This window comes from Nocardia farcinica (genome assembly GCF_001182745.1).
GTDB classification, from domain to species: Bacteria; Actinomycetota; Actinomycetes; order Mycobacteriales; family Mycobacteriaceae; genus Nocardia; species Nocardia farcinica.
The window spans coordinates 967,219-1,080,121 of sequence record NZ_LN868939.1; the positions used below are offsets into that span (position 1 = coordinate 967,219).

Consider the following 112,903-nt stretch of genomic DNA (forward strand, 5'->3'; position numbering starts at 1 on the left):
CGTACCGGTCCAGGCGTTCGCCGGACCGCGCGCCGTCCTGCACGGCCAGCGCCCGGAATCGGTGCTCGGTGACCAGGGCCCGGAAGATGCGGTCCCTGATGCCGAATGTCTCGCGCGAGAATCGGGTGGATTCGCCCAGCCCCACGATGCGCGCCCGCCCGAGTCGCTCGACCAGCGCGGACAGGCCGGCGTCGGATTCCGTGACCGGTACGGCGGTGGCCCGCAGCCACTCGCGGACTGCGGGCTCGGCGACAACGGTGTTCATGGTTCCTCCCAGCGATCGAACGGTTCGCGCCCAGCCTCGAACATCAACTTTTGTTGAGGTCAAGACCTCGTCGCCGGGAGGACGGCGATCACAGCGTGGTGCGCATCAGCACGACGTTGTACTGGCTGTGCACGGTGGTGAGGAAGTACAGGTCACGGCCGGTCTGGTACGGGAAGATCGACGGCGCGTAGGCGGTCGGCAGCTCGCGGGTGTCGATGAGCACCTCCGGCGCGCTCCACGGCCCCTCCGGTGACGACGCACGGCGCATGACCACCGAATTGAACGGGTCGGTGGTGAGCGAGATGTACTGGCCCAGATAGTCGTTGTACATCACCGAGAGTTCGCCGACGCCGTGCATGATCGGTGCGGCGGCGTTGACGTCGTTCTTGCGCCAGCCGTTGCCGTCCCAGTACTCGTACTCGCCGAGATTCTCGATGTGCTCCTCGCGCACGCGCGCCACGAACGCGGCGTTGTTGCGGCCGGAACGGGTGCCGTATTCGTAGATGTAGCCGCCGCTCTTCAGGAAGGCGTTCATCTGGAAATTGGCGTTGCCGCCCTCGTTCGGCCTGCGGGTGTGCCCGAGATCGGCCCAGGTCTCGCCGTTGTCGGCGGAGGCGGCCAGGCCGGAGAAGTTGGTGGTCCACTGGCCGACGGTGTCCCAGCTCTTCACCGACATCAGGCTCATGTACTGCACGCCGTTGACCGAGATGCCCGCGGTGGGAATGCGGCTGATCTCCACGAACGGGATCTTCGGGCTCGGAATGAGATCCCGCGCCTGCCCGAACACGTCGCGCACCACGCTGTCGAAATAGATGCCGTTGGCGGGGTTCTTGGTGTGGCTGCGCACCAGGATGTTGCTGCGCCACGCCCAGGTGCTGCCCGCCAGCAGATTCGGGAAGCCGACGCCCGCCGTGTCGCCGAAGGCCGTCAGCATCTCACCGTGCCCGTTGTCCCACATGATGCCCAGATCGGTGCCGAGCACGTTGTAGGCGTGGGTGTTGTTGGGGCTGGCCATGCCGGTCACCTGGAACACCGCCTTGGTGCGGCCGAGTAGGTTCGGTAGGCCGTTGGTGCCGTTGAGCACCGGGATCGGGTTGATCGCGTTTGGGTTTGCCGCGGCGGGGGTAGTCGCCGTGAGAAGCAAGGCCGTGGCACCCGCCAGTGACGACAGCAGGATCGAGGCGGTCTTCTTCAAGGTCAGTGGGCCCTCCGGTTCTCGCCGAATGGGCACGCGACACACAGCCCCCTCATGTGTCCCGAACCACAATCCGACTGGCTGGCAAATCGTCGGAAATGCTAGCAGTGAATCCCGCGAAATTGGGGTCTTGCGCTGTTCTTCTGGGAAAAGGGTCCCTATGCAGGGCATGCGCTGATGAAACCGCACAAGCCCGCGCCGCTCGCGATGCCTCTGACTACCGCTGGATATCTCAGCATCCGCTCGGCTAAGGCCGGTCGTGCCCTGCGATTGTGCTACGGGATGGCCTCTGCTGTAATCGGAATCGAAGTAACCGTCAAAGATGACGGTATTTCGCGAGCGGAGGAACAATGCTGCCAGCCGGAATGGACCCGCGGACGCCGGTGCTCGTCGGCGTCGGTCAGGTCGTGCACCGAAGCGGTGAACCGGGCCTGCCCGGCCCGGTGGAACTGGCCGCCGAAGCGCTGCGCCGCGCGGGCGCCGACAGCGGCGCGGGCGATCGGCTGGTGCGCGCGGCCGACGTGGTCGCCGCCGTCGCGTCGGTGAGCAAGCCCTACCCGGACCTGGCGGCGATGGTCGCCGGCGAACTCGGCGCGACGCCGAAACGCACGGCGCAGACCGCGCGTTTCGGCGGCGACGGCCCACAGCGGCTGGTCAACTGGGCCGCGCAGGCGATCGCCGACGGCCGCGCCGAGGTCGTGCTGATCGCGGGCGCGGAATCGGTAGCCGCCGCGAACGCCGCGAAACGCGCCGGGACCGTGCCGGACTGGCCGGACCAGCCCGCCGACGCCGCGCCGGACGACGTGCTCGGCTCGGACAAGGGCCCGAACTCCGAGATGGAAACCGGGGCGGGACTGTGGGGGCCGATCTACTTTTACGCCCTGATGGAGAACGCCCTGCGTGGACGCCTCGGCCTGAGCGAGCCCGCCTACCTCGAGCGCATCGGCGGGCTGTGGTCACGATTCTCCGAGATCGCCGCCACCAACCCCTACGCCTGGCTGCCCGAACGGCACAGCGTGCGCGGCCTGATCACGGCCACCCCGGACAACCGCATGGTGACCAGCCCCTATCGAAAGCTGTTGGTCGCCAATCTGTCCGTCGACCAGGGCGCCGGGCTGATCCTGTGCAGTGCGGCGGCCGCCGATGCCGCGGGCGTGCCGCGTGAGCGCTGGGTCTTCCCGCACGGTGGCGCGACCGGCAACGAGGTGTGGTTCGTCAGCGAGCGCGCGGACATGGCCGCCTCGCCCGCCATCGCCGCGGTCGGCGCGCAGGCGTTGTCCGACGCGGGCGTCGGCATCGACGACATTGCCCACATCGACCTGTACTCCTGCTTCCCGATCGCCGTGCAGGTGGGCGCCGAAGCCCTCGGCCTGCCGCTCGACGACCCGAGCCGCCCGCTCTCGCTCACCGGCGGGCTCACCTTCGGGGGCGGCCCGGGCAACAACTACACCACCCACGCCATCGCCGCCCTCGCCGAACGCCTTCGCGCCGAACCGGATTCGTTCGGGCTCGCGACCGCGCTCGGCTGGTACGCCACCAAACACGGCGTCGGCGTGTATTCCACCCGCCCGCCCGCGCGGCTGTTCCGCGCCGTCGAGGTGCCCACCCCCGACGCCCACCGCGCGACCGCGCCCGGCTACACCGGCCCCGCCACCGTCGAGTCCTACACCGTCCCCTACCGCAAGGGTCCGGCCCCCGAACGCGCCGACGAGCCCGAGGCCGTGGTGGTCAGCGCGCTGAACCCGGCCGGGGCTCGCACCCTGGTGCGGGTGAGCGACCCCGGAATCATCGCCGCGTTCACCGAAACCGACCCGCTCGGCGCGAAGATCGATATCGTCGCCGCGGACCGGATCACCCTGTCGGAAAGGACTGCCCGATGAGCGACACCCTGCGGGTCGAGCGCCGCGAGGCGGTCACCGTGCTCACCGTCGACCGTCCACGGGCGCGCAACGCCATCGACCTGGCGACCGCGCAGGCCATCGAGGCGGCCGTCGACGCCTTCGAAGCTGACGCCGACGCGCGTGTTCTCGTGCTCACCGGTTCGGGCGGAACATTCAGTGCTGGAATGGATCTCATCGCCGCGAGCAAGGGTGAGATGCCGATCACGCAACGGCGCGGCCCACTCGGCATCACCGCCGCGCCGCCGTCCAAACCGATGATCTCGGCCGTCGAAGGGTATGCGCTGGCGGGCGGTTTCGAACTCGCGCTGGCCGGGGATCTCATCGTCGCCGCTCGCGACGCCCAGTTCGGGCTGCCCGAGGTCCGGCGCGGCCTGGTCGCCGCCGCCGGTGGCGTGCTGCGGTTGACCCAGCGGCTGCCCCGGCCGATCGCGGCCGAACTGGCGCTCACCGGCGGGCGGATCGGTGCCGAGCGGCTGTATCAGCTCGGGATGGTCAACCGGATCACCGAACCCGGTGAAGCGTTGGCGGCGGCGCTCGGGCTGGCCGCCGAGATCGCTTCCGCCGCACCACTGGCGGTGGCGGCGAGCAAGCGGATCATCGACGAATCGCCGGACTGGTCGTCGGGCGAGGCGTTCGCCAAGCAGGGCGAGGTGGCGTTGCCCGCGCTGGTGTCGAAGGACGCCGCCGAGGGCGCGCTCGCGTTCGCCGAGAAGCGCGAACCCCGCTGGCAGGGACGCTGATCCGGTGCCCGAGACGCAGGCGCGGCGCCGGGCGCGCACCCGCGCGCGGCTGCTGGACGCGGCCGTGGCGAGCCTGGTCGAGGTCGGCTACGCGGGCACCACCACCCTCGAGGTGCAGAACCGCGCCGGCGTGCCGCGCGGCACCCTGCAACACCACTTCCCGACCAAGCCCGCCCTGCTCGCGGGCGTGGTGGAGCATCTGGCCGAACGCCGATTCGAGCAGCTGAGTACCGAATTCGCGCAGATACCGCCCGGCTGCGACCGTCTCGCGGCGGCGGTGGAACTGACCATGGGCATGCTCTCGGGGCCGTCGTTCCTCGCCACCCTGGAATGCTGGGTCGGCGCGCGCACCGACCCGGACCTGCGTGCCGCGTTCCTGCCCCTGGAACAGCGCCTGCTCGAGCAGATGCACATCCGCGTGCGCGACCTGTTCCGCGCCGAATTCCCCGACGATCCCCGCGTCCCCACGATCACCGAGTTCACCATCGAGATCATGACCGGCCTGACGATGCGCGCCCTGCTCACCGGTCACGTCGAGCAGAACCGCCTGCTGCGCGACCGCTGGGTGAACGCCGTGCGCATCCTGCTCGGCGGAGCACCCGCCGACACGCTGCTGGATGCGGGCGGTCAGCTCGGGCTGGGGTCGAACTGTTCGAGCAGGACTCGGGCGCAGGCGTCCGGGTCGTCGTAGAACGGGGTGTGGCCGCTGCCGAAGAGGGTCCGATGGCGGGCGGTGGGCAGCGCGAGGCGGGCGCGGCGGCTCTGGGTGGCGTAGGTGAGCAACACGTCGCGGTTGCCCCAGGCGATGGTGACGGGAATGTCTGCCAGGGCGCCGATCTCGCCGAATGCCACGTCGGTGAACGAGGCAAGTGCCTCGCGGAAGCCGGGGGCGTCGGCCGCGCCCTGCGCGGTGTCCATCGCGGTCTGCCGATCCAGCGCCCACGGTCGGCCGAAGACCAGGTACAGGAAGGCGGTGCGTCCGGCGGCGGTGCCGAGCAGTCGCGGCATCACCGGTTTCAGCACGCGCGCGAGGACCACCGAGTTCCCGAGCGTCTGCTGGCACCAGATGCGGCCGGGGGTGTCCCAGAACCCGATGGGGGAGTAGGCGGTGACCGATCGGGCCAGCCCGCGCGCGCCGAGCCGTAGCGTGATGTACCCGCCCATCGAATTGCCGGCCAGGTGCGGTCGCTCGATGCCCTCGGCCGCCAGGAACTCGGCGAGCGCGTCGGTGAGGGTGTCCACGGTGGTACGCGGCAGGGGCGCGGAGGCGCCGAAGCCGGGCAGATCCACCGCGATCACCTCGAACCGCTCGGCCAGCAGCGGGATGATCGGCTCCCAGACCTGCCACCGGCTGCCGATCCCGTGCACCAGCACCAGTGGTTCGCCGCTGCCCGTCCAAAAGTGGTTCACGCTCGTCATATCCGTCCCCAGACTCGTTGTTGGCGCTGTGCCAACGCTAGCAGCCGGGTGCTCGGCGGAGGGCTCGTCTCGGTGGGCCGATCACGAGTACGATAAAAGGTATGGCAACGCGTAAGGTCACCCTCTCGTTGGACGAGGCCGCCTGGTCGTTCGCCGAACAGGCGGCGGCACGGGCGGGCATGTCCCCCTCGGCGTGGATCTCCAAGGCCGCCAGGCGGGAGGCCGTGCGCACCGGCGTCGGCCCGCTGCCCGAGCCCGCCACCATCGCCGCGGCGGCCGCGGCCGACGAAGCGGAACTGGCCGCCGCCGAGGAGGCGATGCGTGCGCAGGGGTGAGCTCTGGAGCTATCACCCGCACGGGTCCACACGGCAGCGCACCGTCGTGCTCATCAGCAGCGACGGCATCAACGAATCCGCCCGGCAATGGTTGATCGCGGCCGAGGTCCTCGACGACGACCCGCAGGACATCCTCGCCGTCGCGGTACCCGATCGTGGCTGGGTGCACGCGGGCAACATCGGCCGGATCTATCGGGGCTGGCTGGCCGAGCGCATCGACGACATGGACGCCGAGGTGCTGGAACGCCTCGACACCGCCCTCCGCGCGGCGATGGACCTCTGACCACCGGCGGTCACATCGCCACCTCGAGCTCCACCGCCGCCGTCGACCCGTCGGCGAGCCCTTCGGCGGTCCGCACCGCCTTCTTCACCGGCAGCACATAGGTTCCCCGGCCCTTGTCCGGGAACAGCGAGGTGGACCACCGGCTGCCCCCGATGCGCACGCGCACCTTCACCGCGCCGAACCCGGTGGTCCGATGGCCGTACTTCTCCTCGATCTCATCGGCCACCTCCTCCGGCACGCTCAGGAAATGCCACGCCCCCGCCCCCTCGTGCTCCCACACCCGCGCCGTGAACGAATACACCCCGCGACGGTAACCGCTCCCACCGACAGGAGTCAGCGGGCCAGGGGATGCCGCCACCGGCAGTTCGGCGCCCGTCGACGCACGGGCCGCTTCGGCAATCACTTTCGACTTTCCCTGCCCACTCGTGTGCGGGTATCGCCGCCGACCGCCTGGATGCCGTCCGCCAGGTGCTCGACCGGGTGGGGGACACATGGAGCCTGCTGGAGCTCGCCGGACTCGTGGACGGCCCGTTGCGCTACAGCGACCTGCGGGCCGCCGCCCACCACGACGACATCGTCGGGAACCGCACCGGCGCCGCGGGGAACGGGACGCCGACGTAGCAGGTATCTCGTCCCCCGTACGACCTGGCCCGTGCCGCTTCGCCCGTGTCACCCGGCCGGTATGCCCTCGCCCGTACGACACCGCCCGTATTCGGATCGCGGTGCGCGGAACCGGTGAACCCGCCGCCGTTGCCGGTCATCGTTGGCGGATGACATCCATCGAAGCGACTACCACGTCCGATGCCGAGTTGGACGAGATCTTCCAGCCGATCTTCCGGCGCATCGCCGAGGGGGCGGTGGCGCGCGAGGTCGATCGGCGGCTGGCGTACGAGGAGGTCGACCTGCTCCGGCAGGCCCGGTTCGGGGCGCTGCGGGTGCCGGTCGAGTCCGGCGGCTACGGCGCGAGCGTGCGGCAGCTGTTCCGGCTGCTGATCGACCTCGCGGCGGCGGAATCGAATCTGCCGCAGGCGCTGCGGGTGCACTTCTCCTTCGTGGAGGACCAACTGCTGGCCGAGCCGGGCCCGCAGCGCGAGCGTTGGTTGCGCGCGGTCGCCGACGGCACGCTGGTCGGCAACGCCATCACCGAGCCGGGCGTGGGCGCGGTGGACCGCTACCGCACGACGCTGACCCGCGCCGGCGACCGCTGGCTGCTCAACGGCACCAAGTACTACAGCACCGGCTCGCTCTACGCCGACCACATCCTGGTCGCCGCCGACCGTGACGGCGAACGGGTGAGCGTGCTGGTGGACGCCGACGCCGACGGGGTACGCCAGCACGACGACTGGGACGGTTTCGGCCAGCGCCTCACCGCGAGCGGCACCACCGAGTTCACCGACGTCGTGGTGCCGGAGGATCGCGTGCTCGGCCCCGGCTACGGCGCTCCCGGACCCACCTACGCCACCGGCTACCTGCAGCTCGTGCAGCTGGCCGTGCTGGCGGGCATCGCCATCAGGGCCGAGGCCGACGCCCGGGACTGGGTCGCCCGCCGCACCCGCGGCTACACCCACTCCGCCGCCGACCTGCCCCGCCACGACCCGCTCGTGCAGCAGGTGATCGGCAGACTGTCCGCCGCCGCGTTCACCGCCCGCGCCACGGTGCTGGCCGTCGCGGACCGCCTCGACACGGTGCTGGCCGCGGGCGCGCGCGACGAGGACGACCTGGTGTCGGTCGAATTAGCCGCGGCACAAGCACAATTGGGGGTGATCGACGTGGTGCTGCCCGCCACCGGCCTGCTGTTCGAGGTCGGCGGCGCCTCCATCGTCGCCGAGGAACTGCGGCTGGACCGGCACTGGCGCAACGCGCGCACCATCTCCGTGCACAACCCGGCGATCCAGAAGGCGCGTGCCATCGGCGACCACCTGCTCAACGGCGCCGACCTGCCCTTCGCGTGGAGCGCGGGCGAACGCAAGCCCGCCTGATCGGAGGGCGCCGCCTGGTCAGCGAGCGGCGCCTGGTCAGCGAGCGCCTCCTGGTCAGCGAGCGCCGTCTGATCAGCGAGCGTTGCCTGGTCAGAGAGCGTCGAGGAACACCCCTGCGACAGCCTCCAGCCCGTCCCGGTCGACGGTGTCGAACCGGCCGGGCCGGGGGCTGTCCAGGTCGAGCACGCCGATGACGGTGTCGTCGCGCACCAGCGGCACGACAATCTCCGAGCGCGAGTCCGCATCGCAGGCGATGTGGCCGGGAAAGGCGTGCACATCCGACACGAGCTGGGTGGTGCGCGTCGCCGCCGCCGTACCGCACACGCCCTTGCCGAACGCGATCCGCACACACGCGGGCTTGCCCTGGAACGGCCCCACCACCAGCTCGTCACCCGCGGCGAAATAGAAACCAGCCCAATTCACTTCGGGCAGACTGTGATAGATCAGCGCCGACAGGTTCGCGGCATTCGCTACCCGGTCGGGTTCCCCCTCGATCAGGGCCGCTGCCTGCGCGACGAGCCTGCGATAATCCTCGACCCGGTCTCCGGTCGGTTCCGCCACGGTGAACGACATGCCCGGATGGTAGGGGCCCGGCGCCGTGTCCCGCGACCATAGGTTCTCGTTGATCGCAATACTCCGATCGCGGCGGCGCGCATCGCACCATCCCTGCATGACATCCACGAATCCCGTTTCCCGTTCCACCCGTAAGGCGGCGGTGATCGGTGCCGGCCAGACCGGCGTCACCGCGGCGCTGGGCCTCCTCGACGCAGGATTCGAGGTGACCCTCTACAGTGAGCGCGATCAGCGCGCGCTGCGCGACGACGTGCCCGCCACCGGCACGGCGCTCGAATTCGGTGAGACCCAGCAGGCCGAGGCCGCGCTCGGCCTCGACACCTACACCGCCCGCGCGCCCCGGCACACCGGATTGAGCGTCCGCATCGCCGGGCCTGGGCCCGAGCGGCCCGAACTCATCCAGTTCGACGGGCATTTCGACGGTTACGTCGGCGTCGCGGTGGACACCCGGCTCAAGGCCGACGAGCGGCTGACGGCCTTCCAGGAGCGCGGCGGCCGCTTCGTCGTCGAACAGGTGACGCTCGAGACCATCGACAAGATCGCGGCCGACGCCGATCTCACCCTGGTGGCCACCGGCCGCGGCGGGCTGTCGGAACTGTTCCCGATCGACGAGTCCCGCACCGTCTACGACGCACCGCAGCGCTCACTGCTCACGGTCACCGTGACCGGTCTCGGCCACGACGAGCACGTCTTCGCCCACCGCAGCAAGGCGGGTGGCGCGCACAGCGGCTTCTCGATCCTGGCCGACCAGGGCGAGGGCTGGTGGGGCCCCTACCTGCACAAGGACGCGGGCCCGAGCTGGGCGTTCCTGGGCTGGGCGCGGCCGGGTAGCGAGTGGGAGCAGCGGTTCGCGACGGCCGATTCGGCGGAGTCGGCCCTCGGGGTGGTGCGCGAGCTCTACCGCGACTACATCGACTGGGATCTGCCCGAGGTGCTGGCCGCCCGCACCATCGCGGAGGACCCGCATTCGTGGTTGAAGGGCGCGGTCCGCCCGGTGGTGCGGGTCGGTGTTGGTCGCACCGCGCAGGGGCACGCGGTCGCCGCCCTTGGCGACACCGCGGTGGCCTACGACCCGATCGCCGGGCAGGGCGCGCAGAGCGGGCTCATCCAGGCGCAGCGGCTGGTCGCGGCGGCGGCCGTGCACGACGGCCCGTTCGACGAGCAGTGGCTGCGTGACCGCTACACCGAGTTCCTGGCCGCTCGCAGCGACGCCGCGAGCAAGGTGACCAGGCTGTTCCTCAGCGACCCCGAGTTCGGCGAGATCGGCAACAAGTTCTTCGCCGCCGCGGCCGTCGAGCCGCGCTTCGCCTCGGCGCTGGTGGGTCTGCTGCACCGTCCGCAACCGTTCCTCGGGATCGATTCCGCCGAGGCCGCCGACGCCTACATCACCCAGGTGACCGGCGTCGACGCCGGCGAACTGCTGGCCCGATTCGCTCCCGCGGGCCGGTTCACCCGGTCGGCCTTCGCGGACGCGCTCGCCACGAGCTGAGCCCGACGGGCGCCCGCCGCGCGGCGGGCGCCCGATCGGATCGCACCGATTCAAACCCTCCCTTCTCCTCGCCGTCGCGTGTTGCATGACCGACGACGAGTTGTCACCCGAACCAACGGAGCGACCATGACCACCGAGCGGATCGCCGATCAGCTGAAATTCGCCTACTGGGTGCCCAATGTCAGCGGCGGCCTGGTGACCAGCGATATCGAGCAGCGCACCAGCTGGGATTTCGAATACAACAAGAAGCTGGCCCGCACCGCCGAGAACAACGGATTCGACTACGCGCTCTCCCAGGTCCGCTACACCGCCTCCTACGGCGCGGAATACCAGCACGAGTCGACCTCGTTCAGCCTCGCCCTGCTGGGGGCCACCGAGCGGTTGAAGGTCATCGCGGCCGTGCATCCCGGGCTGTGGCATCCGGCGGTGCTGGCGAAGTTCGGGGCGACCGCCGACCATCTGTCCAACGGCCGCTTCGCCATCAACGTCGTTTCCGGCTGGTTCGCGGGCGAATTCACCGCACTCGGCGAGCCGTGGCTCGAACACGACGAACGGTACCGGCGCAGCGCCGAATTCCTCGAGGTGATCCGCAAGATCTGGACCGAGGACAACGTGAACTACGGCGGCGACTTCTACCGCATCCGCGATTTCACCCTCAAGCCCAAGCCGCTGAACACCCCCGAGCGCCCCAATCCCGAACTGTTCCAAGGCGGCAACTCCACCGCCGCCCGCCGCAACGGCGGCCGCTACGCCGACTGGTACTTCTCCAACGGCAAGGATTTCGACGGCGTCACCGAACAACTCGACGACCTGCGCGCCGTCGCCCGTGCCCACGACCGCGAGGTGAAATTCGGCCTCAACGGCTTCATCATCGCCCGCGACACCGAGAAGGAAGCCCACGACACCCTGCGCGAGATCATCGAGAAGGCGAACAAGCCCGCCGTGGAGGGTTTCCGGGACGCCGTGCAGCAGGCCGGCCCCGCCACCCGCGACGGCAAGGGCATGTGGGCCGACTCCACCTTCGACGACCTCGTGCAGTACAACGACGGCTTCCGCACCAAGCTCATCGGCACCCCGGAACAGGTCGCCGAACGCATCGTCGCCTACCGCGACCTCGGCGTCGACCTGATCCTCGCCGGATTCCTGCACTTCCAGGAGGAAGTGGAGTACTTCGGCGAAAAGGTCCTCCCGCTGGTGCGCGAACTGGAAGCCGCCCGCGAACCCGCCGCCGCCCGCGCGTGAAAGAAGCTGCGTCGTGACCGTTTCCGTCGTCGTCGGCAATCCCAAACCGGCCTCCCGCACCCTGACCGCCGCGACCAGGCTCGCCGAAGGGCTGGCGCCCGGCGGCGAACCCCGGGTGTTCGACCTCGTCGCACTCGGCCCCAAGCTGCTGACCTGGGGAGACGAGGAGGTCGCGGCGGCGGTGCGGGCGGTCGCCGAATCCGACCTGGTGGTGTTCGCCAGCCCCACCTTCAAAGCGACCTACACCGGGTTGCTGAAACTGTTCCTCGAGCAGTTCGCCGGCGGGACGGGATTGGCCGGTGTGCTCGCGGTCCCGTTGATGCTCGGCGGCAGCCCGGCCCACTCGCTGGCACCGGTGGTACATCTCGAGCCGGTGCTGGTGGAATTGGGCGCGACGACGGCTCTGCCCGGCCTTTACCTGTCCGACAGCACATTCGGCGACGACGGAGTGCTGGAGACGTATGTGGAGCGCTGGCGCCCGGTGGTGACGGCACTGACCGAAGCGAGTGTTCCGCACCCGACCCCATGACGATGCCCAGTGGCTACGAGCTTCGAATTCCGAGGCCGGTGGGCTACTGGGCGGACCCACTCATCCCGAGACCCGAGCACGGCGCCGTTGGGTTCAGGGCGGGTCAGATCGCCGAGATTACCGACGTGATCGGCGTGCTCGTCACTGAAGATGCACGGTAGGGTACGGGCACACCGCCGAAGCCATGGGCGGATCGCGGCTGTGACGAACTTCTGCTTCCCAAGCAGACAGCGCGGGTTCGATTCCCGTTATCGGCTCCCTGGAGTCGGTTGTTTGTTGCTGCGTCCGAGTCAGCGATCGATCCTGATGCGCAGGCCGACATCCGTACCCGATTCGCTATCGGCCTGAATCTGTGCAGATCAGATCGACCGCTGCGCCCATCGCGTAGCGATCGGCCAGCATCCGCAGCACCTGGGCGACCGACATCGGAGGGTGGTGGAATCGGGCGGCCATCGTTTCGACGGCCAGTAGCGCAGTCTGCGGCGACACGGACACGGTGTCGGCAGCGAACTGCGCCGGTTCGAGGATCTGGATGTGGTGCGGCACGCGATTTCGCGGGAAGTCGCGCACATTGTGGGTGACGACTGCCCCCGCACCCCCCACTACAGCGGCGGCCAGCACATGCTCGTCGTCCGGGTCCGGTAGCCCGAAGGTGCCCTCGTGCGGCTGCCAGTTCTCGACAAGAGCGTCATCGAACGCCGAGGTCATCCTGTCGATCAAGTTCCGCGCGAAGGCGTGCGCGGCTTGCTGTTCGGTGCCGCGACCGACACGCTTGGCCGCTTCGTGCATCTCCAGTTCTTCCAGGATCCGTTCCGACCACAAAGGTCGGTAGAGTCCCTCGACCGCAAGCGACAGCAGGAAGTCGCGCTGCAGGCTAGGCCAAAGGACACAGGTGTCCAACACGACGGCGAACATCCGTTCAGTGTTTCAGCCCTTGGTCTTTCGGCGTTGGGCAACCAGACGACGAACTTCCCTCAACTGCTCGCGAACCTCGTCGGGGTGGGCCTCGGCGTCGATGTTCGTCGCCGTCTCGGCCAGGAACGCGTACTGACGGCTGCGGCGCGAATCGCGGTACGCCAGGACCTCGTCCAAGCGCAACCGGTGCCGGGTCCCCACACGCTCGGCAGGAAGTTCGCCCTTGTCGATCAAACGTTTGACGGTTGGGCGGCTGACGCCGAGTAGGTCCGCCGCCTGTTGGGAGGTCAGCGTCATGCTGTGCGGAGCTACCGTCACCGCCTTTCCGGCAAGCAGAGCGGTAACGACCCCCTTCAGGGCTTGGTGCACATTCTCCGGGAGTTCGATGCGGTCATGCTCGTCGACGCCGACCAGGGCGTAGCTTGGCTGGGCCTGCCCGCCGCCGCGGTCCTCGTGGGCGGTCAAGAAGCTCAAGACCGGCGCCAGGTGTTGTCCGCCTTCGGTGGGAAGGAAGGTCTGTTCCTCCAACGGCTGTGCTGCCATACGTACCTTCCCTAGGCTCAATCGAACGTTTCGAACGATGTTTCGTATCTTTCGAAAAGTGTGACACGTGCCGCGGGTCGATGTCGAGCTCTCGGTAGGTCGACGTGGGGGGGCCGGAAATGGAAAATGCCTGCTCGGGGGCAGGCATTTCGGAGGTGGAGCCGATGACGGGAATCGAACCCGCGCTGTCTGCTTGGGAAGCAGAAGTTCTACCATTGAACTACATCGGCGCTGCGTATCGCCGGTATCGACCCCTCGGACCGACACGGCGTCGACGCGTTCGAGACTCTATCAGATCCGGGGCGGGGGTGGGCAAGTGCCCCGCCCGGTCAGAGGTCGTCGTCGGGGACCGTTCGCGGGTCGGTCCGGGTGGGTGACTCGGCATCCGAGACGGGTTCGTCGGGCACCTCGCGCCGGTAGTGGAACACCGTCAGGCAGAACAGGATCCATGCCGCGCTGACGCACCAGGCGCCCAGGACATCGGTGGGCCAGTGCACCCCGAGGTAGACGCGCGAGCACCCGACGGCGACCACGAACAGGGCGGCCGCGGTGCCGGTGGCGATCCGAGCGAGGGTCCCGGTCAGCTTCGGGATCAGTACGACGGCGACGATCCCGATCACGACGAAGGTGCCCACGCTGTGCCCGGACGGATACGCCAGGCTGTTCTCCACCGCCAGCCGATCGACCACCGGAGGGCGCTCCCGGCCGATGATGCGTTTGCCGCCGAACACGATCAGTGCCGCGCCGAGCCCGGCGACCGCGACCAGGGTGGCGTGGGCGCGGTCGCCCGCGCGGTACAGCAGCAGCGTGACGGCCGTGGCCAGGACCGTCATCGGGAGGGTGCCGCCGATCGCGCTCAAGAAGTGGGCGAGCGGGGTGAGGACGGCGTTGCGCTGGGTGACCGCCCAGCCGGAGACCTCCGGATCGATGACGGTCAGGCCGCTGCGGTCGACCACGTTGTGGGTGAGCACACCGAAGGCGACCGCGAACAGCACGGTCAGGCCGGCGAGCGTGGGCACGGTGGTCGGGCGCGGCGGGGAGGTCACCGTTCCACGATGCCGGAATCGCTCAGAACTTGCTGTAACCGCCGTCGATGAGCAGGGAGTCGCCGGTGTGGAAGGCGCTGGCGGGGCCGGCCAGGTACACCGCGACCGACTCGAAGTCCTCCGGGCGGCCCCAGCGACCGACGGGCATGCGCGGCAGCACCCGTTCCCGGAAGCGGTCCCAGGCGAAGATGCCGTCGGTCATCGGGGTCTCCACCCAGCCGGGCAGCACCGAGTTCGCGCGGATGCCGTGCTTGGCCAGCTCGACGGCGATCGAGTTCATCACCGCGATGATGCCCGCCTTGCTGGCGGCATAGGACTGGCCGCGCGGCGCGCCCTGCTTGGCCACGAGGCTCGCGGTGGCGACCAGGCTGCCGCCTTCGCCCTGGGCGACCATCACCTTGGCGGCTTCGCGCAAAGTGGCGAAGGCGGCGTCGAGGTTGACCGAGGTCACCCGGCGGAACTCGGCGAGGTCGGTCTCCAGGAACGGGGTGGTGCCCTGCGGTACGCCCGCGTTGACGAAACAGGAGTCGATGCGGCCGAGCTCGCTCGCGGCCCGGGCGATGGTGTCGACGACCTGCTGTTCCTGGGCGACGTCGCAGGTCAGCGGCAGTACGCGATGGCCGAACGCGCGGAGTTCGGCGGCCGCGGCCTCGTTGCGTTCGGTGTTGCGGCCGACCACGCACACGTCGGCGCCCGCTCGGGCGAGGCCGCGCGCGTAGGCGAGGCCGATGCCGGAGTTGCCGCCGGTGACGACGGAGACGTGGCCGGTGAGGTCGAACGGGGAGGCGTCGGTCATGGTGGTGCTGTCCTTCCGTGGCGAGTCGACGAGAGGGTATATCTCGCGCTGTATCACTGTGCTGTCTTTGCCTGAGCGGGTCAGCGACCGGAGGCGGCAGCGCAGCATCACCACGCAGGCCGCCCCGCTCAGGCTGTGCGGGCGTCGCGCGGATCAGGGCGGACGCTACGCTCGTGGCGTGCTGCTTTCCGATCGCGACATCCGTGCGGAGATCGCCGCTGGGCGTCTCGGGGTCGAGCCGCTGCTGGAGAACCTCATCCAGCCGTCCAGCATCGACGTGCGACTGGACCGGATGTTCCGCGTCTTCGACAACTCGCGCTACACCCACATCGATCCGGCGCAGCGCCAGGACGAACTCACCAGCCTGGTCGAGCCGGGCGAGGGCGAACCCTTCGTCCTGCATCCCGGCGAGTTCGTGCTGGGCTCCACCCTCGAGGTCTGCACACTGCCCGACGACCTGGCCGGGCGCTTGGAAGGCAAGTCCAGCCTGGGCAGGCTCGGGCTGCTCACGCACTCCACGGCCGGGTTCATCGACCCGGGGTTCAGCGGGCACATCACGCTCGAGCTGTCCAACGTGGCGAACCTGCCGATCACGTTGTGGCCGGGGATGAAGATCGGCCAGCTGTGCCTGTTCCGGCTGAGCAGCCCCGCGGAGCACCCCTATGGCAGTGCCGCGGCCGGATCGAAGTACCAGGGCCAGCGCGGGCCGACGCCCTCGCGCTCCTACCTCAACTTCCCGCTGCCCTCCGACGCCGTCGACGCCGTCGAATCCCGCTGACGCCGTCGGGTCTGGCTGATGCCGTCGGGTCTGGCTGACGCGTCGGGTCCTCGTCGACGCTGTCGGCTCTCTGCTGTCGCCGGCGACACCCGTTGTCGCTGTCGAAACCTCGCTGTCGCCCTCGATCCCCGCTGTCGCCCTCGATCCGGCTGACACCGTCGATCCCGCTGTCGCCCTCGAATCCCGGCTGACGCCTCGAATCCCCGCTGACCGCCGAATCGCTCCGGCGCGCCGGTGTTCCCGCCCGTCGACCGGCCGGGCGGGAACGGCGCGCGGTGATCGGTGCCGGGGACCGGCGACGCACGACCGGTCCCCACCACCGCACTCCCGCCGCTTCCCTGTCGTCCGGCGGGAGTGTGTCGCCACGATCCGTCCTCGGCCCTCCGGGAGCACCCGGGCCCGGCGGCCGTCGGGGGATCCGGCGGCGACTTCACCGCACTCCGTCCAGGGTCGCGCGGCACGCCGGGCGCGGGGGAGGGCGCCACGCCCACCTTTCCCTGCCCTTGCGCCGCCCCCGGCCGCCGACTCGCGTCGAGTGTGGCCGAGGACACACTCGAAACCGTACTCTGAGAAGGGAGTTCGGTCGGGGAAGGGATGACATCGTGGTCCGGCAGTGGTCAGGGAGAGAGACCCGGGCCCTTCGCGATGCCAAGCGGATGAGCATCCGGGAGTTCGCGGCACACCTGGGTGTGCACGAACGGCTGGTGTCCAAATGGGAGGCGGGGGGTAGCCGGGTGCATCCGCGTCCGGTCAACCAGGCCGCCCTGGACACGTCCCTGGCCAGGTCCGACGAGGTTGTGCGGGCGCGGTTCGCGGCGTTGGTCGACCAGCCCCTGCTGGATCGCCCATCCGTGGCCGAAGTGCGGACGGGCCCGGCGGCGCCGGTGCCCTCCGGTGTTTCCAGCGACGCGGACCTGCTGGCTCTCATCGACGCCGGTGCGATCAGAGGTGATGCGTTGGCGTCGATTTCGGAGAGGGATCTGATCATGGCGGCTGCCCACGAGGCCAGCGATCACGTCGGCCGGGCCGAGAGCACCAACGTCGGTGCCAGCACCCTGGAGCAGCTCGATGCCGATGTCGTGCGCATCGCCAACGACTACGTGCACATTCCGCCGGTGCCGATGACGGTGGAGATGTTGCGGGTGCGTCGCCGGGTCTACCGCCTGCTCGAAGGCCACCAGCGGCCCGCCGACACCAGCCACCTGTATCTGCTGGCGGGCACGCTCACCGGGTTGCTCGCCAACGCCAGCACCGACCTCGGCTATCTCGACGCCGCCGCCGAGCAGGTCAGGGCGGCCTGGGCGTATGCCGAGCTGTGCGGGCACAACGGGCTGCGCGCATGGACCCGCGGCATGCACGCGCTGATCGAATATCGTTCGCGGCGGCCGCGCCGGGCGCTGCTGCTCGCCCAGAGCGGGCAGGAGTACGCCGAGTCCGCCACCGCGCGGGTGCGGCTGCTCAACATCGAGGCCAGGGTGTGGTCGACGCTGGGCAGCGCGGCCGACACCGACCGCTGCGTGCGCGCCGCCGACGCGGCCCGCGAACACGGCGCCACCGACGACCTGCACGACGAGATCGGCGGGGTGTTCGGCTTCCCCGACGCCAAGGCCCAGTACTACGCGGGCGCCACCTACATCCACCTCGGCCAGGCCGAGCAGGCGCTGGCCGCGACCCGGCGGGCCATCGAGCTGTATGCGAACGGGCCGCTGGAGAAGCGGTCCTACGGCGCCGAGGCGCTGGCCAGGGTCGACAGCGCGACCGCACACCTGATCAACGGCAGTCTCGACGGCGCGGCGGAGGCGCTGGACCCGGTGCTCGCCCTCGACGAGGACAAGCGCATCGCCCAGCTCGAGGAGCGGCTGAGCGGGGTGCGCGGGCGCATCGCCGACCCCCGCTACCGTGATTCGGCGCAGGCCCGCGCCCTCGACGAACGCATCGAGGAGTTCTGTGCCGCGACGGCGGCCAAGGGCATGCCCACGGGCGGCGCCTCGATCGGCGCGTGAGTACCGACACTGCCGTCGACCTCGGCAAATAATCGGCTTGCCGGAGATGGCACCATGGGACACGTGAGTCCTCATCTTCCGCATCGCCCGCCGCGCGTTCTGGAGCAGTCCACGAAGCTCCAGAACGTCGTCTACGAAATTCGTGGACCGGTACACGCGCACGCGGCACGGCTGGAGGCGGAGGGGCATCGCATCCTCAAACTCAACATCGGCAATCCCGCGCCGTTCGGCTTCGAGGCGCCCGATGTGATCATGCGCGACATCATCGCCGCGCTGCCGTATGCGCAGGGCTACTCGGAGTCCAAGGGCATCCTGTCGGCGCGGCGGGCCATCGTCACCCGCTACGAGCTGGTGCCGGGTTTCCCCGAGTTCGACGTCGACGACGTCTACCTCGGTAACGGCGTCTCCGAGCTGATCACGCTCACCATGCAGGCGCTGCTCGACAACGGTGACGAGGTGCTCATCCCCGCGCCGGACTATCCGCTGTGGACCGCGATGACCAGCCTCGCCGGTGGCACGCCCGTGCACTACCTGTGCGACGAGTCCAACGGCTGGCAGCCCGACATCGCCGACATCGAAGCCAAGATCACCGACAAGACCAAGGCCCTGCTGGTGATCAACCCGAACAACCCGACCGGGGCGGTGTACTCGGCGGAGGTGTTGCAGCAGATCGTCGACCTCGCCCGTAAGCATCAGCTGCTGCTGCTGGCCGACGAGATCTACGACAAGATCCTCTACGACGACGCCAAGCACATCTCGCTGGCCACGCTGGCCCCCGACCTGCTGTGCCTGACCTTCAACGGGCTGTCCAAGGCCTACCGGGTGGCGGGCTACCGCTCCGGCTGGATGGTCATCACCGGTCCGAAGGAGCACGCGACGGGGTTCCTGGAGGGCATCGACCTGCTCGCCACCTCCCGGCTGTGCCCGAATGTGCCCGCGCAGCACGCGATTCAGGTCGCGCTCGGCGGCCATCAGAGCATCGAGGACCTGATCCTGCCCGGCGGCCGGTTGCTGGAGCAGCGTGATGTCGCGTGGGAGCGGCTGAACATGATTCCCGGTGTGTCCTGTGTGAAGCCCAAGGGCGCGCTCTACGCCTTCCCGCGGCTGGACCCCGAGGTCTACGAGATCCACGACGACTCGAAGCTGATCCTGGATCTGCTGCTGCAGGAGAAGATCCTGATGGTGCAGGGCACCGGGTTCAACTGGCCCGCCCACGATCACCTGCGCATCGTGACGCTGCCCTGGGCGCGCGATCTGGCGGTGGCGATCGAACGGTTCGGCAACTTCCTGGCCAGCTATCGGCAGTGAGTGAGGTCCGGAATCGCCCCGGTTCCGGACCTGAAACATACCGCGTGTACGAATACCTGCGAGTTTTACAGATGGCCTAGCGCAAAACGGGAAGTTTTGTGTACAGTGGCTCTCGGCACTTCGAGTGCCCGGTCACGTTGCCTACCCCCCCTGGGCAACCTGGCCTCGGGTTCCGGCCGCCTACCCCCCTGGGCCGCCGACCCCGCGGGCGGCGGAGACATCCCCCTGCTCTCCGCCGCCCCCTCCCGACTCTCCTTTTCTCGCTCGTCGCCAAGCTCCGCTGTGGATGCCGTCCGCGGAACCGGTGCTGACAATCACATCCTTTAAGCTCGGCACCGCGCAGCTTCCCGGGACGACGTCAGCATCCTGCCCACCGGCACGAACGGCTCCCGGGACACCACGGACAGGTAGGAGCCCGGTGAGCGACCACCACCACCATCACCACCACGACCATTCCGAACCGCTCGCGATCGGCGCCACCGCCGCCCGCGTGGTGATCGGGCTACTGACGGTCATCGGCTTCGTCACCCTGCTCGCCACCGTGCTGCTGTGGCCGCAACGCCAGCAGATCGACATTCCGCTGCCCATGCAGAACGCCGGCGGTGGAGCGGTGGAAACCGAGGCGGGCACGGTGCTCGCGCACGACGTCGGGCCGTGCGGCAGCCCGTCCATCGGCCGGGTCTTCGCCGACAAGCCCGAGGCGCCCCGCAACGACGCCTACTCCTGCGAACGCAGTCTCATCGCCATCGAGTCGGGGCCGCACGAGGGCAACCGCACCTTGCTCGAAATCGCCCCCGGCCCAGGGCAACCCTCGCTCGCCGAGGGCGACGAGATCCGCATCGTGCGCCAGACCGACCCCTACGGCACCCCGATGTACTCCTTCGACGACTACGCCCGCGGCCTGCCGTTGACGTTGATCGCGTTGGCGTTCGTGGTCGTGGTCGTGGTCGTCGCGCGCTGGCGCGGGGTGCGGGCGCTGCTCGGGCTGGTCTTCGCCTTCGGCGTCCTGGTGATCTTCCTGCTGCCCGCGCTGCTCGACGGGAAACCGGCGATCCCGGTCGCGCTGGTCTCGGGCTCGCTGATCCTCTATGCCGTGCTCTATCTCGCGCACGGGGTGAACCTGCGCACCTCCTCGGCGTTGCTCGGCACGCTGACCTCGATGGTGCTCGCCGCGGTGCTGTCCTGGGTGGCGATCGAGGCCACCAAGCTCACCGGCCTGTCGGAGGAGCAGAACACCAACGTCGCCACCTACATCCAGCACGTCTCGATCACCGGATTGCTGCTGGCCGGGTTCATCATCGGCTCGCTCGGTGTGCTCAACGACGTCACCATCACCCAGGCCTCGGCGGCCTTCGAACTCGCCGCCCTGGACGAAGGCGCTTCCCGCCGTGAGGTTTTCGCCGCCGCCATGCGAGTCGGGCGTGACCACATCGCCAGCACCGTCTACACCCTCGTGCTCGCCTACGCCGGTGGCGCCCTGCCGCTGCTGCTGCTGTTCAGCGTGGCGGGCCGCTCCATCCGGGACGTGCTCGTCGGCGACGCGGTGGCCATCGAGATCGCCCGCTCGGCGGTCGGCGGTATCGCGCTGACCCTCTCGGTGCCCTTGACCACCGGTATCGCCGTGCTGCTCGCCCGGCCCTTCGGCAGCCGGCGCGAACCCGCACCCGCGCCGCGCCACGGACGCCACGCGCGCGGAGCCTGAGCGGAGGCGCGGATCGGCGGTGCCCGCCGCCGATCAGCGCGGTGGCGGCGGGAAGGGGAAGGCTTCCGGCGGGATGGTCGGAATCACGATCGGCGGCAGGCCGGGGACCACGAAGGTGTTCGGGCCCGGCGTGGGCGGCGGCGGTTCCTGCGTGGTGGGACGCGGGGGCGGCGCCGCGATCGACTCCTGGACCTCGGTGGTGGCGGGAGCGACCGCGATCTGTGGATCGAGGGTGGTGGTGCGCGCCGGGGTGGTGGTGGGCACGGTGGTGGGGCCGTCGCTGCTGCGATCGCGTTCGAGCACCTGCGGGCCGTAACCCAGGCCGAGACCGATGGCGGCGACGACCACCAGCGCGCTCACCGTCAGCACCGCGCCGTTGAGTTCGGGCTTGCGCTCGGTGCCTGCCGCGGGCGCCAGCCAGTCCGGCATGCTCGCATCCAGCTTGGTGCGCTTGGCTTTGCGTTTCGGCGCCGCCGAGAGCCAGGCGGGCGACAGTTCCTCGTCGAAACCGCCGATCTGGCCCGCGGGTGCGCCGGACGGCACCGCCCGCGTCGGTGCGGGGGCGGACTGCACCGGCCGGGCCAGCAGCGCGGCACCGCGGGCGATCACCGTCTCCGGGCTCTCCGGCACGATCACCGGCACGCCCATCCACCGTTCGAGCACCTTGCCCAGCAAGGGGATCCGCGCGCAGCCACCGATGGCGAGCACGCCGTGCACCGGCCGGTCCGAGCGCACGATCACGTCTCGCGCCATCCGGGCCGAGGACTCGATGGCCAGCATGATCAGCGATTCGAAGTTCTCCTGCGCCAGCAACACCAGCCCCTGTTCGCTGGGCAGCGCGACGGCGGTGTTGGACGACAGCTGTTCCTTGGCCTCCCGGCACAGCGCGTCCAGCGCCGCCAGCCCGGCGGGATCCTGCGGATGCGCGATGCGACCGGAGGCGATCTGCTGTTCGCGGATCAGCGAATCCAGGTAGTCGCCGCTGATATCGCTGGTGCGCTCGCTGTGGCGGACCTGCCTGGTCTGGGTGTCCACCACGCTCACGGTCAGACCCGAACTGCCCAGGTCGTAGACGACCAGCGAGGAGATGCCGCGAATGTCACCGGTGGCCTGGGCGAACTCGACCGCCGCGTAGACCTCGGGAATCAGCTCGTAGTTGGTCAGCTGCTGGCGGGCCATCGCGGCGCGGACCGCGCGGGCCTGCTGTTCGCTGCGGTAGGCGATGGCGGTGGCGGCGATGTCGGGGGTGGTGGCCAGCGAGACGCCCACCGCCTCGGCGGCCAGTTCTTCGGCGCCGTGCTGCGCCACCGGAATCGACTGGAGATCGAAGGCGTGCGGGGCGACGTGCCCGGCGGAATTCCCGGCGTGCGGGCGCGCGAGACGAACAGCGCTGGCCCCCACCGACACTCCCAGTACCGAACTCATTCGTTGCCCATCTCGTTTCACGCCTCACGTCATCGCGAACTCGCGCGACCGTTGACACGATCCGCTGCCGGCGACCCTACCGGCGGCGCTCGGCCGCATCCGAGGCCGCCGGAACCGGGGAGTACCGGCACACCTCGCCAGGCAACTCTACGGGGTGCCGAGTCCGGCGTACACCCATCCCGCCGCCCGCCACCGGTCGCGGTCGAGGCAGTTGCGACCGTCGATGATCGAGCGCGCGCGCACGATTCCGTCCAGGTCGCCGGGAACCAGGGCGGTGAATTCGTCCCATTCGGTGAGAACCAGCACCACGTCGGCGCGGTCGCAGGCCTCGGCCACCGAAGTCGCGTAGTTGAGCGTGGGGAACACCCGGCGCGAGTTCTCCAGCGCCTTCGGGTCGTACACCGTGACCACGGCACCGTGCAGCTGGATCATGCCCGCCACGTTCAACGCCGGGGAGTCGCGCACGTCGTCGGATTCCGGCTTGAAGGCCGCGCCGAGCACCGCCACGTTCGCGCCGAGCAGCGAGCCGCCGCAGGCCGCGGCGGCCATGTCGACCACCTTCGCGCGGCGACGCATGTTGATGTTGTCCACCTCGCGCAGAAACGCCACCGCGTGATCGGCGCCGAGTTCCCCCGCCCTGGCCATGAACGCGCGGATGTCCTTGGGCAGGCAGCCGCCGCCGAAACCCAGACCGGCGTTGAGGAAGCGGCGGCCGATGCGCGCGTCGTAGCCGAGGGCGTCGGCCAGCACCGTCACGTCCGCGCCGGTCGCCTCGCACACCTCCGAGACCGCGTTGATGAAGGAGATCTTCGTGGCCAGGAAGGCGTTGGCCGAGACCTTCACCAGCTCCGCGGTCGCCAGGTCGGTCGACAGGAACGGCACCTGCTCGTCGAGCAGCTGGGCGTAGAGCTCGCGCACGAGGTCCTCCACCCAGTCGGCGTTGGCGCGCTCGCGGTCCACGCCGAGCACCAACCGGTCCGGGTGCAAGGTGTCCTGCACCGCGAAACCCTCGCGCAGGAATTCCGGATTCCAGGCCACCTCCACCTCGGTACTCGCCAGCGCCCGCGCGCGTTCGCCCAGCGCGGCCGCGGTGCCCACCGGCACGGTCGACTTGCCGATGATCACCGACGGTTCGCTCAGCAGCGGCGCCAGCGAATCCACCACCGCGTGCACGTACTTCAGGTCCGCGGCGTACTCGCCCTTCTTCTGCGGGGTGCCGACGCCGAGGAAATGCACCCGCCCGTGGTCGGCGGCCTCGGCGTAGGAGGTGGTGAAACGCAGCCGGCCCGCGTCCAGGTTGCGGCGTAGCACCGCCTCCAGGCCCGGTTCGTAGAACGGCACCACGCCGTCGGAGAGCTTGGCGACCTTGCCGGGATCGATGTCCACCCCGACCACGTCGTGCCCCAGTTCGGCCATGCACGCCGCGTGGGTCGCCCCGAGATACCCGGTTCCGAAGACTGTGCATCGCATGATCGATTGGTAAGCCGCCGCGGTGGACACGCCACGTCAGCGAGGCAAGGGTCACGGCAACATTGGATGTACAGGCGGAAACAACCAGTTCAGGGCGGTGTCGCCCCGGCGAAGGCCGATACTCGGGGGACGGCGCGGCTTAGCATCGCAGCGATGCGGAATCGTCGTTTCGTCGTGGTGCTCGGTGGCGTGCTGGTCGTGCTCGCCGTCGCGGTGGCGGCGCTGTGGCCGGTGTACGTGCGGCCGCGGACCGACGCGCCCGCGCCCGCCGACGCGATCCTGGTGCTCGGCGGCGCCCACGACGGGCGCGAGGAACTGGGCCTGCGGCTGGCCCGCGACGGGTACGCACCGCGCGTGCTGTTCTCCGACCCGTACGAGTACAGCGCCCGGATGAACCGCATCTGTCACGGCGGCTACCGCTTCGAGGTGATCTGCTTCGACCCCGACCCGCGCACCACCCGCGGGGAGGGCCGGGAACTGGCGCGCCGCGCCCGCGCCGAGGGCTGGCAGCGCGTCATCGTCGTCACCTTCACCCCGCACATCTCCCGTGCCCGCTACATCATCGGCAAATGCTGGGACGGCGAACTCCTCTTCGTCGATCCCCGCCCCGCCCTCTCGATTCCCCGCTGGGCCTACGACTACCTCTACCAATCCGCCGCCTACCTGGAAGCCTTCTTCGAAGACTGCTGAGCGGCCGCGTGGTGCGCCCGGCGGCGGGCGCGTGCGCGCCTAACTGCTGGCGTGTGGCATCAGTTTGATTTCGGCTGGCCGGGGGCTTAGATTGGGCTCGTGTTGGCCGTCGGCCAATAGGGCTCATGCCGGGAGGACAGATGGATTTCAACTGGTCAGCGGCCGACCTGGCCTTTCGGGACGAGGTGCGGGCCTTCCTCGACGAGAAATTGACCCCGGAGATCCGCCGGGCCGGGCGCCTGATGACCAGCGTCTACCCCGACCACGAGGCCAGCATGGCCTGGCAGCGGATCCTGCACGAGCGGGGCTGGGCCGCGCCGCACTGGCCGGTCGAGTACGGCGGCTGCGACTGGAGCCTGACCCAGCACTACATCTTCAGCCGCGAATGCACCCTGGCCGGTGCCCCGGCGCTCTCGCCGATGGGCATCAGGATGGTCGCGCCCGCGATCATCGCCTACGGCACTCCCGAGCAGAAGGCCTACTACCTGCCGCGCATCCTCACCGGCGAGATCTTCTTCTGCCAGGGCTACTCCGAACCGGAGGCGGGCTCGGACCTGGCCTCGCTGTCGATGGCCGCCGTCGACGACGGCGAGGACTTCCTCTGCACCGGCAGCAAGATCTGGACCACCCACGCCACCGAGGCCAACTGGATCTTCTGCCTGGTGCGCACCGCGCGCACCGGCAAGAAGCAGGAGGGCATCACCTTCCTGCTCATCGACATGACGAGCCCGGGCATCGAGATCCGCCCGCTGGTGATGACCTCCGGCGAGGAGGTGCAGAACCAGGTCTTCTTCGACAACGTGCGCGTGCCCAAGAGCAATGTGCTCGGCACGATCGACGAGGGCTGGACCGTCGCCAAATACCTGCTGGTGCACGAACGCGGCGGTGCCGCGGCACCGATGCTGCAGGTCATGGCGCAGGAACTCGCGCAGTCCGCGGCCGGCCAGCCCGGTCCGGACGGCGGTGCGCTCATCGACGACCCCGCCTTCGCCGCCCGCCTGGCCGATGTGCGCATCCGGACCGAGGTGCTCGAGGTGCTCGAGTACCGGACCATCTCGGCGATGGCGCAGGGCAAGAACCCCGGGCCCGCGTCCTCGATGCTGAAGATCCTGTCCACCGAACTGAGCCAGCAGCTCACCGAGCTCGTGCTCGAGGCGGCGGGCCCGCAGGGGCGGGTCTATCAGCCGCACGCCACCGCGCCGGGCGGCCCCGTCGCGCACTACACCCCGCCCGCCGACGGTTACCGCAGCGGCGCGGAGTGGCAGGCGGTCGCGCCGCTGCGCTACTTCAACGACCGTGCGGGCTCGATCTACGCGGGCAGCAACGAAATTCAGCGAAACATCCTCGCCAAGGCAGCATTGGGGCTCTGATGGACTTCACACTCACCGAGGAGCAGCAGCTCCTGCGCGACACCGTCGCCGGCTTCCTCGCCGCCCGGTACGACCTCGAGAAGAGCCGCGCCGCGGTGAAGTCGGGTGAGGGCTGGCAGCCCGCCGTGTGGCGCGGGTTCGCCGAAGAACTCGGCATTCTCGGCGCCACCCTGCCCGAGCGGGTCGACGGCATGGGCGGCGGCGCGGCCGAACTGCTCGTCATCGCCGAGGAATTGGGCCGGGCCCTGGTCGTGGAACCGTTCGTCGACACCGTGGTGATCGGCGCCGGCCTGCTCGACCGGGCGGGCGGTTCGGAGGATCTGTTGCGCGGCATCGTCGCGGGCGAGGTGCGCACCGCCTTCGCCGCCACCGAGCCGACCTCCGGGCACAGCCTCTGCGATGTGCGCACCACCGCCCGCCGCGACGGTGACGGCTGGGTGCTCGACGGCACGAAGGTGGTCGTCACCAGCGCGCCGCTGGCCACGCACCTGATCATCACCGCGCGCACCGCGGGCGAGCACCGCGACCGGGACGGCATCTCGCTGTTCTGCGTGCCGTTCGATCCGCAGCACCCGCCCGCGGGTGTCGAATACCACCCGTACCGCACCATCGACGACCGCCAGGCCGCGGATCTGGTCTTCACCGGCTACCGGGTGCCCGCCCCCGCCCTGCTCGGCGCCGAGGGCGATGCCTGGGCGGCGATCGAACCCACCGTCGACACCGCCGTGGCCGCGATCTGCGCCGAGGCCGTCGGCTGCCTGCGCAAGGTGTTCACCGACACCGTCGCCTACAGCAAGCAGCGCCAGCAGTTCGGCGTCCCGATCGGCAGTTTCCAGGCCCTGCAACACCGCATGGTCGACATGTACATGGAACTCGAACAGGCCGCCGCCGCGGCCCAACTTGCGGGCGCGGCCCTGTCCGCCGCTCCCGCCGAACGCAGCCGCGCCATCGCCGCCGCCAAGGTCACCGTCGGCCGCGCGGCCCGTTTCATCGGCCAGAACGCCGTCCAGCTGCACGGTGCCATGGGCATGACCGAGGAGCTGGCCATCGGCCACTACTTCAAGCGCTTGACCGTGCTGGAAAGGGAATTCGGCACCGTGGACCACCACCGCGCCCGATACGCGGCCCTGACCCGGCCGTAGCACCCCGCGCCTGTAGCCCGGAACCGCCCAGGTTCCGGGCTACAGGCGCATCCCTGTCCGGCACGCGCCTTGCCCTCGGCTGCCCCGGTGCGGCGGCGGCCTTTGTGGTACTTCGTGGACCACGCGCCGAAGGGTCGCCGGATGGCGGGACGGGTGTTGCTCGAGCGGTGTATGCCGGGGCATCCGAAGGAGACCGAACAGTGGTGTGAGAGAAGGGCAACGGCCCCGGATCGGAAGCTCGATCCGGGGCCGTCGTGTGGACCGCTGGGGTCAGTTCTTGCGGCCGGGGGCCTTGGCGCCTGCCTTGAAGCCGAGGCCGCCGGGCTTGGCGGTCGGCGGGGCCGGGCGGTCGGCGCCGTTGTCGGTGGACTCGGCGGGCTTGCCGTTCGACTCCGTGGCCGACGTAGTGGCCGATGTCTCGGCGGCCGGCGATTCCGGCGCAGCGGATTCCTCGGCCAGGCCCGGTTCGGCGGCTTCGGCGGAAGCCGCTTCCGCCGGGGCCGTGGCGGGCTTGGCGCCCGGTGCCTTCGCGCCGGGGCGCTTGAAGCCGGACTTCATGGCCAGGCCCTTGGCCGGGATGGAGGGCTTGGTCTCGACGGGTGCCGACGCCGCTTCGGCAGCGGCGGCCTCCGTGGTCGATTCCGGAGCGCTCTCGGCGGCCGGGGCGGATTCGGCGGCCGGAGCCGACGCCTTCGCACCGGGCGCCTTCGCCGCGCCCTTCATCGCCAGGCCCTTGCCACCGGGGGCTTTCGCCCCGCCCTTCATGCCGAGCCCCTTGACCGGAGGCGCGGCCGGAGCCTCGGCCGCCTCGCCTGCGGCGGTGTCGGCGGCGGGCGCCGATTCGGCCTTGGCGCCGGGCGCCTTGGCGGCGCCCTTCATCGCGAGACCCTTCCCGCCCGGTGCCTTGGCCGGGCCCTTCATGGCCAGGCCCTTGACAGGCGCGGCCTCGGACGCGGTCGACGCCTCCGCGGGCGACTCGGCGGGCTGCTCGGAGGTCTTGGCACCGGGTGCCTTCGCCCCGCCCTTCATGCCCAGACCGCCGCCGGGCGCCTTGGCGCCGCCCTTCATGCCCAGACCCTTGGCCGGTGCGGCCTCGCCGTCGGCCGCGGCTGCCTTGCCACCGGGTGCCTTGGCCGGGCCCTTCATGGCCAGACCGCCGCCACCGGGTGCCTTGCCGCCACCCTTCATCGCCAGGCCACCACCGGCCGGCGCGGCCTTCGCGGCCGGAGCCGCCGCCTCGGCGGCCGGTGCCTGCGCGACCGGCTCGGGTTCGGGTTCGGCCTCGGTCTTGGGTTCCTGGATGACGACCAGGTTCTCGCTGAGCTTGGCCGGCTCCACGCGTTCGATGGCGTCGAGCATCAGCTGAGCGACGTCGACGACCTCGACGCCTTCACCCTCGCCGTTCTCCTGCCGAGCCGTGACGCCGTCGTTGAGCATGACGCGGCAGAACGGGCAGCCGGTGGCGATCTTCGCCGGCGAGGTCGACAGCGCCTCGTCCACGCGGTCGATGTTGATCCGCTTGCCGAGCTGCTCTTCCATCCACATGCGGGCACCACCGGCGCCACAGCACATCGAGCGCTCGCCGTGGCGGGGCATCTCGACCAGGGTGGAGCCGGAGGCGGCCATCAGTTCGCGCGGGGCGTTGTAGACCTTGTTGTGCCGGCCCAGGTAGCAGGGGTCGTGGTAGGTGACGTTCTGCGACACCGGCGCGACCGGCACCAGCTTCTTCTGCCGCACCAGCCGGTTGAGCAGCTGGGTGTGGTGCACCACCTCGTAGGTGCCACCGACCTGCGGGTACTCGTTGTTGAGCGCGTTGAAGCAGTGCGCGCAGGTGACCACGATCTTCTTCTTGCGGTCCTCGACGCCCTCGAACACCGTGTTCAGCAGTTCGATGTTCTGCTGGGCCAGCTGCTGGAACAGGAATTCGTTACCCGCCCGGCGCGCTGAGTCACCGGTGCAGGTCTCCTCCTGGCCGAGCACCATGAACTTCACCCCGGCGGCGGCCAGCAGTTCGGCCACGGCCTTGGTGGTCTTCTTGGCGCGGTCCTCGTAGGCGCCGGCGCAGCCGACCCAGAACAGATATTCGTAGCCGTCGAAGGAATCGGCGTCCCGGCCGTAGACGGGGATGTCGAAGTCGACCTCGTTGATCCAGTTCAGCCGGTCCTTGGCGTTCTGGCCCCAGGGGTTGCCCTTGTTCTCGAGGTTCTTGAACAGACCAGCCAGCTCGGAGGGGAACTCCGATTCGATCAGCACCTGGTAGCGGCGCATGTCGATGATGTGATCGACGTGCTCGATATCGACCGGGCACTGCTCCACACACGCACCACAGGTGGTGCAGCTCCACAACACCTCGGGATCGATGATGCCGTTGGCCTCGGCGTCACCGACCAGCGGCCGCTCGGCCTCCGCCCGCGCCGACGCGGGGATCTTGGCCAGCTTGGCCTCGTCGGGATTGCCCTCGGCGTCGACCAGGCCGATCTCGTCGCCACCCATGTCCTTGCGGCCACCGGCGAGCAGATAGGGCGCCTTGGCGTAGCCGTGATCACGCAGCGACATGATCAACAGCTTGGGCGAGAGCGGCTTACCGGTGTTCCAGGCCGGGCATTGCGACTGGCAACGACCGCACTCGGTGCAGGTCGTGAAATCCAGAATGCCCTTCCAGGTGAAGTCCTCGAACTTGCCCGCACCGAAGGTGTCGGTGTCCGGATCGGCGGTCTCCATGTCGACGGGCTTGCCCTTCGACATCATCGGACGCGCCGCGCCCAACGCGACTCCACCGTCCTCTTCCCGCTTGAAATAGATGTTCGGGAACGCCGAGAAACGGTGCCAGGCGACACCCCAGGTGATGTTGCGACCGACCAGGTACAGGAACACCATGCCGGACATCAGCTTGATGAAGGCGAAGATCGACACCAGGGTGGGGCTGGCGGGCAGCAGCTTGGCCACCTGCATGGTGAAGAAGTCGGTGGCCGCGTTGGCGTGACCGTAGGTCGCGATCTTGCCCGCCTTGACGAAGATCATGCCGAGGCCCTCGAGCAGCACGATGGTCTCGATGACGTAGGCCGGGCCGAACTTCGATCCGCTGAAGCGGGACAGGCGCTCGGGATCGCGCGGGTGATTGCGCTGCCGGATGAAGATCAGCGTCAGGATGCCGACGACGGTGCCGATGCCGAGGATCTCGTCCCAGAGGTGGTAGGCGGCCGTGTTGCCGATGATCGGCCAGTGGAAGGCCGGATCGAAGGTCTGGCCGTAGGCCTCGAACCAGAGGATCGCGCCGCCCATGAAGCCGATCATCACCAGCCAGTGGGCCCAGCCGACGGTCCGGAATTTGTTCATCCGCGTATGCGCGAGGAACTCCACGACCATCTGCTTGAAACGGGGGACGATCGGTCGCCAGCGGTCCGGCGCCGGTTGGCCCACCATGATGGTGCGGGCGATATCGCGGACGCCGCCGAAGAACGACGCCCAACACAGGAGGCTGAGCGCCGCCCCAATCGTGCCCAGCGTCACTGTCAGGGCATTCATGTCGCGACCTTTCTTTAGAGGCAACACGAGCGAGCTGGCCGACGTGCGCCGACCGGTTGGCTCGTATCGTAACCGCCGGTAAGTTACCCACCGGTAACTTGTACGGTCCATCGTACGATCTGTTGTTGACTCAAAACCCCGCGTGCAGGCACTTGACCCTGAAATGACCTGTGATGAATGTCACATTATGAGCTGTTCCAGCTGCGAGTTCGGACGCTGTTCACCGTAAAACAGCGAGCTGGCGGACCATGTGGTAAGGACAGGCTTACTCGGGGATTTCGTGGGGAATATCGCATTCGCGCGTGCGTTCGGCTACGCTCACGTGCGATCTGTTTGCTGTGCCGGCTTCACGCTGCTCGGGGAGAATCCGAAGGGCCCGACCACCTTTCGGATCGAGTGAGCTCTCGCGCGGGACGACGGCCATTGCGAACACAGCCCGAGGATGGATTGGACACTGAATTGAATCTCCGCAGAAGCGCCATTGCCGCTGCGTTGGTCATCGGCGCGATGACTGTGGGTGCGGGCGCTGTGCACGCCGAACCGGCGCCCGCGGCTCCCGAGCCCATCGACTACTCGGTCAAGCTGGTCGACAAGACGATCGTCACGACGCTGCGTGGGGGGACCTTCTCGCTGGTCGAGAAGGAAGAGGACAGCGCGGCCGTCGACGCGGCAACCGACCAGGCCGCCAAGCCCGAGGCGATCGATGTCGCCGAGATCAAGGACGCCAGCGGTAACACGGTGCTCGAGCTGCCGCTCGTGTTCAACGTGCTCGGCACCGAGATTCCGGTGAAGCCGGAGCTGAAGAACGACGGCACCGTTCTCGAGATCACTCCCGAGAAGCCCGCCGGCCTGAACCTGGACAAGCCGGTCGCAGTGAAGCCCGTCGCTTCGGCCGTCGAAAACCAGCGTGCGCAGAACGACTTCGCCAGCAAGTTCGGCATCGGCACCGCGATCGGCGGCTTCGTCGGGACCGCGATCGGCGCCGTGATCGGTTGCGTCGTGACCATTCCGGCGGGCTGCCTGCCGGGCCTGATCACCGGCGCGAGCGTCGGTGGCATTCTCGGCACCGTCGCCGTCGGCGGACCGACCCTGGTCGCCGCGGGCATCGAGCTGATCAACACCCTGCAGGCGCCCGAGGGCACCACGCAGTGGGCCGACAAGCCCAAGGAGGCGCAGGCGACCAAGTAGTCGCCCCGATTCCCGCGAACGGCCCGCTCTTCGGAGCGGGCCGTTCGTCGTTTCGGGATTCCTCAGTCGGCCAAGACCATTCGGCCGGTGAACGACACCGCGCCCAGTGGGCGGCCGAAGGTGGTGAAGGATCGCTCGACCATGTCGAAGCTGCCGTCCTCGCGGACGAGCAGGACGGTGCTCGCGCGGGTGCCGTGCTGGTCGTTGGCGATGAAACGGGCCGAGAGCGCCCGTTCCATCGCCAGCGGGACGCCGGTGTGCGGCAGCAGGTCGTCGGGCGCCTCGGTGCGGTCGGCGAGGATGTCGAAGTAGCGGTCGACAGCGCCCGGATCGGATTCGACCACCTTGCGCAGTTCGGTGAGACCGTTGCCGACCTTGGGCCAGACGGGCTGCGGCGCAACGAGTTCGGCGTCCGGGCCGGGGCCTGCCGAGGTGACGAAGGTGCCGTTGGACAGGCCGTGGAAGCCGGGTGTCAACTCGTGCGGTGGCCGGGTACTGCGGTTGGAGTGCCACCACAGTGTGCTCAGGTCGGAGACGAGCACGTTGTAGCCGTTGTAGTCGTCGGGGGCGGCGGCGACCTCGGCCAGATAGCGGGCGGGGCCGGGGAAGTCGGGCTCGGGCGCACGGTCGCTCGCGCCGCGCAGGAAGTCCATCAGCAGCGCGCCGCGGGAGCGGGCATCGGCCCGCTGGTCGTCGGGGTTGCGCACATTGGTGACGGCGGCGAAGCGGCTGTGCGGGCCGATCGCGGCCAGGCCGAGCCAGGTGCCGGGGGGAGCGCCGGGCTCGCGGCGCTCGGCGCCCAGATCGCGCCCGGCGAGGAGGCCGGGCACCTCCGGCCACCAGCGGGCAGGTTCGGCGGGACGGGTGTAGAACTCGTCGCGGTTGGCCGCCACGATCAACCGATAGTCCGGATGGGCACGCCAACCGAGCAACACCAAACACATGCTCCCAGGATGCCGGACCGCTCGCGGCCCCGGAATCGGTTCCACCCCGGCCGCGGGGCCAGTGGCAGTGCATGGGCGGCCCGGGACAGCGGAAAGGCCGCCCGCGCGAACGCGGGCGGCCTTTCCGGGCTCCTGTCGGCCGGACTCCTAGGTGGTGCGGATGCGCAGCCCCGGGTTGTCCGAGAGCACCACGCTGACCGGCTGCGCGAACAGCTGCGGCGCGTTGCCGGTGAGGGCGCCGATCAGGTTGGGGATCGCGCACATCGGGTAGTCGGCCACCGACGAGGCGCTGGAGATGCCCAGCGCCATCCGGCCGGTCACGATCGGGCCACCGCTGTCGCCGGGCAGCGCGCAGATGTTGGCGGAGAAGCTCTGGGTGAGTTCCCGCTCGCCGACCTGCACGGTCTGGTCGACGGCGTTGACGATGCCGCAGCTGAACCCGGTGCGCGAGCCGGACTTGCAGACCGGGGCGCCGACCACCGGGGTGGCCACGCCCTCGATGCGCACCGGCGCCGCACCGGGCACCCGCACGACGTTGTTGGCGAAGCGGCCGGTCACCGCGTCGTCGATCTTGATGATCGAGTAGTCCTGCGAGCCGAGCACCGACTTCTGGAACACGCCGAGGCGGCCGCCGTTGCGCTCGCCGGACAGCAGCTCGTGCACGGCCGCGGCGTTCGGGGTGCCCGCCGAGGCGACGTCGGGGTTGCAGTGACCGGCGGAGATGTTCACCACCGCGCCGGAACGGTCGGTGCCGTTGAAGCCGAAGGAGCAGCGCAGCTGACCCTCGCCACCGACGGAGGTGTAGCCGTCACCACCCGCGAGTTCGCCGCGGGCGAGTTCGTCGGCGATCGCGCCCGCCTGGGGCACCGGCTCGCCCGCCGCGGGCGGCGTCATCACGATGACCCGCGAGGGGTCGACGAAGCTGGGCATCGGCACGCCGGGCTGGTCGACCCGCACGGCGATGCTGTTGTTGACGGTGTCGATCACCACGCCACGGATCAGCGCCGACACCGCTTCGGGCTGGGTCTCCAGCCAGCGCTCGAACGCGGTCTTCTCCCCGCGCAGGGTCGCCTCGCTCTTGGCGACGTTGCGAACCTCGAACCCGGCGGATTCGGCGGCCGCACGGGCCTCCTCGGCGCCGGGGCCCTGCGCCAGCGCGACGATCGCCTTGCCCGCGTCGTCCAGCCACGACCCACCGAACACCTGCGGGTACTGCCGCTGCGCGGTGGTCGCGAAGGCCGCGACCTGCTGGGCCAGGTCGGCGCGGCGCAGGTATTCCTCGGGCGAGAGCTTCAGGTCCCGGTTCAGCGCCTCCACCAGCTGCGCGGGCAGATCGGTGGCGGGCGCGGGCTCGGCGTTCGCCACGGCCGCTGTCGGGCCGAACAGCAGAATCGCCGCCGAGGCGGCGATCACCGACTTGCGGAACCGGGTCTGTCGCGCAGCTGGTCTGGATCGACCTATCCGTGGCAGGAGCATGACCAGACTATATGGGGTTCGGGCCGGTATTCCCACTCAACCGGATGGTCTGCTTTCAGCCGGCGTGCCCGCCCGTGCGCACCTGGATTCCGCTGCCGACACCGCCGCCCGAGGTCGCGTCGATATCGGCGAGGATGGCGCGGATCGGGATGCCGAGGGTGGCCGTGCCGCCGTAGGGTGCGAGCGCGACATTGGCCTCGTTGCAGTTGGGGGCGTCGGCGGCGTTGGAGCCGCTGGTGATGCCGAGCGCCAGCGTGCCCGACACGATCGCGCCGCCGCTGTCACCGCCGAGGGTGCAGGCCGAGCTGGCGAAACCGCGGATGGTCCGGCTCTCGCCGTTGGCCGTGTACAGCTGGGTCTCCACCCGGTCGGCGACCACGAAGCCGCAGGTGAAGGTGGAGGACTGGCCGGACTTGCAGACGGGCGCCCCGGTGATCGGGTCGGCGACACCGGTGATGGTGAGGGTGGTGCCGTTGGCGCCGCGCACGATCGGCCGGTCCATGCCGCCGCGCACGGCCCGCTCGTTGAGCTGGATGACCGAGTAGTCCAGCGCGCTCGGCCCGCCGAGCTCGGCGCGCACGAAGGAGCCCAGCTCGGGGCTGTTCGCGATGTCCTGGACGTTGGGCAGGTACACCGAGGCCCGCTCGTCGGATTTGTCGATGTTGGGGTCGCAGTGGCCCGCGCTGATGTTGAGCGCGTTGCCCGCCGCGTCGACGCTGTTGAACCCGAACGAGCAGACGTCGACGCCGCGCAGCGACTCGTCCTGCAGGCTGGTGGGTGCGCTGATGTAGGTGTCGCCGCCCATCGGCCGCCGTTCCACCGGGCCGCCGCTGTCGGGGGAGAGGATGACCTTGATGTTGGCGATCAGGGTCGGCAGGTTCAGCATGTGCCCGGCCGGGGTGTTGGCGACGCTGACGATCAGCTGGCTGTTCAAGAAGTCGATGGCCACCGAGTTGACCGCCTGCGACAGTTCGCGCGGCAGCGAGTTCATCCAGTGGGCGAGCTGGGTCAGCGAGCTCTCCAGGCTGTCGGCCGAGACCGGCGCCAGGTGGGTCTGGTAGCCGTCGGCGGCCGCGATCCGGGCGGCGTCGGCCGAGGTGACCGCGACGACCGGCTTGCCGTCGGCACCCATCCACGCCCCGGCGAAGTCGTCCGGCCGTTCGGCGCGGAAGTCCTGGGCGTAGTCGCGCAACTGCTGGGCGCGGGCGGCGCGATCGAGGTACTCGGTCGGGGTCATCTTCAGATCCCGCGCGATGGCTTCGACGAGTTCGGCGGGCAGGCTGTCGGCGCTGAGCTGCCCCGGAACGGGGTCCGCGGTCGCGGTGCCGGACAAGGGGGCCAGGAGAACGGTCGCGGCGACTCCGAGGGAAGCTGCCGTGACCGCGGCGCGACGCGCCACCAACTTGCGCATGAAGTCCCTTCGTCGGCACGCGGGCGTGCCAGGTGAATCCGTGCCCCAGCGGCGGCGAATCCGTTGGCGCACAGTCGTGGTCCAGCTCGACCGGGAGTCGGCGTGACGGCGACTACAACGGTCAGCGACACACTCTAAGGCACGAACCCCGGTCGGTGTTCAGTGAACTGTCTCAGCGGTCCTGCCGCCAGTCCTCGGGGTCGAACGGCACGAAGGGGTTGCGCCGGGTGGTCGTGGTCGGCTTGCTCCGGGTCGTGGTGGTCGGTTCCGGGGTGGTGGTGACCGGCGGCGCGGTGGTCGGCTCCGGGGTCGGTTCGGGTGTCGCCGGTTCCGGTTCCGGTGCCGGGGGCGGTGCGGGCGCCGGGGCGGGCACGAGGGTGACCGGCGGCTGCGTGGTCGGCGGGGGTGGCGGGGCCACCACGGTCGTCGAGGTGTCGGACCTGGCGTCGGGCAGGGTCGGCGGGGCGGGGGAGTCCTCGCCCCGGAACAGCAGCGCGACGCCGACACCGCCGAGTGCCAACCCGATCAACGCCGCCGCGGCGATCAGTATCGGGATCCGTCTGCTCGGGGTGGGCGCGGCGGTGGCGGCGGTCGGCGGCGCCGCGACGGTCTGCGGTCCGGCCATCACCTCGGTGGCGGCGGGGGCGGGCGGTGCGGCGTCGGCGGCGGGCATCGCGGCCGAATACGCCTGCGGTGTGGGTTGCGGGGCGGGCACCGCGGGGATCACGTCGGTGACCACCGTGGAGTTCTCCGCCGATCCCGGATCGGGCGGTGCGGCGCCCGCGGGCGTGGACAGCACCGCGGCCAGTGCCGCGCGGGCGGCGTCGTAGGCGAAGGCCTTGCCCGGTTCGGCGGTGTCGACCGCGGGCAGGTCGGCCTCGCTGACCAGCACCACCGACCGCAACCCGAGATAGTCCAGCGCCTCGCGCAGGGCCTGCACCAGCGGTGCGGGCCAGGTGCCCGGATGGGTGGCGTAGAACTCGGCGGCCCCGCTGAGGTGCTCGGTAGTGAGGTTGATCAGGCAGAACAGCGCGGTGGCGACCAGGTCCTCGGCGCGGTAGGCCTCGCCGTCGTCGACCGGGATGCCGGCCGGGTCGCCGACCTTCGCGACGAAGCCGGTGATCGAGTGCGAATGGCCTTCGGGAGCCTCGCCGCCCAGCACGGTGTCGCCGTCGTCGGACATGTGCAGCACACAGTCGCGCTCGACGTAGTGCAGGTCGCCACCGTCGGTGACGACCGCGGCGGTGCAGCCGTCGTCGGCGATTCGCAGGCCCACCCCTGTGGCCATCACATTCCTCGCTTCGGCATAGATCGGCGCGCGCCGAGCGATCACACGAGCAGTGAGCCGTGTCCCATGGCGCGGAGCATCGACAATAACTCCGAGCGGGACCCGGCACCGATCCGACGCCGGATCCGGGCCACGTGGTGCTCGACCGTCTTCGCCGAGATGTAGAGCCGGGCGCCGATCTCGCGATAGGTCAGGCCGAGCAGGACCAACTCGGCCACCTCGCGCTCGCGATCGCTGAGGACCGCGGTCGGCTCCGCGGCGGGCGCGGTGTCCGGCGCCTGCGCGCGCGGGGCGGGGGCGGGGGTGCCGGGCTCGGGCGGGCGCGCCTCGGCGCGGACCGTGCGGGCCAGCTTGAGCAGGGCGGTCGCGGTGGCCGAGTCGGCGGCGGCCAGAGCGGCCTCGCTGGCCAGCCGCGCGGCGTCCCAGAACAGGCCGAGTTCGCGCAGGCCCGCCACGGCGGTGGTCACCGGTTGCGCGGCCACCTCGCCGCGCAGCACCAGCACCCAGGTGCGGCCCGCGTCGGCGAGGACGGCGGCGTGCCGGTCGCCCGCCTCGGCGGCGTCCTTGAGCAGCCGGGCGGGTGGCAGCAGTTCGTCGGGACTCTCGTGGGCGATGGCGGCCTGCACCCCGTACCAGTGGAAGGCGTTGGCCCAGGCGGGCGGCTGGCCGAGGCGGCGCAGCAGCGCCAGGGTCGCGTCCACCAGCGGCTGGACGCGGCGTTCGTCGCGCAGCCGGATGCCCGCCAGCCACAGCTCGCCGATCGGCAGCGCGGTCAGCAGATCGGCGTCGACCTCGTCGAAGATCGGATAGGCCGCCTGCCAGGCCTTCGTGAGCGCCGCGTGGTCGCCGCCGCGGCGGGCCAGGCCGACCGCGGCGCCGTGGGCGAGCAGCCGATCGCGCCGGTCCAGGGTCGCCAGGTCGAGGGCGGCGAGGGTGGTCGCCGCGGCCTGCTCGTCGCCGCCGAGCATGGCGGTCCACGCGGTGAGCACCGACAGGTGCGGCGAGCGCAGGCCTGCGGCGTTCGCGCGGCGGATGGCATCGCCCGCGCGGCGCGGCTGCCCGGTGCTCAGGCACAGCAGCGTCGCGGGGCCCACAGCGGTGCAGGGCAGGAAGCGGTCGATGGTGGCGTCGCCGTGGGCCGTCTGGATCAGCGCGGCGATCGCGGCGGCGGTGCCGGATTCGGTGCCGCGCAAGCTGTCTTCGAGAGCGCACGCGATCGCCCTGGTGTGCTCGCCTGCTTCCGTGGGCGGCCATTGCTCGGCGGTGGCCGAGAGTTCCCGCGCGCCGTCGAGGTCGCCCGCCAGCGCCAGTACCGTCGCGCCCACGGACCAGTCCGCGCCGACGCGATGCGCGCCCAGCCAGCGGTACAACTGCGCGGCCCGTCCGACGAGTCCGCGCCGGGTCAGCACGCCCGCGCAGATCCGCACGACCGTGGCGAGCTCACCGACGCCGACGCCGGGACGCGCGAGCACCGGTTCGGCCAGCCGCATGGCGGTGTCGCCGTCACCCGCGCGGGCGGCGGCCTCGGCCCAGCGCAGGCCGATGGTGTCGACCTGCGCGCCGGCCGCGGCCGCGGCGGCGTAGTAGCGCACGGCGTCGGTGCCGTTGTGTTCGGCTGCCGCGGCGAGGAATTCGGCCAGCCGGGTGTCGCGGACGCCGGATTCGGCCAGCATCAGCGCGGTGTGGTCGCGCAGCAGCCCGGCCTCGAGCCGGGCGTTGAGCAGACGGCGCTGCACGGCCACGAACCGGCGATCGCCGAGCATGGTCCGCAACGGCGCGACGGCCGGTTCGAGCAGCAGGTCGGCGTCGGTGATCAGGGCGCTCGCGCGGGCCCGGTCGATGAGGGCGTGGGCGGCGTCGGGTTCGACGCCGAGCACGTCGGTGAGTTCGCTGGCGTCCAGACCGGTGCCGGTGGTGGCGACGGCCAGCGTCTCCAGCAGGTCCGGGTCCAAATCCTCCAACTGGGCGCGCGCCCAGCCCGCGACGGCCTCGTCGACGGCACGGATGCCCGCGTCGAGGCGGGCCGAGCAGGCGGCGGTGAGCGCGGCGACCACACCGCCGCGGATGCCGCCGGTCTGCTGATGGATGTGCTGGGCCACCGGGCGCGGCACCATCATCCCCAGCTCGCGGGCGAACGGCAGGATGTCGGCGGTGCCGAGCGGGCGCAGGTCGAGGACCCGGCCGCGGCGCGCGACCGCGTCGGTGAGCGCGCGTAGCCGCTGATCGTGCGGGCGCGGTTGGGTCGCCACCACCACGGTGCGCGCGCCACTGTCGACGGCGGCGCAGAGAGCATCGAGTTCGGTGGCGGACAGGGTGGTGGCGTTGTCGACGATCAGGGCCGCGGACGTGTCGTCGGTGGCCGTGGCGTGGTCGCGGAAGGGGATGCCCCTGGCTTTCAGCCGCGACCGGATCAGGGTCAGCATCGTCGACTTGCCGGTGCCGGATCGGCCCCGGATCAGGTAGATGATCGGCTCCTGGTCGACGGTGTCGAGCTCACGCAGCAGGTCGCGCGCGCACGGCAGCGTGTCGAAGGCGATCTCAACCACCGAGGCCTCCGAGGACCCCGCCGACGCCCTCGCCCAGGCCGCCCACCACACCGCCGACGCCCTCCCCGACGCCGCCGACGACCCCGCCCACGCCCTCGCCGACGCCACCGACCACGCCGCCGACGCCCTCGCCGACGCCGCCGAGGGTGTCACCGACACCGCCACCGGTCGGTGGGGCGGGTGCGGGCGGCGGGGTGTAGCCGCCGCCGGGCGACGGGGCGGGGGCCGGAGCCGGCGCGGGGGCCGGTGCGGGCGCGGGGGCGGGTTGGCCCGGCTGGGGCTGGACGGCGGTGTCGCCCGGTGCCGGTGCCCCGGCGGTCGGGGCGCCGTTCGCCGCGGCGGTGCCGGGTGCGGGCACGCCGCCGGTGGGGGACGAACCGGGCTGTCCGGGAACGGGATTCGATCCGCCGGGGGTCGCGGCCCCCGGGTCTGCCGCGGGCACGTTCGCGGCTCCGGTCCCGCCGCTGCCCGCGGGCGCGGCACCGCCGGTGCCCGCCACCGTGGTGGACTGCTGGGTGGAGGCCGGGGAATCGGTGCCGGTGGGCATCGTGGTGTAGGCGAGAGTGCCGGTGGCCAGCAGGGCCAGCACCGCGACCGCGCTGCCGATGACGGCGCCGCGCTGCCTGCCGCTGAGCCTGCGCGGCTTGTCGGCACGGGGTAGGACCGGCGCATCGGCGGCGAGACCGGTCGCGGCCGCCCGGTCCACCACGCTGAACTCCTCGGTCGGGGTGTCCGCCTCGGCGATCGCGGCGGGCACCGTGTCGACCTCGCTGGCGAGCAGATCGGCGGCCAGCGCCGCGGCGCCGCGGGCGCTGGTGTGCGCGGGCTCGGGCGCCGCGGGCACCGGCAGCCCGAACTCGGTGGAGACCAGTTCGGCGACCAGGGGGATCGCGCCGCCGCCACCGGTCAGCAGGACCCGGCCCACATCGTGCAGGTCGATGCCCGCCCGGTGCACCGCGTCGCGGATCAGGTCGAGGCAGGAGAGCAGGGGGCCGCGCAGCAGGTCCTCGAGCTCGTCGCGCACCAGCCGCACCTGGTCCTGCGGGCCGTCGAGAGCGACCGGAACGACCGTCGCCGTATTTCTGGAAAGCGATTCCTTCGCTTCTCGGCAACTCTCTCGCAAAATTGCCAGCCTCCGCTCGGTGACCGGATCGAACGGATCGAAGTCCGCGCCGCCGAGCGCATTTGCCAGCACGTAACGCATGGTCAGCAGATCGAATTCGTCGCCGCCGATCTCGGTCGAGCGCAGCGATGCCAGCACCGCGGTGTGGGCGCCGGTGCGGACCACCGAAGCGGTCGCGCCGGTGGCGCCCAGATCCAACACCACGATCGCGCCCTCGCCCAGCGGTCCCTGCGCGGCCTCCAGCCAGCGGGCGGCCGCCGCGGGCTCGGGCACCAGCGTGACCTCGCCCAGCCCGGCCGCCTCCAGCGCCGCGCGCTGCACCTCGACGGTGTGCAACGACCACCACGCGGGATGGCAGGCCACCACGGCGCCCGGGCGGGCGCCGGTGGCGGCGCTCACCTCGTCGATCAGGCAGCCGATCGCGGTGGCCACCAGATCCTGTGCCGCGTGCGCCGAACCGTCCTCGGCCAGGATGTCCACCGGATCGCCGACGCGGGGTAGAAAGCCCTCGAGCACCACGTCGTCGGAATGCCGACCGCGGCTCGAACCCGCGAAGGCGGGCGCCGCTTCCCGGCTCAGGCGCAGCGCGCTGGGATGCGCCGTGACCGCACCGCCCGACACGGGGCCTGCGTCGACATCGGCGACCTCCCCCGCCGTGGCGACCGCGACCGCATTGGACGCGCCGACGGTGATGCCGAGCGCCAGAAGCTCTGTCATGGGGAACCTCTTCGGAAACTGTGTGGTCCGTGGGACCGCTGTGCTGACCGATGGTGCGGAACCGAGGGGCCCGGCCGACCTGACACCTCTGTCGGTTGCCGGATAGCCGCCGTTACCCCCTCGGGGCGTTCGTGGGGAAATTCCCCTAATGCCCACCCGTCCCCTAACGGGACGGCGCGGGGGATGTTGGGGGGCGTCCCCGTTTCGGAGTAACAGCCTGGCTACCTAGCGTGAAATGCATTCCAACGAGTGCGGATCACTGAGGTCCGCCCATCCTCAGGAGACGATTCTCGATGACCCCCAACGCGATTCTCGAGTTCATCCTCAGCCTGCTGCGCGACCGCGAAGCCGCGGCGGGGTACTGCGCCAACCCGCAGGGCGCGCTGGCCGCCGCAGGCCTGTGCGAGGTCACCCCCGAGGACATCGCGGCCGTCGCACCGATGGTCGCCGAGTCGGCCCTGGTGACCGGTGGCTCCCAGCTGTCGGCGATCGTCGCGGCCGGCGGTTCGGCCACCGCGGGTGCCGCGGCCGCCGCCGTCATCGGTGCCGCCGCGAGCGCCGGCATCGACGCCGCCGCCGACGTGGCCGCCGATCTCGGACTCGATCTCGGCGCCGGGGCCGGAGGCAGCATCGACCTCGGCCTGGGCGGTGACATCGACCTCGGCATCGACACCGCCATCGACGCGGGCATCGACCTCGCCGCGGGCATCGGCACCGGACTCGAAGGCGCCATCGACGCCGGGGTGGACCTCGGTGCCGGACTGGGCGCCGGGCTCGGCGCGGGCCTCGGTGTCGTCGGAGGCGTCGGCGCCGGACTGGAAGGCGCGATCGACGCGGTCGCCGGTGTCGGTGCCGGGCTGGGTGCCGGGATCGGTGGCGCAGTGGATGCGGTCGCCGGTGTGGGCGCGGGCGTCGGTGCGGGGCTGGAGGGCGCGCTGGATGCCGTTGCCGGTGTGGGTGCAGGGGTCGGTGCGGGGCTGGAGGGCGCGGTGGATGCCGTTGCCGGCGTCGGCGCGGGGCTGGGTGCGGGCCTCGAGGGTGCGCTGGAAGGGGTCACGGACGTGACGGCCGGTCTGGGCGGGGCGCTCGGCGGCGTCGCCGGCCTCGGCGGTGGCCTCGCGGGCAGCCTGGACGGCGTGGTGGACGCGGGCGCTGGTCTGGGCGGTGCGCTCGACGGTGTGGTCGAAGCTGGTGCCGGGCTCGGGGCTGCCGTGGGCGGCGCCGTAGATGCTGTCGCGGGCGTCGGTGGCGCCGTCGACGGGGCGGTGGAGGCCGGTGCGGGTCTCGGTGGTGCTGTGGGTGGCGCCGTGGACGCGGTTGCCGGTGTCGGTGGTGCTCTGGATGGGGCGGTGGAGGCCGGTGCGGGTCTCGGTGGTGCTGTGGGTGGCGCCGTGGACGCTGTCGCCGGTGTCGGTGGTGGCTTGGACGGTGTTGTGGACGCGGGCGTCGGCGGGGCTCTCGGCGCGGTGACCGGAATCGGTGGCGCGCTCGACGGTGTGGTCGACGCGGGTGCGGGCGTCGGCGGTGCGGTCGATGGTGCGCTCGGCGCGGTGGCCGGAATCGGTGGTGCTGTGGATGGCGCTGTGGATGCCGGTGCGGGATTGGGTGGCGCCGTGGACGGTGCGGTGGACGCGGTTGCCGGAATCGGCGGTGCCCTCGACGGCGCTGTCGACGCGGGCGTGGGGCTTGGTGCGGGTATCGGTGGCGCGCTCGACGGCGCCGTGGACGCCGCCGCCGGTGTCGGCGGCGGTCTCGAGGGTGCCGTGGGTGCGGGCGCCGGTCTCGGTGGATCGCTCGAGGGTGCCCTCGGCGGCGCCGCGGAAGCGGGCGCGGGCCTGGCGGCCGGACTCGACGGCGCGGCCGGCGCGGTCGGCGGTGCCAGCGCCGGGCTGGCAGGTGCCATCAACGCCGGGACGGATCTGGCCGCGGGCCTCGACGGTGCGGTCGACGGTGCGCTGGGCGCCGGTGCCGGCGTGGGCGGTGCTCTCGACGGCGTGGTGGCAGCCGGCGCCGATCTGACCTCCGGCCTGAACGGCGCCGTGGACGGTGCGCTCGGTGCGGGCGCGGGTCTCACGACCGGCCTCGAGGGAGCCCTCGGCGGTGCGGTCGACGCGGGTGCGGGCCTGACCACGGGTCTGGAGGGCGCGGTCGATGGTGCGGTGGGTGCCGGTGCCGGTCTGGAAGGTGCCCTCGGGGGTGCTGTCGAGGCGGGGGCCGGTGCGGCTGCCGGTGTCGGTGGTGCGGTGGGTGGTGCTGTCGAGGCGGGCACGGGTCTGGCGGCCGGGCTCGAGGGTGCCGTGGCGGCCGGTGGTGACGTGGCCGCCGGGCTGGAAGGCGGGTTGTTCGGTGGCCTCGACGGTGCGGTGGACGCGGCTTCCGGTGTCGCGGGCGGGCTTTCCGGTGCCGTGAACGCCGGTGGGCAGGCCGTCGGTGGGTTGGAGTCGAGCCTGTCGGCCGGGCTGGGGGCGGCGCTCGGTGCGGGCGGCGAACTGTCGACCGAACTGGGTGGTGCGCTCGACGGTGGCGCGGACCTGGCGGCGGGGTTGGACGGCCTGGTGGACGGTGAGCTGGTCTCCGGTGTCGACGGTGGGCTGACCGCCGCGATCGGCGGCGTGCTCGGCGGAGACGCAGGCGCGGGTCTGGAGACCGGTCTCGGCGGCGTGGTCGACGCGAGCGGCGGTCTGACCGGCGCTCTGGACGGCACCGCCGAAACGGCGGCGGGCCTGGAAGCCGGTCTGGGTGGTGCGGCCGATGCCGCCGCCGGACTGACCGCGGGCCTGACCGGCGGCCTGGAATCCGGCCTGGGCGCCGCGACCGATGCCGGTGCCGGTCTCACCGGCGGGTTGGCAGCGGGCCTGTCGGGTGTCACCGGTGCTACGGCGGGTCTGGAAACCGGTCTGTCGGGTGTCACCGGCGTCACGGCGGGTCTGGAAACCGGTCTGTCGGGTGTCACCGGCGCCACGGCGGGTCTGGAAACCGGCCTGTCCGGCGTCGCCGACACCACCACGGGCCTGGAGACCGGCCTCACCGGCGCCCTCGATGGAACCCTCTCGGGCGCGGGCGAATTCGGCTCCGGCCTGGAATCCGGACTCGGTGGCGGGTTCGCGGCGGGTTCGGGCCTCACCGGCGCTCTCGACGGCAGCCTCACCGGCGCCGCCGACACCACCGGCTCGGTGGGCGCCGGCCTCGAGTCCACCGCGGGCTCGGCGCTGGGCACCACCGGCGAGCTGGGTGGCAGCTTCGGCTCCACGGCCGCGAGCACCGCGAACACCTGGTCGACGGTGGACGTGTCGAGCGCGTTCGGGTCGGGCCTGGACAGCGGGATCACCGGTTCCGGCGAGTCCTCGCTGTTCGGCACGGCAGAATCGGGCGCCGAGGCCGCTGGGTCGACCGACCTGACCGGCGACGGATTCCTGAACTGATTTCCCGGCACGAGCAACAGAATCAGCGAGGTCGACACGCGCGATGGTGACACCAGCACAGACTCCGGCCGTACCGCTGCTGTCGGTACTGGGTGAAACCATCGCCGTGGCACGCGCCGCGGGTCGCACCGACCTGGTGGGCCGCCTGGAGGCGGCGGCCGCCCGGGTCCGCGACCCGCGGCGGCGCATCGTGGTGGCGGGCCTGCTCGGCCAGGGCAAGAGCCGTTTCGTCAACGCGCTGATGAACGCCGAGATCTGCCCGGTCGGCGACGACACCACGACCACGGTCGCGACCGTCCTCGCCCACGGTCCGCAGGCGAAAGCCGAACTGGTGCTGACCGATCCGCGCGGCGGCGGCCCGGAGACGCGGGTGGCGGTTCCGCTCGACCAGCTGGCCACCGTGGACGAGCGCACTCCGCTCGCCGAGGGCCGCCGCGTGCTGCGGCTGGAGATCGAACTGCCGAATCCCCTGCTCGCCGACGGCATCGTGCTGGTGGACACCCCGGGCGTCGGTGGTCAGGCGAGCGCGGGCGCGGCGACCGTGCTGAGCATGGTGCCCGCCGCGGACGCCGTGCTGGTGGTGTCGGACGCCTCCACCGAGCTGACCGAGCCCGAGCTGGGCTTCCTGCGTCAGGTGCGCGAGCTGTGCCCGACGGTTGCGCTGATGCTCACCAAGACCGACCTGTACCCGCACTGGCGTCAGGTGCACCGGGCGGATCTGGGTCATCTGGAGCGGGCCGGGCTGTCGGTGCCGATCCTTCCGGTCTCCGCGCTGCTGCGCGCACATGCCATGCGCACCAAGGACGCCCAGCTCGGCCTGGAGTCCGGCTACGGCGAGCTGTTCCGTTTCCTGCGCGAGCAGGTGGTGGCGCGCGATCAGGCCGCGGTCCGCGAGGCGGTGGCCCGCGACATCCACGCCGCCGCCGAACATCTCGCGCTCGCGCTGGGCAGCGAGCTGCTCGCCCTGCGCGATCCCGATCAGGGCGCGACGGCGATCCGGGAACTCCAGTCGGCCAAGACGGCCGCGGAGGACCTGCACCGCCGCACGGCCGCCTGGCAGCAGACGCTGGCCGACGGCATCACCGACCTGGCCGGCGACGTCGACCACGATCTGCGGGATCGGCTGCGCGGGATCACCCGGGAAGGGGAGGAGTGGATCGACGACCACGACCCCGGCAGGCACTGGGACCGCATCGCCGAGTGGCTGACCATGACCGTGGACAGCGCGCTCGGCGACAACCTGCTGTGGACGCACAAACGGGCGGTGGAGCTGGCCGAGCGGGTGGCCGAGCACTTCTCGCACGTCGGTGCAGTCGAATTGCCGGACGTGCGTGCCGGTTTGGACGGGGAGAGCCGCGCACCGGTCGCCACCCTCGGCGAGCTGGAGCCCGACATCGGCCTGGGCAGCAAGCTGCTGGTGGGCATGCGCGGCTCCTACGGTGGCGTGCTGATGGTCGGCCTGGCCAGTACCTTCGCCGGTTTGGCCATGTTCAACCCGCTCTCGCTCGGCGCCGGTGTCCTGGTGGGCGGCAAGGCGTTCCGCGACGACAAGCAGGCGCGCCTGGCCCGCCGCCGCGCCGAGGCCAAGACCGCGATCCGCCGCTTCGTCGACGACGTGGCCTTCCACGCGGGCAAGGAGTCCAAGGACCGCCTGCACCGCATCCACCGGGCGCTGCGCGACCACTACAGCGGGGTCGCCGAACGCAGCCTGCGCTCGATCGACGACTCGCTACGCGCCGCCCAGGAGGCCGCCACCATGGCCACCGCCCGGCGCACCGAACGCTGTGAGGTGCTCGAACGGCAACTGCGCGTGGTCGCCCAGCTGCGTCGCTACGCCGAACAGTTGACCACCGAGCAGAAGACCACCGAGCAGAAGAACACGAGCACCGCCGGGACAGCGCCCGCCGCCGTGGAGGGCGCCGGTACGGTTGCCGGGTGAGAACCGACACACCGATGGCGCCGGGAATCGTCGGCGAGGCACATCGCCTGATCGGCGCCGCCCGGCAGTCCTTCGCCGATCAGCCGCGCCCGCGCGCCCTGCTGGCCGACTGCGCCCGCCGGCTGGATCAGCCGTTGCGGGTGGCGCTGGCGGGTTCGCTGAAGGCGGGCAAGTCGACACTGTTGAACTCACTGGTCGGCCAGGACATCGCCCCGACCGACGCGACCGAGTGCACCCGCGTGGTCACCTGGTACCGCAACGGCACCACCCCCAGTGTCACCGCCTACGCCGCCGACGGCGCCACCGCGAACGTGGTGGTCCGCCGCGGCGGTGGCGCGCACGGCCTCACCTTCGACCTGTCGGGGCTGGCCTGGAACGCGCCCGGCCCCCGCGAGGTCGATCATCTCGAGGTGGAGTGGCCGGCCGCCGCGCTGGCGAGCACCACCATCATCGACACCCCCGGCACCTCCTCGCTCTCCCGTGAGGTGTCCCGCCGCACCGCCCGGCTGCTGACGCCGGGCGCCGACGAGGGGCGCGCCGACGATCTGTCCGTCCCCGGCGCCGACGCCGTCGTCTACCTGTTGCGCCGCCTCGACGCCACCGACATCGATTTCCTGGAACGGGTGGGCGCGGGCGACCGCGGCGCGGCCGGGCCGCTGGGCGTGGTGGGCGTGGTCTCGCGCGCGGACGAGATCGGCGCGGGCCGCATCGACGCACTGCACTCGGCCCGCGACGTGGCCGCCCGCTTCGCCACCGAACTGGAGCGCACCGGCCTGTGCCAGGCGGTGATCCCGGTCGCGGGGTTGCTGGCCTTCGCGGCGGCCACGCTGCGGCAGCAGGAGTTCGCCGCCTTCCAGGCACTGGCCGGAATCCCGGTGGAGGAATTGAGCGCGGCGATGTTGTCGGCCGACCGGTTCGCCCGCCCCGACATCGCGTTGCCGGTGCCGCCGGAACTGCGTGCCCAGCTGGCCGAGCGGTTCGGCATGTTCGGCATCAGGATGGCGGTCACGCTGATCCGCCTCGGCGTGCGCGATTCGGCGTCGCTGGCGGCCGAGCTGGCCGCGCGCAGCGGTGTCGACGAACTGCGCGCGGTGCTGGACGTGCAGTTCGCCCAGCGCGCCGACCAGCTGAAGGCGCATTCCGCGCTGACCGCGCTCGCGCGGGTGCTCGCCACCTACCCCGGCACCCGCGCCGACGTGCTGCTGCCACGGGTGCGCACCCTGCTCGCCGACGTGCACGGTTTCGCCGAACTGCGCCTGCTCGGCCGCCTGCGCACCGACGAGCTGCCGCTACCGCCCGACGACCTCGCCGAACTGCACCGCCTCATCGGCGGCGCCGGGGTCGCTCCGCACCTGCGCCTCGGCCTGCCGGCGGACGCGCCTGCCCCGGTGGCGCGCGCTCGCGCCGCGGAACTCGTGCGCAAGTGGCGCGAGCGGGCCAGGCATCCGCTGGCCGACCAGCTCACCCGGTCGGCCTGCCAGATCGCCGCCCGCAGCGCCGAGGGCGTCCTGCCGCTGCTCCCGCCGGGCCGCTGAGCCGGGGTCGGCGAACCCCGGAGAGAATTTTTCCGCATCCCGGAATAGAACCCCCCAGGCCAGTGGTTGAGTCGATCGACAACATTGAGTGTGTCGGGCTCAACTTGAGGTTGACGCCCACCGGCGACAGGTGCAGGATTGAGTCGACCACGCTCAGCGTTGCTGGGACCGTGCTCCGTGACGTGCTAGGGGCGAAGGTCTCGAAGCACTCACACAGCTACTTCTACGAGGAGGAACCACAATGGCTCGTGCGGTCGGAATCGACCTCGGGACCACGAACTCGGTCGTCGCCGTTCTCGAAGGTGGTGAGCCGGTCGTCGTCGCCAACTCCGAAGGTTCGCGTACCACGCCCTCGATCGTCGCCTTCGCCAAGAACGGTGAAGTCCTGGTCGGCCAGCCTGCCAAGAACCAGGCGGTCACCAACGTCGATCGCACCATCCGGTCGGTCAAGCGCCACATCGGCACCGACTGGACCGTCGAGATCGACGGCAAGAAGTACACCCCCCAGGAGATCAGCGCGCGCACGCTGATGAAGCTCAAGCGCGACGCGGAAGCCTACCTCGGTGAGGAGATCACCGACGCGGTGATCACCGTTCCCGCCTACTTCGAGGACGCCCAGCGCCAGGCCACCAAGGAAGCCGGCCAGATCGCCGGCCTGAACGTGCTGCGCATCGTCAACGAACCGACCGCGGCCGCGCTGGCCTACGGCCTGGACAAGGGCGACAAGGAACAGACCATCCTGGTCTTCGACCTCGGTGGTGGCACCTTCGACGTCTCGCTGCTCGAGATCGGCGAGGGCGTCGTCGAGGTCCGCGCCACCTCCGGTGACAACCACCTCGGTGGTGACGACTGGGATCAGCGCATCGTCAACTGGCTGGTCGACAAGTTCAAGGCCAGCTCGGGCATCGACCTGACCAAGGACAAGATGGCCATGCAGCGGCTGCGGGAAGCCGCCGAGAAGGCCAAGATCGAGCTCAGCTCCTCGCAGAGCACCTCGATCAACCTGCCCTACATCACCGTCGACGCCGACAAGAACCCGCTGTTCCTCGACGAGCAGCTCTCGCGCGCGGAGTTCCAGAAGATCACCTCCGATCTGCTCGACCGCACCCGTGCGCCGTTCCAGCAGGTCATCAAGGACGCGGGGATCAGCGTCTCCGACATCGACCACGTGGTCCTCGTCGGTGGCTCGACCCGTATGCCCGCCGTCTCCGACCTGGTGCGCGAGCTGACCGGTGGCAAGGAGCCCAACAAGGGCGTGAACCCGGACGAGGTCGTCGCCGTCGGCGCCGCCCTGCAGGCCGGTGTGCTCAAGGGTGAGGTCAAGGACGTCCTGCTGCTCGACGTGACCCCGCTGTCGCTGGGTATCGAGACCAAGGGCGGCGTGATGACCAAGCTCATCGAGCGCAACACCACGATCCCGACCAAGCGTTCGGAGACCTTCACCACCGCCGACGACAACCAGCCGTCGGTGCAGATCCAGGTCTTCCAGGGCGAGCGCGAGATCGCCGCGCACAACAAGCTGCTGGGTTCCTTCGAGCTCACCGGCATCCCGCCGGCTCCGCGTGGCGTGCCCCAGATCGAGGTGACCTTCGACATCGACGCCAACGGCATCGTGCACGTCACCGCGAAGGACAAGGGCACCGGCAAGGAGAACACGATCAAGATCCAGGACGGCTCCGGCCTGTCCAAGGAAGAGATCGACCGGATGATCAAGGACGCCGAGCAGCACGCGGCCGAGGACAAGGCCCGGCGCGAGGAGGCCGAGACCCGCAACCAGGCCGAGACCCTGGTGCACCAGACCGAGAAGTTCATCAAGGACAACGAGGACAAGGTGCCCGCGGACGTCAAGTCCAAGGTCGAGGCTGCCATCGCCGAGGCGAACGAGGCCCTCGAGGGCACCGATATCGCCGCGGTGAAGGCCGCCGTGGAGAAGCTGGCCACCGAGTCGCAGGCCCTCGGCCAGGCGATCTACGAGGCGCAGGGCGCCGACGCCGCCGCGTCCAGCAACGGTGCCGCGAGCTCCGCGAACGATGACCAGGTCGTGGATGCCGAGGTCGTGGACGAGCCGGTCGACACGGAGAAGAAGTGACCGAACAGGACACCGAACGCAACGCCGAGAAGGAGCCGATCACCGTGGTGGACAACCGCAAGATCGATCCGGAGACCGGCGAGGTGCGCACGGGCGGCGCGGACGAGCAGTCCGCGCCCGCCCCGGAATCGGAGAACGGCGCCGCCCCGGCCGAGCCCGCGGCGCCCTCCGGTGACGGCGCGGCCCCGGCTTCGGATCGGGTCGCCGGTGAGCTCGCCGAGCGCACCGCCGACCTGCAGCGGCTGACCGCCGAGTACGCCAACTACCGGCGACGCGTCGAGCGCGATCGCAAGGCCGCGGTCGACGCGGCCAAGGCCGCCGTGGTCACCGAGCTGCTCGGTGTCCTCGACGACCTGGATCGCGCGAAGGCGCACGGTGATCTGGAGTCCGGACCCCTGAAGTCGGTGGCCGACAAGCTCACCGACGCGCTGCGCAAGCAGGGCCTCGAGGAGTTCGGCGCGGAGGGTGAGCCCTTCGACCCGACCCTGCACGAGGCCGTGCAGCACGAGGGTTCCGGCCACGACCCGGTGATCGGCGTGGTCATGCGCAAGGGCTATCGGTTCGGCGAGCGGGTGCTGCGGCACGCGCTGGTCGGGGTGACCGATGGCGTGGCAGACGCGGCCGCGGCCGCGTCGGACGAGACAGAGGCATCGGATGAAGATGCCGCGGACGACAACTGACAACGGTCCCGACGAGCGTGGGAGAGGAGGAGACGACCGGTGAGCCAACGGGAGTGGATCGAGAAGGACTACTACAAGGAGCTGGGCGTCTCCTCCACCGCCTCGCAGGACGAGATCAAGAAGGCCTACCGCAAGCTGGCCCGTGACCTGCACCCGGACGCCAATCCGGGGGACAGCAAGGCCGAGGAGCGCTTCAAGGCGGTGAGCGAGGCGCACGCGGTGCTCTCCGATCCGGCCAAGCGCAAGGAGTACGACGAGACCCGCAGGCTCTTCGCCGGCGGCGGCTACCCGCGCGGCGGCTTCGGTCCCGGTGGGGCGGGCGGCTTTTCGCAGGGTTTCGACATCGGCGACATCTTCGGCGGCACCGCCGCCGGGGACGGCGGGCTCGGCGACATCCTCGGTGGCCTGTTCAACCGGGGCGGCACCCGCACCACGAGCAGGCCCCGCCGCGGCGCGGACGTGGAGACCGAGACCACCCTGGGCTTCCGCGAGGCCGCCCAGGGCGTCACGGTGCCGCTGCGGATGACCAGCCCGTCGCCGTGTACCACCTGTCACGGCAGCGGCGCGAAGCCGGGGACCAGTCCCCGGGTCTGCCCGATCTGCAACGGCACGGGCGTGGTCAGCCGCAACCAGGGCGCGTTCGGCTTCAGCGAGCCCTGCGACGGCTGCCGGGGCACCGGCTCGATCATCGACGACCCGTGTGTCGACTGCCACGGCAGCGGCATCCAGAACCGGACCCGCACCATCACGGTGCGGATTCCGCCGGGCGTCAGCGACGGCCAGCGGATCCGGTTGGCGGGCCAGGGCGAGGCGGGCCTGCGCGGCGCGCCGTCGGGCGACCTGTACGTCACCGTGCACGTCAGCCAGGACAAGGTCTTCGGCCGCAACGGCGACGACCTGACCCTGGTGCTGCCGGTGAGCTACGCCGAACTGGTGCTCGGTACCACGGTCTCGGTGCCGACCCTGGACGGCCGGGTCGGGGTGAAGGTGCCGCCGGGCACCGCCGACGGACGCACCCTGCGGGTGCGCGGCCGCGGCGTCCCCAAGCGCGGGGGCGGCGCCGGTGACCTGCTGGTCACGGTGAAGGTGGCGGTACCGCAGAAACTGGACGACGATGCTCTGGAAGCGCTCGAGCGCTACCGGGAAGCGGAGAAGGCCAGCGGATTCGATCCGCGTGCGGGATGGGCAGGTGCGTGATGTCCACTGATCCGAAGAAGGCGTCCGGCGGGGCGCGCGGCGAGTTCTTCATGATCTCGGTCGCGGCCCAGTTGGCAGGTATGCACGCGCAGACACTGCGCACCTACGACCGGCTCGGACTGGTCACGCCGCAACGCACTTCGGGCGGCGGGCGGCGCTACTCGGCCCGGGATGTCGAGCTGTTGCGCGAGGTGCAGCGGCTGTCCCAGGACGAGGGCGTCAACCTGGCGGGGATCAAGCGCATCATCGAGCTCACCAATCAGGTGGAGCGGTTGCAGCAGGAGGTTTCCGAGCTGCGGGCGGAGCTCGACCGGGTCCGGTCCGGCTACCGGCCGGATCTGTCGCCGCCGCAACGGAGTACGGCGTTGGTGGTGTGGAAGCCACGGCATCAGCGCTGAGCACGGTCGAGGGCCGGATCGCATCGGGCGATCCGGCCCTCGTCGTCTCTTTCGGAGTTCGCCGGGGCATCCGCGAGGAGACCGTTCGGTACCGGCGAATCGGCCATCGCCCTTCCGGTTTCGGGCGGACGGTCGATGCCGGGAGTATGCCTGCCGGGTTGCTCGGGCGCGCGGTCCGGATAGCCGGGCGGTCGCTCGTCGGCGGCGCGGGTCGTCGCGACGGCGGCGCGACGCGCCGATGCCGAGCATCGGATATCGTGGAATTACGCACCATTCCGGGTTTTCGGTTTGTTATGGGTCGAATTTCGCCCTACCGTTCATGTTTTCGCGGAATTACACGGCTGATGTTCATTGTTACCGTTCCGTTGCCCGCAACCCTCGCCTACACTCCAACCATCGGCTGCTGTCGAGTGTCCCGCAGCACCTCACTCGCCGGCGCGGTCAGTGTTTCGAGTGCGAAATGGGGTTGTGAGGCACATGGATTCGCGGTCCGTCGCTCTGATCCGAACGACGTTCAAGGCGGTCGCCGCGGACGATGCGGGACCGGACGAGCTGGCCAGGACGTTCTACGCGATCCTGTTCACCGACCACCCACAGATCCGCGACTTCTTCCCCGCCGCGATGGACGTCCAGCGCGACCGGCTGGTGAAGGCCATCTCCTATGCGCTCGACCGCCTGGAGGAGCCGGACAAACTGCTGCCCTTCCTCGCCCAACTCGGCCGTGACCACCGCAAATACGGCGTGCGCCGCGAGCACTACGCCGCCGTCGCCGGCTCGCTCAAGGCCGCGGTGCGACGATGCGCGGGCACCGAGATGTGGACCGACGAGGTGGACCGCGCCTGGGACGAGGGCCTGGCGCTGATCTCCGAGGCCATGATCGGCGCGGCCGAGAAGGAGACTTCGCCGTCGGCGTGGACCGGGCGCGTCGTCGAAACCCGCCAGGTGTTGCGCAATCTCACGATCGTCCGGCTGCAACTGGACCAGCCGATGGAATACGCCGCAGGCCAGTACATGAGCGTCCAGATTCCCTCCCGGCCACGGATGTGGCGGTATCTCTCGCCCGCCGTTCCGGCGAATCCGCAGGGCGAGATCGAATTCCACGTCCGCAGCATCCTCGGTGGCTGGGTGAGCCCCGCGGTGGTGAGTCAGACCCGCGTCGGCGACCAGTGGCTGATCGGCTCACCGCTGGGCGGGCTGGGCGTCCCGCGCAATGCCAAACGCAAGATGCTGATGATCGGTTGCGGTACCGGTATCGCGCCGTTGCGCGCGCAATTGCTGGAAATGGCACAGCGGCGCAGTAATCCCAAGGTGCACCTGTTCGTCGGCGGTCACCACCCGTGCGATCTCTACGATCTGGAGATGCTCAGCACCCTGGCGGTGACGAACAAGTGGCTCACGGTCACGCCGGTCACCGAGCACGAGGAGAATCCCTGGTGGTTCTACCGCGCTCCGGACGAGCCGGAGCCGGTGTTCCCCGCGCTCGAACCGCGGCTGACCGGTCAGCTCGGCAAGGTCGTCGCCGAGGCGGGGCCGTGGGCCGACCGTGACGTGCAGATCGCCGGCTCGCCCTCGATGGTGCAGACCACCAAGTTCCGCCTGATGGCCGCGGGCATCCCGGCCAAGAACATCCGGCACGACCCGCTGTTCTGAGCCGTCAAACCCCTTCGTACTGGATGCGGTCGGCGGGAGTGCCGGTCTCGATCAGCCGGTCCACCGTCGCCCGCGTCATGGCCGGTGAGCCGCAGACCAGCACCTGGTGCCGGTCGAAGGCGCCGTGCGAGCCGACCACGTCGGCCAGGGTGCCCTCGAGCAGGTCGTCGGCCGGGAAATCGATGTCGACGCGCGCGTGCTCGTACCACTCGTCGGCCCAGTTCGGATCGTCGAGCCGGTCCACCACCGGGATCACCGTCAGCCACGGCAGTTCCGCCGCCAGCAGCACCAGCATGTCCGAGGCATACAGGTCGCGCGGACTGTGCCCGCCGACGAACAGGTAGGTGCGCGGCGGCTCCGGCGCCCTGGCCAGCTCCAGAATCTGCGCGCGCATCGGCGCCAGCCCGGTGCCACCGGCGATCATGACCACCTCGTCACCGTCCGGGTCGACGTGGAAGGTGCCCGCGGGCGCGTCGATCCGCCACTCGTCGCCCACCTTGGTGTCGGCGACCAGCGACCCACTCAACCAGCCGCCGGGCACCGTGCGCACATGGAACTCCAGCTTGCCGTCCAGCGAGGGCGGCAGCGCCGGGGACAGCCTGCGCCGGACCTCCGGATGCTGCGGTGCCCGCACCTGGACCGACTGCCCGGCGCGGAACGGCACGAACTCGCCGATGAGACGGATCACCGCGACGTCGTGACGCAGCCGATGGTGCCCGACGACCGTTGCGGTCCATTCGCTCTGCGCGACGCCGTTGTCGAGCGCGCCCGGCTCCGTCATGCGAACTCCTTGTTCTCGCGGTGTGCCCGGCGATTATGACCGATCAGATCGGGTCGCTGGTGATGATGTGCTCGGGGGTGCCGACCGCGATCAGCGCGCGGCGGGTGTCGGCGATCATCGGCGCCGATCCGGCGATCTGGATCTGGCGGTCCTCCCACGCCCCGAAACTGGCCACCACCGCGCCGAGATTGCCGATCAACGTGCGGTGCATGCCGTAGGGGGCGTCGGTCGCCGGATGCGGATACCACCAGGGATTGGTCTTCTGCTCACACACCGGCACGATCGTCAGCCAGGGATTGCTCTGCGAAAGCTGCCACATGTTCTCCACGTCGTAGAGATCGCACGGGTAGCGGCCGCCGATGAAGAAATGCACCCGCGGGTTCACACCGCGCTGGCTCATCTCGATCAACTGGGCGCGCAGCGGCGCGATACCGGTCCCCGCGCCGATCATCAGCACGTCCTTGCCGCTGTTGCGATCCACGTGCAGCCCGCCCAACGGTCCGCCGATCAGCCAGCGGTCCCCGACCTGGGTTTCGTTGACGATGGCCGGACTCACCCAGCCGCCGCGCACCTTCCGCACATGGAATTCGATCTCGCCGTACGGGTTCGAGGGAATCGCGGGGGAGAAGTAACGCCACATCTTCGGCCGCTGCGGCACCGCCACCGGTACGTATTGCCCGGCCTGGTAGGGCACCGGGGTGTCGGACTGCAAGCGCACGATCGCCAGGTCGTCGAGAACCCGCCGGTGCCCGACGACGGTGGCCTCCCAATACGGCTGCGAGGTGTCGGAATTGGCGCCGATCGCCATCGACGCCGAGATGAGGATGCCGACATCGCGCCAGCCCTCCTCGAGTTCCCGCGTCCAGGCCGGGCCGTTGTAGGTACGGAAGGCGTCGAGCAGCGCCCGGCCCGCCAAATCGTAATGCGCCGCCTCGACGCCGTATTTTCGGTGATCGCGCGCCAATTGTTCGAGAAAGTTCTGTGCCCGGTCCCAGTCCTCGAGGTGATCGAGTACGAACTGGATCGCCGTGGTCAGCCGCTTGGGCTGCATGTCCATCGCCGGTGGGAAGAGGTCACGAAGCCCGGGGTTCTCGGCGAACAGATGACCATAGAACGCACTGATCAACCGCTCGGGTCCGTGCGGTGAGTCGATCACCTCACGGAGATTGGCGCGGACCAGCGCTGCCGAACGCGCATCCACGACGAGGAGCTTCCTTTCTACCCGCGACAGCTGCGCATTCGTTGGGGTCGTGCGCAGGGACCGGCCGTGCGGTCCATCGGATTCAGTATCCCCGAAAAACCCGAGGTCGTGTGACCCGATATCAGAACCGGACATGGCCGATACCACGGGGGCCGCGCGGACGGCTACGGCGCGGCGCCGATGCTCCCGTCGATCCGCTGCACCCGCCCGTACCGGTCGAAGGAGAACGTCGCGGTCAGCCCCGGTACGTCGACCGCGAGCTCCGACCAGTCCTGGCTCCACTGCGCCGCCAGTCCCCGCTTGGTCACATAGCTGTGCAGGGCACGGCGATGGTCGCTGACTGTCGGCAGCGTCAGACCCTCCTGCATCACCCGGAGGGGCGCTCGCGGTCGTGCCGAACCGTTCGCCCGCCCCGCTCTGCCTCGTTCCGCGGGCCGCCGTCCGGCCCCACCCCGGCGTAGCGTCGAGGTGCGGGAAAATCTAAACTTGAGCGGAACAGACTCAACCTCTCCCACGTTGGATCCGGTAGGAGCAGTAGAGCCGCGGCCCTACTGCACAGGCGACTAGTAGGAAGGTGTCCCGTGGACTCGTTCAACCCCACCACCAAGACCCAGGCGGCCCTGACCGCGGCCTTGCAGGCCGCCTCGGCCGCGGGCAACCCGGAGATCCGGCCCGCACACCTGTTGGTGGCGTTGCTGGATCAGACCGACGGCATCGCCGCACCGCTGCTCAAGGCCGTCGGGGTGGACCCGGCGACGGTGCGGCGGGAGGCGCAGGACCTCGTCGACCGGCTGCCCCGTGCCACCGGCGCGACCACCCAGCCGCAGCTGGGCCGGGAGGCGCTGGCCGCCATCACCGCCGCGCAGCGGCTGGCGACCGAACTCGGTGACGAGTACGTCTCCACCGAACACGTCCTGGTGGGGCTGGCCGACGGCGATTCCGACGTCACGATGCTGCTGAAGAAGTACGGCGCCACCGCCGACGCGCTGCGCGAGGCATTCACGACCGTGCGCGGCAGCGCGCGCGTCACCACGCCCGACCCCGAGGCCACCTACCAGGCGCTGGAGAAGTACTCCACCGATCTCACCGAGGCCGCGCGCACCGGCAAGCTCGATCCGGTGATCGGCCGGGACACCGAGATCCGCCGCGTCGTGCAGGTGCTGAGCCGGCGCACCAAGAACAACCCGGTGCTGATCGGTGAGCCCGGCGTCGGCAAGACCGCGATCGTGGAGGGTCTCGCCCAGCGCATCGTGGCCGGTGACGTGCCGGAGTCGCTGCGCGGCAAGAAGGTGATCTCGCTGGATCTGGGCGCGATGGTGGCGGGAGCGAAGTACCGCGGCGAGTTCGAGGAGCGGCTCAAGGCCGTGCTCGAGGACATCAAGAACAGCGCGGGCCAGATCATCACGTTCATCGACGAGCTGCACACCATCGTCGGCGCGGGCGCGACCGGCGAATCGGCGATGGACGCGGGCAACATGATCAAGCCGATGCTGGCGCGCGGTGAGCTGCGGCTGGTCGGCGCGACCACGCTGGAGGAGTACCGCCAGCACATCGAGAAGGACGCCGCGCTCGAGCGGCGCTTCCAGCAGGTGCTGGTCGGTGAGCCCTCGGTGGAGGACACCGTCGGCATCCTGCGCGGCATCAAGGAGCGCTACGAGGTGCACCACGGCGTGCGGATCACCGACTCGGCGCTGGTGGCCGCGGCGGCGCTGTCCGACCGCTACATCACCTCGCGTTTCCTGCCGGACAAGGCGATCGACCTGGTCGACGAGTCCGCTTCCCGGCTGCGCATGGAGATCGACTCCCGCCCGGTCGAGATCGACGAGGTCGAGCGCGCGGTGCGGCGGCTGGAGATCGAAGAGGTCGCGCTGAGCAAGGAGACCGACGAGGCCTCCAAGTTGCGGCTGGAGAAGCTGCGCCAGGAACTGGCCGACGACCGGGAGAAGCTGAACCAGCTGATGACCCGGTGGCAGAACGAGAAGAGCGCCATCGACCAGGTCCGCACGCTCAAGGAACAGCTCGAGGCGCTGCGCGGGGAGTCCGAGCGGGCCGAGCGCGACGGTGATCTGGGCAAGGCCGCCGAGCTGCGCTACGGCCGCATCCCCAGTCTGGAGAAGCAGCTGGCCGAGGCCGAGAAGGCCTCCGGTGCGGCCGCCGACGGCGAGGTGATGCTCAAGGAGGAGGTCGGCCCCGACGACATCGCCGAGGTGGTGTCCTCGTGGACCGGCATTCCGGTCGGCAGGCTGCTCGAGGGTGAGACCCAGAAGCTGCTGCGGATGGAGGACGAGCTGGGCCGTCGCGTGGTCGGACAGAAGGAGGCCGTGCAGGCGGTGTCGGACGCGGTGCGCCGGGCGCGGGCCGGAGTCGCCGACCCGAACCGGCCGACCGGCTCGTTCATGTTCGTCGGACCGACCGGCGTCGGCAAGACCGAGCTGGCCAAGGCGCTGGCCGACTTCCTGTTCGACGACGAGCGCGCGATGGTGCGTATCGATATGAGCGAGTACAGCGAGAAGCACGCGGTGGCTCGCCTGGTCGGCGCGCCTCCCGGCTACGTCGGCTACGACCAGGGCGGCCAGCTCACCGAGGCGGTGCGGCGCAGGCCGTACACGGTGGTGCTGTTCGACGAGATCGAGAAGGCGCACCCGGACGTCTTCGACATCCTGCTGCAGGTGCTCGACGAGGGCAGGTTGACCGACGGCCAGGGCCGCACGGTCGACTTCCGCAACACCATCCTCATCCTCACCTCCAACCTGGGCGCGGGAGGTGACCAGGAGTTCGTCATGAACGCGGTGCGGGCCGCCTTCAAGCCGGAGTTCCTCAACCGGCTCGACGACGTGGTCATGTTCCACGCGCTCGACGAGGAACAGCTCGAGCACATCGTCGACATCCAGCTCGAGCAGCTGCAGAAGCGCCTGGCGCAGCGGCGGCTCACCCTCGATGTCACCGGCTCGGCGCGGTTCTGGCTGGCGGTGCGCGGCTACGACCCCGTCTACGGCGCGCGACCGCTGCGCAGGCTGATCCAGCAGGCCATCGGCGACACCCTCGCCAAGGAACTGCTGGCGGGCACCGTCACCGACGGCGACACCGTCAAGGTGGGTGTCAGCCCCGACGGCGACAACCTGGTCGTCGAACCGGCGTCCTGATCACCGAACGTCCCCATCGGCGCACGCCGGTGGGGACGTTCCGCGTGCCCGGCACGGTGGACACAGCCGGGCCGAAGGTGCGGCGAATCGCATCCCGCGCCCCTAGTCTGGGAGGCATGACCAACCCGAAGGATCCCTGGGGGCAGCGGCCGGAGGACGCGCCGACCGAACACCTCGGTCCGCCCGGGTACGGTCAGCAGTACCAGCACGGCGGCGTGGAGTATCCGCCGACCGAGCACTACGACCCGTGGTCGGCGCCGCCACCGCCGAACGCGACCCGCGAGTTCCCGCCGATGGACACGCAGTGGGGCGCCTACGAGAGCGGGGCGCAGCCGGCCGGCCAGTGGACCGGCAACCAGTGGGTCGGCGCGTCCGGGCAGCAACCACCGGGGCAGCAGCCGCCCGGCGGACAGTTTCCGCCGCAGCAGGAACCGCCCAAGCGCAACACCGGGCTGTGGATCGCGCTCGGCCTGGGCGTGGTGGCGTTGGTCGCCGTGGTGGGCGTCGCGGCGGGCATGCTGCTCGGCGGCGACGACGAGGACACCGCGGCCGCAGGCACCAGCACCACGCACACCCTGCCGTTCCCCACGGCGGGGCCGAGCACCACCGGGGAACTACCCGGTCTGCCCGTGCCGAGCGGGCTGCCCGGCCTGCCCGAGATGGACGGGCTCGGCGCGACCATGGGCACCATCACCGCCAACGACGGCGGCACCCTCACCCTCAGCACCGTCGCGGGCGGCACCGTGACGGTGCGGACCGACGCGAGCACCCAGGTGATCTCGCTGTCCGGGGTGACGCCCGGCGATCTGCCGGTCGGTGACATGGTGATGGTGCAGGGCGACAAGGGCCAGGACGGCTCGATCACGGCGAAGATCATCATCAGTACCGCGTTGCCGGGCGGCGGACGATGACCGGGATATTAGGGTAGACCGCGATGACGGCTATGTGGTTCGGATTGGCGGCGATCGCGCTGGTGGGTGCGATCGTGCTGCTCTATTTCGATCGGGTCCAGCGGCAGCGCTCCGGGCACGCGCGACAGGTGTGGGCCAAGGCCCAGGGATACACCTACGTGTCGGTGGAGCCCGCGCTCACCTCGACGTGGCGGCGCGGCGCGCTGGCCAAGCTCGGCTACCTCTCGGCGGTCGACGTGGTGACCGGCATCCGCAAGGGCGAGAAGTTCGTTTTGTTCGATCTCGAGGACGCCGCGACGCTGGTGGCCGTGCGCCGCCAGATCGGCTCCGACATCGACATCGACATGCGGCTCAAGACCGCCTCCCCGCCCAAGGACGCCGACCTGGAACTGCTGGGCGCCATCGGCGACCGGGTGGTCTTCGCGACCAATCCGGAGATCGCCCGGCACGCGGTGGACCAGCGGATGGTCGCCTTCATCGAGACGCTGCCCGACACCGTGCAGATGCTCTGGAGCGAGGGCAACTGGACCCTGGGCATGCTCAACGTCGGCACGTCGGCCCGCGACTGGGAGACCGCGATCGACGTGGTGTTGCGCCTGTCCGGCCTGCTGCACGTGCTGCCGCCGGTCAGCGAACCGCGCCCGAACGACGAGGACCGTCGGCGTCCCCGCCCGCCCGCCCGCTCCCGCGAACCCGAGTTCGACGACGAGACCGATTGGCGCGACGAGGAATCCGACGACGACCGGTTCGACGACGGTCGCCCGGCCGACCGGACGTTCGACGACCGGGCAGTCGATGCCGACGAGTTCGGTCCCGACGAGCTCGATGCCGGCGGACCGGACGCCGACGAAGCCGCGCCCCGCCCGGAGCGCCGCGCCGAACCCGCCGACTCGCGCCGCCCCTCGCTGGCCGTGGTCCCCGACGCCCGCAGGCGCGAGCCCGCCGAGGACCGCGAAGACGCCGACCGCCCCGACGACCGCGAACCCCGCGAGCCCTCGGAGCCCGCCGCGCCGCGCTCCGGGGAGCGCCCGGGCGGCCCGTTCCACCCCGGCTTCCGCCCCTACCAGGGTCCTGTCCCGCAGTGACCGCCCCGACGCACCGCTGATCGGATTGCCTCGATGACCGACAGTCCCGCCCCCGCACGCCTGCCCGGTGCCACCCGGCCCGTCGCCCTGATCACCGGACCCACCTCCGGCATCGGCCACGGCTACGCCACCCGACTGGCCTCGCTCGGCTACGACCTGGTGCTCGTCGCCCGTGACGCCGACCGGCTGCACGACCTGGCCGCCGAGCTGGAACGCCGATACGCCACCCGCTCGGAGGTGCTCACCGCCGACCTGGCCGTGGCGCACGACCGTGAGCGGGTCGCCGCACGGGCCGCCGACGGCATCGAATTCCTCGTCAACAACGCGGGATTCGCGCACTCCGGCGAATTCTGGACGTTGCCCTACGAGCAGCTGCAGGCCCAGCTCGACGTCAACGTCACCGCCGTGCTGCAACTCACCCACGCCGCGCTACCCGCCATGATCGCCGCCGCCAAGGGGTCGATCGTCAACGTCGCCAGTGTCGCGGGCCTGATCCCCGGCCGCGGCTCGACCTATTCGGCCTCCAAGGCCTACGTCGTATCCTTCACCGAGGGGTTGGCCGGCGGACTCGCCGGAACCGGTGTGCGGATCCAGGCGCTGTGCCCGGGGTTCGTGCGCACCGAGTTCCATCGGCGGGCAGGCATCGAGATGTCCTCGCTGCCCGAGCCGTTGTGGCTCTCGGTCGACCAGGTCGTCAGCGGCTCGCTGCGCGATCTGGACGCCGACCGCGTGATCAGCGTGCCCGGCGTGCAGTACAAGGTGCTCACCACCGCGGCCGGACTCATCCCGCGGGCCCTGCAGGTCCGAATGAACCGGGGCCTGTTCAACTCACGCGGAAGGACATAGACGACAGATGATGGATCAGGCGAGGGTCACGCGGCCCGAGCTGACCGGCGGCGACCGCGACGCGCTGGCCGCCCTGGTGCGCGAGCTGGCCGTCGTGCACGGCAAGGTGACGCTCTCCTCCGGCAAGGAGGCCGACTACTACGTCGACCTGCGCCGGGCGACCCTGCACCACGAGGCCGGTCCGTTGATCGGCAAACTGCTGCGCGAGCTGGTCGCCGACTGGGATTTCGACGCCGTCGGCGGCCTCACCATGGGCGCCGACCCGGTCGCGCTGGCCGTGCTGCACGCACCGGGCCGTCCGATCGACGCGTTCGTGGTGCGCAAGGCCGCCAAGACCCACGGCATGCAGCGGCAGATCGAAGGCCCCGACGTCACCGGCAAGCGGGTGCTGGTCGTCGAAGACACCACCACCACCGGCAATTCCCCGCTCACCGCCGTGCGCGCGCTGCGCGAGGCCGGGGCGACCGTGGTGGGCGTGGCCACGGTGGTGGACCGGGAAACCGGCGCCGACCAGGTGATCGCGGCCGAGGGGCTGGAGTATCGGTCGATCCTCGGACTGAAGGATCTGGCGCTGGGTTAGCCTGGACGTCGGCAAGTGTGTCGGTGTGGTTTGAAGGACGTGTGAGTCACCTGTGGTGAGCATTGCAGTGAATAAGGGTCGCGAGAATGTTGCGATGCTCGGTATCGGGGCTTACCGACCGCAGCGCATCGTCAGCAATGACGAGGTGTGCGAGGTCCTCGACTCGACCGACCAGTGGATCTACGAGCGCACCGGCATCCGTAACCGGCGCTGGATCAGCGGCGACGAGACGTTGCGCTCCATCGCCGCCGCCGCGGGTGAGCGCGCGCTGAACAACACCGGCATCGACCGGTCCAAGATCGGCGCGCTGATCCTGTGCACCTCGAGCTGGCTCAAGCTCACGCCGCACGGCGCCCCGACCGTGGCCTCCGACCTGGGGATGAACGGCATCGCCGCCTTCGACCTCACCTCCGGCTGCGGCGGCTTCGGCTACGGCCTCGGGGTGGCCGCCGATCTGATCCGCGCGGGCTCGGCCGAATACGTGCTGGTGATCGGCGCCGAGACGATGACCGTCGGCCTCGACCCGACCGACCGCGGCACCGCCATGATCTTCGGCGACGGTGCGGGCGCGGTCGTGGTCGGCCCCAGCGAGGAGAACGGCATCTCCCCGACGGTGTGGGGCAGCGACGGCGAGAACGCCGAAGCCATCGCCCAGGACGTCGACTTCCTCGAGTTCATGAACAAGGCGCAGGCCCTGCAGGGCACCGACCCGGCCGTGGAGCCGGTGGGCCGGATGTCGCTGCGCATGGAGGGTCCGCGGGTGTTCCGGTGGGCGGCCGTCACCCTGCCGCGCGCGCTGGCCAGCGCCCTCGAGGTCTCCGGTGTCTCCAAGGAGGACATCGAGGTCTTCGTCCCGCACCAGGCCAACGCCCGGATCAACGAGTTGATGAAGAAGAACCTCGGGCTCGCCGACGACATCCCGATGGCCAACGACATCGAGAACACCGGCAACACCTCCGCCGCCTCCATCCCGCTGGCCATGGAGGAGATGCTGGTCACCGGCAAGGCCAAGGGCGGTCAGCTCGCGCTGCTGCTCGGCTTCGGTGCCGGGCTGAGCTACGCGGGCCAGGTCGTCACCCTGCCGCCCGCCCCGAAAGAGGCCAGCTTCAGTGTCTGATCGGCGGGTGCGATCCGATCGGCGGGTGCGCCCGTTGCGCGCGGGCTTCCTCGCGGCCGCCGCGGTGACCGTCTACGGCGCCGCCACCGGCCGCGACACGCTCCAGTGGCTGGCCAAACCGCTGATGATGCCGCTGCTGGCCGCCGACGTGGCCACCGGCGGCGCCGACATCGAGCCGGGCGAGCGCACCGTGCTGCTCGCCTCCCTCGGCGCCGCCACCGTCGGCGACGTCCTGCTCATCGACCCCGACGACGACCGTCGCCTGGTCGCGGGTGCCGCCGCCTTCGCCGTCATGCAGACCGGTTACGCCACCCTGTGGTGGCGGCGCGGCGCCCGCCCCACCCGCCCCGTCACCGTGCAACGGCTGGCCGCCTGGCTCGGCGCCGCCGCCCTCCTGCGTGCGAAGGCCCCCACCGTCGCCCTCCCCCTCACCGCCTACGGCGCCACCCTCGGCACCGCAGGCGTCCTGGCGTCGGACCCCGAACTCGCCCCCGCGGCCCTGACCGTCGGCGGCCTCAACTTCCCCGACTCCGACCCCCGCAGCCGCCTCGCCCTCGGCTCCCTGCTGTTCACCCTCTCCGACGGCCTCATCGTCCTGCGCCGAATCTTCGCCCGCAGCACCCGATCCCGCCGCACCACCGAAGCCGTCATCCTCACCACCTACGCCGCCGCCCAATACCTTCTCGCCGACCCCCGAGCCCACACCCGCCCCTGAACCCACCGTTGTCCCCCGCCGAACGGGTTGGTTAGGCTCGGACGAGACCTGATCGGCCCGGATCACGGAGGGGGAGCGGATGCGGCGTGTACTGGTGGTCGTTGCCGCGGCAGCGGTCGTGCCGGTTCTGGGGGCGTGCGGGGGGACGACCAGCGGGACGGCGACCACGTCGACCAGCGCGGCGGAGGTTGCGCTGTGGAACCCGTGCACGGAGATTCCGGATGATCTGTTGCGGCAGGCTGGGGTAGACCCAGCTGTAGTCGAGAGCGGTGTCGCCGGAGTTCACCAGTCCGGTTGGGAAATCTGCACTTGGCGCGGGCCTACGTACTCGATGGCGGTGTACTCTTCGACCCGGTCCGTGCAGGAGATCCGCGAGAAGCCAGGGAACACCGACTTTCGAGATGTCCAGATCGGCGGGCGGCAAGGGGTGGAATACCGCGTGGCTGGCGCGTCGCGGGATCTCGACTGTGACATTGTTTTCCCGGCATCGCAGGGCATGGTTTCGATACGGATCGGAAACAGCGCCCTTGTCGACAATCCCCAGGATCCGTGCCGCCTCGTGAACAAGGCCGCAGAGATCCTGGTTCCGGTTCTGCCTGCGTGAACGATCGGGGGGATCATGAGTGAGCACAGTCGCAACCAATGGGAAGGGTTCGCCGCGAGTGCTCGGGCCGGCGAGCTGTTTCTCGACAGCGAGCAAGTAGCGCGGGAGTGTCTGGCTGCCTGCGATGAATTCTTGCTCGCCTACGACGGCCTCCGGCAGGTCGCAGCCAACGCCCAACGTGTCTCCGGCTTCGGCGACTTCAAGATCGCCGACGAACTGGCGGACCTGTTCCACAAACAGGCCACCGGCGAACCCGGCTCCATCGATCAGGTCATCCTCGACACGATCGCCGTCGTCAAGGACATGCGCGAGATCATGCAGCTCTCCATCGACCGCCTGACCGAGCAGGACAGCTTGAACGCAGGCCAGGTCTCTTCGGCCGCAGTGGATTTAGGGTCTCTGTCGTGAACGACCCTTTCATGTGAGGGTGGTGGTAGTACCGGGTGCGGTTGGCCTCCTCCGCAGTGCTGATCCCGCTGGCTTCGGTGGGAGCCGGGGGCTGCGGGGAGTTCGATCCACTGCCTGACGGTCTTCTGCACGAGCCGGACGGTGGAGGAGATCCGCAGCAAGTCGGGTAACACCGACTTCTCCGAAGTCACGATCGGCGGCCGAACCGGAACGCCTACAGCGCAGTTCAGGACATGCCGGCAGATCCGTGCGAGACAGCCGCCCGGTCAGCCGTTGTACGCGTACGGTTGTTTCCGGCCTGACGGCGCCGATGAGATGATGTGACACGAAGAGGCGTGGTGTGGCAGCGGGAGCAGGTGGGTTGGCGGGCCTGGGCACGGAGGGTGCGCCACTGTTGTGGGCTGTCGAGCGGGTTGGTTAGGCGCGGGTTGGTTAGGCTCGGACGAGATCTGATCGGCCCGGATCATGGAGGGGGAGCGGATGCGGCGTGTTCTGGTGGTCGTTGCCGCGGCAGCGGTCGTGCCGGTTCTGGGGGCGTGTGGGGGGACGACCAGCGGGACGGCGACCACGTCGACCAGCGCGGTGGAGGTTGCGCTGTGGAACCCGTGCACGGAGATTCCGGATGATCTGTTGAGCGACGCAGGGGTCGATCCGGCGAAGAAGGAGAGCGGTATCGCGGGAGTTCACCAGTCCGGGTGGGAGATCTGCACCTGGGAGGGGAGACAGTACTTCTTGGCGGTCTATTCTTCACGTCGGACGGTACAGGAGATACGCGAGAAGCCGGGCAACGTAGCCTTCCGCGATGTCTCGATCGGTGGGCGACAAGGTGTGGAGTACCGGGTCGAGGGAGCATCCATGAACTTGAACTGCGACATCGTTTTTGCTGCCGACCAGGGCATGGTGTCGCTTCGAGTCGGGAATCGAGCAAGTGCCGACAATCACGAAGATCCCTGCATGTTGGCGAACGATATCGCCGAGATGTTGGTGCCGGTGTTTCCGGCATGAGGACTTCGGGGGGACGTTATGGGTGATGCGGACCGGACACAGTGGCGGCAGTTCGCCGAAAGCGCGCGGGCGGGCGAGCTGTATCTCGATAATGCCGAGGCAGCGGGCGAATGCCTGACCGCGTGCGATGAGTTCCTAGCGGCGTACGACTCGTTACAGCATGCGGCGAGGATCGCCCAACGTGTCTCCGGCTTCGGCGGCTTCAAGATCGCCGACGAACTGGCGGACCTGTTCCACAAACAGGCCACCGGCGAACCCGACTCTATCGATCAGGTCATCCTCGACACGATCGCGGTCGTCAAGGATATGCGCGAGATCATGCAGCTCTCCATCGACCGCCTGACCGAGCAGGACAGCTTGAACGCAGGCCAGGTCTCTTCGGCCGCAGTGGATTTAGGGTCTCTGTCGTGAACGACCCTTTCATGTGAGGGTGGTGGTAGTACCGGGTGCGGTTGGCCTCCTCCGCAGTGCTGATCCCGCTGGCTTCGGTGGGAGCCGGGGGCTGCGGGGAGTTCGATCCACTGCCTGACGGTCTTCTGCACGAGCCGGACGGTGGAGGAGATCCGCAGCAAGTCGGGTAACACCGACTTCTCCGAAGTCACGATCGGCGGCCGAACCGGAACGCAGTACCGTGTGTGGAGGGTGCGTCGCGTCACCTGACCTGACATCGCGTTTCCGGCGAGCCAAGGCTCGGTGTCTGTGATGATCAGCAACAGCCCACTTCAGGACATGCCGGCAGATCCGTGCGAGACAGCCGCCCGGTCAGCCGTTGTACGCGTACCGTTGTTTCCGGCCTGACGGCGCCGATGAGATGATGTGACACGAAGAGGCGTGGTGTGGCAGCGGGAGCAGCTGGGCTGAGGCCTGCGCACGGAGGGTGCGCCACTGTTGTGGGCTGTCGAGCGGGTTGGTTAGGCTCGAAGAGACCTGATCAGTCCGGATCACGGAGGGGGAGCGGATGCGGCGTGTACTGGTGATCGTTGCCGCGGCAGCGGTCGTGCCGGTTCTGGGGGCGTGCGGGGGGACGACCAGCGGGACGGCCACCACGTCGACCAGCAGCCCGCAAGCTGCCATCTGGAATCCCTGCACGCAGATCCCTGATGATCTGTTGCGGCAACTGGGTGTCGATCCGGCAACCGAGGAGATCGGCGTAGCGGGCCAGCATCAGTCCGGGTGGGAAATCTGCGGATGGAAGGGTGCAACGCACTACTTGACCGTCTTCTCCACTGGCAGAACGGTTCAGGAAATTCGCGAGAAGCCGGGCAACGTCGATTTCACCGAGGTATCGGTCGGTGGGCGAGCGGGAGTCCGGTATCGAGTCGAGGGGGCATCGAAGAAGCTCACCTGCGATATCGCTTTTGCTGCCGCCCAGGGGTCCATCTCGGTGATGATCAGCAACAACCCTGTCGCCGATAGTCCTGAGGATCCCTGTCAGATCGCGCAGCGTTCGGCAGCCCAACTGGTGCCGCTTTTTCCGCAGTAGATCATCCGAGGGGGTAGCCGATGAGTGAGCACACGATATCGCAATGGCAGCAGTTCAGAGACCAGGCTAGCGCCGGTGAACTGTCTCTCGATGATGCGGCCGCAGCACAAGCGTGTCGTGATGCCTGCGACGAGTTCGCTCAGGCATATGCAGATCTTCTGGTGGCCGCGCAACGCGCCCAACGTGTCTCCGGCTTCGGCGACTTCAAGATCGCCGACGAACTGGCGGACCTGTTCCACAAACAGGCCACCGGCGAACCCGACTCCATCGATCAGGTCATCCTCGACACGATCGCCGTCGTCAAGGACATGCGCGAGATCATGCAGCTCTCCATCGACCGCCTGACCGAGCAGGACAGCTTGAACGCAGGCCAGGTCTCTTCGGCCGCAGTGGATTTAGGGTCTCTGTCGTGAACGACCCTTTCATGTGAGGGTGGTGGTAGTACCGGGTGCGGTTGGCCTCCTCCGCAGTGCTGATCCCGCTGGCTTCGGTGGGAGCCGGGGGCTGCGGGGAGTTCGATCCACTGCCTGACGGTCTTCTGCACGAGCCGGACGGTGGAGGAGATCCGCAGCAAGTCGGGTAACACCGACTTCTCCGAAGTCACGATCGGCGGCCGAACCGGAACGCCTACAGCGCAGTTCAGGACATGCCGGCAGATCCGTGCGAGACAGCCGCCCGGTCAGCCGTTGTACGCGTACGGTTGTTTCCGGCCTGACGGCGCCGATGAGATGATGTGACACGAAGAGGCGTGGTGTGGCAGCGGGAGCAGGTGGGTTGGCGGGCCTGGGCACGGAGGGTGCGCCACTGTTGTGGGCTGTCGAGCGGGTTGGTTAGGCGCGGGTTGGTTAGGCTCGGACGAGATCTGATCGGCCCGGATCATGGAGGGGGAGCGGATGCGGCGTGTTCTGGTGGTCGTTGCCGCGGCAGCGGTCGTGCCGGTTCTGGGGGCGTGTGGGGGGACGACCAGCGGGACGGCGACCACGTCGACCAGCGCGGTGGAGGTTGCGCTGTGGAACCCGTGCACGGAGATTCCGGAGGATTTGTTACGGCAGCTCGACGTCGATCCCGCGACAGAGGAGAGCGGGATCGCTGGTGTCGAACAGTCCGGCTGGGAGATCTGCAAGTGGGCCGGGCGTGAGTACTTTCTCACTGTCTACTCCACCCGCCACACGGTTCGAGAGATCGAGCAGAAGCCCGGGAATGTCGAGTTCGCACCGGTGACTGTCGGGTCGCGAACGGGGCAGTCGTACCGCGTGGAGGGTGCGGGCAAAACCTACAACTGCGACATTGTCTTCTCCGCTCGACAAGGCGCTGTCTCCCTTCGCATCGGCAACCGCGCGAGCGGCGACAACTCCACAGATCCATGCACGACCGCGAGGGCTGCCGCTGACGTGCTTGTGCCCGTGTTTCCGGGATAAGGCCAGAAGGGAGGGGATCGAACATGACGGACCAAGCCACTTCCGCGTGGCGTAGTTTCGTGGAACAGGCGCGATCGGGTGAGCTCTATTTGGACCCGGACGTTGCGAAAGAGTCCCTCGTCGCGTGCGACGAGCTGCTTTTGGCTTACGACGGGCTCGTGGAGTACGCGTATGACGCTCAACGCGTAGGTGGATTCGGAGCATTCGGTATCGCCGACGAACTGGCGGATCTGTTCCACAAACAGGCCACCGGCGAACCCGGCTCCATCGATCAGGTCATCCTCGACACGATCGCGGTCGTCAAGGATATGCGCGAGGTCATGCAGCTCTCCATCGACCGCCTGACCGAGCAGGACAGCTTGAACGCAGGCCAGGTCTCTTCGGCCGCAGTGGATTTGGGGTCTACGTCGTGAACGACCCTTTCACGCGAGGGTGGTGGTAGTACCGGGTGCGGTTGGCCTCCTCCGCATTGCTGATCCCGCTGGCTGCGGTAGGAGCCGGGGGGCTGCGGGGAGTTCGATAGCGGTGGTGGCACGCTCGCTGGTCCGGCGGTGGCGATGAGACTTGGGGATCCATGCAGCGAGATTTCCGAATGACGTTCTCGAACGCTTGAACGTCGACCCGGCCAGTGCAGAGAACGGCGTCGCGGGTCAACGGCAGTCGGGCTGGGAGATCTGTGGTTGGACAGTACCGACCCACTACCTGACCGTCTTCTCCACGAGCCGGTTGTGGGCTGTCGAGGGGGTTGGTTAGGCTCGGACGAGACCTGATCGGCCCGGATCACGGAGGGGGAGCGGATGCGGCGAGTTCTGGTGATCGTTGCCGCGGCAGCGGTCGTGCCGGTTCTGGGGGCGTGTGGGGGGACGACCAGCGGGACGGCGACCACGTCGACCAGCGCGGTGGAGGTTGCGCTGTGGAACCCGTGCACGGAGATTCCGGATGATCTGTTGCGACGGGTGGGGGTCGACCCGGCCAAGGAGGAAAGTGGCATCGCCGGAGTTCATCAGTCCGGGTGGGAGATCTGTACCTGGGAGGGCAGGCAGTATTTCTTGACGGTCTACTCATCGCGTAGAACGGTGCAGGAGATTCGTGAGAAGCCGGGCAACGTCGGCTTCCGCGATGTGTCGATCGGCGGGCGGCCAGGTCTGGAGTACCGGGTCGAGGGTGCATCGATGAACCTCGAGTGTGACATCATTTTCGACGCTGAACAGGGGATGGTGTCGCTTCAGGTCGGGAATCGAGCAAGTGCCGACAACCACGAGGATCCGTGCATGTTGGTGAACAACATCGCCGAGACGATGGTGCCGGCGTTTCCGGCATGACGACTCTGGGGGACGTTATGGGTGACGCAGATCTGTCGCAGTGGCGGCAGTTCGCCGAAAGCGCGCGGGCGGGCGAGCTGTATCTCGACAATGCCGAGGCAGCGGGCGAATGCCTGACCGCGTGCGATGAATTCCTAGCCGCGTACGACTCGTTACAGCATGCGGCGAGGATCGCCCAACGTGTCTCCGGCTTCGGCGACTTCAAGATCGCCGACGAACTGGCGGACCTGTTCCACAAACAAGCCGCCGGCGAACCCGGCTCCATCGATCAGGTCATCCTCGACACGATCGCGGTCGTCAAGGACATGCGCGAGATCATGCAGCTCTCCATCGACCGCCTGACCGAGCAGGACGCGGTGAATTCGAACCAGATCACCTCCACGGCGGCGGATCTGGGGGCGCCGCGATGAGCTTGCCCGGCATGAGTTTCTTCGAGAACTACACCTTCGGTGCGGCCACGCTCCGCAATCTCACGAATTGGATTGCCGGTGAGGAACTCGAGCCGGGTACCCGGCCGGGTGATGTGCAGGGCCGCTACAACAATCAGCGGGAGGCGGTGCGGAACGAGGCCGGGCAGATCGGTTTCGTCGGGGATTTCCGGTCCGGTATCCGCAGCCAGGAGTTCTTCGAGGAGCCGCTCGAGGTGTTGCGCGCCAAGGTCGACAAGATCGATCTCACCGCGGTGGATGACCTGCGCGCGGCGTGGGACGAGATCGGCAAGCGGGCCGAAACCGCGCAGGCGCAGTTCAGTACACGGATGCTGCGCGCGACCGACGAGAGTGTGTGGCGCGGCGAGTCCGCGCGTGCCGTGGCTCAGGGGGTGGCCCAGTTCCTGGAGTCGGCGACCAAGGCGTCTCAGGCCGCCCGGTTGATGGCGAAGAAGACCGAGGAACTGGCCACCGGGCTCGCTCCGACCAAGGAGCTGGTTCCGCAGGTGCCCGAACACAATACGAATTGGGAGAACACTCGCCGCTGGATCGCGGGGCGTGGCTGGCGTGACAACGAGGAGGCGTACGAGACGGCGCTGGCCGAGGCGCGCCGGGTGCTGCGGACCGTCTACGCCCCGGTGTTGCGCGAGACCGACAACGTGCCGGTGATCCCCAAACCCTACAACCCGACCTCCGAGCCGGGCGGTTCCGATCCTGGCTCGGGTTCGACGAATCCGGGCACGCCGGGGTGGAACGGCACGTCGGCACCGTCGGGCAGCACCGGTCCCGCGTCGCAGCAGCCGGGCGATCCCGGGCCGGGCGAGGACCAGGCTGCCCCGGATCAGCAGGACACGGGCCGGCCGTCGAGCCAGACGCCCGGCGACCAGACGCAGCAGTCGACCGATCCGGCGGGCGCGGGCGACTCGACGAATCCCGCGGGCACGACACCGGCTTCGGCCACCCCGACCCTGCCGGGCAGCCCCGGCTCCCCGACGACACCCGGTTCTCCCGGCCTTGGTTCGCCGGGTTCCGGCTCGCCCGGTTCGGGCTACCCGGGTTCGCCGGGCGCGGTGCCGGGTGCGGGTTCGAGTGTGCCGGGCGCGCCCGCGGCCGCCCAGGCCGCGATGAGTTCGGCGGCCGGTCGTGCCGCCGCCAACGGGCGGGCGGGGATGATGGGCATGCCCGGTGTGGCCGGCCGCGGTGCGCAGAGCGACGAGGAGCACACCAAGGGCGTCCCCGACTACCTGATCAACCAGGAGAACGGGGAGGAACTGATCGGCACCGCGACGCGGCCGAAGGCGGTCCCGCCGGTGATCGGGGAATGAGCGCGGTCGCCCGCTGGCAGTTCACCGCGCTCGAGTTCCGGGTGCTGTGGGAGTCGACCGGCCGCGACGTGCTGCCCTATCCGTTGCGGCACCGCTGGGTCGACACCGGTGAGCCGAACGATTTCCGGCTGGCCTGGCAGGCGGCCGCGCGTTCGGTCCGCGACCGGCTCGACGACAACCTGATGCGCGCGGTGGATGTGCTGCTGCGGCCGGAAGCCAGGGTCGAGGTCGCCGGGTTCCGCGGCCGCGGCCGGGACCAGCGCATCCGCGCGCACGCGGGCGTGCATTACCAGCACGGGGCCATCGCGGTGCAGGAGCCGGGCATCGACCACGAGCACGGCGGCGACGTGCGGTTGACGTTCCTGCCCGCCGAGCAGGTGCCTGCCGCCGTCATCGGGACGCTGCCGAAATGCCCACCCGGAAAAGGTGATTCGCTGCGCGTGGACGTCCGCGATCTGGCGCCACGGGCGGGCGTGCACACCGATCCGTGGCGGCGCGGCCCGCGCGAGGTGTTCGACGAGTTCTTCGCCCGGCCGACCACGTGCCTGGCGCACGTGGCGGTCTACCCGCACGGCAGTGTCGACAACCGGCACACGGAAGGGCGAAAGGACTTCCAGATCAACGATTTCGAGGACGGGCGCTACATCAGTTTCGGCGAGGACGTGGTCGTCGCCAAACCCGCCCCCGAACAGGCCCTCGTGCATACGCTCGCCCAGCGCATCGAACAACTGGTGCGGGCGGTCCGCGACGGCCGCTACGCCGCGCGGTGACCGACACCTCCGCCGATACCCCCGCTGACCAGGCCGGGCCCGGATAGCATCATCGCCATGACTCAACCTCCGCAGTACGGGAACCCGTACGCGTCCTACGGTCCGCCGCCGCCCGACCACCCGCAGGCGACGACGATCCTGGTGCTCGGCATCCTCGGCCTGGTGTTGTGCCAGCTCTGCGCGCCGTTCGCCTGGATCATGGGACGCCGGGCGTTGAACGAGATCGAGTCCTCCGGCGGCACCATCGGCGGGCAGGGCAACGTCAAAGCGGGCTACATCTGCGGAATCATCGGCACCATCATCCTGGCGCTGTATCTGCTGGCGCTGGTCGTGGTGATCGTGATCGCGATCATCGGCGGTATCGCCTCGTCGTCCTCGTCCTACTGAGCCCTTCCCGTCCCGGGCCGCCCCACCGGGCCCGGGCCGAGCGCAGCCCCGCGACCTCGTGCGCGGTGCGCGGATCTAGCATCGGCGGCGTGGAGCAGCAGTCGCAGATCGCCGAGGAGTCGCAGGCCGGGCCGACCGAGTGGGGCGAACACCCGCACGGGGTCGGCCCGTGGCCGGCGGAGTTCGGCACCCCGCCGCCCGACGATCCCCGCCTGGACCCGGAGCTGCTCGCGCACGGCGACCGCCGCAACGTGGTGGACGCCTACCGGTATTGGACGCGTGAGGCGATCGTCGCCGACATCGACCGGCGCAGGCATCCCTTTCACGTCGCGATCGAGAACTTCGCCCACGACGCCAACATCGGCACGGTGGTGCGCACCGCCAACGCGTTCGCCGCGGCCGCGGTGCACATCGTCGGCAGGCGGCGATGGAACCGCCGCGGCGCCATGGTCACCGACCGCTATCAGCACATCCGGCATCACGCCGACGTGGCGGAACTGCGCGACTTCGCCGACCGGACGGGCCTGACGGTCGTCGCGGTGGACAACGTGCCGGGTGCGGTGCCACTGGAAACCGTGGAGTTGCCGCGGGAGTGCCTGCTGCTGTTCGGGCAGGAGGGCCCCGGCGTGACCGAGCCCGCGAAGCAGGCCGCGGCCATGACCGTCTCGATCGCACAGTTCGGCTCGACGCGCAGTATCAACGCAGGGGTGGCGGCGGGCATCGCCATGCATGCCTGGATCCGCACCCACGCCGACCTCAGCCAGAGCTGGTGAGGCGAGCATGCACAATTCGGACGCCGTTGGGTAACAATTCAGCGGCATGAATCGGGACAGAACTGGCACCATTGTCCTATGACCTCGCGGAGCCCGAAGACCGGGCAGGATGCTGCGCCGACGCCCGCGCTGTGGTCCGAGCGGGCCGACATGGCCGAATCCGCGATCGTCTCCCGGCACCTGCGGGCGCTCTGGGCCGTCCCGGGAACGGAATTGGGGGTGGTCGGCTGGCCCGCGACCCGGCGCGAGCGGATGTTCGCGTCCTGGCACTACTGGTGGCAGGCGCATCTGATCGATTGCGCCGTCGACGCTGCCAATCGCGCGCCGACGCCGACTCGTCGCAAACGGCTCGCGGAGCTGGTGCGTTCGCATCGAATCCGCAACATCACCGGGTGGACCAACAACTACTACGACGATATGGCGTGGTTGGCGATCGCGCTGGAGCGCGCCGAACGCACGCAGGGGGTGTCCGCCGCCCGCGGCGCGCTGACCGCGTTGGAGAAGAAGCTCTACACGGCGTGGCAGCCGGACGTCGGCGGCGGCATCCCGTGGCGGGTGCGGTCGGATTACTTCAATGCTCCCGCCAACGGGCCTGCCGCGATCGCGCTGAGCCGCCTCGGCAGGCACGCGCGCGCACAGGAGATGGCCGATTGGATCGACGCCACCCTGCGCGACCCCGGCAGCGGGTTGATTCTCGACGGCATCCACCTGCCGTCCGGCGAGATCGAGCGGCCCACCTTCACCTATTGCCAGGGTGTGGTGCTCGGCCTGGAAGCCGAGCTCGCCGTCCACACCGACGAGCCGCGACATCTCGACCGGGTGCACCGGCTACTCGGCGCGGTCGAGGAGCACATGACCACGCACGGCGTGATCAACGGCGGTGGTGGCGGCGACGGCGGTCTGTTCAACGGGATCCTGGCCCGCTATCTGGCGGTGGTCGCGCTGATGCTGCCCGGCGACGGACGTACCCAGGCGGCCGACCGCCGCGACGCCGCCGCGATCGTGCGTGCTTCGGCACAGGCGGCGTGGTCGAACCGGCTCGAGGTCGAGGGCGAGCCGCTGTTCGGGGCCGACTGGAGCAAACCCGCGCGGTTGCCGGGCAGCACGGCCGGGGCCGGGTACTTCACCGCGGGCGGTTCCGTGACGGCCTCGAAGGTGCCCGAGCGCGATCTCTCGGTGCAGCTGTCGGGCTGGATGTTGATGGAGGCGGCGTACCAGGTGAGCGCGGCCGGGCTGTGAGCGGCGAGCGGGCGCGTCAGCGGCGCTCGGCGTCGGGCTCCCAGCGGGGCAGCACCACGGTCGGCGCGTCCATGTCGAACTCGTCGACGCGCGCGTTCATCTCCTGGCGGTAGTGCCTGATCCCCACGATGGTGCCCACGATCAGGCCGAGCACCAGCGCGGCCGTGACGCCGTGCATCAGCCACGGCACCCGCTTCAGGTGGTTGCCCGCGTAGAAGCCGATCAACAGCAGCACCGGCGCCCACGCGATCGCGCCGAGCGTGCTGGCGATGGTGTAGCGGCGGTGATCCATCCGTGCCGCGCCGGCGACCAGCGGGCACAGGGTGCGCACCCACGGAATCCAGCGGGCCAGCAGCACCGCCCAGAACCCGTGTTTGTCCAGCATCAGGGTCACCCGGCGCAGGTTCTCGGCATTGACGTATCTGCCGTTGCGTCTGGCGACGAACCCGGTACCGGTGCGATGCCCGATCACGTACCCCACCTGGTTGCCCGCGATGGCCGCCACCATCGCGCCCAGCGCCAGCGCCCAGATCTGCTTCTCCCCGGCGTGGTGACCGGCCAGCACCACACCGGCGGTCAGCAGCATGGAATCGCCGGGCAGGAACAGGCCGACGATCACCGCGCATTCCAGGAACACGAAGCTGATGACCACCACCCAGACCAGGGTGGGACCAGCGGATTCGAGAAAGTTCAATCCGCCCGACGCGGCGACCATGTGGCTCAGCTCTGACCGGGCGTGGACTTCACCGTCTCGGTGTCGGCGGCGGCGTTCGCGGAGCGCGCGGCGCGCATCCGCTTGACGATCTCGACGAGGATCGGCAGCACCGAGACGAACACGATCAGCAGGAAGATCAGGTCGATGTTGTCGCGGATGAACGCGATCTGGCCCAGCAGGTAGCCGAGCACCGTCACACCGGTGCCCCACAGCACCGCGCCGATGGCGTTGTAGGTGACGAAGACGCGGTAGCTCATCGCCGAGGCACCCGCGACCACGGGCGCGTAGGTGCGCACGATCGGCACGAAGCGGGCCAGGATGATGGTGATCGGGCCGTGCTTCTCGAAGAAGGCGTGCGACTCGTCGATGTACTTCTTCTTGAAGATCCGGGCGTCGTCGGACTTGAACAGCGCCGTGCCGCCGCCCTTGCCGATCATGTATCCGACCTGGTCACCGGCGAACGCGGCGATGGGGATGAGCACCAGCAGCACGCCGATCGGCGCGAACGGCGGGATCTCGGCCGACTTCGACGCCGCGATCAGGCCCGCGGTGAACAGCAGCGAGTCGCCGGGCAGCAGCGGGAACAGCAGTCCGGACTCGATGAAGACGACGAGCAACAATCCCGCGAGCACCCAGCTACCGAAGGAGTTGAGCAGATTCACCGGATCCAGGAAGCCCGGCAAGAGGGCGAGATTCGTCGTCAGGGTTTCCGAGCCGGCCTGCGCAATCACGCCGCCCAGGGTACCGGCGTGGCGGGACCGTGCCTAATTGTGGCGAGGATCTCGGCGGGGCGGGCGGCCGTCGTCGGGTCCCCTGTCGGGTGGGTCGGCGTCTCCCTTAGGCTGATCAGCAGGATCAGCACCCTTCGCGCCTGCGGGCGGCGAGCGTCGTACATGGAGGTCTGTCAGTGCCCATCGCAACCCCCGAGGTCTACGCCGAGATGCTGGCTCGCGCCAAGCAGAACTCCTTCGCGTTCCCGGCGATCAACTGCACCTCGTCGGAGACCATCAACGCGGCCATCAAGGGCTTCGCCGATGCCGGCAGCGACGGCATCATCCAGTTCTCGACTGGCGGCGCGGAGTTCGGTTCCGGGCTCGGCGTGAAGGACATGGTCACCGGCGCGGTCGCGCTGGCCGAGTTCGCGCACGTGGTGGCGGCGAAGTACGACGTGACCATCGCCCTGCACACCGACCACTGCCCGAAGGACAAGCTGGACGGCTTCGTCCGGCCGCTGATCGCCATCTCGCAGGAGCGGGTGAACGCGGGCAAGAACCCGCTGTTCCAGTCGCACATGTGGGACGGCTCGGCCATCCCGATCGACGAGAACCTCGAGATCGCCAAGGAGCTGCTGAAGGCCACCTCGGCGGCCAACATCATCCTCGAGGTCGAGATCGGCGTCGTCGGCGGTGAAGAGGACGGTGTCGAGGCCGAGATCAACGAGAAGCTCTACACCTCCCCGGAGGACTTCGAGAAGACCGTCGATGCGCTGGGCACCGGCGAGAACGGCAAGTACCTGCTCGCCGCCACCTTCGGCAACGTGCACGGCGTGTACAAACCGGGCAACGTCAAGCTCCGCCCCGAGGTGCTCGCCGAGGGCCAGCGGGTGGCCGCGGCCAAGCTCGGCCTCGGCGCCGACGCGCAGCCGTTCGACTTCGTCTTCCACGGCGGTTCGGGCTCGCTGAAGTCCGAGATCGACGACGCGCTGCGCTACGGCGTGGTGAAGATGAACGTCGACACCGACACCCAGTACGCCTTCACCCGTCCCGTCGCCGGGCACATGTTCACCAACTACGACGGTGTGCTCAAGATCGACGGCGAGGTCGGCAACAAGAAGACCTACGACCCGCGCAGCTACCTCAAGAAGGCCGAGGCGTCGATGTCGGAGCGCGTCGTGGAGGCGTGCAATGATCTGAAGTCCGCGGGACGGTCGATCAGCGCCTGACCCACAACGTTCGAGGGCCCGAGCTCATGAGTCTGGATGTGCGTGTGCTCGGGCCCGTCCGGTTGTTCGTCGGTGGTGAGCCGGTGGCGGTCGGCGGGCCCAAGCCGCGAGCCCTGCTGGCCGCGCTCACCGTCAACCGGCGCCGCGCGGTCGCCTCGTCCGCACTGGCCGACATGGTCTGGAACGAGGATCCGCCGGATTCGTATGCGGCCAGCCTGCAGGTGTTCGTCTCCAACATCCGTAAGGCGCTGCGCAATTCCGGCGTCGACCCGGCCCAGGTGCTGCGCACCGAGTCCTCCGGGTACCGGCTCGAGATCCCCGAGGACGCCTGCGACATCGGCCGTTTCGAAGCCGCCTGCGCGGCCGGCGCCAAGGCCGCCGACCTCGGCGACCAGGTGCGTGCCGCGCAGCTGTACGGCAAGGCGCTCGACGAGTGGAGTGGGCGCGCGATGTCGGATCTGGCGGGTCTGCAGTTCGCCGACGGCTTCGCGACCGCGATGGAGGAGGAGCGACTGCTGGCCGCCTCCGCTCGTATCGACGCCGAGATCGCCTGCGGGCGCGCCTCCTCGGTGATCGGCGAACTGGTCACCATGACCACCGAACACCCGTTGCGCGAACCGCTGTGGGGGCAGCTGATCACCGCCCTGTACCTGTCCGGCCGCCAGGCCGACGCGCTGGACGCCTGCCGCCGGGTGCGCACCGTGCTCGCCGACGAACTCGGCATCGATCCCGGTCCCGCCCTGGTCGAGCTCGAGCAGCGGGTGCTGCGGCAGGAACCGTTGAGCACCAAGGAGTTCAAGCGCGTCGAGCGGATGGCCGCGGCGATGACCGAGACTGTCACCGAGGGGCCGCGCGCGGTGCGCAGCGGGCAGCTGCGCCTGCCGGACGGCCGGGCGCTGCCGATCTCGCACGCGGGTATGCGCATCGGCCGCATGATCGACAACGACCTGGTCCTCGACGACCCGAAGGCCAGCCGCTACCACGCCCACATCCTGCCCAGCCGCGCCGGCCTGCTCATCAAGGACCTGCATTCGGCCAACGGGGTGTACATCAACGAGGAACCGATCGAGAGCGCGTTGCTCGGCGACGGCGACATGATCCGCATCGGCGCGACCGTGCTGATTTTCCAAGCGTTGCAGTAGGTCCGCAATCCCGGATCGACACGGCTGTGGATGGTGGGCTGCATCCCCAGGCCGCGCCGGGAACTCGCGCATACCCGCCCACGGGCGCGGTAGGGTCGGGCGCTGGTCGGATTCGTGGCGCGAGGTGAGGGGTGCTGATGGCGGTGCGCATGGCGGCGGTGATCGGTGCCGCGGGATTGCTGGTCGCTGCGCAGGGGGCGGTGGGCTCGGCCGAGCCCGGCGGCGCGGTCGCGGTGCCCGGCGCCGGGCCGTGTCTCACCGATCCGAAACCGGTACACGAGGATCTGATTCCGGAGACGCTCGAGGTGCCCGTTCCGTACCCGGTGGTCACGGTGCTGCCGCCGGAGCCACCCGAGCCGGAGCCGGTGCGCACCGAGATGACGTTGCCGAGCGACCCGTGCGTCAACCCCTGCCCGGACCTCACCGACCTGCCGGAACCACCGCCGAGCCTGGCGAACCGGCTCGGCATTCCCGAGATCCTCGTGAACCCCAAGCCCTTCTATTTCGCGCTGCCCGGTCCGAGCCCCGATCCCGGCGAGGTGCCGCCCCCACCCGCGCCGGTCACCCCACCCACCGAGGCCGCGCCGCGCGAGGCGGCGCCCGCCGCGCCGCGCGTGGTGCAGGTGCGCGAAGTCGCCAAGCAGACCGGCGCCAACTCGGTGAACCGCACCGACAAGCGGTGGCAGGTGGACGGCACCGACCTGGGGATCATGTGGGAGAGCGGGCCCGGGGAGGTCGCGGTGGCCTTCGGTGACACCGTCGGGCGCGGGTTCCATCCGCCCGGCGGCATGGGCGGGGACTGGCGCAGCAACGTGCTGGCCTTCAGTACCGACCGTGACCTGAGCGACGGGATGACCTACGACCGCATGGTCACCGACAGTCGCTGCCATGCCGCGGAGGTGCTGTCGAGCCGCAAACTCGACAACGTGGAGATCACCACCATCCCCACCTCCGGCTTCGCCCTCGGCGACCGGCAGTACCTGAGCTACATGTCGATTCGCACCTGGAACAGCGGGCCCGGCACCTTCTACACCAACTACGGCGGGATCGCCTACTCCGACGACCGCGGCCAGACCTGGACCAAGGACCCGCACGCCCGCTGGGACAACATCTTCGGCCTCGCCAACTTCCAGGTGAGCGCGATGGTCCCGCACGGCGACCACGTCTACATGTTCGGCACCCCCAACACCCGCCTCGGCGCGGTCGGCCTCGCCCGCGTCCCGGCCGACCAACTGCTCAACAAGACCGCCTACCAGTACTGGCGGGACGGGCAGTGGACGCCGGTCGGCGGGGCCGCCAGCGCCACACCCGTCGTCGACGCCCCCGCGGGCGAGCTGTCGGTGCGCTTCGACGCGAGCCGGGGGGTGTGGCAGATGAGCTACCTCGACACCGCGCGCGCCGCCATCGTCGTCCGGGAGGCGACCACGCCCCAGGGCGCCTGGTCGGCCCCGACGCCGACGGTCTCGGTGCTCGACTATCCCGAGCTGTACGGCGGCTTCATCCATCCCTGGTCGAGTGGAAGCGATCTCTACTTCAACATCACGACCTGGAGCGACTACAACGTGTATCTCATGCACGCCGAACTGGCGGAGTGAGTCCGGTCAGGAGAGCCGGACCTCGGCGATGGCGCGGCCGAAGAGTTTGCGGCCGCCGGAGGTGGCGCCCAGCACCACGGTGGCCGCGCGGCGGTCGGGATCGAGGGATTTGATCTTGCCGGTGAACTCGATGGTGCTCGGTTCCTCGACGGTCACCGGGACGAAGCCCGCGAATCGGACGCTGAACTTCGTCATGGCGGTGGGGTCGCCGAGCCACCCGGTGAGGTAGTCGGCGGTCAGGCCCATCGTCAGCATGCCGTGGGCGACGACGGTGGGCAGGCCGACGAGCTGGGCGGCGCGTTCGCTGAAGTGGATCGGGTTGGGATCGCCCGCGACGCCCGCGTAATTGACCAGGTCGCCGCGGGTCAGTCGGGCGGTGCCGGCCGGGAGTTCGTCCCCCTTCGCGAGGCGGTCGAACGAGGGGATGGTGTGCACCGGGCCGGGGACGGCGGCGCGTGCCGGCGGCAGGTCGGCCTCGTCGATCGGGATCAGGACTCCCGTCTGTGCGAGATCTGCGGTCGGCTCGACGGGCCGGGTGTGCATGAAGATGCTGCGCACCACCTCCGCGAAGTTCGGATCGACCTCGGCGCCGCGGCGCGCGACGATCGTGGTCGACGCGATCTGCGCGATCTCGTCGTGCTGGTTGAGCATCTCGGCGCGGACGGTGACGAAATCGTTGTCGCCGAAGCTGCGGATCGACTCGATCAGCACCCGGGTGTGGATGGCGTCGCCGGCCAGGAACGGGCGGCGCAGCTCGAAGATCTGATCGGTCTGCAGCACCTGGGTCAGGTCGTACTCGGTGAGCACCGAATCCAGCAGCGCGTTGGTCGCCGCCATGCCGATCACCGAGGAGAAGGTGGGCGGGGCGACGACGTGGTCGTAGCCGAGGCGGGCGGCGTCGGCCTCGCGGTGGTGCGCGCCGTGCCGGTTCTGCACGGCGCGGGCGAATTCGCGCACCTTCTCGCGGCCGACCTCGTAGCGGTCGCGCACCAGAAACCGGCGCCCCGCCAGGCTCTTCGTCGCCAGGATGTCGGCGTCCGGTTCCATCATCGTCTGCTCACTGCCCATGACCGGGCCATGCTAGTGGCCCGGCCGGTCGCTTGACCAGGTGATGTGACGACCGCTACCGCCGAGTAGTCACTCCGCCTCGGTGGGGCGGTCGCACACCTTCCAGCCGCTGTCGGTCTTTTCCAGATCGAACGTTCGTGCCGAACGGTTACCCGGGTCGGCCTCGGTGTACACGGTCGCCTGGGCCAGGGCGGTGTTGTCGGTGATCTTGATGGCGTCCACCCCGTCCACCACCGGGATGCTGCGCCGTTCCCGCGACTGCTGGTGCACGCTGGCGAACTGCTCGGGCGTGATGTTGCGGTAGAACTCGTGCAACGGCCCGCAGGTGCTCTCCCGCAGCGCGGCCAGATCACCGTCGTGCAACGCCGAGGTGTAGTCGCCGATCGCCGCGCGCACCTGGTCCTCGGGCGAATCGCCGCGCAGCAGCGCCATCGCGATACCGGCCAGCACGAGCACCAGCACCACCGCCGCGGCACCGACCGCCAGCAACCACCGTCGGGACCGCTTCGCGCCCGTCGGCTCCGCCGCACCCGCGGGCTCTTCGGCGGCGGGCGGAACCCGCTGCGGCTGCGCGATCGCCCGCGGTCCCGCACTCACCTGTTCGGCCGGGCGCGTGGCGTTCTGATCGGCAGGCGAGGGGGCCGAACCGGCGCGGGCCGGCGGCGGACCGGCCTGGCCAGGGGCGTTCGGCACGCCCGAGGGCGGTCCCGAGGGCCCCTGCGGACCCGGCTGCCGCGGACCGGGCGCGGGCCGCGGAGTCGTCGGCGGTTTGCTCAGCGGCGGACGACCCGCCACCCGATCGGTCGGCTCGGGACGCTGGATCGGCAGCGCCATCGTCTTCTGGTCGTCCTCGCCGACGGGCGCGACCAGCGGCATGGCGACGGTTTCGGCGTCGGCGTCGGCGTCTGCGTCGATGGGTGGCGTGGCGGATTCGCCTTCGGCCGGTCGGCCGGGGGGTGTCCGGTCGGGTGCGGCCGGTGGCTCGGGCGGGTTCTGTTCGGTGCTTTCGGAGCCCGACTTGTTTCGACCCTGCGCATCGGTCGGTCCGGCGGGTGCGCCGGGCGCCGCGGGCGCGGTCGGTGCGCCGGATGCGGCGGGTCCGGTCGGTCCGGCGGGTGCGGTCGGTGCGGGAGGTGCGGTTTGTCCGGCCGGTCCGGTCGCTCCGGTGGGTGCGCTCGGTCCGGCAGGTGTGGTTCGTCCGGCGGCTGCGGCCGCGGCCGCGGTCCCGGAGGCGGCGGCGCCGGGCGCTCCGGCTCGGTTTCCGGGGTCGTCGGAGGTGGCGGCCGGTGCGCCCTGCCGTCCGGTCTTGTCCGCGCTGCCGGGTTGCGCGGGCAGGTCGACGCGACGCATCACCATCGTCTTGTCGTCGCCACCCGTCTTGTCGTCGCCACCCGTCGCCGCTGCCCCCGCCGCCTGCGCCGCCGCGGCGACGTCCTCCCGGCGGAACACCATCGTCGGCGCATCGGCGCCAGGCGTCGACGGAACACTCTCGTCCCCGGCGCCCGCCGCCCCGGAGGTGGTGCCCTTACCCCCAGCAGTCGGCGGAGTTCCCCTCTCACCAGTGCCAGCACCAGCACCAGTGCCAGTGCCAGTCCCAGTGCCAGTGCCCGGACTGGCCCCCGCCTCCGGGCGTGGGCCTGAACCTGCGTTCGCTCCCGCGCTGGTGCCCTCGCCGCTACCCGCGCGCGGGTCGTTGCCAGCGCCTGCCCGGCTTCCCGCGCCAGTGTCGGTGCGTGCGCCTTGGCCGGTGTCTGCGTTCGTGTCGGTGCGTGCGCCTTGGCCGGTGCCCGCGCCCGTGTCGGTGCGTGCGCCCTGGCCGGTGCCCGCGTCCTCGCCGGTGCCCGCGGCTTCGCCGGTACCGGTGCCCGCGCCTGCGTCCATGCGTGCGCCGGTGCCGCTGTTCGGGTCGGCGCTGGTGCTGACGTCTGCCTTGGGGCTGCCACCCGTGCCTGCGCCGGTGTTGGCGCCCGCGTCGGGAGCGGCGGCCGTGCTGGTGCGGTCGCCACCGCTGCCCGGCCCGGTGTCGGCGTCGGTGTTCGTGCCCGCGCTGGTGCCGGCGCGGGCACCGGGATTCGTGCCGGCGCCAGTGTTGGTGTCTGCTCCCTCAGCGGCACCGGTGCCTGCGTCCGCGCCGGGGCCGGTATTCGCGTTGTTCCCTCGGTTGACCGAGGGGTCGGTGCCGGCGCTCGGCGCAGCGTCGCGGCCCGGAACCGCGCTTCCTGCTGCCCCAGCAGCCCCTGCACCCGTGGTGGTCTGTCCTCGGTCGGCGCCGGAAGGACTCGGCTGGCCGGCGGACGCGTCCGGTCCGGGGCGGCCGGTGCTGCCACCGGCGGCACCGGAAGTACGGGAACCGGCGGCGTCTGCTGCCGACGGCGCGCCGGGAGCGGTGTGTGACTGCGCGGCGGACCCCGGCGCGCTCGTCGCTGCCGCATCTGTCGTCCGCGCGTCGGCGGCGGATCGGCCGGGTTGGTCCGCGGGGGTGCTCGGAGTGCTTCCGGGTCGGTTGCCCGCCGGACCGCCCTGCGCTTGCGCGCCCTGCACAGTCCGGTGCTGCACGGTCGTCTGGTCGGCACCCGAACCCGAGGGCTTCCCGGCTCCCTGCCCGGAACCCTGCGCGACGGAGGATGCCGCTCCCCCCGAGTCGCCGGGACGGGAGCCGGTCGCCCCGCCCGCGGGTTCCCGCCCGGCGTCCGCGCGCTGTCCGGAACCGGCCGCCATCGGCGCGGTGGCGTCCGACCGCCCACCGGCGGCATCGGCACCACTGTTTCGCCCTGGTGCTCCGGCGTTTTCGGGACGCGCCGGGTGTCCGCCCGCGGGCCGGTCGGCGGGTGCGGCGGACCTGTTGATCTGCTCCGTCGGCTCGTTCCCGGAACGGCTCGGCTCGTTCCCCGCGCGGGCGGCAGGGCCCGCGGGCCGGCCGGCGCCGGGGTTGCCCGTCCGATTGGGGCCGACCACCGTCGTCCTGGTGAACGGCACCGCCTGGGGACGCGCGTCGGCCGGATTCGCACCGGATGTCGCGGGCCGTTCCCAGCCGTCCTCGGCACCGCTGTCGGCGGGGCGGCCCGCGCCCGAACCCGCCTGCCGCGCGGGAGGATTCCCCGAAGCGGGAGAGTCTGCGGGCATGGGGCGGGTGGCGTCGCCCGAGTCGGTGTCTTTCGGCTCGGTGGCACCGGCGGCGGCCTGCGCAGGCTTCTTCTCGTCGTTCGGGTCGGACACCACTACCCCTCGGTCAGGCGGATCTGATGTGAGCTCGACGGCCAGCCTATCGACCGAATCGAGTGCGGGTGCCGATTCCCCCGTCGCTGCCGCACGGCCGGGACCGGTGCACAATGAACCGCATGACCTCCTTCGGTGACCTGCTCGGACCGCAACCGGTACTGCTTCCCGAAAACACCGACGCCGAGGAGGCCTTGCTCGACAAGGTCGACCCGGTGCAGGTGGCCGCGGCGCACCCGGCCGCCTCCATCGCCTGGGCCCATCTGGCCGAGGCGGCGCTCGCGCGCGGCGAGGCCGAGGCCGCGGGTCCGGACGGCGCGGTCAACCACGACATCGTGGCCGCCTACGCCTTCGCCCGCACCGGCTACCACCGCGGACTGGACCTGCTGCGCCGCAACGGCTGGAAGGGCTTCGGCCCGGTGCCGTGGAGCCACGAACCCAACCGGGGTTTCCTGCGCAGTGTCGGCGCGCTGGCCAGGGCCGCCAAGGCGATCGGCGAGACCGAGGAGTACGCCCGCTGCCTCGATCTGCTCGAGGACTGCGACCCGCGCGCCGCGGGCGAGCTCGGCCTCGACTGAGCCGGACTTGATCGATCCGGAGTCGCGTATCGGCGCGGCCAGGGCGAGCACGGCCGAGCAGGTGCGTGCGTCCTGGGCGCGGTTGCGGTTGTCCGCGTTGCCGATCGTGCAGTGCGCGCTGGGTGCCGCGCTGGCGTGGTTCATCGCGCACAACGTCGTCGGGCACGCCAACCCGTTCTTCGCCCCCACCGCGGCGGTCGTGTCGATCGGCGTCTCCTTCGGCGCGAAGATCCGCCGGTCGGTGGAGTTGGTGGTCGGTGTCGCGGTCGGGATCGGCATCGGCGATCTGTTCATCTCCGGGGTCGGCACCGGCGTCTGGCAGATCGCGCTGGTGGTCGTGGTGGCGATGGCGCTGGCGGTGTTCGTGGACGGCGGCTCGATCATCAGCATCCAGGCCGCCACCTCGGCGGTGCTGGTCGCCACGCTCATGCCGCCCTCGTCGAACGCCAGCTTCTCCCGGATGATCGACGCGCTCGTCGGCGGCCTGGTCGGCGTCGTGGTGGTGGCCGCGATCCCGCTGCATCCGGTGCGCCGGGCCCGCGAACACGCCGCCAACGTCCTGAAGGTGATGGGTGAGTCGCTGGCCGCCTGCTCGGAAGGCCTGCTCGAACAGGATCCGCAGAAGATCAGCACCGCGCTGGAGTCGGCCCGCAACACCCAGCAGACCATCGATTCGCTGCGCTCCAGCCTGGAGGGCGGCAAGGAGATCAGCCGCATCTCCCCGCTGTACTGGAATTCCCGCCAGCGGCTGGAGCGGATCCGGCAGGCCGCCGACCCGCTGGACAATGCCATCCGCAACACCCGTGTGCTGTTGCGCCGTTCGCTGACGCTGGTCCGCGACGACGAGATCCTCGATCCGCGCCTGATCGACGAGGTGGAGCGGCTGGCCGACGCGGTGGACGTGGTGCGCCGGATGATGCTGGCCGACCCCGGCGAGCAGCCCGACCAGGCCGAGGCGGCCCGGGTGCTGCGGTCGGTGGCCAAGGAGGCGCGCCCGGAACTCGTTGCCGGCGCCGGGCTCTCGGCGCACGTGGTGTTCGCGCAGGTCCGGTCGATTCTGGTGGATTTGATGCAGGTGTGCGGGGTGAAGCGGATCTCGGCGATCGCGCTGCTGCCCCCGACCGTGCCCAATCCCTATGTGCGTCCCGAGGACTGAGCACCAGGTCAGGAACGGCACCAGCTCAAGAACGGCATCAGCTCCGGAACGGCACCGAGTCCGGAACGGAACTAGGTCCAGAACCGCACCAGTCCGGCGCCGCGCGCGACCCACACGTCGGGCACGCCGAACAGTTCGCAGATGGTGTAGATGGCGTCGAAGAACGGCCGGTTCACCGTGGGCGTGAGGATCAGCGCGAACAGCAGCAGCATCCCCAGCGGCTTGAGCTGATCCAGCGACCGGCGGGTCCGGTAGCTCAGCGAGGGCTCGAGGATCCCGTAGCCGTCCAGGCCGGGGATCGGCAGCAGATTCAGCAGGGTCGCGGTGATCTGCAGGAAGCCGAGGAACGCCAGGCCGTACCAGAAGGCCGCGTGACCGGTCGTGCTGCCGAACACCGCGACCACCAGCAGCAGCACGACACCGCAGACCGCGTTGACCGCCGGGCCCGCGCCGCTGATCATCCGCTGCCGGGCCGGGCTCACCGCGTGCGGGTGCACGTACACGGCGCCGCCGGGCAGGCCGAACCCGCCGAGCGCGATGAACACCACCGGCAGCACGATCGACAGCAGCGGGTGTGAGTACTTCAGCGGGTTCAGCGTGAGATACCCGCGCAGCTCCACCTCGCGGTCCCCGGCCCGCCAGGCCAGGTAGGCGTGCGCGAACTCGTGCAGGCACAGCGTGACGATCCAGCCCGCCACCACCAGGACGAACACCCCGACACCCGCGGCGGTCTCGCCGTAGTCGGAGATCCACGCCAGCACGGCGCCCGCCACGGTGACCGCGACGACCAGCAGGAACACCGGACTGGGCCGCACCGCGCCGCGACCGAGCCGCCGGTCGCGGGAGAACGGCAGGCTCATCGGACCAGCAGCCAGGGTTCGTGGTGGCGGTAGAAGGTGGAGCGCGGCACCGGCCGGGTGGTGCGGATGCCGTCGCGGGTCACCACCGCACCGGGCGTGCCGAGCTGGGCCGCCCTGCCCTCCACCCAGCGGCGCTTGCGCAGCACGCCGCGCTGGGCGGCGGCGCGCACGCCGGGCATGTGCAGGGTGGGGGAGATGTGCATGGCCGTGACCCGGCCGGTGAACAGCAGGGTGTCGTCGACGTAGGCCTCACCGTCGAGCTTGGCGCCCTCCGGGCCGGTGATGGTGGCGCGGCCGACGAGCACCTTGCCGGTGTCGTCGCGGATCAGCGGGGTCGCGGTGGCCTTGCCCTCGATGGCGCGTTTGGCCGCGGAGTTGCCGCTGCCGATCTCGTAGGCGCGGGCGCCGTAGGTGCGGTCGATGGGCACGTAGCCGATCTCCACGTGCAGCCGCTCGGTCTTCATCAGGTGGGTGAGCACGGCGGCCAGCGCGGCGTCCTCGCCGAGCACGATCAGTCGCGGCAGGCTGTCGGCGGCCAGCACGGGAAGCAGTTCGTCGACCACGGCCGGGTCCGGGATGGCGGCCGTCTGAGTGGTGGGCAGCGCGGCGAGGGCGATCGGGACGGGAGCACCGTCGCAGCGGAGAACGTGGGTACTCAAACTGCCGTACACCCTCCTAGATCCGGCCGATCGGGTCGACCCCACACGCGTGCGGCGAACCGTTGCCCGGCCCGCCCCGCAGCAACCATAGTCGCGTTCGGACGGCCGCGCCCGGGCCGAGTCGGCATTGTGACCGGGCTGTCGGGTGCCTGCTTCCCGGGGTGCGCGGGGCCATTGGGTAAGCTGTGCTTCCGGCCACCGCCTCAGTACGGCAGGTAGCCGCAGCACACGAGTGCTGCGTGTCGATCCGTAGGAGACTCCACAATGCCGGCAATCGTCCTCATCGGCGCCCAATGGGGCGACGAGGGTAAGGGCAAAGCGACCGATCTGCTCGGTGGCCGGTTGCAATGGGTGGTGCGGTACCAGGGCGGCAACAACGCCGGACACACCGTCGTGCTGCCCAACGGCGACAAGTTCGCCCTGCACCTCATCCCGTCCGGCATCCTGACCCCCGGCGTGCGCAACGTCATCGGCAACGGTGTCGTGGTCGACCCGGGCGTGCTGCTCGACGAACTCGCCGGCCTCGAGGCCCGCGACGTCGACACCTCGGGCCTGCTGCTCTCCGCCGACGCGCACCTGATCATGCCGTACCACGTGGCCATCGATAAGGTCACCGAACGCTTCCTCGGCAACAAGAAGATCGGCACCACCGGCCGCGGCATCGGCCCCTGCTACCAGGACAAGGTGGCGCGGGTCGGCGTGCGGGTGGCCGACGTGCTGGACGAGAAGATCCTCACCCAGAAGGTCGAGGCCGCCCTGGAGTTCAAGAACCAGGTGCTGGTGAAGATCTACAACCGCCGCGCGCTGGACCCGCAGCAGGTGGTCGACGAAGTGCTCGGGCAGGCCGAGAGCTTCGCCCACCGCATCGCCGACACCCGGTTGCAGCTCAACGAGGCGCTCGAGCGCGGCGAGACCGTGCTGCTGGAAGGCTCGCAGGGCACCCTGCTCGACGTCGACCACGGCACCTATCCCTATGTGACGTCGTCGAACCCGACCTCGGGCGGCGCGGCGGTCGGTTCCGGCATCGGGCCGAACAAGATCAGCACGGTGCTGGGCATCCTCAAGTGCTACACCACCCGGGTCGGCTCCGGCCCGTTCCCGACCGAGTTGTTCGACCAGTACGGCGAGTTCCTCGCCAAGCAGGGCGGCGAGGTCGGCGTCACCACCGGGCGCGCTCGCCGCTGCGGCTGGTTCGACGCGGTGATCGCGCGCTACGCCACCCGCGTCAACGGCATCACCGACTACTTCCTCACCAAGCTCGACGTGCTCTCCAGCCTGGAGCGGGTGCCGATCTGCGTGGCCTACGAGATCGACGGGCAGCGGGTGGAGCAGATGCCGACCACGCAGACCGAATTCCACCACGCCAAGCCGATCTACGAGGAGATGCCGGGCTGGTGGGAGGACATCTCCGCGGCCCGCACCTTCGAGGAACTGCCCGCCAACGCGCAGGCCTACGTGCGCAGGCTCGAGGAGCTGTCCGGTGCCAGGATCTCCTGCATCGGGGTGGGTCCGGGCCGCGATCAGACGATCGTGCGCCACGACGTGCTCGGCTGAGCCACGCCGGGCTCGGCCCGGCCTGCGCCGAGTTCCGCGCGCGCGGGGCGGTGCCGAACTACAGTTGGTACATGGCTCGGAATTGGCCGATGATCGAGCGCGAGACCGAGTTCGAGACCATCCGCGCGGCGCTCACGGGCCCCGACTACGTCGGCGCCGTGCTCACCGGCGACGCGGGGGTGGGCAAGACGACACTGGCGCGGCAGGCCGCCGCGGCGGTGGGCGGGCGCATCCGCTGGGTGGCGGGCACCGAATCCGCGCGCGGCATCCCGCTCGGGGTGTTCGCGCACATGGTGGGGGTGTACACCGCGCACGATCCGGTCACCTTCATGTCGGCGGCGCGCGAGGCGTTGCTCGCCGACGGCGCCACCATCATCGGTGTCGACGACGCCCATCTGCTGGACCAGCTCTCGGCCACCCTGTTGCTGCAGTTGGCCATCGACAAGGCCGCGCACGTGGTCGCGACCGTGCGCAGCGGCGTGCCGGTGCCGGACGCGATCACCTCGCTGTGGAAGGACGGGCACCTGCTGCGGGTGGACCTGAAACCGTTCACCCAGCGCCAGAGCGTCGAGCTGGTCGAGTCGATGCTGGGCGGGCAGCTCGAGGGCTTCACCGCCAATCTGATGTGGGAGTCCTCCGGCGGAAACGCCCTGTTCCTACGGCATCTGGTGGAAGGCGCGCTGGAAGCGGGCACGCTGCGGCAGGTCAACGGCGTGTGGCAGCTGCGCGGGCGTGCCGCGGTCACCTCGGAGCTGGCCGCGTTGCTCGAGGATCGGGTCGAGCAACTGCCCGAACCGGTGCTGCGGGTGCTCGAGCTGCTCACCTTCTGTGAGCCGATGGATCTGGACGTGCTGGCCGAGCTGGCCGGTGAGGACGCGGTGGAGGCGGCCGAAACCCGTGGCGTCATCCGGGTTGTCGAGCACGGCCACGAGCTCACCGTGCGCTACAACCACCCGCTCTTCGGCGAGGTGATCCGACGCAGGCTCGGTATCGCCTCGGCGCGCAGGCTGCGGGGGCGGTTGTTCTCGGCGTTGCAGCAGCGGCCGATCAAGTCCGCCGCCGAACGCATCCGGCTGGCCGAATTGGCGTTGGACTCGGACAAATCCGCTGATCTGGAGCTGTTCGAGGCCGCCGCCGCCGATGCCATCGCGCTGGCCGACCTGCCGCTGGGCGAGCGGTTAGCGCGGGCGGCGGTGGAGCGGCGCGGCGGGGTGGAGGCGGCCGATCTGCTGGCCAGGGCGCTGCTGTGGCAAGGGCATCGGATCGAGGCCGAGCGGACGCTGGCCGGGTTCGATCCCGAGCAGCTCACCGAGGTGCAATTGGCCAACTGGGGCGGCACGCGGGTGTCGAACCTGTTGTGGGCCATGGGCGATGCCGACCGCGCCGACGAGGTGCTCGCGCTGGTGCGGGCCAAGGTCCGCCATCCCAAGATCGTCGCCACGCTGGCCGGGCTGGCCTCGGCGTGTGCGGTGAACGAGAACCGCCTCGACGACGCGATCGCCGAGGCCGAGACGGTGATGGGTGATCCGGGCGCGCCGCCGTGGGCGGTGTGGTGGGCGGCCTTCGGCGGCGGGCTGGCGCTGGCGCTGATGGGCCGCGGCGCCGAGGCGAAACGCTACGCGGCGCGCGGGCACGAGGTGGACAAGGCCATCGACGGACTCAACCGTTTCATGTCCACGCACGCGGAGGTGCTCGCGCTGATCTACACCGGCGAGCTGGCGGCCGCGCGGCAGTGCGCGGCACCGCGTTTCAGCTATTCCGAGCCGGGCCAGTACCTGGCGTGGGGCATGTCGAAGATCCTGCAGGGCACCGTCGACGTCGCGCAGGGCCGGTTCCCCGACGGTATCGAGCATCTCGAGCAGGCGCTGGCCGCGTTGACCGCCGAAGGCGCTGCCGCATGGACGTTTCCGGCGCGGATCCGGTTGGCCGAGGCCTACGCCGCGCTGGGCCGGGCGGCGGAGGCGGCCGAGTCGATCGCCGAGGCGAGCAGGCGCGGCGGCAGGCACAGCGCCGTGTACGAACCGCAGCTGGCGATCGCCCGGGCGTGCGTGGCCGCCGCCGAAGGCACGGTCAGCACAGCGGTGCGGCTCGCGATGGCGGCCGCCGATGCCGCGGCCCGCGCGCACCAGTACGCCATCGAGGCCACCGCCCTGCACGTGGCCGCGCGGTTCGGTGATCCGGCGGTGGCCGACCGGCTCACCGAGTTGGCCGGGCGCGTGGACGGCCGCCTTGTGTCGTTGCAGGCCGCCCACGCCCGTGCTCTCGCCGCCCACGACGGTCCCGGATTGGATTCGGCCGCAGCGGGTTTCGAACAGATCGGCGCGCTGCTCTCGGCCGCCGACGCCGCCGCGCAAGCCGCCTCCGCGCACGAACGCGCCGGTGACCGCCGTAACGTGCTGGAATCCGCGGCCACCGCCAACCGGCTGGCGGCGGCCTGCGGCGGCGCGAGCACCCCCGCCCTCCGGGAGGCGGCCCAGCCGCTCCCGCTCACCGTCCGGGAACGGGAGATCGCCAACCTGGTGGCCGCGGGCATGTCCAACCGGCAGATCGCCGACCGGCTCACCGTCTCGGTGCGCACCGTCGAGGGCCACCTCTACCGCGCCTGCATGAAGATGGACGTCACCGATCGGGAATCCCTCGGCGCCCTCATCCGCGGCGAGAACGCGGGCCGCTGATTCCGCTCGGCCGCGCCCGCCACTAGGCTGGGCGGACCCCAGCGGTGCTCTTCGGGAGGGGTCGCGATGCTGAGACGGGCGGTTCTGCTCGGTGCGGTGGCCGTCGCACTGGCCGCGTCGGGCTGTACCGAAACCGGTACCCCGACGCCGGGCAGCGCGGCCGTGACCACCTCGCCGGGCGTCACCCTGAACCCCGAGCAGGAGAACAACCGCAGGATCGTCGAGCGGCTGGCCGAACTGGGCTGCACCACCAACAGCTGCATCCAGACCTACTTCGCGTGCAAGGACGGCTACCTCACCGGCGATGCCTGCGAGTTCTACCGCAGGCATCCCCTGTGAGCGCTTGACCCTCACACCGTGTCAGCCCCTACACCGGGAGCCGTCATGTTGAGCATCGGAGACTTCGCCAGGCACGGGCGGGTGTCGGTGCGGATGTTGCGCCACTACGACGCCCTCGGTCTGCTGCGCCCCGACCGGGTCGACCCGGCCACCGGCTACCGGTCCTACGGGATCGGGCAGCTGGCGCGGCTGAACCGGATCGTCGCGCTGAAGGATCTCGGGTTCACCCTGGACCAGGTCGGCCGGATTCTGGACGCCCGGGTCGGCGGCGCGGAACTGCGCGGCATGCTGATGCTGCGCCGCGCCGAACTCGAGCAGCGCATCGCCGCGGACCGCGCGCGGCTCGCCCAGATCGAGACGAGGCTCCGCATCATCGAAAGGGAGGGTGTCATGCCCGTCGAGGAAGTGGTGATCAGGTCGGTGCCCGCGGTGCGGGTGGCAGAGCTGAGCGAGGTCGCGGCCGATTTCGAGCCGTCGTCCATCGGTCCGGTGGTGGGCAAGCTGTTCGACGAACTCTGGCAGGGGCTGGGCCGCTGGATCGCCGACAACGGCTACCGCACGATCGGGCCGAGCCGGGAGGTCACCCTCGAGTACTCCGAGGACAGCGCGAAGTGGGTGACCGAGCTCCAGGAACCGATCGCGCCCGCGTGAACTCAGATCGCGCCCTTGCCGGTGAGGAAATCGGCGGTGGGTGCGGCGATGAGCTCGACGTTCTGGTTGTGGCCCAGCCGTGGCAGTTCCCGGTGATGGGCCAGCGGCAGCGCGGCGGCGGTGGCCGCGGCGGCGGTCTTGACGCTCGCCGCGCTGTCGGTGCCGGCCAGCACCAGCACGGGCACGGTGAGTTCGGCCCAGTCGGCGGGCCGCAGTGCCTCACCCCGGGTATAGGGGCCGATCACCGCCCAGTCGTGGGCGGTCGAGGTCGCCAGGTTCTTCATCGTGCGCCAGTAGGGGGTCAGGCGCATGGTGGTGACCATCGTCCACGGCACGCCCATCACCTTGCGCAGGTAGTAGGCGGCGGCCTTGCCGGTCTTGCCCTCGGCCAGCAGCTGCTCCAGGCGCGTGCCCGCGTCCTGCGGCGGCACGTGCCCGGTGCGGTCGACGACGAACGGCGGTTCGAACGCGACCACCCGGGTGAGGCCGGGAATCCGGCCGGAGGCGGCCGCCCGCAGGGCCAGCACCGCACCCGCCGACCACCCGAACAGCGCCGCCGCGCCGCCCGCCGCCGCGACCAGCGCCGCCAGGTCGTCGATTTCGTGCCCGGCCTGGTACACACTCGGGGTGTCGCCGCTGTCGCCGCGGCCACGCCGGTCGTAGACGAGCACGGTGAGATCGAGGGCGGCCAGCGCCGCGGCCAGATCGGTCAGCTTGGGCGAGCGGCGGTCCTCGAGCGCTCCGCCGACGAGGATCACCGTGCCCGCCGTCCCGGCGCCGATCTGCTCGTACGCGATCGCGGTCCCGTCCGCGGAGGTCACCGTGTGCATGCCTGTGCTCGCCTTCCTCTCGGGGCCCGTCGCCGAGCCGGTCCGGTGTCCATCATCCGGTGCCGTGCCCCGGCCGCCGTCACCGCCTCAGAACAGCGTCGGCTCCCCGAATCCGGGTGTGCGCTCGATCTCGAGCAGGCGTGCCTTGGTGCCGATGCCGCCCGGTGCGGAGAAGCCGTGCAGCGCGTGGTCGGCGGCGAGCACCCGGTGGCACGGCACGATCAGCGGAACGGGATTGCGGCCCAAGGCCTGTCCCACCGCCTGTGCCGCACCCGGCAGGCCGACCCGGTGGGCCACCTGCCCGTAGGTCAGGGTGCGGCCGGGGTCGATGGCGCGGGTGACCTCGTAGACCGCGCGGTGGAAGTCCGGCACTGCACCGAGGTCAACGGGGATCCAGCGCAGGTCGTCGAGCTCGCCGGACAGGTGGGCGCGGATGCCCGCGACGGCCGTGGCGATCGCGCCCGTCGGCTCGTCTTCCCGGACGCCTCGGCGTTCGAACCCGGCCCGTAGCGCCGCCGGATCGGGTTCGGGCAGCCGGAAGCCGACCACGGCGTCGTCGCGCCAGCTGATCGCACAGACCCCGAGCGGGGTCTCGAACAGCGCGGCGAGGGTGGGCGGCGCGGGCGCACTCATGCCGTCAGTGTGCACCGAGGGTACGACATCCGGAAACCAGTCCAGTCCAGTTTTTCGGAACTGGACTGGACTGGCTGTCGTCCGGTGCTCCCGTGCGCGGCAGGGGGCAACGGTGCCGGTGCCGCCGCCGATCGGCTCAGGCGGCCCTTTGTTCGTCCTCGACGCTGCGCGCGGCGGCGATGTCGCGGTATTGCCGCTGGTCGTCGTAGTAGCCGGGATCCGAATCCCGGAGCAGGTCACTGGGCCGGAACTGCTCGAGCAGGAGCGAGGACACCGGCTCACGGCGGACCAGCCGGTAGGCGAAGGCGAAGACGGCGGCGGCGATGAGGAGGGACAGCAGCGTGGTCATGTTCTTCAGATTCCGCCGACTGGCCTTGCTTTCAAATAGCCAATCCGCGAATACTGGACTTCATGGCGACACGAGTGATCGGCGCGGCCGGGCTGGCGCGCGACCTGGGCAACTGGCGCAGCGCGGGCGAGGACGAGCACGGCCGCCGCAGCAGACCGGCCTACCTGGCCCTGGCCGAAGGCATCCGGCTGCTCATCCACGACGGCCGCGCCCCGCTCGGCGTCGCGCTGCCCAGCGAGCGCGATCTGGCCGCCACCCTCGGCGTCAGCCGCACCACCATCACCTCCACCTACGCGCTGCTGCGCGAGCACGGCTACTTGATCAGCCGCCAGGGTTCGCGCAGCACCGTCGCGCTGCCGCCCGCCGTCCCGAACGACGGCAGCCGCGCCGCCCGCGGCATCCTCGCGACGATGGTCCCGGCCGAGCTCACCACCGTCGACCTCACCTATGCGGCCATGACCGCGCCCGAGGAGATGCACGAGGCGTACGCGACGGCGCTACAGGCGCTGCCCGCGTATCTGGGCACCCACGGCATGGACCCGGTGGGCATGCGTGCGCTACGGGAGGCGCTCGCGCGCCGCTACACCGCCCGCGGCCTGCCCACCGATCCCGACCAGATCCTGGTCACCCTCGGCGCGCAGCACGGCCTGCGCCTGCTGCTCAACGTGCTCACCGCGCCGGCGGCCAGGGTGCTGATCGAGCACCCCACCTACCCCAACGCCATCGAGGCGATCCGTGATGTCGGCGCCCGGCCCATCCCCGTGCCGCTCCTGCTGGAGAACCCTTCGGCCGGTTGGGATCTGGACGGGTTGCGCAGCGCCGCCCGGCAGACCGCGGCCACCCTGGCCTACCTGGTGCCCGACTTCAACAATCCGACCGGGATGCTGCTCGACGCCGAGGGCCGTGCCGAACTGGCCGCCATCGCCCGTGACACCAGGATGACCGTCGTGGTCGACGAATCGATGGTGGATCTCGGCCTCGACGTCGACACCATGCCCCCGCCGGTGGCCGCGTTCGGCAAGGGCGCGGAGATCATCACGATCGGTTCGGCCTCGAAGTCGTTCTGGGGCGGCCTGCGGGTCGGCTGGATCCGCACCAACCAGAGCCTCATCACCAAGTTGCTCGGCATCCGCTCCACCGTCGACCTCGGCACGCCGGTGATGGATCAGCTCGCCACCGTGCACCTGCTCGAACACGCCGAGACGATCCTGGAGCGCCGCCGCGCACAGCTGCGCTCCCAACGCGCGGCCCTGCTCGACGCGATCGCCGAGGAACTGCCGGACTGGCGGGTGCAGCCCGGGGCCGGGGGCATGTCGGTGTGGGCGCAGCTGCCCGCGCCGGTGTCGACGGCACTGGCCGCCACCGCGCCCAACCACGGCGTGCTGCTGGCCGCCGGGCCGCGGTTCGGCGTGCAGGGCGCCTTCGAGCGGTTCCTGCGGTTGCCCTACACCCACGGCGAGCCGGAATTGCGGTTGGCGGTCAAGGGAATCGCGGCCGCCACCGCCGCGCTCACCCCGCGGGCGGCCGATCCGCTCAACCCGTTGAACATGTCGATCCGCTGAGGGCCGCGCCCCGGCGAACGCGAACGCCCCGTGGCATCCCACGGGGCGTTCGGGGCGAGAAGTCAGTCCGCCCAGACGTTCTCGATCGGCGTCGCCTCGGTCGGCGGCGGCGTCGGCACGGCGGCCGGCGTGCGCGAGAAGCGGGGCGCGGGCGCGTGCTGCACCACACCCTCGATCTCGACCAGGCCGTTGCGGGCGGCGATGTGCTCGTTCTCGGTGGCCTCGGTCAGCGTCAGCACCGGGGTGGTGCAGGCGTCGGTGCCTTCGAAGATCGCCGCCCACTCGTCGCGGGTCTTGGTCTTGAACTTCTCGGCGAACAGCTTGCGCAGCTGGTCCTGGCCGTTGGGATCGATCTGCATCGGCAGGCCCTCGGGATCGATCTCGAGCCCCTTCAACAGCTCGGCGTAGAACTGCGGCTCGATCGCGCCCACCGCCATGTACTTGCCGTCGGCGGTCTCGTAGGTGTCGTAGAAGGCCATGCCGGTGTCGAGCAGGTTGGTGCCGCGCTCGTCGGACCACAGGCCCATGCCGCGCATACCCCAGATCATGTGCGACAGGGCCAGCGCGCCGTCGATCATCGCCGCATCGATGACCTGGCCCTTGCCCGAGCTCTGCCGCTCCACCAACGCGGCCAGGATGCCGAACACCAGGAACATCGAACCGCCGCCGAAGTCGCCGACCATGTTCAGCGGCGGCACCGGCCGCTCGCCCTTGCGGCCGATCGCGTTCAGCACGCCGGTCAGCGAGATGTAGTTGATGTCGTGCCCGGCGCGGTCGGCCAGCGGTCCGTACTGGCCCCAGCCGGTCATCCGGCCGTAGACCAGGCGCGGGTTGCGGGCCAGCGTCTCCTCCGGGCCGAGGCCCATCCGCTCGGTGACGCCCGGGCGGAAGCCCTCGATCAGCACGTCGGCCTTGTCGATCAGGCCGAGGACCTTCTCGATGTCGGCGGGGTCCTTGAGGTTGGCCTCGACGATGGTGCGGCCACGCCACTGCGGGCGCTCCATCACGCCGGGGAACAGGTTCGGTCGCTGGACACGCACCACGTCGGCGCCCAGATCGGCCAGCAGCAGCGCGGCGTGCGGACCGGGGCCGATACCGGCCAGCTCGACAACTCGGATGCCCGCGAGCGGGCCCTGCTTGGTGGCGGTGGATTCTGTGCTCACGCCCTACCTCGGTTCGTCGTTGATCCAGGTCACCGGCTGCCGGTGCCTCCCGTCCGATACCCACGGTTCCGGCGGGTGTATTGACAGTATGACAACAAGCCGGGGGTCATCCAGGGCAGCCCCGGGTGCGGCCGGGGGACGGATGGGCGAGAATCCGTGCGGCGGCGATCGGCGGAGGAGAGGATGCGGGCGTGAGCGTGTGGGGCGAGGTCGTCGTCGGTCTGGTGATCCTGGTCGGGCTCGTCGGCATCGTGGTGCCGATACTGCCGGGCGTGATCCTCGTCTTCGGGGCGATCCTGGTGTGGGCGATCATGACCGGCGGGGCGACCGCCTGGACGGTGTTCGCGATCGCGACGGTGCTGCTGGTGATCTCCGGCGTCGTCAAATACGCCTGGCCGGGCCGGAAGATGAAGGACGCGGGGGTGGCCAACCGGGCGCTGTTCCTCGGCGCGGTGCTCGGGATCGTGGGGTTCTTCGTGATCCCGGTGGTCGGCTTGTTCGTCGGATTCGTGCTCGGCGTCTACCTCAGCGAGCTGCAGCGCTTCTCCGACACCAAGCAAGCCTGGACCGCGACCACGCACGCGCTCGAGGGCGTGGGCCTGTCGATCGTGATCGAACTGCTGGGCGCCCTGCTGGCCACCGGCGTCTGGGTGATCGGCGCGATCCTGGCCTGAGCGCGGTCAGGCGCGGCCGTCGGCAGGCCGGGACGGTCAGTCGATCGCGCGGAACGGGATGGTGTCGGCGGGCTCCAGCGGCGCGGGCCGCCGCAGCGGCAAGGTCGGGTCCTGCGGTAGCGGCAGGGTCGGGTCGGGATCGGTGAACTCGGGACGCTCGCGGGCGGGCAACCGGTAGAACGCCCGCGCGTTGTCCTCCAGCACGGCGTGCATATCGGTGCCCACCACATCGCACAGCAGGTCGACGTCGGAGTCGCGGAACGGGCGTCCCGCCCGGGTGCCGGGCAGATCGGTGCCGAACATCAACGCCTGCGGGTTCACCGCGTGGATGCGGCGCAACGTGTCGGCCACGTTCATCGACACCCGGCCGAATCCGGTCGCCTTGACCCGCGCGCCCCGGTCGACGAGGTCGAGCAGGAACGGCAGGCCCTCCTCGGACATGCCGAGATGGTCCACCGACAGGGCGGGCAGCTTGGAGATCACCGGCTGCAACGACGCCAGCATCTGGCCGTCCATGTAGACCTCGACATGCCAGCCCACCAGCTCGTGCGCGCGCAGCGCCTGCACGGTCATGCGGGTGATGTCGGCGGCGGCCCGCTTGAGGTTGAAGCGCAGTGCCCGCACGCCCACCCGGTCGAGTTCGATGATCTCCTCGTCACCCGCGTCCAGGTCCAGCCGCGTCACCCCGACCCAGCCCGCACCGAGTTCGGCCAGCGCCGCCTTCAGATACGTCTGGTCGGTGCCCTGGAACGACGCGCTCACCACCGCGCCGCCCTGGACATCGAAGCGCGCCATACGTTTCCGATAGTCGGCGATGGTGTAGGGCTCCGGCAGGTAGCCCTCGTTCTCGGTCAGCGGGAACCGCGGATCGATGATGTGGACATGGGCATCGAACACGTGTACAGAATGCCTCGAGATCGCCGGGCTGTCGCACCTGCCGCCCGCGTGGTGACACCGGCGCTGCTGCCACAGCCCGCGTGGTGACGCCGCGCTACCGCCGCCGGCCGCTCAGACCTTGTGCGGCTCGCTGGCGCGCAGCATGTCCTCGCGCTCGACGACCTTGACGCGCTCGCGGCCCTCCGGCTCGCCGAGCGAGCGCTCGTGCGCGTCCAGGCGGTACCAGCCCGCCCAGGTCGTGAACGGCAGCCCCTTGCTCTCCAGGAACTCGATGACCGCGTCCGGGTCCGGGTTCTCCGCCGGGGTGAACGAGGGGGCGTCGTCGAGCAGGCAGGCGATCGTCTCGTTGGCGTCGCCCTTGGTGTGGCCGATCAGGCCGACCGGGCCGCGCTTGATCCAGCCGGTGACGTAGGTGGCGGGCATGTAGCGCGCCGGGCCGTCGGCGTTCTCGTCGATCAGCACGCGACCGGCCTCGTTCGGCACGGTGCCTGCCTGGTCGTCGAACGGCAGGTTGCTGATGTTCTGCGACAGATAGCCGACAGCGCGGTAGACGGCCTGGACGTCCCAGTCCTTGAACACGCCGGTGCCCTTGACGTTGCCGGTGCCGTCGAGCTGGGTGCGCTCGGTGCGCAGGCCGACGACCTTGCCGTTCTCGTCGCCGAGGATCTCCGCCGGGGACTCGAAGAAGTGCAGGTAGAGCTTGTGCGGACGGTCGCCCTGGTCGCGGATCGCCCACTGCTCGAGGGTGTTGGCGACCATGTCGACCTGCTTGGAGTGGCGGCGCGCGGCCTCCGAGCCCTCGTCGTAGTCGATGTCCTCGGGGTCGACGATCACCTCGATGGTGGGCGAGTGGTCGAGCTCGCGCAGCTCCAGCGGGGTGAACTTGGCCTGGGCCGGGCCGCGGCGGCCGAACACGTGCACCTCGACGGCCTTGTTGGCCTTCAGGCCCGCGTAGACGTTCGGCGGGATCTCGGTGGGCAGCAGTTCGTCACCGGTCTTGGCGAGCACGCGCGCCACGTCCAGCGCGACGTTGCCGACGCCGAGCACCGCGACCTTCTCCGCGTCCAGCGGCCAGGTGCGGGGCACGTCCGGGTGACCGTCGTACCAGGAGACGAAGTCGGCCGCGCCGTAGGAACCGTCCAGGTCGATGCCGGGGATGTTCAGCGCGCGGTCGGCGTTGGCGCCGGTGGAGAAGATCACCGCGTCGTAGAAGCGGCGCAGGTCATCGAGGGTGATGTCGGTGCCGTAGTCGATGTTGCCGAGCAGGCGCACCTGCTCCTTGTCGAGCACCTTGTGCAGGGCGGTGATGATGCCCTTGATGCGCGGATGATCGGGCGCGACGCCGTAGCGGATCAGCCCGAACGGTGCGGGCATGCGCTCGTAGAGGTCGATGCTCACGTCGGCATCGGACTTCATCAACGCGTCGGCGGCGTAGATTCCGGCCGGCCCCGCGCCGACGATCGCGATGCGGAGCGGGCGGGCGCCGCTGGTCGGCGCTGCACTCTGTTCGGTCATCTGTTACGCGCACCCTTATTGGTCGAATACGTTCACTGGCGTCCTTCTTAGCTTAGGCTAAGTTGACGCACCGATCTGGTTGCCCCTGGCGATACGGACGCCGATCGGGCCCCCTGTCACGTCCCAGGTCACGACGTTCGCTGTCTTTTGCCAGGACAGCGGGCCGCAGATTCGCGATTCTATCGTCCGGCCGACAGCCGCCGCCGGGGCGGTGCCGCGGCGGACCCGGATCCGCGCGCTGCGTACCTGCCGCCGCCGTCCACGGTACCCGCGCGTGCGTGGCGCCGGATGTGTGCTGCGTCGCGGCCGGGGGCCGCCGCCCGCCCACCACGGCGCACCGGGGATCATCGAGGTCATGGCCGACAAGCAGCCCGCCGGGCAGGACGAACCGATCCCCGTCGATCAGACCGATCACCGCTCGATGACCCCGTTCATCGCGGCCGCGGTGATCGCGGTGATCGTGCTGGTGGCCATCGTGCTCGGCGGCCTGCTCTCCCCCGCTGAGAAAAATGTCACAGAAGCCGACCGGATCACCGCCGCCGTGCAGAACTTCGTCGAGGGCACCAACGCCACCGACGAGGTGCCGCCGCCCGGTGCCGCCTGCGCGGATTTCGACCCGGCGCGCTCACCGCTGGCCGCGCAGGAAGGCACCGGCAAGACAATCGAACTGGCGTCGGTCGCCGATCAGAGCGTCAACGGCAACCGGGCCAAGGCCACCGTCACGGTGCGGGTCGACGGGGCCGAACAGACCGCGACCTGGAACCTGGTCCGTGCCGACGGCACGTGGGTGGTCTGCACCGCCTGATCCGGTTGACACGGTGACTTCGGTCCAGGCAATCTCAGTGACCGAAGGTCATGAGCACCAGCGCCAAGCCCCGGCTCGCTGGTCGGCAACCCTCCTCCGCGGCGGGGTGCTCCGGGTGACGACCTGGCCGTACCGAAGACGGTGCGGCAAGTGCGGATTCACAGGAGGTTCGAATGAGTTACGCCGGGGACATCACCCCCCGCCAGGCCTGGGAACTGCTGCGTGAGAACCCCGCGGCCGTCCTCGTCGACGTGCGTACCGAAGCCGAGTGGCGCTTCGTCGGCGTGCCCGACACCAGCTCCATCGACCGGCCCACCCTGCTGATCGAGTGGGTGGACGGCACCGGCTCGCCGAACCCGCGCTTCGCCGAGCAGCTCGGCAAGGCACTGGCCGACCGCGCGCCGGAGGCGCCCGTGGTGTTCCTGTGTCGGTCGGGGCAGCGTTCGGCGCACGCCGCCGACGTCGCGACCGAGCTGGGAATCACCCCGTCCTACAACGTGATCGAGGGCTTCGAGGGTTCGCTGGATGCCAACGGGCACCGCGGCGGCACCGGTTGGCGGGCCGAGGGGCTGCCCTGGAGGCAGTCGTGATCACCGGCGGCGCGTTCGACAAGCCGCTGCCCGAGGGCGTCGGTCCCGCGACCCTCGGAGTGCGCGGCGGGCTGCGCCGGTCCGGCTTCGAGGAGACCGCCGAGGCGCTCTACCTGACCTCCGGTTTCGTCTACGAGAGCGCCGAGGCCGCCGAGGCCGCGTTCACCGGCGAGGTGGAGCACTTCGTCTACTCCCGGTACGGCAATCCGACCGTGGCGATGTTCGAGGAACGCATCCGCCTGATGGACGGCGCCGAGGCCGCGTTCGCGACCGCCAGCGGTATGTCGGCGGTGTTCACCGCGCTCGGCGCGCTGCTCGGCGCCGGCGACCGGCTGGTCGCGGCCCGCAGCCTGTTCGGGTCGTGTTTCGTGGTCTGCAACGAGATCCTGCCCCGCTGGGGCGTGGAGACGGTGTTCGTCGACGGCGAGGACCTCGACCAGTGGGAGCGGGCACTGTCGGTGCCCACCGCCGCGGTGTTCTTCGAGACGCCGGCCAACCCGATGCAGACCCTGGTCGACGTGCGCCGGGTCACCGAGATCGCGCACGCCGCGGGCGCGAAAGTGGTGCTGGACAACGTGTTCGCCACACCGCTGCTGCAGAAGGGCTTCGATCTCGGCGCCGACGTGGTCGTCTACTCCGGCACCAAGCACATCGACGGCCAGGGCCGGGTGCTCGGCGGTGCGATCCTCGGCGACCGCGAGTACATCGACGGCCCGGTGAAGACCCTGATGCGCCACACCGGCCCGGCGCTGAGCCCGTTCAACGCCTGGACGCTGCTCAAGGGCCTCGAGACGATGCCGCTGCGCGTGCGGCACTCCACCGAGTCGGCGCTGCGGATCGCCCGCTTCCTCGAGTCGAACCCGGCGGTGAGCTGGGTGAAATACCCGTTCCTCGAATCACATCCGCAGTACGACCTGGCCCGGGCCCAGATGTCCGGTGGCGGCACCGTGGTCACCTTCGAGCTGAAGGCGGCCGAGGGCGAGGCCAAGAAGCGCGCGTTCGAGGTGCTCGACCGGCTGCGGATCATCGACATCTCCAACAACCTCGGCGATGCCAAGACCCTCATCACCCACCCCGCCACCACCACCCATCGCGCGATGGGCCCCGAGGGCCGGGCCGGTATCGGCCTGACCGACGGGGTGGTGCGCATCTCGGTGGGGCTGGAGGACGTCGACGACCTGCTCGGCGATCTCGAGCACGCGCTGAGCTGACCGGCTCATCCGGCCGGCCGCAGCAGTTCCGCGAGGTCGGCCGGGATCGGCATCGGCCGGCGCAGACCGACATTCGCGCGCCCGGTGTTGCCTTCCGGATAGCGCCCGGTCAGCGAGCCGGGCGCGGCGACGAGGACGCGGACGAGCTGGCCGACGGCCTCGCGGCGGTCGCGCTGCCGTACCGCCAGGGCGAACATCGCGACGTGGTTGCCGGTGTGCAGCCACGGGTCGGGCTGGGACAGGATGTGCGCGCGTTCGAGGTGCGTCCAGCGCAGGGCCGGGTCGGCGGTGGTCTTCGCGGCCGCCATCTCGGCGCGGTAGCGGGCGCGGGCGGCGGGGGAGAGGGCGGGCATCAGTGTCCTTTCCGGAATGGTTCGGCCAGTTGGGCCAGGTAGCCCACCGGATAGTCGGGTTTCGCGGCCATGCCGAGGTCGTCGCTGGTGAACCGCCGTCGCGGGTCGTAGCTGTAGGTGCCGAGCAGGTGGTCCCAGATCAGGGTGAACAGGCCGAAGTTGACATCGCCCACCCCCGCCCATTTGAGGTGGTGGAAGCGGTGGCCCTCGTTCAGCGCCAGCACGTGTTTGAGCGGCCCGACCCGGTAGTCGGCGTTGGAGTGCTGCAGCAGCAGTTGCACGGCCACGGCCAGTGCCAGCGCGGCGGCGACCGGCACCGGGATACCGGCGAGCAGCAGGGGCGTGACCCCGGCGATCATCTCGACCGTCTGGTGCAGTGGGTGTTTCATCAGGCCGTTGAGGCCGTAGCAGCGGGTGACGCTGTGGTGCACGGCGTGGAATCGCCACAGCACCCCGATGTGGTGGCTGGCGTAGTGGGCGAGCGTGATGCCCAGATCGGCGATCAGGATCGCCACCAGCACCTGGATGACGAAAGGCCAGCTGTGCGGCCATATTCCGGTACCCGGTAGCAGCGCGGCGAGGGCGGGGATGGCGGCGACCGAGCCGAGGACCAGCGTCTCGTTGACGACGGTGTGGACGGTGTCGCGGCCCGCGTCGCCGTGCGAGCGGTTCCAGGCCGGCCGGTAGGGCAGCACACGTTCGGCGGCGAACGACAACGCGACGGCCGCGGCGAGCAGCGCCACCAGCCACAGCTTGGCGGCGCCAGCGGCGGCCAGGGCGATGCCCGCGCCGTTGATGCCTACCAGCATCACCGGCACGTAGCCGTATCGGACAAGGGGGCGAACCACAATGGACATGGGTTCAGCGTCGCCGCCGTGCCCGGCCGTCGGCTTGAAGAAATCAGCTGACCTTCGCCGGCGGCGGGCGCCAGCCGGTCGCGATGAGCGCTTCGGTCGGGCTGATGCCGATCAGGTCGCGGCAGGTGCGGGTCAGGTGCGCGCTGTCGGCGAAGCCGGCCGCGTGCGCGGCCTCGGTCAGCGAATCGCCCGCGCGGACGACGTCCATCGCGAGTTGGAGCCGGACCCAGCGCCGCCACGCCGCGTACGGCAACCCGACCTGTTCGGTGAACACGTGCGAGAGGCGACTGGCCGAAATGCCGACGCGGGCCGCGAGTTCCGCCAGCCGCGGCGGTCCGCCGGGGCGGTCGACCGCCATCCGCAGCGCGGCGGCGACCGCGGGATGGTTGCGCCTGCGCCGACCGGTCGGGTCGGCGGCGGGGCTCGGCACGGCGGCCGCGACCCAGCTGGCGGCGTCGTCGGCGGGCAGCCCGCCCAGCCGGGCGACGGCGGCGTGCGCGGTGGTGCTGTCGGGATCGAGGAAGGCGAGGAAGCCGCTGGTGCCGGCCTCGGCGCGGACCCGGTGTGCGACGCCGGGCGGGATGATCGCGGCCTGGGCGGAGACGGTCTGCCCGCCCGCGTCGGTCAGTGTGAGCCCTCCGCGGGCCACGAACAGGACCTGCACGGCGGCGTGCGCGTGGGCGTCGGCGTCGCCGATCTCACCGGTGAACGCCATCAGCCCGGGGCGGAACACCACCCCGCCGCGCCACGCCGCCGAACCCATCAGGCCAGTGCGCGCAGGCGGGGTGCCAGATCGCGCTGGAACAGGTCGAGGAACCGGCGCTGGTCGTGGCCCGGCGCGTGGAACACCAGGTGGTTGAGGCCCGCGTCGAGGTAGGGCTTGATCTGTTCGACGGCCTGGTCCGGGTCGCTGGCCACGATCCAGCGCTTGGCGATCTGCTCGATCGGCAGCGCGTCGGCGGCCGCCTCCATTTCGATGGGATCGGTGATGCTGTGCTTCTGCTCGGCGGTCAGCGACAGCGGCGCCCAGAACCGGGTGTTCTCCAGTGCCAGTTCGGGATCGGTGTCGTAGGAGATCTTGATCTCGATCATCCGGTCGATGCTGTCCACGCTGCGTCCGGCCTTGGCCGCGCCCTCGGCGACCGCGGGCATGAGCTTGTCGGTGTAGAGCTCCATGCCCTTGCCCGAGGTGCAGATGAACCCGTCGCCCGCACGCCCGGCGTAGCGGGCCACCAGCGGGCCGCCCGCGGCGATGTAGATCGGCACGCCGCCCTCGGGCACGTCGTAGATCGAGGCGCCGACGGTGCGGTAGTACTGGCCGTCGAAATCGACCCGGTCGCCGGTCCACAGCGCCCGCATCAGCTCCACCGCCTCGCGCAGCCGCGCGAACCGCTCCTTGAACTTCGGCCACTCACCCTGGTAGCCGGTGGCGATCTCGTTGAGCGCCTCGCCGGTGCCGACACCGAGCATGACCCGCCCCGGGTACAGGCAGCCCATCGTGGCGAAGGCCTGCGCGATCACGGCCGGGTTGTAGCGGAAGGTCGGCGTGAGCACCGACGTGCCCAGTTTGATCCGCTCGGTGCGCGCGCCCACCGCGGCCATCCAGGCCAGTGAGAACGGCGCGTGCCCGCCCTTGTGCCGCCAGGGCTGGAAGTGGTCGCTCACCGTGGCGCTGTCCATGCCGTGTTCCTCGGCGAGCACCGCGATGTCCACCAGTTCCCGTGGGCCGAATTGTTCCGCCGACGCCTTGAATCCCAGCTCGAGATCACCCATTGCGCGTCACTCCTGTCGCTTCGCTCTGCTCTCGCACGGCCGGTTCGACCATAACCAGGTCCGACGGCACGCGTGTGCGCGGTCACGTCCGGGTGAGGCAACCCGCGGGGAGGTGTTGTCATTCCATCGGTAGTGAGTGTACAGTCACTCACATGAGCAAGAGCGGAGCCATCCTCTCCCGGTCGGACGCCCGGCGCGACACCGTCGTCGACGCGGCCATCGCCGAGTTCGCCCGCACCGGCTACCACGGCACGCCGATCAGCACGGTGGCGGCGGCGGCGCAGATCTCCCCCGCGTACGTCTTCAAGTTGTTCCCGAGCAAGGTCACGCTGTTCGTCGCCGCGCTCGACCGCTGTTTCGAGCGGATCGAGAGTGCGCTCGCGGCCGGCGCGGCCCGGGTGCCCGGTGCGAAGCCCGACGAGATCCTGTACGAGATGGGCGGCGCCTACGCCGAACTCATCGGCGACCGGAATCTGCTCATGCTCCAGGTGCACGCCCAGTCCGTCGTCGACGTCCCGGAGATCGGGGAGGCGATGCGGCGCGGTATCGCCCGGGTGACCGAACTGGCCAAACAGCGATCCGGCGCCGAGGACGCCGCGGTGCAACGCTTCATCGCCTTCGGGCAGCTCTGTCACCTGATCACCACCCTCGGGCTCGACGGGGACGCCAGTCCCTGGGCGGCGATCCTCACCGAGGGCATCCGGCACCCCGGCTGACCCGTTCCGACCATGCCCCTTCGGGGGCTTTTCTTCGACCCATCGAGTGATTGACCAGTCACACACTAGGAGAGAATCATGATCACCACAGCCACCGAAATCGTGCTGCCCGGCCGCGTCGAGCCGGACGGCCTGCTCGTCACCCGGCGCGAGCTGCCCGGGCCGGGCCCCGGCCAGGCGCTCGTGCGGGTCGAGGCGAGCGGCGTCTCCTTCGCCGAGCAGCAGATGCGACGCGGCAAGTACTACGACCAGCCACCGTTCCCGTTCGTGCCCGGCTACGACCTGGTCGGCATCGTCACCGCGGTGGGCCAGGACGTCGACGCCGCGCTGGTGGGACGCCGGGTGGCGGCACTGACCAAGATCGGCGGCTGGACCAGCGCCGCCCTGCTGGACGCCGCCGACCTGGTGCCCGTGCCGGAGCCACTCGACGCCGCCGCGGCCGAAACCTTCGTCGTCAACGGGATCACCGCGTGGCAGATGCTGTTCCGCACCGCGAAAGTCCGTGCCGGACAGACCATCCTGGTGCACGGCGCGAACGGCGGGGTCGGATCGACCCTCGTCCAGCTGGCGCGCGCCCACGGCATCCATGTCATCGGCACGGCCTCGGCGCGCCACCGCCGCGCCGTCGAGGAACTCGGCGCGACCTGGATCGACTATCGCACCGAAGTGGCACGGCAGGTACGGGAGCTGGCGCCGGGCGGGGTGAACGCGGTGTTCGACCACATCGGCGGTCCCGGCATCGTCGAGTCGTTCCGCCTGCTCGCCCCGCACGGCACCCTGGTCTCCTACGGCACCGCCGCGACCAAGGACCAGGAGGGCAATTCCCGGCTGCCGGTGCTGAAGCTGCTCGCGCGGTTGGTGCTGTGGAACGCGCTGCCCAACAAGCGGAATGCGCACTTCTTCAATCTGTGGGCGGGTAAGCGCAACCTGTCGCGCTTCCGCGCCCGGATCGCCGCGGACCTCGGCGCCGTCTTCGACCTCGCGGCACAGGGCGTACTGCGCGCCAAGGTAGCGGCCCGGGTTCCGTTGAGCGCGGCGGCCCGCGCGGTCGAGCTCGCCGAATCCGGTTCCGTCGTCGGCAAAGTCGTTCTCGTCGCCGACGAAGGCTGAACCCGTCCCACCCGCTCGCGCTACCGCCCGCCGATCCCTACCCTCCGCCACCTTCGTCCCAGGAGAACTCCCATGACCCAGCATCTTCCGACCGCTGTCCCACACACCGCTGTCCGGCACCCGTCCGCGGTGCGCACCCTGCTCGACAACCGACCGTCCTACCTCGGGTTCGGCGCCGCCTGGTTGCTCGGGCACGGCGCCTACGCCCTTTCGCACGGCAGCGATCCCGTCCTGCGCCTGCCCGCGGCGGTGCCGAGCATCCTGCTCATCACCGGCCTGGTCGCGGCGCTGATCGTCACGAGCGTCGTCTCCATGCGGGCGCAGCGCACGGCCACCGGGAGCGAGGCGGTCGTCGGCAAACTGCTGGCCGCCTCCTGGCTGGTCGGCTTCGGTGCGCTGTTCTTCGTCATCACGGCGGTGAGCTCGGTGCTGCCCCACGGCGACCTCACGACGCTGCTGTGGCCCGCGGGCTCCGGCCTCATCGTCGGACTGCTCTACCTCGCGGGCGGCGCCGCCTATCGTGACGTGTTGCAGTACACCCTCGGCGCCTGGCTCGCGCTCACCTCCACCGCCGCCCTCCTCCTCGACGGGGCGAGCCCGTACTGGGTGCTCGCGGTCGCGGGCGGCGGCAGCTACCTGCTCGCCGCCGCGCTCGAACCCCGCCGCCGCGCCACCGCCGCGCTCGCCTGACCGCTGACCCCCGACAACCCCGCCCGGCACCGGGCGGGGCTGTCGGTTTCGTCCACGACGCGGACGCGTTCCCGACGTAGGCTGCCGAGCGGTATCAACCGGTCACCGGCGGTTTCCGCCGTGCGTCTTCTGGAGGATTCGTTGGCACGCGAATTGGTCTACACGGGTTTCATGACGCTGGACGGCGTGGTGGATTCGCCGGGCGGTCAGGTCGAGGGGCATCGCAGCGGCGGCTGGGTGATGGACTCCGAGTTCCTGCCCGAGGCGTTCGCGCTCAAGGGCGAGGAACTGGCCGAGACCACGGCGTTGATGTTCGGCCGTCGCAGCTACGAGGCGTTCGCCCCGATCTGGCCGGGTTCGGAGGATCACGCCGCGTACAAGGAGCTTCCCAAGTACGTCGTCTCGACCGGCCTCGCCGACGACGCGCTGGTCGAGGACTGGGGTCCGATCACGATCCTGCGCTCGACCGAGCAGGTGGCCGAACTGAAGCAGACCGAGGGCGGAGCCATCTTCATCCACGGCAGCGCCGAGCTGGCCCGCCGCCTGTCCGAGGCCGATCTGATCGACCGGTACAACCTGCTGGTGTTCCCGGTGTTGCTCGGAGCGGGCAAGAGCCTGTTCAGCCGGGCGGACCGCGACAAGCAGCAGCTACGCCTGCGCGAATCCGCGAGCTACACCAACGGGGTCACCAAACTCGTCTACGACGTGGTGCACTGAGGCCGGGTCGAGCGCGAGCGCACCGCCCGAGCCCTCGCGCAACTGCCGGGCCGTGCGTCCGACATAGCGGCGCAGGGCCCGGGCGAGGTGCGGCCCGTCGTAGTACCCGAGCCCGGTGACGACGTCGCTCTCGGCGGTGCCCGAAGACAGCAGCACCGCGGCGGCGCGGGCCCGCGCGATCTGACGGACGGCGCCGCGGGTGAGGCCGGTCGCCGCCCGGAAGCGGCGCTCCATCGTGCGGTCGGAGACGTCGGTGGCCTCGCCGCGCAGGGCCGCGGTGACCAGCGGGTCACGACCGACGACGCCCTCGCGGACCAGCCGCGCGACCAGCGCTTCGGCGTCGTCGGGGTGCGGGGTCTCCCAGCGCGCGCCGTCGAGCCAGAAACCGCGTTCGGTGACATCGGGCAGGACGATGCCGCTGTCCACCAGGAACGGCGCGGCCACCGTACGCAGCGAGGTGCCGACCGCGAACTGGATGCCCACGAAGGTCGCGTCCTCGGGGACCGGGGCCGTGCCGGTGCGGCTCTCCGGGCCGGTGACCGCCGCGTACGCCCGGCCCTCCCGCTGCCAGAACACCAGCCCCCAGGTCTCGCTCGCGACGGAGGTCATCCGGGCGACCTGCTCGCTGCGGCACGTCCACACCGAGTCGATCCACGGCGACTCCGACGCGCGCGTCTGGAACAGCAATCCCACCCGCGGCATCCTATGACGGACAATTGCCGGGTGACCATCGATGACGAGCCGATCCTGTCCTACCTGACCGATATGGACGGCGTGCTGGTGAGCGAGGACCATCTGGTGCCGGGCGCCGACGAGTTCCTCGCCGAATTGCGCGCGAACGAGACGCCGTTCCTCGTGCTCACCAACAACTCCATCCGCACCCCGCGCGACCTGCAGGCCCGGCTGCGCACCACCGGCCTGGACATCCCGGAGGAGTCCATCTGGACCTCCGCGCTGGCCACCGCGACCTTCCTCAACGACCAGCGCCCGAACGGCACCGCGTACGTGGTGGGGGAGTCCGGCCTCACCACGGCGCTGCACGAGATCGGTTACGTGCTCACCGACAGCGACCCCGACTACGTCGTGCTCGGCGAGACCCGCACCTACTCCTTCGAGGCCATCACCACCGCCATCCGCCTGGTCGAACGCGGCGCCCGTTTCATCGCCACCAATCCGGACGCCACCGGCCCGTCGCGCGAGGGGGTACTGCCTGCGACCGGCTCGGTCGCCGCCCTGATCACCCGCGCCACCGGACGCGACCCGTACTACGTCGGCAAACCCAACCCGCTGATGATGCGCTCGGCACTGCGCCGCCTCGGCGCCCATTCCCAGTCGACGGTGATGATCGGCGACCGCATGGACACCGACGTGATCTCCGGTCTGGAGGCGGGCATGCGCACGATCCTGGTCACCTCGGGCATCTCCACCCGCGCCGCCGTCGAGCAGTACCCCTACCGCCCGACCATGGTCATCGACTCGGTCGCCGACCTGGTGGGACGCACGAAGAATCCCTTCGGCTGAGCCCGCCCCATCCCCTCCCGATCTCGATGCCGGGCCCGCCGAGCAGCGCCGGATCAGCGGGAAGGCCGGCACCCTGACCGTCACTCCTTCTCCAGGGCCTCCAGGGCTCGGGTCAGGTCGGTGAGGGCGGACACTATTTCGGTGAGGCGGGTGGGCCCGAGGTGCGCGGCGAGGGCGGCGGCGCGGGCGGCGTGCCCGGGGTCGATGCGGGCGACGGCGGCGCGGCCCGCCTCGGTGGGGGCGACGAGTTTGGCGCGCCGGTGTGCGGGGTTGGGGCGGTATTCGGCCAGGCCCTTGTCCACGAGCAGATCGGCGATGCGCTGCACGCTCTGGCGGGTGATGCCCATCGCGCGGGCGATGCCGGACACCGGCAACGGCTCGCGCAGGACCGCCCCGAGCACCTGCCACCAGGCTGCGGTGAGCCCGGCCGGGCGGGCCAATTCCTCGGCGACGGCGAGGAATTGGCCGTTCAGGCGGAACGAGGTGATGGCGGCCGTGCTGAACAGCTGCTGGGCCGAGAGCGGTTCGCTCATTCAGCCGCCGCGTGGTCCTGCAGCGCGAGGAACGCGCTCACGTCGTTGTGCGCGAACAGGCGATACCAGGCGTCGAGCACATGCGGCTCGTAGACGTCGAGCACGCGCAACACTTCGCGGGCGAACTCGAACGGCGCGGTGCCCGTCGCGGTGACGAGCACGCCGTCGGACACCGCGGGCTGCTCGACGTAGTGGTCGGCTCCGGCGTAACCGCTGGCCGCGAGGAACTGCGGCGCGTTGCTGGTGTGCTTCCTGGTGTCGAGCAACCCGGCCGCGGCCAGGCCGTAGGTGGCGCCGCAGATCGCCGCCACCGGCACGCCCGCGTCGAGGAAGCCGGCCGCGGCCGCCGCGAAGGGCGCCAAATCGCCGGGCACCCAGGTGTCGGCGCCCGGCAGGATCAGCCCGGCGCTCTGCTCGGGGGTGAGCTCGCCGAGCGCGAGATCGGGC

The 112,903-nt window shown here is 70.4% G+C and carries 107 protein-coding genes, 2 tRNA genes and 1 riboswitch (2 of these 110 running past the window's edge); of the genes, 68 read left to right on the forward strand and 41 right to left on the reverse strand.

All coding sequences use genetic code 11. The features are described from left to right. A protein-coding gene (locus AMO33_RS21450; protein WP_060594028.1) for an erythromycin esterase family protein crosses the window boundary here: on the reverse strand, positions 1–265 show its 5' end (the start). The gene continues 938 nt to the left of window position 1, outside the view; only the first 265 of its 1,203 coding nucleotides appear in the window; the start codon lies at positions 263–265; its stop codon lies off the left edge, out of view. Between the two features lie 88 nt (positions 266–353). Beyond that, on the reverse strand, positions 354–1,460 hold the full coding sequence (locus tag AMO33_RS21455) for a DUF4185 domain-containing protein (RefSeq protein ID WP_060594029.1): 1,107 nt from the start codon (positions 1,458–1,460) through the stop codon (positions 354–356). A 350-nt stretch (positions 1,461–1,810) separates the two neighbouring features. On the opposite strand from AMO33_RS21455, the gene AMO33_RS21460 reads away from it, so the two are divergent. From AMO33_RS21460 to AMO33_RS21470, 3 genes are read left to right on the forward strand one after another with little or no spacing between them, the layout of a single operon-like run. Beyond that, entirely contained in the window at positions 1,811–3,340 is a 1,530-nt protein-coding gene (locus tag AMO33_RS21460) for an acetyl-CoA acetyltransferase (RefSeq protein WP_060594030.1), read from the forward strand. Next, positions 3,337–4,101: a crotonase/enoyl-CoA hydratase family protein gene (locus tag AMO33_RS21465; protein WP_060594031.1), complete on the forward strand. Its 765-nt coding sequence runs from the start codon at positions 3,337–3,339 to the stop codon at positions 4,099–4,101. Before AMO33_RS21460 ends, AMO33_RS21465 begins: the two co-directional genes overlap by 4 nt. Positions 4,102–4,105: 4 nt before the next feature. Continuing rightward, entirely contained in the window at positions 4,106–4,792 is a 687-nt protein-coding gene (locus AMO33_RS21470) for a TetR/AcrR family transcriptional regulator (protein ID WP_060594032.1), read from the forward strand. On the opposite strand, the gene AMO33_RS21475 is transcribed toward AMO33_RS21470, so the two are convergent. Continuing rightward, complete coding sequence (locus AMO33_RS21475) at positions 4,729–5,520, reverse strand: alpha/beta fold hydrolase (RefSeq protein WP_060594033.1); 792 nt, start codon at positions 5,518–5,520, stop codon at positions 4,729–4,731. The genes AMO33_RS21470 and AMO33_RS21475 overlap by 64 nt on opposite strands. 101 nt (positions 5,521–5,621) lie before the next feature. On the opposite strand from AMO33_RS21475, the gene AMO33_RS21480 reads away from it, so the two are divergent. Together AMO33_RS21480 and AMO33_RS21485 are read left to right on the forward strand one after the other, a co-directional pair. Further along, positions 5,622–5,855, forward strand: coding sequence for a hypothetical protein (locus AMO33_RS21480; protein WP_011211975.1), 234 nt, complete (start codon positions 5,622–5,624; stop codon positions 5,853–5,855). Next, positions 5,842–6,138, forward strand: coding sequence for a hypothetical protein (locus AMO33_RS21485; protein ID WP_011211974.1), 297 nt, complete (start codon positions 5,842–5,844; stop codon positions 6,136–6,138). Before AMO33_RS21480 ends, AMO33_RS21485 begins: the two co-directional genes overlap by 14 nt. 10 nt (positions 6,139–6,148) lie before the next feature. Here the strand turns inward: AMO33_RS21485 and AMO33_RS21490 are convergent, their stop codons facing one another. Next, complete coding sequence (locus tag AMO33_RS21490) at positions 6,149–6,439, reverse strand: DUF1905 domain-containing protein (RefSeq protein ID WP_060594034.1); 291 nt, start codon at positions 6,437–6,439, stop codon at positions 6,149–6,151. Positions 6,440–6,618: 179 nt separating this feature from the next. On the opposite strand from AMO33_RS21490, the gene AMO33_RS30585 reads away from it, so the two are divergent. Beyond that, complete coding sequence (locus AMO33_RS30585; RefSeq protein WP_220276148.1) at positions 6,619–6,759, forward strand: hypothetical protein; 141 nt, start codon at positions 6,619–6,621, stop codon at positions 6,757–6,759. Between the two features lie 149 nt (positions 6,760–6,908). Further along, complete coding sequence (locus AMO33_RS21495) at positions 6,909–8,117, forward strand: acyl-CoA dehydrogenase family protein (protein WP_060594035.1); 1,209 nt, start codon at positions 6,909–6,911, stop codon at positions 8,115–8,117. A gap of 90 nt (positions 8,118–8,207) precedes the next feature. Here AMO33_RS21495 and AMO33_RS21500 read toward each other — a convergent pair whose 3' ends face one another. Further along, positions 8,208–8,690, reverse strand: coding sequence for a GAF domain-containing protein (locus AMO33_RS21500; protein WP_060594036.1), 483 nt, complete (start codon positions 8,688–8,690; stop codon positions 8,208–8,210). A gap of 97 nt (positions 8,691–8,787) precedes the next feature. Here AMO33_RS21500 and AMO33_RS21505 point away from each other — a divergent pair, with 97 nt between their 5' ends. The 4 genes from AMO33_RS21505 (at position 8,788) to AMO33_RS31680 (ending at position 12,207) form a co-directional block, all read left to right on the forward strand. After that, positions 8,788–10,179, forward strand: coding sequence for a styrene monooxygenase/indole monooxygenase family protein (locus AMO33_RS21505; protein WP_060594037.1), 1,392 nt, complete (start codon positions 8,788–8,790; stop codon positions 10,177–10,179). 126 nt (positions 10,180–10,305) lie between these two features. Beyond that, a complete protein-coding gene (gene sfnG, locus AMO33_RS21510) occupies positions 10,306–11,421 on the forward strand; it encodes a dimethylsulfone monooxygenase SfnG (protein WP_011211967.1) in 1,116 nt (371 codons plus the stop codon). A gap of 13 nt (positions 11,422–11,434) precedes the next feature. Further along, a complete protein-coding gene (locus AMO33_RS21515; protein ID WP_060594038.1) occupies positions 11,435–11,950 on the forward strand; it encodes an NADPH-dependent FMN reductase in 516 nt (171 codons plus the stop codon). A gap of 181 nt (positions 11,951–12,131) precedes the next feature. Continuing rightward, a tRNA-Gly gene (locus AMO33_RS31680) sits at positions 12,132–12,207 on the forward strand. 79 nt (positions 12,208–12,286) lie between these two features. Here AMO33_RS31680 and AMO33_RS21520 read toward each other — a convergent pair. The 5 genes from AMO33_RS21520 to AMO33_RS21540 all read right to left on the reverse strand — a co-directional run bounded on the left by AMO33_RS21520 (position 12,287) and on the right by AMO33_RS21540 (position 15,250). Continuing rightward, complete coding sequence (locus AMO33_RS21520; RefSeq protein ID WP_060594039.1) at positions 12,287–12,865, reverse strand: PIN domain-containing protein; 579 nt, start codon at positions 12,863–12,865, stop codon at positions 12,287–12,289. A gap of 12 nt (positions 12,866–12,877) precedes the next feature. Beyond that, positions 12,878–13,408, reverse strand: coding sequence for a helix-turn-helix domain-containing protein (locus AMO33_RS21525; RefSeq protein WP_060594040.1), 531 nt, complete (start codon positions 13,406–13,408; stop codon positions 12,878–12,880). 156 nt (positions 13,409–13,564) lie between these two features. Beyond that, positions 13,565–13,638: transfer RNA gene (locus AMO33_RS21530), tRNA-Gly, on the reverse strand. 99 nt (positions 13,639–13,737) lie between these two features. Then, positions 13,738–14,454, reverse strand: coding sequence for a phosphatase PAP2 family protein (locus tag AMO33_RS21535; RefSeq protein WP_060594041.1), 717 nt, complete (start codon positions 14,452–14,454; stop codon positions 13,738–13,740). Between the two features lie 22 nt (positions 14,455–14,476). Then, positions 14,477–15,250 carry an SDR family NAD(P)-dependent oxidoreductase gene (locus AMO33_RS21540; RefSeq protein WP_060594042.1) on the reverse strand — a complete coding sequence of 258 codons (774 nt, stop codon included), beginning with the start codon at positions 15,248–15,250 and terminating at the stop codon, positions 14,477–14,479. A 178-nt stretch (positions 15,251–15,428) separates the two neighbouring features. On the opposite strand from AMO33_RS21540, the gene dcd reads away from it, so the two are divergent. The 4 genes from dcd to AMO33_RS21560 all read left to right on the forward strand — a co-directional run bounded on the left by dcd (position 15,429) and on the right by AMO33_RS21560 (position 21,041). After that, positions 15,429–16,028 (forward strand): dCTP deaminase, encoded by a 600-nt coding sequence (gene dcd / locus AMO33_RS21545; RefSeq protein WP_011211963.1) that lies wholly within the window; start codon positions 15,429–15,431, stop codon positions 16,026–16,028. A gap of 656 nt (positions 16,029–16,684) precedes the next feature. Then, positions 16,685–18,031 carry a hypothetical protein gene (locus AMO33_RS21550; RefSeq protein ID WP_076573752.1) on the forward strand — a complete coding sequence of 449 codons (1,347 nt, stop codon included), beginning with the start codon at positions 16,685–16,687 and terminating at the stop codon, positions 18,029–18,031. Positions 18,032–18,085: 54 nt separating this feature from the next. Continuing rightward, entirely contained in the window at positions 18,086–19,339 is a 1,254-nt protein-coding gene (locus AMO33_RS21555; RefSeq protein WP_011211961.1) for a pyridoxal phosphate-dependent aminotransferase, read from the forward strand. A 418-nt stretch (positions 19,340–19,757) separates the two neighbouring features. Next, on the forward strand, positions 19,758–21,041 hold the full coding sequence (locus tag AMO33_RS21560) for a YibE/F family protein (protein WP_060594044.1): 1,284 nt from the start codon (positions 19,758–19,760) through the stop codon (positions 21,039–21,041). A 33-nt stretch (positions 21,042–21,074) separates the two neighbouring features. Here the strand turns inward: AMO33_RS21560 and AMO33_RS21565 are convergent, their stop codons facing one another. Together AMO33_RS21565 and AMO33_RS21570 are read right to left on the reverse strand one after the other, a co-directional pair. Then, a complete protein-coding gene (locus AMO33_RS21565) occupies positions 21,075–22,466 on the reverse strand; it encodes an Hsp70 family protein (protein ID WP_076573754.1) in 1,392 nt (463 codons plus the stop codon). Positions 22,467–22,613: 147 nt separating this feature from the next. Further along, positions 22,614–23,936: a UDP-glucose dehydrogenase family protein gene (locus tag AMO33_RS21570; protein ID WP_060594045.1), complete on the reverse strand. Its 1,323-nt coding sequence runs from the start codon at positions 23,934–23,936 to the stop codon at positions 22,614–22,616. Positions 23,937–24,089: 153 nt separating this feature from the next. On the opposite strand from AMO33_RS21570, the gene AMO33_RS21575 reads away from it, so the two are divergent. The 3 genes from AMO33_RS21575 (at position 24,090) to AMO33_RS21585 (ending at position 27,138) form a co-directional block, all read left to right on the forward strand. Further along, on the forward strand, positions 24,090–24,626 hold the full coding sequence (locus AMO33_RS21575; RefSeq protein ID WP_011211957.1) for a YdcF family protein: 537 nt from the start codon (positions 24,090–24,092) through the stop codon (positions 24,624–24,626). 140 nt (positions 24,627–24,766) lie between these two features. Next, positions 24,767–25,996, forward strand: a complete 1,230-nt coding sequence (locus tag AMO33_RS21580) for an acyl-CoA dehydrogenase family protein (protein ID WP_011211956.1) — start codon at positions 24,767–24,769, stop codon at positions 25,994–25,996. Beyond that, complete coding sequence (locus AMO33_RS21585) at positions 25,996–27,138, forward strand: acyl-CoA dehydrogenase family protein (RefSeq protein WP_060594046.1); 1,143 nt, start codon at positions 25,996–25,998, stop codon at positions 27,136–27,138. The genes AMO33_RS21580 and AMO33_RS21585 overlap by 1 nt, the downstream gene beginning before the upstream one ends. Positions 27,139–27,408: 270 nt before the next feature. Here AMO33_RS21585 and AMO33_RS21590 read toward each other — a convergent pair whose 3' ends face one another. After that, positions 27,409–30,663, reverse strand: a complete 3,255-nt coding sequence (locus AMO33_RS21590; protein WP_060594047.1) for a (Fe-S)-binding protein — start codon at positions 30,661–30,663, stop codon at positions 27,409–27,411. 423 nt (positions 30,664–31,086) lie between these two features. Between AMO33_RS21590 and AMO33_RS21595 the strand changes: the two genes are divergently transcribed. Further along, on the forward strand, positions 31,087–31,851 hold the full coding sequence (locus tag AMO33_RS21595) for a hypothetical protein (protein ID WP_307584323.1): 765 nt from the start codon (positions 31,087–31,089) through the stop codon (positions 31,849–31,851). A 62-nt stretch (positions 31,852–31,913) separates the two neighbouring features. Here AMO33_RS21595 and AMO33_RS21600 read toward each other — a convergent pair whose 3' ends face one another. From AMO33_RS21600 to AMO33_RS21625, 6 genes are all read right to left on the reverse strand, one after another. Beyond that, a complete protein-coding gene (locus AMO33_RS21600; protein ID WP_060594048.1) occupies positions 31,914–32,795 on the reverse strand; it encodes an NRDE family protein in 882 nt (293 codons plus the stop codon). A gap of 147 nt (positions 32,796–32,942) precedes the next feature. Next, positions 32,943–34,271, reverse strand: a complete 1,329-nt coding sequence (locus AMO33_RS21605) for a S1 family peptidase (RefSeq protein ID WP_060594049.1) — start codon at positions 34,269–34,271, stop codon at positions 32,943–32,945. Positions 34,272–34,326: 55 nt separating this feature from the next. Continuing rightward, positions 34,327–35,682: a S1 family peptidase gene (locus AMO33_RS21610; RefSeq protein ID WP_060594050.1), complete on the reverse strand. Its 1,356-nt coding sequence runs from the start codon at positions 35,680–35,682 to the stop codon at positions 34,327–34,329. Positions 35,683–35,854: 172 nt separating this feature from the next. Further along, the gene (locus tag AMO33_RS21615; RefSeq protein WP_220276149.1) at positions 35,855–36,970 is read right to left on the reverse strand and encodes a hypothetical protein; all 1,116 of its coding nucleotides are present in this window, start codon (positions 36,968–36,970) and stop codon (positions 35,855–35,857) included. 41 nt (positions 36,971–37,011) lie between these two features. Continuing rightward, positions 37,012–39,516: a LuxR C-terminal-related transcriptional regulator gene (locus tag AMO33_RS21620; protein ID WP_060595087.1), complete on the reverse strand. Its 2,505-nt coding sequence runs from the start codon at positions 39,514–39,516 to the stop codon at positions 37,012–37,014. Then, a complete protein-coding gene (locus AMO33_RS21625; RefSeq protein WP_060594052.1) occupies positions 39,509–41,356 on the reverse strand; it encodes an Hsp70 family protein in 1,848 nt (615 codons plus the stop codon). The genes AMO33_RS21620 and AMO33_RS21625 overlap by 8 nt, the downstream gene beginning before the upstream one ends. A 293-nt stretch (positions 41,357–41,649) precedes the next feature. On the opposite strand from AMO33_RS21625, the gene AMO33_RS21630 reads away from it, so the two are divergent. The 8 genes from AMO33_RS21630 to AMO33_RS21665 all read left to right on the forward strand — a co-directional run bounded on the left by AMO33_RS21630 (position 41,650) and on the right by AMO33_RS21665 (position 54,266). Continuing rightward, positions 41,650–44,778, forward strand: coding sequence for an IniB N-terminal domain-containing protein (locus AMO33_RS21630; RefSeq protein ID WP_060594053.1), 3,129 nt, complete (start codon positions 41,650–41,652; stop codon positions 44,776–44,778). 43 nt (positions 44,779–44,821) lie between these two features. Continuing rightward, entirely contained in the window at positions 44,822–46,717 is a 1,896-nt protein-coding gene (locus AMO33_RS21635; RefSeq protein WP_060594054.1) for a dynamin family protein, read from the forward strand. A 14-nt stretch (positions 46,718–46,731) separates the two neighbouring features. Beyond that, entirely contained in the window at positions 46,732–48,252 is a 1,521-nt protein-coding gene (locus tag AMO33_RS21640) for a dynamin family protein (RefSeq protein ID WP_060594055.1), read from the forward strand. A gap of 241 nt (positions 48,253–48,493) precedes the next feature. After that, positions 48,494–50,341, forward strand: a complete 1,848-nt coding sequence (gene dnaK, locus AMO33_RS21645; protein WP_060594056.1) for a molecular chaperone DnaK — start codon at positions 48,494–48,496, stop codon at positions 50,339–50,341. Next, positions 50,338–51,021 carry a nucleotide exchange factor GrpE gene (gene grpE, locus AMO33_RS21650; RefSeq protein WP_060594057.1) on the forward strand — a complete coding sequence of 228 codons (684 nt, stop codon included), beginning with the start codon at positions 50,338–50,340 and terminating at the stop codon, positions 51,019–51,021. Before dnaK ends, grpE begins: the two co-directional genes overlap by 4 nt. Before the next feature lie 39 nt (positions 51,022–51,060). Further along, positions 51,061–52,218, forward strand: coding sequence for a molecular chaperone DnaJ (gene dnaJ, locus AMO33_RS21655; protein WP_011211941.1), 1,158 nt, complete (start codon positions 51,061–51,063; stop codon positions 52,216–52,218). Further along, positions 52,218–52,616 (forward strand): heat shock protein transcriptional repressor HspR, encoded by a 399-nt coding sequence (locus AMO33_RS21660; protein WP_041560478.1) that lies wholly within the window; start codon positions 52,218–52,220, stop codon positions 52,614–52,616. Before dnaJ ends, AMO33_RS21660 begins: the two co-directional genes overlap by 1 nt. Positions 52,617–53,093: 477 nt before the next feature. Further along, on the forward strand, positions 53,094–54,266 hold the full coding sequence (locus AMO33_RS21665) for an FAD-binding oxidoreductase (RefSeq protein ID WP_060594058.1): 1,173 nt from the start codon (positions 53,094–53,096) through the stop codon (positions 54,264–54,266). Positions 54,267–54,270: 4 nt separating this feature from the next. On the opposite strand, the gene AMO33_RS21670 is transcribed toward AMO33_RS21665, so the two are convergent. The 3 genes from AMO33_RS21670 to AMO33_RS21680 form a co-directional block, all read right to left on the reverse strand. Continuing rightward, complete coding sequence (locus AMO33_RS21670) at positions 54,271–55,047, reverse strand: FAD-binding oxidoreductase (RefSeq protein ID WP_011211938.1); 777 nt, start codon at positions 55,045–55,047, stop codon at positions 54,271–54,273. Positions 55,048–55,090: 43 nt separating this feature from the next. Continuing rightward, entirely contained in the window at positions 55,091–56,248 is a 1,158-nt protein-coding gene (locus AMO33_RS21675; protein WP_011211937.1) for an FAD-binding oxidoreductase, read from the reverse strand. 164 nt (positions 56,249–56,412) lie between these two features. Further along, positions 56,413–56,616, reverse strand: coding sequence for a hypothetical protein (locus AMO33_RS21680; RefSeq protein ID WP_139337527.1), 204 nt, complete (start codon positions 56,614–56,616; stop codon positions 56,413–56,415). Between the two features lie 213 nt (positions 56,617–56,829). Between AMO33_RS21680 and clpB the strand changes: the two genes are divergently transcribed. From clpB to AMO33_RS21785, 22 genes are all read left to right on the forward strand, one after another. Continuing rightward, positions 56,830–59,391: an ATP-dependent chaperone ClpB gene (clpB, locus tag AMO33_RS21685; protein ID WP_011211936.1), complete on the forward strand. Its 2,562-nt coding sequence runs from the start codon at positions 56,830–56,832 to the stop codon at positions 59,389–59,391. 116 nt (positions 59,392–59,507) lie between these two features. Continuing rightward, on the forward strand, positions 59,508–60,302 hold the full coding sequence (locus tag AMO33_RS21690; RefSeq protein ID WP_060594060.1) for a DUF5666 domain-containing protein: 795 nt from the start codon (positions 59,508–59,510) through the stop codon (positions 60,300–60,302). Between the two features lie 23 nt (positions 60,303–60,325). Then, the gene (locus AMO33_RS21695; protein WP_373862125.1) at positions 60,326–61,387 is read left to right on the forward strand and encodes a type III secretion system chaperone family protein; all 1,062 of its coding nucleotides are present in this window, start codon (positions 60,326–60,328) and stop codon (positions 61,385–61,387) included. A gap of 33 nt (positions 61,388–61,420) precedes the next feature. Continuing rightward, the gene (locus AMO33_RS21700; RefSeq protein WP_060594062.1) at positions 61,421–62,233 is read left to right on the forward strand and encodes an SDR family NAD(P)-dependent oxidoreductase; all 813 of its coding nucleotides are present in this window, start codon (positions 61,421–61,423) and stop codon (positions 62,231–62,233) included. Positions 62,234–62,240: 7 nt separating this feature from the next. Further along, complete coding sequence (pyrE, locus tag AMO33_RS21705; RefSeq protein WP_011211932.1) at positions 62,241–62,813, forward strand: orotate phosphoribosyltransferase; 573 nt, start codon at positions 62,241–62,243, stop codon at positions 62,811–62,813. A 52-nt stretch (positions 62,814–62,865) separates the two neighbouring features. Then, entirely contained in the window at positions 62,866–63,930 is a 1,065-nt protein-coding gene (locus tag AMO33_RS21710) for a beta-ketoacyl-ACP synthase 3 (RefSeq protein ID WP_011211931.1), read from the forward strand. Further along, positions 63,923–64,645: a lysoplasmalogenase gene (locus tag AMO33_RS21715; protein WP_373862126.1), complete on the forward strand. Its 723-nt coding sequence runs from the start codon at positions 63,923–63,925 to the stop codon at positions 64,643–64,645. The genes AMO33_RS21710 and AMO33_RS21715 overlap by 8 nt, the downstream gene beginning before the upstream one ends. 79 nt (positions 64,646–64,724) lie before the next feature. Then, positions 64,725–65,249, forward strand: a complete 525-nt coding sequence (locus tag AMO33_RS21720) for a DUF3558 domain-containing protein (protein WP_060594063.1) — start codon at positions 64,725–64,727, stop codon at positions 65,247–65,249. 15 nt (positions 65,250–65,264) lie between these two features. After that, on the forward strand, positions 65,265–65,657 hold the full coding sequence (locus tag AMO33_RS21725) for a hypothetical protein (protein WP_060594064.1): 393 nt from the start codon (positions 65,265–65,267) through the stop codon (positions 65,655–65,657). Between the two features lie 480 nt (positions 65,658–66,137). Then, positions 66,138–66,662: a DUF3558 domain-containing protein gene (locus AMO33_RS21730; protein WP_082668850.1), complete on the forward strand. Its 525-nt coding sequence runs from the start codon at positions 66,138–66,140 to the stop codon at positions 66,660–66,662. 18 nt (positions 66,663–66,680) lie between these two features. Continuing rightward, positions 66,681–67,073: a hypothetical protein gene (locus tag AMO33_RS21735; RefSeq protein WP_060594066.1), complete on the forward strand. Its 393-nt coding sequence runs from the start codon at positions 66,681–66,683 to the stop codon at positions 67,071–67,073. Positions 67,074–67,620: 547 nt separating this feature from the next. Beyond that, positions 67,621–68,145 (forward strand): DUF3558 domain-containing protein, encoded by a 525-nt coding sequence (locus AMO33_RS30590; protein WP_076574286.1) that lies wholly within the window; start codon positions 67,621–67,623, stop codon positions 68,143–68,145. A 20-nt stretch (positions 68,146–68,165) separates the two neighbouring features. Continuing rightward, positions 68,166–68,558, forward strand: coding sequence for a hypothetical protein (locus AMO33_RS31685; RefSeq protein WP_139337637.1), 393 nt, complete (start codon positions 68,166–68,168; stop codon positions 68,556–68,558). Between the two features lie 480 nt (positions 68,559–69,038). Beyond that, complete coding sequence (locus tag AMO33_RS21745; RefSeq protein WP_076573784.1) at positions 69,039–69,563, forward strand: DUF3558 domain-containing protein; 525 nt, start codon at positions 69,039–69,041, stop codon at positions 69,561–69,563. 23 nt (positions 69,564–69,586) lie between these two features. Continuing rightward, positions 69,587–69,976 carry a hypothetical protein gene (locus AMO33_RS21750; protein ID WP_060594069.1) on the forward strand — a complete coding sequence of 130 codons (390 nt, stop codon included), beginning with the start codon at positions 69,587–69,589 and terminating at the stop codon, positions 69,974–69,976. Between the two features lie 384 nt (positions 69,977–70,360). Then, a complete protein-coding gene (locus AMO33_RS21755) occupies positions 70,361–70,885 on the forward strand; it encodes a DUF3558 domain-containing protein (protein ID WP_060594070.1) in 525 nt (174 codons plus the stop codon). Further along, positions 70,882–71,295 carry a hypothetical protein gene (locus tag AMO33_RS21760; RefSeq protein ID WP_139337528.1) on the forward strand — a complete coding sequence of 138 codons (414 nt, stop codon included), beginning with the start codon at positions 70,882–70,884 and terminating at the stop codon, positions 71,293–71,295. The genes AMO33_RS21755 and AMO33_RS21760 overlap by 4 nt, the downstream gene beginning before the upstream one ends. Before the next feature lie 11 nt (positions 71,296–71,306). Continuing rightward, positions 71,307–72,638 (forward strand): PPE domain-containing protein, encoded by a 1,332-nt coding sequence (locus tag AMO33_RS31690; RefSeq protein WP_060594072.1) that lies wholly within the window; start codon positions 71,307–71,309, stop codon positions 72,636–72,638. Next, positions 72,635–73,408, forward strand: coding sequence for an ESX secretion-associated protein EspG (locus AMO33_RS21770; RefSeq protein ID WP_060594073.1), 774 nt, complete (start codon positions 72,635–72,637; stop codon positions 73,406–73,408). The genes AMO33_RS31690 and AMO33_RS21770 overlap by 4 nt, the downstream gene beginning before the upstream one ends. Before the next feature lie 57 nt (positions 73,409–73,465). Then, the gene (locus AMO33_RS21775) at positions 73,466–73,795 is read left to right on the forward strand and encodes a hypothetical protein (RefSeq protein ID WP_011211922.1); all 330 of its coding nucleotides are present in this window, start codon (positions 73,466–73,468) and stop codon (positions 73,793–73,795) included. An 89-nt stretch (positions 73,796–73,884) separates the two neighbouring features. Next, complete coding sequence (locus tag AMO33_RS21780) at positions 73,885–74,568, forward strand: TrmH family RNA methyltransferase (RefSeq protein ID WP_086841370.1); 684 nt, start codon at positions 73,885–73,887, stop codon at positions 74,566–74,568. Between the two features lie 150 nt (positions 74,569–74,718). Then, entirely contained in the window at positions 74,719–75,807 is a 1,089-nt protein-coding gene (locus tag AMO33_RS21785; protein WP_011211920.1) for a glycoside hydrolase family 76 protein, read from the forward strand. Positions 75,808–75,823: 16 nt separating this feature from the next. On the opposite strand, the gene AMO33_RS21790 is transcribed toward AMO33_RS21785, so the two are convergent. Continuing rightward, the gene (locus AMO33_RS21790; RefSeq protein WP_011211919.1) at positions 75,824–76,522 is read right to left on the reverse strand and encodes a DedA family protein; all 699 of its coding nucleotides are present in this window, start codon (positions 76,520–76,522) and stop codon (positions 75,824–75,826) included. Positions 76,523–76,527: 5 nt separating this feature from the next. Continuing rightward, a complete protein-coding gene (locus AMO33_RS21795; protein WP_011211918.1) occupies positions 76,528–77,253 on the reverse strand; it encodes a VTT domain-containing protein in 726 nt (241 codons plus the stop codon). A 176-nt stretch (positions 77,254–77,429) separates the two neighbouring features. Between AMO33_RS21795 and fbaA the strand changes: the two genes are divergently transcribed. The 3 genes from fbaA to AMO33_RS21810 all read left to right on the forward strand — a co-directional run bounded on the left by fbaA (position 77,430) and on the right by AMO33_RS21810 (position 81,201). Continuing rightward, positions 77,430–78,464: a class II fructose-bisphosphate aldolase gene (gene fbaA / locus AMO33_RS21800; RefSeq protein WP_011211916.1), complete on the forward strand. Its 1,035-nt coding sequence runs from the start codon at positions 77,430–77,432 to the stop codon at positions 78,462–78,464. 26 nt (positions 78,465–78,490) lie between these two features. After that, positions 78,491–79,606: a BTAD domain-containing putative transcriptional regulator gene (locus AMO33_RS21805; RefSeq protein WP_011211915.1), complete on the forward strand. Its 1,116-nt coding sequence runs from the start codon at positions 78,491–78,493 to the stop codon at positions 79,604–79,606. 137 nt (positions 79,607–79,743) lie between these two features. Continuing rightward, positions 79,744–81,201 (forward strand): DUF4185 domain-containing protein, encoded by a 1,458-nt coding sequence (locus AMO33_RS21810; protein ID WP_060595089.1) that lies wholly within the window; start codon positions 79,744–79,746, stop codon positions 81,199–81,201. A gap of 6 nt (positions 81,202–81,207) precedes the next feature. Here the strand turns inward: AMO33_RS21810 and AMO33_RS21815 are convergent, their stop codons facing one another. Further along, positions 81,208–82,269: a fused (3R)-hydroxyacyl-ACP dehydratase subunits HadA/HadB gene (locus AMO33_RS21815; RefSeq protein WP_060594074.1), complete on the reverse strand. Its 1,062-nt coding sequence runs from the start codon at positions 82,267–82,269 to the stop codon at positions 81,208–81,210. A 69-nt stretch (positions 82,270–82,338) separates the two neighbouring features. After that, on the reverse strand, positions 82,339–83,721 hold the full coding sequence (locus tag AMO33_RS32665; RefSeq protein WP_240327278.1) for an Rv0361 family membrane protein: 1,383 nt from the start codon (positions 83,719–83,721) through the stop codon (positions 82,339–82,341). 1,886 nt (positions 83,722–85,607) lie between these two features. Here AMO33_RS32665 and AMO33_RS21825 point away from each other — a divergent pair. Both AMO33_RS21825 and AMO33_RS21830 read left to right on the forward strand, forming a co-directional pair. Next, a complete protein-coding gene (locus AMO33_RS21825) occupies positions 85,608–86,063 on the forward strand; it encodes a DUF3151 domain-containing protein (protein WP_060594075.1) in 456 nt (151 codons plus the stop codon). 7 nt (positions 86,064–86,070) lie between these two features. Continuing rightward, the gene (locus AMO33_RS21830; protein WP_170916148.1) at positions 86,071–87,219 is read left to right on the forward strand and encodes an FUSC family protein; all 1,149 of its coding nucleotides are present in this window, start codon (positions 86,071–86,073) and stop codon (positions 87,217–87,219) included. 71 nt (positions 87,220–87,290) lie between these two features. Here AMO33_RS21830 and AMO33_RS21835 read toward each other — a convergent pair whose 3' ends face one another. Both AMO33_RS21835 and AMO33_RS21840 read right to left on the reverse strand, forming a co-directional pair. Further along, positions 87,291–88,079 carry a site-2 protease family protein gene (locus AMO33_RS21835; protein ID WP_011211909.1) on the reverse strand — a complete coding sequence of 263 codons (789 nt, stop codon included), beginning with the start codon at positions 88,077–88,079 and terminating at the stop codon, positions 87,291–87,293. Next, positions 88,076–88,738: a hypothetical protein gene (locus AMO33_RS21840; RefSeq protein WP_041561448.1), complete on the reverse strand. Its 663-nt coding sequence runs from the start codon at positions 88,736–88,738 to the stop codon at positions 88,076–88,078. Before AMO33_RS21840 ends, AMO33_RS21835 begins: the two co-directional genes overlap by 4 nt. A 264-nt stretch (positions 88,739–89,002) precedes the next feature. On the opposite strand from AMO33_RS21840, the gene AMO33_RS21845 reads away from it, so the two are divergent. The 4 genes from AMO33_RS21845 to AMO33_RS21860 all read left to right on the forward strand — a co-directional run bounded on the left by AMO33_RS21845 (position 89,003) and on the right by AMO33_RS21860 (position 93,957). Further along, on the forward strand, positions 89,003–90,292 hold the full coding sequence (locus AMO33_RS21845) for an adenylosuccinate synthase (protein ID WP_011211907.1): 1,290 nt from the start codon (positions 89,003–89,005) through the stop codon (positions 90,290–90,292). Between the two features lie 71 nt (positions 90,293–90,363). Continuing rightward, positions 90,364–92,967 carry a helix-turn-helix transcriptional regulator gene (locus tag AMO33_RS21850; protein ID WP_060594076.1) on the forward strand — a complete coding sequence of 868 codons (2,604 nt, stop codon included), beginning with the start codon at positions 90,364–90,366 and terminating at the stop codon, positions 92,965–92,967. 66 nt (positions 92,968–93,033) lie between these two features. Next, positions 93,034–93,306 carry a hypothetical protein gene (locus AMO33_RS21855; RefSeq protein ID WP_011211905.1) on the forward strand — a complete coding sequence of 91 codons (273 nt, stop codon included), beginning with the start codon at positions 93,034–93,036 and terminating at the stop codon, positions 93,304–93,306. Between the two features lie 45 nt (positions 93,307–93,351). Beyond that, the gene (locus AMO33_RS21860) at positions 93,352–93,957 is read left to right on the forward strand and encodes a MerR family transcriptional regulator (protein ID WP_060594077.1); all 606 of its coding nucleotides are present in this window, start codon (positions 93,352–93,354) and stop codon (positions 93,955–93,957) included. Positions 93,958–93,959: 2 nt separating this feature from the next. On the opposite strand, the gene AMO33_RS21865 is transcribed toward AMO33_RS21860, so the two are convergent. The 3 genes from AMO33_RS21865 to AMO33_RS21875 form a co-directional block, all read right to left on the reverse strand. Continuing rightward, positions 93,960–94,787 carry an alpha/beta hydrolase gene (locus AMO33_RS21865; protein ID WP_060594078.1) on the reverse strand — a complete coding sequence of 276 codons (828 nt, stop codon included), beginning with the start codon at positions 94,785–94,787 and terminating at the stop codon, positions 93,960–93,962. An 87-nt stretch (positions 94,788–94,874) separates the two neighbouring features. After that, positions 94,875–95,420 carry a methylated-DNA--[protein]-cysteine S-methyltransferase gene (locus AMO33_RS21870; protein WP_011211902.1) on the reverse strand — a complete coding sequence of 182 codons (546 nt, stop codon included), beginning with the start codon at positions 95,418–95,420 and terminating at the stop codon, positions 94,875–94,877. A 136-nt stretch (positions 95,421–95,556) separates the two neighbouring features. Beyond that, positions 95,557–95,769: a hypothetical protein gene (locus AMO33_RS21875; RefSeq protein WP_011211901.1), complete on the reverse strand. Its 213-nt coding sequence runs from the start codon at positions 95,767–95,769 to the stop codon at positions 95,557–95,559. A gap of 62 nt (positions 95,770–95,831) precedes the next feature. On the opposite strand from AMO33_RS21875, the gene yczR reads away from it, so the two are divergent. Continuing rightward, a complete protein-coding gene (yczR, locus tag AMO33_RS21880; protein WP_011211900.1) occupies positions 95,832–97,331 on the forward strand; it encodes a MocR-like transcription factor YczR in 1,500 nt (499 codons plus the stop codon). 62 nt (positions 97,332–97,393) lie between these two features. On the opposite strand, the gene AMO33_RS21885 is transcribed toward yczR, so the two are convergent. Next, on the reverse strand, positions 97,394–98,494 hold the full coding sequence (locus AMO33_RS21885) for a CaiB/BaiF CoA transferase family protein (protein WP_060594079.1): 1,101 nt from the start codon (positions 98,492–98,494) through the stop codon (positions 97,394–97,396). A gap of 191 nt (positions 98,495–98,685) precedes the next feature. Between AMO33_RS21885 and AMO33_RS21890 the strand changes: the two genes are divergently transcribed. Next, the gene (locus tag AMO33_RS21890; protein ID WP_060594080.1) at positions 98,686–99,168 is read left to right on the forward strand and encodes a DUF456 domain-containing protein; all 483 of its coding nucleotides are present in this window, start codon (positions 98,686–98,688) and stop codon (positions 99,166–99,168) included. Positions 99,169–99,204: 36 nt separating this feature from the next. On the opposite strand, the gene AMO33_RS21895 is transcribed toward AMO33_RS21890, so the two are convergent. Together AMO33_RS21895 and AMO33_RS21900 are read right to left on the reverse strand one after the other, a co-directional pair. Further along, positions 99,205–100,065, reverse strand: coding sequence for an amidohydrolase family protein (locus tag AMO33_RS21895; RefSeq protein WP_060594081.1), 861 nt, complete (start codon positions 100,063–100,065; stop codon positions 99,205–99,207). Positions 100,066–100,176: 111 nt separating this feature from the next. Next, positions 100,177–101,580 carry an FAD-dependent oxidoreductase gene (locus tag AMO33_RS21900; protein ID WP_060594082.1) on the reverse strand — a complete coding sequence of 468 codons (1,404 nt, stop codon included), beginning with the start codon at positions 101,578–101,580 and terminating at the stop codon, positions 100,177–100,179. A 355-nt stretch (positions 101,581–101,935) separates the two neighbouring features. Here AMO33_RS21900 and AMO33_RS21905 point away from each other — a divergent pair, with 355 nt between their 5' ends. The 3 genes from AMO33_RS21905 to AMO33_RS21915 all read left to right on the forward strand — a co-directional run bounded on the left by AMO33_RS21905 (position 101,936) and on the right by AMO33_RS21915 (position 104,186). Continuing rightward, the gene (locus AMO33_RS21905; protein ID WP_060594083.1) at positions 101,936–102,385 is read left to right on the forward strand and encodes an Rv0361 family membrane protein; all 450 of its coding nucleotides are present in this window, start codon (positions 101,936–101,938) and stop codon (positions 102,383–102,385) included. A gap of 46 nt (positions 102,386–102,431) precedes the next feature. Next, a riboswitch (SAM riboswitch) is annotated at positions 102,432–102,544 on the forward strand. A gap of 14 nt (positions 102,545–102,558) precedes the next feature. Further along, positions 102,559–102,975: a rhodanese-like domain-containing protein gene (locus AMO33_RS21910; RefSeq protein WP_011211894.1), complete on the forward strand. Its 417-nt coding sequence runs from the start codon at positions 102,559–102,561 to the stop codon at positions 102,973–102,975. Beyond that, positions 102,972–104,186 (forward strand): O-succinylhomoserine sulfhydrylase, encoded by a 1,215-nt coding sequence (locus AMO33_RS21915; RefSeq protein ID WP_060594084.1) that lies wholly within the window; start codon positions 102,972–102,974, stop codon positions 104,184–104,186. Before AMO33_RS21910 ends, AMO33_RS21915 begins: the two co-directional genes overlap by 4 nt. Positions 104,187–104,191: 5 nt before the next feature. Here the strand turns inward: AMO33_RS21915 and AMO33_RS21920 are convergent, their stop codons facing one another. The 4 genes from AMO33_RS21920 to fgd are packed head-to-tail and all read right to left on the reverse strand — an operon-like array spanning position 104,192 to position 107,169. Continuing rightward, positions 104,192–104,539, reverse strand: a complete 348-nt coding sequence (locus AMO33_RS21920; protein ID WP_060594085.1) for a DUF3703 domain-containing protein — start codon at positions 104,537–104,539, stop codon at positions 104,192–104,194. Beyond that, positions 104,539–105,396, reverse strand: a complete 858-nt coding sequence (locus AMO33_RS21925; protein ID WP_060594086.1) for a sterol desaturase family protein — start codon at positions 105,394–105,396, stop codon at positions 104,539–104,541. Before AMO33_RS21925 ends, AMO33_RS21920 begins: the two co-directional genes overlap by 1 nt. 43 nt (positions 105,397–105,439) lie before the next feature. Next, positions 105,440–106,159 carry an AraC family transcriptional regulator gene (locus AMO33_RS21930; RefSeq protein ID WP_060594087.1) on the reverse strand — a complete coding sequence of 240 codons (720 nt, stop codon included), beginning with the start codon at positions 106,157–106,159 and terminating at the stop codon, positions 105,440–105,442. Then, the gene (gene fgd, locus AMO33_RS21935; RefSeq protein ID WP_060594088.1) at positions 106,159–107,169 is read right to left on the reverse strand and encodes a glucose-6-phosphate dehydrogenase (coenzyme-F420); all 1,011 of its coding nucleotides are present in this window, start codon (positions 107,167–107,169) and stop codon (positions 106,159–106,161) included. Before fgd ends, AMO33_RS21930 begins: the two co-directional genes overlap by 1 nt. A gap of 152 nt (positions 107,170–107,321) precedes the next feature. Here fgd and AMO33_RS21940 point away from each other — a divergent pair, with 152 nt between their 5' ends. The 4 genes from AMO33_RS21940 to AMO33_RS21955 all read left to right on the forward strand — a co-directional run bounded on the left by AMO33_RS21940 (position 107,322) and on the right by AMO33_RS21955 (position 110,402). After that, entirely contained in the window at positions 107,322–107,885 is a 564-nt protein-coding gene (locus AMO33_RS21940; RefSeq protein WP_011211888.1) for a TetR/AcrR family transcriptional regulator, read from the forward strand. A gap of 78 nt (positions 107,886–107,963) precedes the next feature. Continuing rightward, positions 107,964–108,995, forward strand: coding sequence for a medium chain dehydrogenase/reductase family protein (locus tag AMO33_RS21945; protein WP_060594089.1), 1,032 nt, complete (start codon positions 107,964–107,966; stop codon positions 108,993–108,995). Positions 108,996–109,067: 72 nt separating this feature from the next. Beyond that, on the forward strand, positions 109,068–109,685 hold the full coding sequence (locus AMO33_RS21950) for a hypothetical protein (RefSeq protein WP_060594090.1): 618 nt from the start codon (positions 109,068–109,070) through the stop codon (positions 109,683–109,685). Between the two features lie 171 nt (positions 109,686–109,856). Further along, on the forward strand, positions 109,857–110,402 hold the full coding sequence (locus AMO33_RS21955; protein ID WP_060595092.1) for a dihydrofolate reductase family protein: 546 nt from the start codon (positions 109,857–109,859) through the stop codon (positions 110,400–110,402). Here AMO33_RS21955 and AMO33_RS21960 read toward each other — a convergent pair. Then, on the reverse strand, positions 110,334–111,095 hold the full coding sequence (locus tag AMO33_RS21960; protein WP_261307351.1) for a helix-turn-helix domain-containing protein: 762 nt from the start codon (positions 111,093–111,095) through the stop codon (positions 110,334–110,336). The genes AMO33_RS21955 and AMO33_RS21960 overlap by 69 nt on opposite strands. 12 nt (positions 111,096–111,107) lie before the next feature. On the opposite strand from AMO33_RS21960, the gene AMO33_RS21965 reads away from it, so the two are divergent. After that, entirely contained in the window at positions 111,108–111,923 is an 816-nt protein-coding gene (locus tag AMO33_RS21965) for an HAD-IIA family hydrolase (protein WP_041560473.1), read from the forward strand. An 80-nt stretch (positions 111,924–112,003) separates the two neighbouring features. Here AMO33_RS21965 and AMO33_RS21970 read toward each other — a convergent pair whose 3' ends face one another. Together AMO33_RS21970 and AMO33_RS21975 are read right to left on the reverse strand one after the other, a co-directional pair. Next, complete coding sequence (locus AMO33_RS21970; protein ID WP_011211882.1) at positions 112,004–112,456, reverse strand: MarR family winged helix-turn-helix transcriptional regulator; 453 nt, start codon at positions 112,454–112,456, stop codon at positions 112,004–112,006. After that, a protein-coding gene (locus tag AMO33_RS21975; RefSeq protein ID WP_011211881.1) for a type 1 glutamine amidotransferase family protein crosses the window boundary here: on the reverse strand, positions 112,453–112,903 show its 3' portion. 176 nt of this gene lie beyond the right edge of the window; 451 of the gene's 627 nt are visible here — the last part of the coding sequence; its start codon lies beyond the right edge, outside the window; the stop codon is at positions 112,453–112,455. Before AMO33_RS21975 ends, AMO33_RS21970 begins: the two co-directional genes overlap by 4 nt.

Bases quoted from the DNA above. Each gene is read 5' to 3' on its own strand.
- AMO33_RS21585 (WP_060594046.1), top strand. From the start codon at position 25,996: ATGGACTTCACACTCACCGAGGAGCAGCAGCTCCTGCGCGACACCGTC.
- AMO33_RS21605 (WP_060594049.1), bottom strand. From the start codon at position 34,271: ATGCTCCTGCCACGGATAGGTCGATCCAGACCAGCTGCGCGACAGACC.
- AMO33_RS21475 (WP_060594033.1), bottom strand. From the start codon at position 5,520: ATGACGAGCGTGAACCACTTTTGGACGGGCAGCGGCGAACCACTGGTG.
- AMO33_RS31690 (WP_060594072.1), top strand. From the start codon at position 71,307: ATGAGTTTCTTCGAGAACTACACCTTCGGTGCGGCCACGCTCCGCAAT.
- AMO33_RS21725 (WP_060594064.1), top strand. From the start codon at position 65,265: ATGAGTGAGCACAGTCGCAACCAATGGGAAGGGTTCGCCGCGAGTGCT.
- AMO33_RS21755 (WP_060594070.1), top strand. From the start codon at position 70,361: ATGCGGCGAGTTCTGGTGATCGTTGCCGCGGCAGCGGTCGTGCCGGTT.
- AMO33_RS21680 (WP_139337527.1), bottom strand. From the start codon at position 56,616: ATGCAGGAGGGTCTGACGCTGCCGACAGTCAGCGACCATCGCCGTGCC.
- AMO33_RS21660 (WP_041560478.1), top strand. From the start codon at position 52,218: ATGTCCACTGATCCGAAGAAGGCGTCCGGCGGGGCGCGCGGCGAGTTC.
- AMO33_RS21870 (WP_011211902.1), bottom strand. From the start codon at position 95,420: ATGAGTGCGCCCGCGCCGCCCACCCTCGCCGCGCTGTTCGAGACCCCG.
- AMO33_RS21600 (WP_060594048.1), bottom strand. From the start codon at position 32,795: ATGTGTTTGGTGTTGCTCGGTTGGCGTGCCCATCCGGACTATCGGTTG.
- AMO33_RS21525 (WP_060594040.1), bottom strand. From the start codon at position 13,408: ATGGCAGCACAGCCGTTGGAGGAACAGACCTTCCTTCCCACCGAAGGC.
- AMO33_RS21805 (WP_011211915.1), top strand. From the start codon at position 78,491: ATGAGTCTGGATGTGCGTGTGCTCGGGCCCGTCCGGTTGTTCGTCGGT.
- AMO33_RS21575 (WP_011211957.1), top strand. From the start codon at position 24,090: ATGCGGAATCGTCGTTTCGTCGTGGTGCTCGGTGGCGTGCTGGTCGTG.
- AMO33_RS21505 (WP_060594037.1), top strand. From the start codon at position 8,788: ATGACATCCACGAATCCCGTTTCCCGTTCCACCCGTAAGGCGGCGGTG.
- AMO33_RS21920 (WP_060594085.1), bottom strand. From the start codon at position 104,539: ATGCCCGCCCTCTCCCCCGCCGCCCGCGCCCGCTACCGCGCCGAGATG.
- AMO33_RS21495 (WP_060594035.1), top strand. From the start codon at position 6,909: ATGACATCCATCGAAGCGACTACCACGTCCGATGCCGAGTTGGACGAG.
- AMO33_RS21900 (WP_060594082.1), bottom strand. From the start codon at position 101,580: ATGACCGAACAGAGTGCAGCGCCGACCAGCGGCGCCCGCCCGCTCCGC.
- AMO33_RS21775 (WP_011211922.1), top strand. From the start codon at position 73,466: ATGACTCAACCTCCGCAGTACGGGAACCCGTACGCGTCCTACGGTCCG.
- AMO33_RS21565 (WP_076573754.1), bottom strand. From the start codon at position 22,466: ATGAGTTCGGTACTGGGAGTGTCGGTGGGGGCCAGCGCTGTTCGTCTC.
- AMO33_RS21875 (WP_011211901.1), bottom strand. From the start codon at position 95,769: ATGACCACGCTGCTGTCCCTCCTCATCGCCGCCGCCGTCTTCGCCTTC.
- yczR (WP_011211900.1), top strand. From the start codon at position 95,832: ATGGCGACACGAGTGATCGGCGCGGCCGGGCTGGCGCGCGACCTGGGC.
- AMO33_RS21750 (WP_060594069.1), top strand. From the start codon at position 69,587: ATGACGGACCAAGCCACTTCCGCGTGGCGTAGTTTCGTGGAACAGGCG.
- AMO33_RS21500 (WP_060594036.1), bottom strand. From the start codon at position 8,690: ATGTCGTTCACCGTGGCGGAACCGACCGGAGACCGGGTCGAGGATTAT.
- AMO33_RS21770 (WP_060594073.1), top strand. From the start codon at position 72,635: ATGAGCGCGGTCGCCCGCTGGCAGTTCACCGCGCTCGAGTTCCGGGTG.
- AMO33_RS21580 (WP_011211956.1), top strand. From the start codon at position 24,767: ATGGATTTCAACTGGTCAGCGGCCGACCTGGCCTTTCGGGACGAGGTG.
- dnaK (WP_060594056.1), top strand. From the start codon at position 48,494: ATGGCTCGTGCGGTCGGAATCGACCTCGGGACCACGAACTCGGTCGTC.
- AMO33_RS21845 (WP_011211907.1), top strand. From the start codon at position 89,003: ATGCCGGCAATCGTCCTCATCGGCGCCCAATGGGGCGACGAGGGTAAG.
- AMO33_RS21640 (WP_060594055.1), top strand. From the start codon at position 46,732: ATGGCGCCGGGAATCGTCGGCGAGGCACATCGCCTGATCGGCGCCGCC.
- AMO33_RS21550 (WP_076573752.1), top strand. From the start codon at position 16,685: ATGAGCATCCGGGAGTTCGCGGCACACCTGGGTGTGCACGAACGGCTG.
- AMO33_RS21695 (WP_373862125.1), top strand. From the start codon at position 60,326: ATGACGGCTATGTGGTTCGGATTGGCGGCGATCGCGCTGGTGGGTGCG.
- AMO33_RS21865 (WP_060594078.1), bottom strand. From the start codon at position 94,787: ATGCACACGGTGACCTCCGCGGACGGGACCGCGATCGCGTACGAGCAG.
- AMO33_RS21815 (WP_060594074.1), bottom strand. From the start codon at position 82,269: ATGGGCAGTGAGCAGACGATGATGGAACCGGACGCCGACATCCTGGCG.
- AMO33_RS21955 (WP_060595092.1), top strand. From the start codon at position 109,857: ATGACGCTGGACGGCGTGGTGGATTCGCCGGGCGGTCAGGTCGAGGGG.
- AMO33_RS21970 (WP_011211882.1), bottom strand. From the start codon at position 112,456: ATGAGCGAACCGCTCTCGGCCCAGCAGCTGTTCAGCACGGCCGCCATC.
- AMO33_RS21700 (WP_060594062.1), top strand. From the start codon at position 61,421: ATGACCGACAGTCCCGCCCCCGCACGCCTGCCCGGTGCCACCCGGCCC.
- AMO33_RS21760 (WP_139337528.1), top strand. From the start codon at position 70,882: ATGACGACTCTGGGGGACGTTATGGGTGACGCAGATCTGTCGCAGTGG.
- AMO33_RS21790 (WP_011211919.1), bottom strand. From the start codon at position 76,522: ATGGTCGCCGCGTCGGGCGGATTGAACTTTCTCGAATCCGCTGGTCCC.
- AMO33_RS21720 (WP_060594063.1), top strand. From the start codon at position 64,725: ATGCGGCGTGTACTGGTGGTCGTTGCCGCGGCAGCGGTCGTGCCGGTT.
- AMO33_RS21635 (WP_060594054.1), top strand. From the start codon at position 44,822: ATGGTGACACCAGCACAGACTCCGGCCGTACCGCTGCTGTCGGTACTG.
- AMO33_RS32665 (WP_240327278.1), bottom strand. From the start codon at position 83,721: ATGGTGTTCCGCCGGGAGGACGTCGCCGCGGCGGCGCAGGCGGCGGGG.
- AMO33_RS21835 (WP_011211909.1), bottom strand. From the start codon at position 88,079: ATGAGCCTGCCGTTCTCCCGCGACCGGCGGCTCGGTCGCGGCGCGGTG.
- AMO33_RS21905 (WP_060594083.1), top strand. From the start codon at position 101,936: ATGGCCGACAAGCAGCCCGCCGGGCAGGACGAACCGATCCCCGTCGAT.
- AMO33_RS21665 (WP_060594058.1), top strand. From the start codon at position 53,094: ATGGATTCGCGGTCCGTCGCTCTGATCCGAACGACGTTCAAGGCGGTC.
- AMO33_RS21690 (WP_060594060.1), top strand. From the start codon at position 59,508: ATGACCAACCCGAAGGATCCCTGGGGGCAGCGGCCGGAGGACGCGCCG.
- fgd (WP_060594088.1), bottom strand. From the start codon at position 107,169: ATGGGTGATCTCGAGCTGGGATTCAAGGCGTCGGCGGAACAATTCGGC.
- AMO33_RS31685 (WP_139337637.1), top strand. From the start codon at position 68,166: ATGAGTGAGCACACGATATCGCAATGGCAGCAGTTCAGAGACCAGGCT.
- AMO33_RS21965 (WP_041560473.1), top strand. From the start codon at position 111,108: ATGACGGACAATTGCCGGGTGACCATCGATGACGAGCCGATCCTGTCC.
- AMO33_RS21730 (WP_082668850.1), top strand. From the start codon at position 66,138: ATGCGGCGTGTTCTGGTGGTCGTTGCCGCGGCAGCGGTCGTGCCGGTT.
- AMO33_RS21745 (WP_076573784.1), top strand. From the start codon at position 69,039: ATGCGGCGTGTTCTGGTGGTCGTTGCCGCGGCAGCGGTCGTGCCGGTT.
- AMO33_RS21860 (WP_060594077.1), top strand. From the start codon at position 93,352: ATGTTGAGCATCGGAGACTTCGCCAGGCACGGGCGGGTGTCGGTGCGG.
- AMO33_RS21940 (WP_011211888.1), top strand. From the start codon at position 107,322: ATGAGCAAGAGCGGAGCCATCCTCTCCCGGTCGGACGCCCGGCGCGAC.
- AMO33_RS21670 (WP_011211938.1), bottom strand. From the start codon at position 55,047: ATGACGGAGCCGGGCGCGCTCGACAACGGCGTCGCGCAGAGCGAATGG.
- AMO33_RS21540 (WP_060594042.1), bottom strand. From the start codon at position 15,250: ATGACCGACGCCTCCCCGTTCGACCTCACCGGCCACGTCTCCGTCGTC.
- AMO33_RS21945 (WP_060594089.1), top strand. From the start codon at position 107,964: ATGATCACCACAGCCACCGAAATCGTGCTGCCCGGCCGCGTCGAGCCG.
- AMO33_RS21555 (WP_011211961.1), top strand. From the start codon at position 18,086: ATGGGACACGTGAGTCCTCATCTTCCGCATCGCCCGCCGCGCGTTCTG.
- AMO33_RS21810 (WP_060595089.1), top strand. From the start codon at position 79,744: ATGGCGGTGCGCATGGCGGCGGTGATCGGTGCCGCGGGATTGCTGGTC.
- AMO33_RS21910 (WP_011211894.1), top strand. From the start codon at position 102,559: ATGAGTTACGCCGGGGACATCACCCCCCGCCAGGCCTGGGAACTGCTG.
- AMO33_RS21925 (WP_060594086.1), bottom strand. From the start codon at position 105,396: ATGTCCATTGTGGTTCGCCCCCTTGTCCGATACGGCTACGTGCCGGTG.
- sfnG (WP_011211967.1), top strand. From the start codon at position 10,306: ATGACCACCGAGCGGATCGCCGATCAGCTGAAATTCGCCTACTGGGTG.
- AMO33_RS21570 (WP_060594045.1), bottom strand. From the start codon at position 23,936: ATGCGATGCACAGTCTTCGGAACCGGGTATCTCGGGGCGACCCACGCG.
- AMO33_RS21950 (WP_060594090.1), top strand. From the start codon at position 109,068: ATGACCCAGCATCTTCCGACCGCTGTCCCACACACCGCTGTCCGGCAC.
- pyrE (WP_011211932.1), top strand. From the start codon at position 62,241: ATGATGGATCAGGCGAGGGTCACGCGGCCCGAGCTGACCGGCGGCGAC.
- AMO33_RS21825 (WP_060594075.1), top strand. From the start codon at position 85,608: ATGACCTCCTTCGGTGACCTGCTCGGACCGCAACCGGTACTGCTTCCC.
- AMO33_RS21850 (WP_060594076.1), top strand. From the start codon at position 90,364: ATGGCTCGGAATTGGCCGATGATCGAGCGCGAGACCGAGTTCGAGACC.
- AMO33_RS21460 (WP_060594030.1), top strand. From the start codon at position 1,811: ATGCTGCCAGCCGGAATGGACCCGCGGACGCCGGTGCTCGTCGGCGTC.
- AMO33_RS21465 (WP_060594031.1), top strand. From the start codon at position 3,337: ATGAGCGACACCCTGCGGGTCGAGCGCCGCGAGGCGGTCACCGTGCTC.
- AMO33_RS21520 (WP_060594039.1), bottom strand. From the start codon at position 12,865: ATGTTCGCCGTCGTGTTGGACACCTGTGTCCTTTGGCCTAGCCTGCAG.
- AMO33_RS21625 (WP_060594052.1), bottom strand. From the start codon at position 41,356: ATGACAGAGCTTCTGGCGCTCGGCATCACCGTCGGCGCGTCCAATGCG.
- AMO33_RS21615 (WP_220276149.1), bottom strand. From the start codon at position 36,970: ATGGCCACAGGGGTGGGCCTGCGAATCGCCGACGACGGCTGCACCGCC.
- AMO33_RS30590 (WP_076574286.1), top strand. From the start codon at position 67,621: ATGCGGCGTGTACTGGTGATCGTTGCCGCGGCAGCGGTCGTGCCGGTT.
- AMO33_RS21590 (WP_060594047.1), bottom strand. From the start codon at position 30,663: ATGAATGCCCTGACAGTGACGCTGGGCACGATTGGGGCGGCGCTCAGC.
- AMO33_RS21610 (WP_060594050.1), bottom strand. From the start codon at position 35,682: ATGCGCAAGTTGGTGGCGCGTCGCGCCGCGGTCACGGCAGCTTCCCTC.
- AMO33_RS21930 (WP_060594087.1), bottom strand. From the start codon at position 106,159: ATGGGTTCGGCGGCGTGGCGCGGCGGGGTGGTGTTCCGCCCCGGGCTG.
- AMO33_RS21855 (WP_011211905.1), top strand. From the start codon at position 93,034: ATGCTGAGACGGGCGGTTCTGCTCGGTGCGGTGGCCGTCGCACTGGCC.
- AMO33_RS21785 (WP_011211920.1), top strand. From the start codon at position 74,719: ATGGCCGAATCCGCGATCGTCTCCCGGCACCTGCGGGCGCTCTGGGCC.
- AMO33_RS21630 (WP_060594053.1), top strand. From the start codon at position 41,650: ATGACCCCCAACGCGATTCTCGAGTTCATCCTCAGCCTGCTGCGCGAC.
- AMO33_RS21480 (WP_011211975.1), top strand. From the start codon at position 5,622: ATGGCAACGCGTAAGGTCACCCTCTCGTTGGACGAGGCCGCCTGGTCG.
- AMO33_RS21735 (WP_060594066.1), top strand. From the start codon at position 66,681: ATGGGTGATGCGGACCGGACACAGTGGCGGCAGTTCGCCGAAAGCGCG.